Source organism: Kitasatospora sp. GAS1066B, assembly GCF_041262605.1.
Lineage (GTDB): Bacteria > Actinomycetota > Actinomycetes > Streptomycetales > Streptomycetaceae > Kitasatospora.
In genome coordinates this window covers 55890-168863 of record NZ_JBGCCO010000019.1, presented here as the reverse complement: position 1 = coordinate 168863, position 112974 = coordinate 55890, and the positions used below count along the sequence as shown (strand labels likewise).

The 112974-nt window shown below is 72.1% G+C and carries 102 protein-coding genes and 1 pseudogene (2 of these 103 running past the window's edge); 45 read left to right on the top strand and 58 right to left on the bottom strand.

The genetic code is table 11. From position 1 onward, the window contains the following. Positions 1-513, bottom strand: partial view of a hypothetical protein gene (locus ABH937_RS22280; RefSeq protein WP_280687694.1) — the 5' portion only. It extends 33 nt beyond the left edge of the window; only the first 513 of its 546 coding nucleotides appear in the window; its start codon is at positions 511-513; the stop codon falls past the left edge of the window. A gap of 114 nt (positions 514-627) precedes the next feature. Between ABH937_RS22280 and ABH937_RS22275 the strand changes: the two genes are divergently transcribed. The 3 genes from ABH937_RS22275 to ABH937_RS22265 all read left to right on the top strand — a co-directional run bounded on the left by ABH937_RS22275 (position 628) and on the right by ABH937_RS22265 (position 3779). Then, positions 628-1929 carry a magnesium transporter MgtE N-terminal domain-containing protein gene (locus tag ABH937_RS22275; RefSeq protein WP_280687696.1) on the top strand — a complete coding sequence of 434 codons (1302 nt, stop codon included), beginning with the start codon at positions 628-630 and terminating at the stop codon, positions 1927-1929. 79 nt (positions 1930-2008) lie between these two features. Then, positions 2009-2554, top strand: coding sequence for a DUF1003 domain-containing protein (locus ABH937_RS22270; RefSeq protein ID WP_370145760.1), 546 nt, complete (start codon positions 2009-2011; stop codon positions 2552-2554). 67 nt (positions 2555-2621) lie between these two features. After that, complete coding sequence (locus ABH937_RS22265) at positions 2622-3779, top strand: Mrp/NBP35 family ATP-binding protein (RefSeq protein ID WP_370219190.1); 1158 nt, start codon at positions 2622-2624, stop codon at positions 3777-3779. A 22-nt stretch (positions 3780-3801) separates the two neighbouring features. Here ABH937_RS22265 and ABH937_RS22260 read toward each other — a convergent pair whose 3' ends face one another. The 4 genes from ABH937_RS22260 to sigE all read right to left on the bottom strand — a co-directional run bounded on the left by ABH937_RS22260 (position 3802) and on the right by sigE (position 6969). Continuing rightward, a complete protein-coding gene (locus ABH937_RS22260) occupies positions 3802-4488 on the bottom strand; it encodes a hypothetical protein (RefSeq protein WP_370145623.1) in 687 nt (228 codons plus the stop codon). A gap of 198 nt (positions 4489-4686) precedes the next feature. Then, a complete protein-coding gene (locus tag ABH937_RS22255) occupies positions 4687-5124 on the bottom strand; it encodes a sec-independent translocase (RefSeq protein ID WP_280687699.1) in 438 nt (145 codons plus the stop codon). 151 nt (positions 5125-5275) lie between these two features. Next, complete coding sequence (locus ABH937_RS22250) at positions 5276-6244, bottom strand: anti-sigma factor (RefSeq protein ID WP_370219189.1); 969 nt, start codon at positions 6242-6244, stop codon at positions 5276-5278. After that, positions 6241-6969: an RNA polymerase sigma factor SigE gene (gene sigE, locus ABH937_RS22245; RefSeq protein WP_280688034.1), complete on the bottom strand. Its 729-nt coding sequence runs from the start codon at positions 6967-6969 to the stop codon at positions 6241-6243. The genes ABH937_RS22250 and sigE overlap by 4 nt, the downstream gene beginning before the upstream one ends. 388 nt (positions 6970-7357) lie before the next feature. Between sigE and ABH937_RS22240 the strand changes: the two genes are divergently transcribed. Further along, positions 7358-7990 carry an O-methyltransferase gene (locus ABH937_RS22240; protein ID WP_280688036.1) on the top strand — a complete coding sequence of 211 codons (633 nt, stop codon included), beginning with the start codon at positions 7358-7360 and terminating at the stop codon, positions 7988-7990. A 171-nt stretch (positions 7991-8161) separates the two neighbouring features. Here the strand turns inward: ABH937_RS22240 and ABH937_RS22235 are convergent, their stop codons facing one another. After that, complete coding sequence (locus ABH937_RS22235) at positions 8162-8329, bottom strand: DUF3117 domain-containing protein (protein ID WP_145793043.1); 168 nt, start codon at positions 8327-8329, stop codon at positions 8162-8164. A 386-nt stretch (positions 8330-8715) separates the two neighbouring features. Here ABH937_RS22235 and ABH937_RS22230 point away from each other — a divergent pair, with 386 nt between their 5' ends. After that, complete coding sequence (locus tag ABH937_RS22230; RefSeq protein WP_370219188.1) at positions 8716-9516, top strand: enoyl-CoA hydratase-related protein; 801 nt, start codon at positions 8716-8718, stop codon at positions 9514-9516. 32 nt (positions 9517-9548) lie between these two features. On the opposite strand, the gene ABH937_RS22225 is transcribed toward ABH937_RS22230, so the two are convergent. Further along, positions 9549-10115, bottom strand: a complete 567-nt coding sequence (locus ABH937_RS22225) for a DNA-3-methyladenine glycosylase I (protein WP_280687707.1) — start codon at positions 10113-10115, stop codon at positions 9549-9551. Further along, the gene (locus ABH937_RS22220; protein ID WP_280687709.1) at positions 10112-10510 is read right to left on the bottom strand and encodes a DivIVA domain-containing protein; all 399 of its coding nucleotides are present in this window, start codon (positions 10508-10510) and stop codon (positions 10112-10114) included. Before ABH937_RS22220 ends, ABH937_RS22225 begins: the two co-directional genes overlap by 4 nt. Positions 10511-10708: 198 nt before the next feature. Here ABH937_RS22220 and folP point away from each other — a divergent pair, with 198 nt between their 5' ends. Beyond that, positions 10709-11521, top strand: a complete 813-nt coding sequence (gene folP / locus ABH937_RS22215; protein ID WP_370145757.1) for a dihydropteroate synthase — start codon at positions 10709-10711, stop codon at positions 11519-11521. Positions 11522-11551: 30 nt separating this feature from the next. On the opposite strand, the gene ABH937_RS22210 is transcribed toward folP, so the two are convergent. Further along, a complete protein-coding gene (locus tag ABH937_RS22210) occupies positions 11552-12391 on the bottom strand; it encodes a TIGR00730 family Rossman fold protein (protein WP_370219187.1) in 840 nt (279 codons plus the stop codon). Between the two features lie 115 nt (positions 12392-12506). Continuing rightward, positions 12507-13601 (bottom strand): succinyl-diaminopimelate desuccinylase, encoded by a 1095-nt coding sequence (gene dapE, locus ABH937_RS22205; RefSeq protein WP_280687714.1) that lies wholly within the window; start codon positions 13599-13601, stop codon positions 12507-12509. Positions 13602-13807: 206 nt separating this feature from the next. On the opposite strand from dapE, the gene ABH937_RS22200 reads away from it, so the two are divergent. Both ABH937_RS22200 and ABH937_RS22195 read left to right on the top strand, forming a co-directional pair. After that, positions 13808-14812, top strand: coding sequence for a hypothetical protein (locus tag ABH937_RS22200; protein ID WP_280687716.1), 1005 nt, complete (start codon positions 13808-13810; stop codon positions 14810-14812). A gap of 341 nt (positions 14813-15153) precedes the next feature. Next, complete coding sequence (locus ABH937_RS22195; RefSeq protein WP_370219186.1) at positions 15154-16131, top strand: hypothetical protein; 978 nt, start codon at positions 15154-15156, stop codon at positions 16129-16131. A 196-nt stretch (positions 16132-16327) separates the two neighbouring features. On the opposite strand, the gene dapC is transcribed toward ABH937_RS22195, so the two are convergent. After that, entirely contained in the window at positions 16328-17470 is a 1143-nt protein-coding gene (gene dapC / locus ABH937_RS22190; protein ID WP_370219185.1) for a succinyldiaminopimelate transaminase, read from the bottom strand. Between the two features lie 4 nt (positions 17471-17474). Next, positions 17475-17804 carry a ferredoxin gene (gene fdxA, locus ABH937_RS22185; protein ID WP_266294097.1) on the bottom strand — a complete coding sequence of 110 codons (330 nt, stop codon included), beginning with the start codon at positions 17802-17804 and terminating at the stop codon, positions 17475-17477. Between the two features lie 186 nt (positions 17805-17990). Here fdxA and ABH937_RS22180 point away from each other — a divergent pair, with 186 nt between their 5' ends. Then, a complete protein-coding gene (locus ABH937_RS22180; protein ID WP_370219184.1) occupies positions 17991-18974 on the top strand; it encodes a GNAT family N-acetyltransferase in 984 nt (327 codons plus the stop codon). Positions 18975-19076: 102 nt separating this feature from the next. Further along, positions 19077-19961, top strand: a complete 885-nt coding sequence (locus ABH937_RS22175) for a transglutaminase family protein (RefSeq protein WP_370219183.1) — start codon at positions 19077-19079, stop codon at positions 19959-19961. 31 nt (positions 19962-19992) lie between these two features. Here the strand turns inward: ABH937_RS22175 and ABH937_RS22170 are convergent, their stop codons facing one another. The 5 genes from ABH937_RS22170 to ABH937_RS22150 form a co-directional block, all read right to left on the bottom strand. Next, a complete protein-coding gene (locus ABH937_RS22170) occupies positions 19993-20622 on the bottom strand; it encodes a response regulator (RefSeq protein WP_370219182.1) in 630 nt (209 codons plus the stop codon). A gap of 20 nt (positions 20623-20642) precedes the next feature. Continuing rightward, entirely contained in the window at positions 20643-21878 is a 1236-nt protein-coding gene (locus ABH937_RS22165) for a sensor histidine kinase (RefSeq protein ID WP_370219181.1), read from the bottom strand. 8 nt (positions 21879-21886) lie between these two features. Continuing rightward, positions 21887-22606 carry an ABC transporter permease gene (locus ABH937_RS22160; protein ID WP_370219180.1) on the bottom strand — a complete coding sequence of 240 codons (720 nt, stop codon included), beginning with the start codon at positions 22604-22606 and terminating at the stop codon, positions 21887-21889. Next, positions 22603-23568, bottom strand: a complete 966-nt coding sequence (locus tag ABH937_RS22155; RefSeq protein WP_280687733.1) for an ABC transporter ATP-binding protein — start codon at positions 23566-23568, stop codon at positions 22603-22605. Before ABH937_RS22155 ends, ABH937_RS22160 begins: the two co-directional genes overlap by 4 nt. A 128-nt stretch (positions 23569-23696) precedes the next feature. Then, a complete protein-coding gene (locus ABH937_RS22150) occupies positions 23697-25844 on the bottom strand; it encodes a prolyl oligopeptidase family serine peptidase (RefSeq protein WP_370219179.1) in 2148 nt (715 codons plus the stop codon). Positions 25845-26125: 281 nt separating this feature from the next. Between ABH937_RS22150 and ABH937_RS22145 the strand changes: the two genes are divergently transcribed. The 9 genes from ABH937_RS22145 to ABH937_RS22105 all read left to right on the top strand — a co-directional run bounded on the left by ABH937_RS22145 (position 26126) and on the right by ABH937_RS22105 (position 37100). Further along, positions 26126-26320, top strand: coding sequence for a DUF2304 domain-containing protein (locus ABH937_RS22145; RefSeq protein WP_280687736.1), 195 nt, complete (start codon positions 26126-26128; stop codon positions 26318-26320). A 44-nt stretch (positions 26321-26364) separates the two neighbouring features. Next, on the top strand, positions 26365-27264 hold the full coding sequence (gene mshB / locus ABH937_RS22140) for an N-acetyl-1-D-myo-inositol-2-amino-2-deoxy-alpha-D-glucopyranoside deacetylase (RefSeq protein ID WP_280687738.1): 900 nt from the start codon (positions 26365-26367) through the stop codon (positions 27262-27264). Continuing rightward, positions 27261-27692, top strand: a complete 432-nt coding sequence (locus tag ABH937_RS22135; RefSeq protein WP_280687740.1) for a DUF6113 family protein — start codon at positions 27261-27263, stop codon at positions 27690-27692. Before mshB ends, ABH937_RS22135 begins: the two co-directional genes overlap by 4 nt. 193 nt (positions 27693-27885) lie before the next feature. Continuing rightward, on the top strand, positions 27886-30228 hold the full coding sequence (locus tag ABH937_RS22130; RefSeq protein ID WP_370219178.1) for a peptidoglycan binding domain-containing protein: 2343 nt from the start codon (positions 27886-27888) through the stop codon (positions 30226-30228). A 554-nt stretch (positions 30229-30782) separates the two neighbouring features. Further along, positions 30783-31808 carry an ABC transporter permease gene (locus ABH937_RS22125; RefSeq protein WP_280687744.1) on the top strand — a complete coding sequence of 342 codons (1026 nt, stop codon included), beginning with the start codon at positions 30783-30785 and terminating at the stop codon, positions 31806-31808. A 157-nt stretch (positions 31809-31965) separates the two neighbouring features. Beyond that, complete coding sequence (locus ABH937_RS22120) at positions 31966-33714, top strand: ABC transporter substrate-binding protein (protein ID WP_280687745.1); 1749 nt, start codon at positions 31966-31968, stop codon at positions 33712-33714. A gap of 156 nt (positions 33715-33870) precedes the next feature. Next, positions 33871-34851, top strand: coding sequence for an ABC transporter permease (locus ABH937_RS22115; protein ID WP_280687747.1), 981 nt, complete (start codon positions 33871-33873; stop codon positions 34849-34851). Between the two features lie 55 nt (positions 34852-34906). Continuing rightward, positions 34907-35977, top strand: a complete 1071-nt coding sequence (locus tag ABH937_RS22110; RefSeq protein WP_280687749.1) for an ABC transporter ATP-binding protein — start codon at positions 34907-34909, stop codon at positions 35975-35977. A 28-nt stretch (positions 35978-36005) separates the two neighbouring features. Further along, positions 36006-37100 carry an ABC transporter ATP-binding protein gene (locus ABH937_RS22105; RefSeq protein WP_370219177.1) on the top strand — a complete coding sequence of 365 codons (1095 nt, stop codon included), beginning with the start codon at positions 36006-36008 and terminating at the stop codon, positions 37098-37100. Between the two features lie 61 nt (positions 37101-37161). On the opposite strand, the gene ABH937_RS22100 is transcribed toward ABH937_RS22105, so the two are convergent. The 7 genes from ABH937_RS22100 to ABH937_RS22070 all read right to left on the bottom strand — a co-directional run bounded on the left by ABH937_RS22100 (position 37162) and on the right by ABH937_RS22070 (position 46783). Beyond that, positions 37162-38313, bottom strand: a complete 1152-nt coding sequence (locus tag ABH937_RS22100; protein ID WP_370219176.1) for an ABC transporter ATP-binding protein — start codon at positions 38311-38313, stop codon at positions 37162-37164. Then, positions 38306-39361, bottom strand: a complete 1056-nt coding sequence (locus ABH937_RS22095; protein WP_280687755.1) for an ABC transporter ATP-binding protein — start codon at positions 39359-39361, stop codon at positions 38306-38308. The genes ABH937_RS22100 and ABH937_RS22095 overlap by 8 nt, the downstream gene beginning before the upstream one ends. A gap of 18 nt (positions 39362-39379) precedes the next feature. Beyond that, positions 39380-40411: an ABC transporter permease gene (locus ABH937_RS22090; RefSeq protein ID WP_370145610.1), complete on the bottom strand. Its 1032-nt coding sequence runs from the start codon at positions 40409-40411 to the stop codon at positions 39380-39382. Next, positions 40404-41327: an ABC transporter permease gene (locus tag ABH937_RS22085; RefSeq protein WP_280687757.1), complete on the bottom strand. Its 924-nt coding sequence runs from the start codon at positions 41325-41327 to the stop codon at positions 40404-40406. Before ABH937_RS22085 ends, ABH937_RS22090 begins: the two co-directional genes overlap by 8 nt. A 67-nt stretch (positions 41328-41394) precedes the next feature. Continuing rightward, a complete protein-coding gene (locus ABH937_RS22080) occupies positions 41395-43026 on the bottom strand; it encodes an ABC transporter substrate-binding protein (RefSeq protein WP_280687759.1) in 1632 nt (543 codons plus the stop codon). Positions 43027-43212: 186 nt separating this feature from the next. Further along, positions 43213-45081 (bottom strand): translational GTPase TypA, encoded by a 1869-nt coding sequence (typA, locus tag ABH937_RS22075; RefSeq protein WP_280687761.1) that lies wholly within the window; start codon positions 45079-45081, stop codon positions 43213-43215. A 130-nt stretch (positions 45082-45211) separates the two neighbouring features. Further along, on the bottom strand, positions 45212-46783 hold the full coding sequence (locus ABH937_RS22070; RefSeq protein WP_370219175.1) for an ABC transporter family substrate-binding protein: 1572 nt from the start codon (positions 46781-46783) through the stop codon (positions 45212-45214). Positions 46784-46907: 124 nt separating this feature from the next. On the opposite strand from ABH937_RS22070, the gene ABH937_RS22065 reads away from it, so the two are divergent. The 3 genes from ABH937_RS22065 to ABH937_RS22055 are packed head-to-tail and all read left to right on the top strand — an operon-like array spanning position 46908 to position 50333. Further along, complete coding sequence (locus ABH937_RS22065) at positions 46908-47693, top strand: hypothetical protein (RefSeq protein WP_370219174.1); 786 nt, start codon at positions 46908-46910, stop codon at positions 47691-47693. A gap of 8 nt (positions 47694-47701) precedes the next feature. Then, entirely contained in the window at positions 47702-49573 is a 1872-nt protein-coding gene (locus tag ABH937_RS22060; protein ID WP_370219173.1) for a fumarate reductase/succinate dehydrogenase flavoprotein subunit, read from the top strand. Further along, the gene (locus tag ABH937_RS22055; RefSeq protein ID WP_370219172.1) at positions 49563-50333 is read left to right on the top strand and encodes a succinate dehydrogenase/fumarate reductase iron-sulfur subunit; all 771 of its coding nucleotides are present in this window, start codon (positions 49563-49565) and stop codon (positions 50331-50333) included. Before ABH937_RS22060 ends, ABH937_RS22055 begins: the two co-directional genes overlap by 11 nt. Before the next feature lie 51 nt (positions 50334-50384). Here ABH937_RS22055 and ABH937_RS22050 read toward each other — a convergent pair whose 3' ends face one another. The 4 genes from ABH937_RS22050 to ABH937_RS22035 all read right to left on the bottom strand — a co-directional run bounded on the left by ABH937_RS22050 (position 50385) and on the right by ABH937_RS22035 (position 57888). After that, positions 50385-53033, bottom strand: coding sequence for a SpoIIE family protein phosphatase (locus ABH937_RS22050; RefSeq protein ID WP_280688040.1), 2649 nt, complete (start codon positions 53031-53033; stop codon positions 50385-50387). Between the two features lie 257 nt (positions 53034-53290). Further along, complete coding sequence (locus tag ABH937_RS22045) at positions 53291-55999, bottom strand: SpoIIE family protein phosphatase (protein ID WP_370219171.1); 2709 nt, start codon at positions 55997-55999, stop codon at positions 53291-53293. Positions 56000-56175: 176 nt separating this feature from the next. Continuing rightward, positions 56176-56580, bottom strand: a complete 405-nt coding sequence (locus tag ABH937_RS22040; protein WP_280687771.1) for a (deoxy)nucleoside triphosphate pyrophosphohydrolase — start codon at positions 56578-56580, stop codon at positions 56176-56178. Between the two features lie 495 nt (positions 56581-57075). Further along, the gene (locus ABH937_RS22035) at positions 57076-57888 is read right to left on the bottom strand and encodes a methyltransferase domain-containing protein (RefSeq protein ID WP_280687773.1); all 813 of its coding nucleotides are present in this window, start codon (positions 57886-57888) and stop codon (positions 57076-57078) included. A gap of 143 nt (positions 57889-58031) precedes the next feature. Here ABH937_RS22035 and ABH937_RS22030 point away from each other — a divergent pair, with 143 nt between their 5' ends. From ABH937_RS22030 to ABH937_RS22010, 5 genes and pseudogenes are all read left to right on the top strand, one after another. Continuing rightward, positions 58032-58613, top strand: coding sequence for a pyridoxamine 5'-phosphate oxidase family protein (locus tag ABH937_RS22030; RefSeq protein ID WP_370219170.1), 582 nt, complete (start codon positions 58032-58034; stop codon positions 58611-58613). 35 nt (positions 58614-58648) lie between these two features. Next, positions 58649-59781: pseudogene (locus ABH937_RS22025) on the top strand (dihydrofolate reductase family protein). 25 nt (positions 59782-59806) lie between these two features. After that, positions 59807-60469, top strand: a complete 663-nt coding sequence (locus ABH937_RS22020; RefSeq protein WP_370219169.1) for an HAD-IA family hydrolase — start codon at positions 59807-59809, stop codon at positions 60467-60469. 99 nt (positions 60470-60568) lie between these two features. After that, complete coding sequence (locus ABH937_RS22015; RefSeq protein WP_280687778.1) at positions 60569-60826, top strand: type II toxin-antitoxin system prevent-host-death family antitoxin; 258 nt, start codon at positions 60569-60571, stop codon at positions 60824-60826. After that, on the top strand, positions 60823-61083 hold the full coding sequence (locus ABH937_RS22010; protein WP_280687780.1) for a Txe/YoeB family addiction module toxin: 261 nt from the start codon (positions 60823-60825) through the stop codon (positions 61081-61083). Before ABH937_RS22015 ends, ABH937_RS22010 begins: the two co-directional genes overlap by 4 nt. A gap of 212 nt (positions 61084-61295) precedes the next feature. Here ABH937_RS22010 and ABH937_RS22005 read toward each other — a convergent pair whose 3' ends face one another. From ABH937_RS22005 to ychF, 3 genes are all read right to left on the bottom strand, one after another. Next, positions 61296-61550 carry a Txe/YoeB family addiction module toxin gene (locus ABH937_RS22005; RefSeq protein WP_073443650.1) on the bottom strand — a complete coding sequence of 85 codons (255 nt, stop codon included), beginning with the start codon at positions 61548-61550 and terminating at the stop codon, positions 61296-61298. Continuing rightward, on the bottom strand, positions 61547-61828 hold the full coding sequence (locus tag ABH937_RS22000) for a type II toxin-antitoxin system prevent-host-death family antitoxin (RefSeq protein ID WP_280687784.1): 282 nt from the start codon (positions 61826-61828) through the stop codon (positions 61547-61549). Before ABH937_RS22000 ends, ABH937_RS22005 begins: the two co-directional genes overlap by 4 nt. Positions 61829-62024: 196 nt before the next feature. Further along, positions 62025-63098 carry a redox-regulated ATPase YchF gene (gene ychF, locus ABH937_RS21995; RefSeq protein WP_280687785.1) on the bottom strand — a complete coding sequence of 358 codons (1074 nt, stop codon included), beginning with the start codon at positions 63096-63098 and terminating at the stop codon, positions 62025-62027. 202 nt (positions 63099-63300) lie between these two features. On the opposite strand from ychF, the gene ABH937_RS21990 reads away from it, so the two are divergent. Further along, positions 63301-63897 (top strand): DUF6542 domain-containing protein, encoded by a 597-nt coding sequence (locus tag ABH937_RS21990; RefSeq protein WP_280687786.1) that lies wholly within the window; start codon positions 63301-63303, stop codon positions 63895-63897. 36 nt (positions 63898-63933) lie between these two features. Here the strand turns inward: ABH937_RS21990 and ppgK are convergent, their stop codons facing one another. Both ppgK and ABH937_RS21980 read right to left on the bottom strand, forming a co-directional pair. Next, positions 63934-64686, bottom strand: coding sequence for a polyphosphate--glucose phosphotransferase (gene ppgK, locus ABH937_RS21985; protein WP_280687788.1), 753 nt, complete (start codon positions 64684-64686; stop codon positions 63934-63936). Positions 64687-64819: 133 nt separating this feature from the next. Next, positions 64820-65794 (bottom strand): 4-hydroxy-3-methylbut-2-enyl diphosphate reductase, encoded by a 975-nt coding sequence (locus tag ABH937_RS21980; RefSeq protein WP_280687789.1) that lies wholly within the window; start codon positions 65792-65794, stop codon positions 64820-64822. Between the two features lie 98 nt (positions 65795-65892). On the opposite strand from ABH937_RS21980, the gene ABH937_RS21975 reads away from it, so the two are divergent. After that, entirely contained in the window at positions 65893-67236 is a 1344-nt protein-coding gene (locus ABH937_RS21975) for an APC family permease (protein WP_280687790.1), read from the top strand. Between the two features lie 10 nt (positions 67237-67246). Further along, positions 67247-68470 (top strand): exodeoxyribonuclease VII large subunit, encoded by a 1224-nt coding sequence (xseA, locus tag ABH937_RS21970; protein ID WP_370219168.1) that lies wholly within the window; start codon positions 67247-67249, stop codon positions 68468-68470. On the opposite strand, the gene ABH937_RS21965 is transcribed toward xseA, so the two are convergent. After that, entirely contained in the window at positions 68439-68975 is a 537-nt protein-coding gene (locus tag ABH937_RS21965) for a GNAT family N-acetyltransferase (RefSeq protein WP_370219167.1), read from the bottom strand. The genes xseA and ABH937_RS21965 overlap by 32 nt on opposite strands. A gap of 87 nt (positions 68976-69062) precedes the next feature. On the opposite strand from ABH937_RS21965, the gene ABH937_RS21960 reads away from it, so the two are divergent. Beyond that, a complete protein-coding gene (locus ABH937_RS21960) occupies positions 69063-69314 on the top strand; it encodes an exodeoxyribonuclease VII small subunit (RefSeq protein WP_280687793.1) in 252 nt (83 codons plus the stop codon). A gap of 119 nt (positions 69315-69433) precedes the next feature. Then, positions 69434-70042, top strand: coding sequence for a malonic semialdehyde reductase (locus ABH937_RS21955; protein ID WP_280687794.1), 609 nt, complete (start codon positions 69434-69436; stop codon positions 70040-70042). A gap of 74 nt (positions 70043-70116) precedes the next feature. Here ABH937_RS21955 and ABH937_RS21950 read toward each other — a convergent pair whose 3' ends face one another. Then, the gene (locus ABH937_RS21950; RefSeq protein WP_370219166.1) at positions 70117-70644 is read right to left on the bottom strand and encodes a DUF4245 domain-containing protein; all 528 of its coding nucleotides are present in this window, start codon (positions 70642-70644) and stop codon (positions 70117-70119) included. Between the two features lie 240 nt (positions 70645-70884). Here ABH937_RS21950 and glpX point away from each other — a divergent pair, with 240 nt between their 5' ends. Continuing rightward, positions 70885-71925, top strand: a complete 1041-nt coding sequence (gene glpX, locus ABH937_RS21945; protein WP_280687796.1) for a class II fructose-bisphosphatase — start codon at positions 70885-70887, stop codon at positions 71923-71925. A gap of 26 nt (positions 71926-71951) precedes the next feature. On the opposite strand, the gene ABH937_RS21940 is transcribed toward glpX, so the two are convergent. Both ABH937_RS21940 and ABH937_RS21935 read right to left on the bottom strand, forming a co-directional pair. Next, positions 71952-72407: a WhiB family transcriptional regulator gene (locus ABH937_RS21940; RefSeq protein ID WP_370145599.1), complete on the bottom strand. Its 456-nt coding sequence runs from the start codon at positions 72405-72407 to the stop codon at positions 71952-71954. A gap of 234 nt (positions 72408-72641) precedes the next feature. After that, entirely contained in the window at positions 72642-73373 is a 732-nt protein-coding gene (locus ABH937_RS21935; protein ID WP_370145597.1) for a DUF1707 domain-containing protein, read from the bottom strand. A gap of 202 nt (positions 73374-73575) precedes the next feature. Here ABH937_RS21935 and ABH937_RS21930 point away from each other — a divergent pair, with 202 nt between their 5' ends. Then, positions 73576-75237, top strand: coding sequence for a fumarate hydratase (locus ABH937_RS21930; protein ID WP_370219165.1), 1662 nt, complete (start codon positions 73576-73578; stop codon positions 75235-75237). A gap of 42 nt (positions 75238-75279) precedes the next feature. On the opposite strand, the gene ABH937_RS21925 is transcribed toward ABH937_RS21930, so the two are convergent. Then, positions 75280-75603, bottom strand: coding sequence for a nuclear transport factor 2 family protein (locus ABH937_RS21925; protein WP_280687800.1), 324 nt, complete (start codon positions 75601-75603; stop codon positions 75280-75282). A gap of 240 nt (positions 75604-75843) precedes the next feature. Between ABH937_RS21925 and ABH937_RS21920 the strand changes: the two genes are divergently transcribed. Then, positions 75844-76335, top strand: a complete 492-nt coding sequence (locus tag ABH937_RS21920; protein WP_280687801.1) for a hypothetical protein — start codon at positions 75844-75846, stop codon at positions 76333-76335. Between the two features lie 116 nt (positions 76336-76451). Here the strand turns inward: ABH937_RS21920 and ABH937_RS21915 are convergent, their stop codons facing one another. Continuing rightward, on the bottom strand, positions 76452-76658 hold the full coding sequence (locus ABH937_RS21915) for a hypothetical protein (RefSeq protein WP_280687803.1): 207 nt from the start codon (positions 76656-76658) through the stop codon (positions 76452-76454). Positions 76659-76868: 210 nt separating this feature from the next. On the opposite strand from ABH937_RS21915, the gene ABH937_RS21910 reads away from it, so the two are divergent. From ABH937_RS21910 to ABH937_RS21900, 3 genes are all read left to right on the top strand, one after another. Further along, positions 76869-79838, top strand: a complete 2970-nt coding sequence (locus tag ABH937_RS21910) for a BTAD domain-containing putative transcriptional regulator (protein ID WP_370219164.1) — start codon at positions 76869-76871, stop codon at positions 79836-79838. A 604-nt stretch (positions 79839-80442) separates the two neighbouring features. After that, positions 80443-81198 carry a methyltransferase domain-containing protein gene (locus ABH937_RS21905; protein ID WP_348533625.1) on the top strand — a complete coding sequence of 252 codons (756 nt, stop codon included), beginning with the start codon at positions 80443-80445 and terminating at the stop codon, positions 81196-81198. A 107-nt stretch (positions 81199-81305) separates the two neighbouring features. Beyond that, positions 81306-83225, top strand: a complete 1920-nt coding sequence (locus ABH937_RS21900; RefSeq protein ID WP_280687807.1) for a serine/threonine-protein phosphatase — start codon at positions 81306-81308, stop codon at positions 83223-83225. A gap of 73 nt (positions 83226-83298) precedes the next feature. On the opposite strand, the gene ABH937_RS21895 is transcribed toward ABH937_RS21900, so the two are convergent. From ABH937_RS21895 to ABH937_RS21875, 5 genes are all read right to left on the bottom strand, one after another. Further along, on the bottom strand, positions 83299-84126 hold the full coding sequence (locus ABH937_RS21895; protein ID WP_370219163.1) for an SDR family NAD(P)-dependent oxidoreductase: 828 nt from the start codon (positions 84124-84126) through the stop codon (positions 83299-83301). After that, positions 84117-85463: an FAD-binding oxidoreductase gene (locus tag ABH937_RS21890; protein WP_280687809.1), complete on the bottom strand. Its 1347-nt coding sequence runs from the start codon at positions 85461-85463 to the stop codon at positions 84117-84119. The genes ABH937_RS21895 and ABH937_RS21890 overlap by 10 nt, the downstream gene beginning before the upstream one ends. After that, positions 85460-86398 carry a decaprenyl-phosphate phosphoribosyltransferase gene (locus tag ABH937_RS21885; protein ID WP_370219162.1) on the bottom strand — a complete coding sequence of 313 codons (939 nt, stop codon included), beginning with the start codon at positions 86396-86398 and terminating at the stop codon, positions 85460-85462. Before ABH937_RS21885 ends, ABH937_RS21890 begins: the two co-directional genes overlap by 4 nt. Next, complete coding sequence (locus ABH937_RS21880; protein WP_280687813.1) at positions 86395-87675, bottom strand: phosphodiester glycosidase family protein; 1281 nt, start codon at positions 87673-87675, stop codon at positions 86395-86397. Before ABH937_RS21880 ends, ABH937_RS21885 begins: the two co-directional genes overlap by 4 nt. A gap of 252 nt (positions 87676-87927) precedes the next feature. After that, positions 87928-88815: a LysR substrate-binding domain-containing protein gene (locus ABH937_RS21875; RefSeq protein WP_370219161.1), complete on the bottom strand. Its 888-nt coding sequence runs from the start codon at positions 88813-88815 to the stop codon at positions 87928-87930. A 218-nt stretch (positions 88816-89033) separates the two neighbouring features. Between ABH937_RS21875 and ABH937_RS21870 the strand changes: the two genes are divergently transcribed. Both ABH937_RS21870 and ABH937_RS21865 read left to right on the top strand, forming a co-directional pair. Then, positions 89034-89585, top strand: a complete 552-nt coding sequence (locus ABH937_RS21870) for a peroxiredoxin (protein ID WP_280687815.1) — start codon at positions 89034-89036, stop codon at positions 89583-89585. Positions 89586-89588: 3 nt separating this feature from the next. Beyond that, complete coding sequence (locus ABH937_RS21865) at positions 89589-90122, top strand: carboxymuconolactone decarboxylase family protein (protein ID WP_280687816.1); 534 nt, start codon at positions 89589-89591, stop codon at positions 90120-90122. 5 nt (positions 90123-90127) lie between these two features. Here ABH937_RS21865 and ABH937_RS21860 read toward each other — a convergent pair whose 3' ends face one another. The 6 genes from ABH937_RS21860 to ABH937_RS21835 all read right to left on the bottom strand — a co-directional run bounded on the left by ABH937_RS21860 (position 90128) and on the right by ABH937_RS21835 (position 97250). After that, positions 90128-90859, bottom strand: a complete 732-nt coding sequence (locus ABH937_RS21860; protein ID WP_280687818.1) for a hypothetical protein — start codon at positions 90857-90859, stop codon at positions 90128-90130. Continuing rightward, a complete protein-coding gene (locus ABH937_RS21855) occupies positions 90856-92178 on the bottom strand; it encodes an AAA family ATPase (RefSeq protein ID WP_280687820.1) in 1323 nt (440 codons plus the stop codon). The genes ABH937_RS21860 and ABH937_RS21855 overlap by 4 nt, the downstream gene beginning before the upstream one ends. 9 nt (positions 92179-92187) lie before the next feature. Further along, a complete protein-coding gene (locus ABH937_RS21850) occupies positions 92188-93636 on the bottom strand; it encodes an AI-2E family transporter (RefSeq protein WP_370219160.1) in 1449 nt (482 codons plus the stop codon). A gap of 147 nt (positions 93637-93783) precedes the next feature. Continuing rightward, positions 93784-94512 carry a lytic transglycosylase domain-containing protein gene (locus tag ABH937_RS21845; protein ID WP_370219159.1) on the bottom strand — a complete coding sequence of 243 codons (729 nt, stop codon included), beginning with the start codon at positions 94510-94512 and terminating at the stop codon, positions 93784-93786. A 403-nt stretch (positions 94513-94915) separates the two neighbouring features. Further along, complete coding sequence (locus tag ABH937_RS21840; RefSeq protein ID WP_280687826.1) at positions 94916-96250, bottom strand: PhoH family protein; 1335 nt, start codon at positions 96248-96250, stop codon at positions 94916-94918. Positions 96251-96455: 205 nt separating this feature from the next. Beyond that, on the bottom strand, positions 96456-97250 hold the full coding sequence (locus ABH937_RS21835; protein ID WP_280687827.1) for an isoprenyl transferase: 795 nt from the start codon (positions 97248-97250) through the stop codon (positions 96456-96458). 355 nt (positions 97251-97605) lie between these two features. On the opposite strand from ABH937_RS21835, the gene ABH937_RS21830 reads away from it, so the two are divergent. After that, positions 97606-99195, top strand: coding sequence for a chitinase (locus ABH937_RS21830; RefSeq protein ID WP_370219158.1), 1590 nt, complete (start codon positions 97606-97608; stop codon positions 99193-99195). Positions 99196-99270: 75 nt separating this feature from the next. Here ABH937_RS21830 and ABH937_RS21825 read toward each other — a convergent pair whose 3' ends face one another. From ABH937_RS21825 to ABH937_RS21810, 4 genes are all read right to left on the bottom strand, one after another. Then, the gene (locus tag ABH937_RS21825; RefSeq protein ID WP_370219157.1) at positions 99271-100128 is read right to left on the bottom strand and encodes a hypothetical protein; all 858 of its coding nucleotides are present in this window, start codon (positions 100126-100128) and stop codon (positions 99271-99273) included. A gap of 162 nt (positions 100129-100290) precedes the next feature. Next, complete coding sequence (locus ABH937_RS21820) at positions 100291-100713, bottom strand: ATP-binding protein (RefSeq protein WP_280687833.1); 423 nt, start codon at positions 100711-100713, stop codon at positions 100291-100293. A 190-nt stretch (positions 100714-100903) separates the two neighbouring features. Further along, the gene (locus ABH937_RS21815) at positions 100904-102322 is read right to left on the bottom strand and encodes an NADP-dependent oxidoreductase (protein WP_370219156.1); all 1419 of its coding nucleotides are present in this window, start codon (positions 102320-102322) and stop codon (positions 100904-100906) included. 73 nt (positions 102323-102395) lie between these two features. Beyond that, positions 102396-103286: an aminoglycoside phosphotransferase family protein gene (locus ABH937_RS21810; RefSeq protein WP_370219155.1), complete on the bottom strand. Its 891-nt coding sequence runs from the start codon at positions 103284-103286 to the stop codon at positions 102396-102398. A gap of 164 nt (positions 103287-103450) precedes the next feature. Here ABH937_RS21810 and ABH937_RS21805 point away from each other — a divergent pair, with 164 nt between their 5' ends. Beyond that, positions 103451-104140: a hypothetical protein gene (locus ABH937_RS21805; RefSeq protein ID WP_370219154.1), complete on the top strand. Its 690-nt coding sequence runs from the start codon at positions 103451-103453 to the stop codon at positions 104138-104140. A gap of 41 nt (positions 104141-104181) precedes the next feature. Here ABH937_RS21805 and ABH937_RS21800 read toward each other — a convergent pair whose 3' ends face one another. Further along, on the bottom strand, positions 104182-104865 hold the full coding sequence (locus tag ABH937_RS21800) for a prepilin peptidase (protein ID WP_370219153.1): 684 nt from the start codon (positions 104863-104865) through the stop codon (positions 104182-104184). Positions 104866-104960: 95 nt separating this feature from the next. On the opposite strand from ABH937_RS21800, the gene ABH937_RS21795 reads away from it, so the two are divergent. Both ABH937_RS21795 and ABH937_RS21790 read left to right on the top strand, forming a co-directional pair. Beyond that, positions 104961-107282, top strand: coding sequence for a PQQ-binding-like beta-propeller repeat protein (locus tag ABH937_RS21795; RefSeq protein ID WP_370145584.1), 2322 nt, complete (start codon positions 104961-104963; stop codon positions 107280-107282). Between the two features lie 127 nt (positions 107283-107409). Then, a complete protein-coding gene (locus tag ABH937_RS21790; RefSeq protein ID WP_280687842.1) occupies positions 107410-108624 on the top strand; it encodes a pyridoxal phosphate-dependent aminotransferase in 1215 nt (404 codons plus the stop codon). Positions 108625-108772: 148 nt separating this feature from the next. On the opposite strand, the gene ABH937_RS21785 is transcribed toward ABH937_RS21790, so the two are convergent. Beyond that, positions 108773-110599, bottom strand: coding sequence for a phosphoenolpyruvate carboxykinase (GTP) (locus ABH937_RS21785; protein WP_280687844.1), 1827 nt, complete (start codon positions 110597-110599; stop codon positions 108773-108775). A 267-nt stretch (positions 110600-110866) separates the two neighbouring features. Here ABH937_RS21785 and ABH937_RS21780 point away from each other — a divergent pair, with 267 nt between their 5' ends. After that, entirely contained in the window at positions 110867-111631 is a 765-nt protein-coding gene (locus ABH937_RS21780) for a hemolysin III family protein (protein WP_370145582.1), read from the top strand. A 75-nt stretch (positions 111632-111706) separates the two neighbouring features. Here ABH937_RS21780 and ABH937_RS21775 read toward each other — a convergent pair whose 3' ends face one another. Both ABH937_RS21775 and ABH937_RS21770 read right to left on the bottom strand, forming a co-directional pair. Continuing rightward, positions 111707-112009 carry a hypothetical protein gene (locus tag ABH937_RS21775; protein WP_280687848.1) on the bottom strand — a complete coding sequence of 101 codons (303 nt, stop codon included), beginning with the start codon at positions 112007-112009 and terminating at the stop codon, positions 111707-111709. 273 nt (positions 112010-112282) lie between these two features. Further along, positions 112283-112974, bottom strand: partial view of a hypothetical protein gene (locus tag ABH937_RS21770; protein WP_370219152.1) — the 3' portion only. Its footprint extends 163 nt past the window's final position; only the last 692 of its 855 coding nucleotides appear in the window; its start codon lies off the right edge, out of view — the gene reads right to left on this strand; its stop codon occupies positions 112283-112285.

Below are 112974 nucleotides of genomic sequence, written 5' to 3'. Positions count from 1 at the left end.
CTTCGGCAGCCCGGCCGGGATCGGCTGCCGGGTGGTGACCGTGCTGGGCAGCGGGGCGGCGGCGTGCGAGTCCTGCGGCATGGCGCCGGGACGCTCGGTCAGCGGGCCGCTCGGCTCCAGCCGCAGCACCCGGCATTCGCGGGCCCAGCGCTCGCCGATGGTGTCGGTGTCGGGCGCGTTCAGCCGCTTGCCCTTGAGCTCGTCGACCGCACCCTGCCAGGCCTGGCCGCGCGGCTCGGTGACGACCACCCGGACCGCGAAGGAGACCAGTCGGCCCCCCTTGTCCTTGCTGCGGACGGTCACCTCGGCGCCGGCTCCGGCGGTCAGGCCGTGCAGCGGCTGCTCGCCGCCGTCGCCGACCAGGACCACGGCCCCGTCGTGCCAGGCGTGCCAGACCGGGCGACGCTCGGCCGAACCCTCGGCCCGCACCCAGAGCAGGCCGGACTTCTTCACGGCCTCCTCCAGCAGTGCGCGGTCCAGGAAGTCGTCAGCAGTCGCAGTCGTTCCGTCCATGCCGCACAGGGTACGGGGCGCGCCGCACGCCGTGGTCAGCGGTGCTGGACGCGCTGGACGGGTTAAGAAGGCGTTTGGATACCCTGACGTCCAAAGACGAGCGAGAGGACCTCGATGGCAGGGCAGAGCAGCCGGGTCTTCATCTCCCACCTCGCCGGGGTCGCGGTGTTCGACCCGAACGGCGACCAGGTCGGCCGGATCCGGGACGTGGTCGTCGCGCTGCGGATCGGCGGGCGCCCACCGCGAGTGCTGGGCCTGGTGGTCGAGGTGGTCGGGCGGCGGCGGATCTTCCTGCCGATGACCCGCGTGACCAGCCTGGAGTCGGGCCAGGTGCTGACCACCGGTGTGATCAACATGCGCCGGTTCGAGCAGCGCCCGACCGAGACCCTGGTGCTGGCCGAGTTGCTCGACCGCCGGGTCACCGAGACCGCCTCCGGCGCCGAGGCGACCGTGCTGGACGTGGCGATGGTGCAGACCCGGCTGCGCGAGTGGGAGATCAGCAAGGTCTTCGTGCAGCGCGGCCGCAGCAGCCGGCTGCGCAAGAACCGCGGCGAGGCGCTGACCCTGGACTGGGCCGCCGTCACCGGTTTCACCCTGGCCGAGGAGGGCCAGGGCGCGGCCAACCTGCTGGCCACCTTCGAGCAGCTGCGCCCGGCCGACCTGGCCGGCGTGCTGCACCACCTCTCGGCCAAGCGCCGCGCCGAGGTGGCCGCCGCGCTGGACGACGAGCGGCTCGCGGACGTGCTGGAGGAACTGCCCGAGGACGACCAGGTGGAGATCCTCGGCAAGCTCCAGGCCGAGCGGGCCGCCGACGTGCTGGAGGCGATGGATCCGGACGACGCCGCCGACCTGCTCTCCGAGCTGCCCGGCGACGAGGCCGAGCGGCTGCTCCAGCTGATGGAGCCGGAGGAGGCCGCCCCGTTGCGCCGGCTGCTCACCTACCAGGAGGACACGGCCGGCGGTCTGATGACCACCGAGCCGATCATCCTGGAGCCGGACGCCACGGTGGCCGAGGCGCTGGCCCGGGTGCGGATCTCGGACCACAAGCCGGCCCTGGCCGCCCAGGTCTACGTCTGCCGGCCGCCGAACGAGACCCCGACCGGCAAGTACCTGGGCACGGTGCACTTCCAGCGCCTGCTGCGCGAGCCGCCCTACACGCTGGTCGGCTCGATCGTGGACGGCGACCTGGACCCGCTGCCGCCGGACACCCCGCTGCCACTGGTCACCAGCTTCCTGGCCGCCTACAACCTGGTGGCGGCCCCGGTGGTGGACGAGGCGGACCACCTGCTGGGCGCCGTCACGGTCGACGACGTCCTGGACCACCTGCTGCCCGAGGACTGGCGCGAGGCCGCGCTGCACGGCGGCGGGGAGCACCACGACAACGAGGACGGAAGAGAGGCGCCCGGTGGACAGTGACCGCAAGCAGCGCTCGGGCGCTCGCGACGAGCCCGCCCGACAGCAGCGCCTCCAGGGCGAGTTGCGCGACCTGCGGCAGCTGCGCGAGCTGCGGGCCCGCGAGGGCAGCCGGACCCAGACCGTGCACGGCACCTCGGTGCGCTCCCGGCTCGACCAGCCGCGCACCGCCCGACCGGGCTTCTTCAGCCTGCCCGCCTACGACCCGGAGGCCTTCGGCAAGCTCTCCGAACGGATCGCGCGCTTCCTGGGCACCGGGCGGTTCATCGTCTGGATGACGGTGGTGATCATCATCTGGGTGCTCTGGAACACGCTGCTGCCGGGGTCGGCCCGATTCGACAGCTACCCGTTCATCTTCCTGACCCTGGTGCTCTCGCTGCAGGCCTCCTACGCCGCGCCGCTGATCCTGCTCGCGCAGAACCGCCAGGACGACCGGGACCGGGTCAACATGGAACAGGACCGGGCCCGCAGCGACCGCAACATCGCCGACACCGAGTACCTGGCCCGCGAGGTCGCCGCGCTGCGCCAGGGCCTGGGCGAGGTGGCCACCCGGGACTTCATCCGCTCCGAACTGCAGAGCCTGCTCAAGGAGCTGGAGGAGCGGCAGGGCGGTTCCGAGGTGGCCTGACCGGCTGTGATCACCAGCACGCTACCGGTCAGTCAGTGGGCCCGCGGCCGAGCCGTACCATCAAGGCATGGCCAATGAGACAGAGGTGGCGACCGGCGTGACGGAGGAGTCCGTCCGCGAGGCGCTGTCGACCGTGCAGGACCCGGAGATCAACCGCCCGATCACCGACCTCGGCATGGTGAAATCGGTGCAGCTCGCGGGCGGCACGGTGCGGGTCGCGGTCTACCTGACCGTCTCCGGCTGCCCGATGCGCGAGACGATCACCGACCGGGTGAAGACCGCGGTCGGCCGGATCCCCGGGGTGGACACGGTCGAGGTCGAGCTCGACGTGATGAGCGAGGAGCAGCGCAAGGAGCTCTCCCAGCTGCTGCGCGGCGGCGCCCCCGAGCGCGAGATCCCGTTCGCCAAGCCCGGCACGCTGACCCGGGTCTACGCGGTGGCCTCCGGCAAGGGCGGGGTCGGCAAGTCCTCGGTCACCGTCAACCTGGCCGCCGCGCTGGCCGCCCAGGGCCAGAAGGTCGCCGTGGTGGACGCCGACATCTACGGCCACAGCGTGCCGCGGATGCTGGGCGTCGAGGGGCGCCCAACCCAGGTCCAGGACATGATCATGCCGCCGTCGGCGCACGGCGTGAAGGTCATCTCGATCGGCATGTTCACCCCGGGCAACGCCCCCGTGGTCTGGCGCGGCCCGATGCTGCACCGCGCGCTGCAGCAGTTCCTGGCCGACGTCTACTGGGGCGACCTGGACGTGCTGCTGCTCGACCTGCCGCCGGGCACCGGCGACATCGCGATCTCGGTGGCCCAGCTGGTGCCGAACGCCGAGATCCTGATCGTCACCACCCCGCAGATGGCCGCCGCCGAGGTGGCCGAGCGGGCCGGCACGATCGCGCTGCAGACCCACCAGAAGATCGTCGGCGTGATCGAGAACATGTCCGGCATGCCCTGCCCGCACTGCGACGAGATCGTCGACGTGTTCGGCACCGGCGGCGGCCAGATCGTCGCCGAGGCGCTCACCCGGGCCACCGGCGCCACCGTCCCGGTGCTCGGCAGCATCCCGATCGACGTCCGCCTGCGCGAGGGCGGCGACGACGGCAACCCGGTCGTCCTGGCCGCCCCCGACTCCCCCGCCGGCGCCGCGCTGCGCGCGGTGGCCGACAAGCTCGGCGGCCGCCAGCGCGGCCTGTCGGGCCTCTCGCTCGGGCTGACCCCGAAGAACAAGTTCTGACCCGGTCTCAGCAACCGCTCGTTCAGGGCCTGGTGTAGGACGCCAGGTCCTGAACGGCGCTGAACCCCACCCCGTACGCGCTGACCCCGCGTCCGTAGGCGCCCAGCAGCACGCCCGGTGCCTCGCCGGCCAGCACCCAGCCGTACTCGGACTCGCGGTAGCGGAAGGGCTGCGGCAGGCCGTTGACGGGCAGCGTGAGCGGGGACCAGCCGGCGCCGCCGAGGTCGTCGGCCAGGTCCCAGGCGAGCGCGGTCTGCTGGTCGAGCCACTCCTGGCGGCGGCCGCGGGCCAGCTGGCCCGGCCAGGTGACGGTGAGCAGGCCGGAGCCGGCCAGCCAGGCGGCCGAGGAGGCCGAGGTGGCCTCCAGCACGCCGGTGCCGTCCGCGCTGCGCCGGCCAGGGCGGCGGGCCACCGTGACCACCACGGCGAACCGGCGCGGGCCGGGGGCCTCGGGCTGCTTGGGCGGCTGCTCACCGTGGCCCAGCGAGCCGTAGTCGATGCTGCGCGGCACGCCGGCGCGGTGACCGCCCGCACCGGCCTGGAGCAGCCAGCGCCGCCCGGTCCAGCCCTCGTCCAGGCCGTACCAGGGAAAGTCGGCGGCCTGGTACGGCGCCAGCGGGTCGGTGGGCTCGGCGGTCCGCCGACCCGGTACCTCCGCCGCCGCCTTGGCGGTGGCCGTTCCCACCGCGCGACTGCTCGTAGCGTCCAATCCGGGCCTCCTTGGCAACCTGTCGGGCACTCAGCACAATAGCGGCGCCGAACGGCGACACCCCGTCCGGCGAGGAGCCGGGCGGGGTGTCGTCATCGTGGCGGACTAGGGTCTGTCTGACAATTCGCGTCGCGCGCCCGACGGGAATTGTCAGACAGACCCTGGCGGCGGGGTCGGTACCGGGATGTCGGCGGAGCCTCAGGTGGCGTCCAGGTCGTACGGCGGGCGCTCGCCGGCGCCCAGCGGCGGACCGGCGTCGGCGGTCTTCAGCATGTTGATCCCGCCCGCGGCCGCGGCGGTCTTGCTGGTGGCGACCGTGCTGGCCGGCTTGTCGTCGAGCACCGACTTGAGGTCCAGGCCCTCGCGCAGGTCCTTCAGACCCAGCGGGTCGTCCTCGCCACCCATCAGGTTCTTGCGCACGAAGGTCTTCGGGTTGAGGTCCTCGAACTCGAAGTCCTTGAACTCCGGGCCCAGTTCGCTGCGGATGTCCGCCTTGGCGCTGTCGGCGAAGGCCCGAACCTTGCGGATGAAACCGGTCGCGTCCTGGATGAGCTTCGGCAACTTGTCCGGCCCGAAGATCACGATGGCCATGATGACCAGGGTGATCAGCTCGAGTGGGCCTATGTCGAAGAACACGTGAACTCCCAGCTGCTGGCGGACGATCCCGGTTCGGCCCGCGACACCGGCTCACTACAGCGTAATGGCCACCAGCGGGTCCTCGGCCCACGGACCGAAGAATCCGTGGTAAAGACCCGCTGGTGGCCCTGTCATGCAGGCCCGCCCTGGTTCACGGCAGCATGACGTGCCCGTGGATCACCGGGTTGACGGCCCGCGCCGTCGGCCCGGGCGTCAACAGGTCGAAGGAGTGGCCGCCGGGCGCGCCGAGCGGCAGGTCCACCGTCAGCGGACCGCTCAGCGGAGCCGCCGGCACCCCGCCGGGCACCTGCGGGGTGACCGCCGTGCCGTGCTGGTCGTCGGCCGGGTTCGGAGTGTCGCCCGCGACGGCGGCCAGGCCCAGGCTGCCGAAGCCGCCGAGCGCCACCGCCGCCACCGAGAACGCGCCGGCCGCCGCGACCACCAGCCGTCGACCGCGCGGCTGGCCGCCGGGGCCCGAGCGGGGCAGCGACACCGCGGGTCGCTGGCGCTCGGCGGTGCCGTCCGACCGGGCCGAGCCGCGCCGACCGGTCCACGGCCGCGGCTCGGATCCGTGGCCGGACCGCGGGTCGAGGCCCGGCAGCGGAGTGTCGGCGCCCAGCGCGCCGCCGCCGAACGAGGCACCCGCGCCGCGCCCGAAGGTGCCACCGGTCAGCCGGCTGCCGCCCAGGGTGGGCAAACCCGGCAGGCCCGGCAGGCCGGTCAGGCCCGCGCCGCCACCGGGACGGCCCGGCCCGCCGTCGAGGTCGTCGGGCTGCGCCGCGACCGCCAGCAGCCGGGCCATCAGCAGCCCCGACGGCCCGGGCGGCTCGGTGGTGGTGAGCCGGTGCTTGACCGAGCGGGCCTCCTCGGCCTCGCTCAGGCACTGCGGGCAGGTGGCCAGGTGCGCCTGGACCCGCTCGCGGTCGTCATGGCCGAGCTCGCCGTCCAGGTAGGCGGTCAACCGCTCGCCGAGGTGGTGCTCCTCCACCGCGGACGGCTCGCTCTGGCGCACGGCGATCGGCCGCAGCACGGGGACCTCCTGACGGGTGCTCTCCTGCCGCATCTGATCCTGCCGGGCGGGCGCCGGGCGCCGGGCGCCGGACCGGCCTGCGCCGCTCACGATCGCCTCCGCCCGCTCCCGCCCGCACCGGCCTCGGCGGCGCTCGCGACGGCGATCGCCGGCTCCGGCTGCTCCGAGCCGCCGCGCCGGACGCGACCGGGCGCGGCGCCCGGGGCCCGGTGCTTGAGCGCGGCGCGCAGGTGCGAGCGGCCGCGGTGGATCCGGCTGCGCACGGTGCCGAGCTTGACGCCCAGGGTGGCGGCGATCTCCTCGTAGGAGAGGCCCTCGATGTCGCAGAGCACCACGGCGGCCCGGAACTCCGGGGCCAGGGTGTCCAGCGCCTGCTGCACGTCGGCGTCGAAGTGGGTGTCGCTGAAGGCCTGGGCCGGGCTGGGCTCGCGGCTGGGCAGCCGCTCGGCGGCGTCCTCGGCCAGTGCGTCGAAGCGGATCCGCTGCCGACGGCGGACCATGTCCAGGAACAGGTTGGTGGTGATCCGGTGCAGCCAGCCCTCGAAGGTGCCGGGGGTGTAGGTGGAGAGCGAGCGGAAGACCCGGACGAAGACCTCCTGGGTGAGGTCCTCGGCGTCGTGCTGATTGCCCGTCAGGCGGTAGGCCAGCCGGTAGACCCGGGCGCTGTGCGCCTCGACGATCTCCTCCCAGCTGGGCGGGGTCCAACCCTGCGCGTCGGCCCCGTCGGTGAAGGTCGCGAGCGCGGCGGGGGCCGAGGACTCGGCGGTGGTGCCGTCGAACGACTGGTCCAGGGGGGTGTGCGCAGACTGGTTCATCACGGGCTTCGGCGTACGGGCCGACGAGGTGCCGCGGAGATGCCGCCGCACAGGGACGTCGCCCTCGGCCACACCTCCTCGGTTGGCTCTTCTGCCCAGCAGGGCCACCACCATATCCACCTCACCCGTCAGTTCTGGATAAAAGTGTGCTCATCCATCCGACCGCATGGCGTGCGGCCCGCCGCGCCCCTCGTCACCGGCGCCGTGCTGGGCCCACACTGGACCCACACCGGGTCCGCGGGCAGTCCCGTCGAGGCAGTCCCATCGACGCGGCCGAGACGCTCTCTGCCCGGTCCAACGGCCCGCCGCCGGACGCGGTTCCCACCCGGCCAGTAATCTGTCGCAGGAAATATCGACATCCTGCAGCGCCCCTACTCCCCAGGACCAGATCATCGACTTCGGGCCCGCGGCTGCGACCCTCGCCGACACGTACGTCGGCGAGGACGCCGTGCTGACCTACGCCAGGGCCCAGGCGGCCCGCACCGGGGTCCGGGCGATCGGCCCGAGCGGCGGGGCCTGCCTACGGCTGCTGGCGGCCGCGCTGGGCGCCAAGGCGGTGGCCGAGATCGGCACCGGCACCGGGGTCTCCGGCGTCTACCTGCTGCGCGGGATGCGCCCGGACGGCATCCTGACCACCGTCGACCCGGAGCCGATCCGCCAGGAGTTCGCCCGCGAGGCCTACCTGGCGGCGGGCTTCGCGGCCGGCCGGACCCGGTTCATACCCGGCCGCGCACTGGAGGTGCTGCCGCGGCTCGCCGACGGCCAGTACGACCTGGTGTTCTGCGACGGCGATCCGGCCGAGTCGCGGGCCTATCTCGCAGAATCGTTGCGCCTGCTGAGACCCGGCGGGGTGGTCTGCTTCGAAGGGGTGTTCCAGCAGGGCCGGCTGACCGATCCCGCACTGGACGACCCGGCCACCGGCGCGATGCGCGAACTGGTGCAGGCGGTGCGGGAGAGCAAGCAGCTCCTGCCCGCGCTGCTGCCGGTCAGCGACGGGCTGCTCTGCGCGGTCAAGCGCTGAGCGTCCCGGCAGCTGGGCGTCCCGGCACCCGACCGTCCTGCAAGCGACCGCTTGGCAGCCGGCAGGCCCGGCCGCCGGTCCGCACGGGCACGTCGGCGGGGCCCGGTTCCGCTGGTTCGCACCAGTGGCTCCGGGCCCCGTGGGGCGCGCTGCGCGCGCAAAGCGCGAGAGTCAGCCGCAGGCCTGCTTCAGGGCCTCACCCAGGGCGTTCGCCTCGTCCGGAGTGAGCTCCACCACCAGGCGACCGCCGCCTTCGAGCGGAACTCGCATGATGATGCCCCGCCCCTCTTTGGTGACCTCGAGCGGGCCGTCACCCGTCCGCGGCTTCATGGCCGCCATGCTCGTTCCCCTTCCTGCAACCGCTCAGCTACGTACCAGCAGTCCGTCCACCGCCGGTATCGAACGCATTGATCGGAAGCCATTATCCCGCATTCGGCGCCCCGATGACCAACATCACTCTTTACGCACCAGGGAGCACACCATCACAGAGGGGCTGATTCCGCCTCAGATCCCCCCTCGCCCGACCGGGCGAAGACTCATCAGTTGCCGGGCCAGGCCTGCCCGAGCCCGCTACCATCCGGGCGACCGGGGCCCTGCGGGCGGTCGAGCGACCGGACGCACGCAAGGGGCCGTAAAGGTGCGCTACCTCACACTCCCGCCGACCGGCGGGCTCCGGCATGCTGACTCAGGTCCGCGGTGTTACCGATCGGTTGGGAGCCCCACACATGTCCGACTCCGTCCTGTACGAGCTCGACGGCCCGCTGGCCGTCATCACCATCAACCGTCCGGACGCGATGAACGCGCTGGACGTCCCGACCAAGGTGGCGCTGCGCGACACCGTGACCGAGGCGGCGGCGGACCCGGCGGTGCGCGCGGTGCTGCTGACCGGCGCGGGCGACAAGGCGTTCTGCGTCGGCCAGGACCTCAAGGAGCACCTCGGGCTGCTCAAGCGGGCCGACGAGACGGGCGAGCCGCCGCTGAAGACGGTCGCCGAGCACTACAACCCGCTGGTGCGGGCGCTGGCCGGGATGCGCAAGCCGACGGTGGCCGCGGTCGGCGGGGTGGCGGCCGGCGCCGGGGCCTCGCTCGCCTTCGCCTGCGACTTCCGGATCGTCGCCGAGACGGCCGGGTTCAACACCTCCTTCGCGGGCGTGGCACTGACCACCGACTCGGGCGCGTCGTGGACGCTGCCCCGGCTGGTCGGCCACGCCAGGGCCACCGAGCTGCTGATGTTCCCGCGCACCGTCAAGGCCGCCGAGGCGCTCACCCTGGGCCTTGCCACCCGGGTCGTCCCGTCCGCCGAACTCGCCGCCACCGCGCGTGAGTTCGCCCTGCGACTGGCGAACGGGCCGACCGTGGCGTACGGCGCGATCAAGGCCGCGCTGGACTTCGGCGCCACGCACTCGCTGAGCGAGACGCTGGACAAGGAGGACGAGTTGCAGACCCTGGCCGGGGCCAGCGAGGACCACCGGATCGCGGTGGCCGCCTTCCTGGCCAAGGAGACGCCGAAGTACGTCGGCCGGTAGCCCGACCGGCAACTCGACCGGCTGACGGTGGGTCAGCGGGCGTGGCAGTCGGCCAGGTGGTCGTTGACCAGCCCGCAGGCCTGCATCAGCGCGTAGGCGGTGGTCGGGCCGACGAACCGGAAGCCGTGCCGCTTGAGCTCCTTGGCCAGCGCCGTGGACTCCGGCGTGATCGCCGGCACCTCGCCCAGGGTCCGCGGCGCGGGCCGGGCCGGATCACCGGCGAACCGCCAGATCAGCGCGTCCAGGCCGCCGTCCAGGTCCTGGGCGGCGCGGGCGTTGGCGACGGCCGCGGCGATCTTCAGCCGGTTGCGGATGATCCCGGCGTCCGCCAGCAGCCTGGCCTCGTCCGCCTCGGTGAAGGCCGCCACCTCGGCGATCCGGAAGCCCGCGAAGGCGGCCCGGAAGCCCTCCCGGCGGCGCAGGATGGTGATCCAGGACAGGCCCGACTGGAACGCCTCCAGGCAGACCCGTTCGAACAGGGCGTCGTCGCCGTGCACCGGCTTGCCCCACTCGGTGTCGTGGTAGACCCGGTAGTCGTCGGTCGACTCGCCCCAGGGGCAGCGCAGCAGGCCGTCCGGGCCGGGCTGGAGGATCGTCACTCCTGCTCCGCGCGTCCGGGCGTGTCCGCGCGGTCGGCGCCGTGCGCGTGGGCGGCGCCGTGCTCGACCACCGTGGCCCCCTCGGCCGCCGCGCCGGGCTCGGCGCCCTCCCGCACCGCCACCGCGGCCTCCAGCTCGGCGATCCGCGAGTCGCGGTACGCGAGCTCGGCGCCGAGCCGGTCCAGCACGTCGTCCACCTGGTCCATCCGGTAGCCGCGCACCGCCATCGGCAGCCGGATCTCGTCGACGTCCTGCCGGCTCAGCGGACGCTCCTGCGGCAGCCTGCCGGCGATCCGGTCGTGCACGGCCTCCGGCAGCGCACCGCCGCCGCCCAGCGCCACCAGCGCGGCACCGCCGACCACCACGGCCATCGCCACCACGATCACCCAGAACACGAGCTGTCCTCCCGACACGTGAGTATGCGGCCGAGTGAGGGATCATGGTCCCTGGGAAGGCCGGGGCCCCATCATCGCACCAGGGTCCCCCTGGATCGATACCGGCGAGACCCGCGATACCCGCCTGTGATGACTGGAGGAGCGAGGGTGGCACTGCGCCTGGGACCGCGTGAGTTCGGCGCGGAGGAACTGGTCATCATGGCCATCGTCAACCGCACCCCGGACTCCTTCTTCGACCGCGGCGCCACGTTCGCCGACGAGGCCGCCTTCGCCGCCGCCGACCGGGCGATGGCCGAGGGCGCGGCGATCCTGGACATCGGCGGGGTCAAGGCCGGGCCCGGCGAGGAGGTGACGGTCGAGGAGGAGCTGCGGCGCACCGTGCCGTTCGTCGCCGAGCTGCGCAAGCGCCACCCCGAGGCCGTGATCAGCGTGGACACCTGGCGGCACGAGGTGGGCGAGGCGGTCTGCGAGGCCGGCGCCGACCTGCTGAACGACGCCTGGGGCGGGGTCGACCCCGAGCTCGCCGCAGTGGCCGCCCGCTTCGACGTGGGCCTGGTCTGCACCCACGCCGGCGGCGCCGAGCCGCGCACCCGGCCGCACCGGGTCGGCTACCAGGACGTGATGGCGGACATCCTGCGGGTCACCGTCCAGCTGGCCGAGCGGGCCGCCGCGCTCGGGGTGCGACGGGACGCGCTGATCATCGACCCCGGGCACGACTTCGGCAAGAACACCCGGCACTCGCTGGAGGCGACCCGGCGGCTGCCGGAGATGACCGCCACCGGGTTCCCGGTGCTGGTCTCGCTCTCCAACAAGGACTTCGTCGGCGAGACCCTGGACCAGCCGGTCGACCGGCGGCTGCTCGGCACCCTGGCCACCACCGCCGTCTCCGCCTGGCTGGGCGCCCGGATCTACCGGGTGCACCAGGTGGCCGAGACCCGGCAGGTGCTGGACATGGTCGCCTCGATCCAGGGCACCCGTCCCCCGGCGGTGGCCCGCCGGGGGCTGATGTGACGCACCCGACCGGCCGGGCCCGACGCCCGCTCAGATCTCGCCGTTGGGCCGGCGGGACTCGGCGAGGATCTTCAGCACCTCGTCGATCTCGTCGGTGACGTGGAACAGCTCCAGGTCGGCCGCCGAGGCCTTGCCCTGCGCCACCAGGGTGTCCCGCAGCCAGGCGACCAGGCCGCTCCAGTAGGCGCTGCCGAAGAGGATCACCGGGAACCGGGTGACCTTCTTCGTCTGCACCAGGGTCAGCGCCTCGAACAGCTCGTCCAGCGTGCCCAGGCCCCCGGGCAGCACCACGAAGCCCTGCGCGTACTTCACGAACATCGTCTTGCGGACGAAGAAGTAGCGGAAGTTCAGGCCGAGGTCGACGTACTCGTTGAGCCCCTGCTCGAACGGCAGCTCGATGCCGAGCCCGACGCTGAGACCGCCCGCCTCCGAGGCGCCGCGGTTGGCGGCCTCCATCGCGCCGGGGCCGCCGCCGGTGATCACCGCGAAGCCGGCCTCGGCCAGCGCCCGCCCGATCGCCACCCCGGACGCGTACTCGGCCGAGTCGACCGGCGTCCGGGCCGAGCCGAAGACACTGACCGCCGCCGGGAGTTCGGCGAGCGCGCCGAAGCCCTCGACGAACTCCGAGGTGATCCGCCAGACCCGCCAGGGGTCGGTGTGCAGCCAGTCGGTCGGTCCGGTGGTGTCCAGCAGGCGCTGGTCGGTGGTGCCCGGCTCGACCTGGTCCCGGCGCAGCAGCACCGGGCCCTTGCGCCGCTCCGGCCAGGTCCTCTTCGGCGGCTGCGCCCCCGCGGGGGTCGGCTCCACCAGCTCCGGGCCGTGCCCGAAGCTCCGTTCGTCTGCGCCGTCCTGCGCTGATGTCCCTGTCATGACGAAACTCTACGCCCGGCCCGGGTTCCTGACGGGGAACCTTTGGCAGGCGGGCAGCTGACGGGAGGGCGACGCCTTGTTCACCTCCCGCTCGGTTCGGCGCCCGCCCACCGCGTCACGCGCCGCCGGTGAGCCAGGCGCGCAGCTTGCGCTCGACGTCGGCGATCGCCGCCAGCGAGACGTGCTCGTCCCGCTTGTGCGCCAGGTTCGGATCACCGGGGCCGTAGTTGACGGCGGGCACGCCGAGCGCGCTGAACCGCGCCACGTCGGTCCAGCCGAACTTGGCCCGGGCCTCGCCCCCGGTGGCGGCCAGGAAGGCCTGGGCGGCCGGCTGGGAGAGGCCGGGCAGCGCGGCGGGCGAGATGTCCACCACCTCCAGCGCGAAGCCCGCGAAGACCTCGCGCAGGTGTGCCTCGGCCTCGGCCACGGTCCGGTCCGGCGCGAACCGGAAGTTGACGGTCACCACGCACTCGTCGGGGATCACGTTGCCGGCCACGCCGCCGGTGATGCCGACCGCGTTGAGGCCCTCGCGGTACTCCAGGCCGTCGATCTCCACCCGGCGCGCCTGGTAGGCGGCGAGCCGGCCGAGCACCTCGGCGGCGTGGTGGATGGCGTTCTCGCCGTTCCAGCTGCGGGCCGAGTGGGCCCGGACCCCGGTCAGCATGACCTTGACCCGCAGGCTGCCCTGGCAGCCGCCCTCGACCATCGCGCCGCTCGGCTCCATCAGCACCGCGAAGTCGGCGGCCAGCCAGTCGGGATGCCGGGTCACCAGGTGGCCCAGGCCGTTGCGCACCGCGTCGACCTCCTCGCAGTCGTAGAAGACGAAGGTGAGGTCGCGGTTGGGCTCGGGCAGCGTGGCGGCCAGCCGGAGCTGGACGGCCACCCCGGACTTCATGTCCGCGGTGCCGCAGCCCCAGAGCAGGTCGCCGTCCAGGCGCGAGGGCACGTTGTCGGCGATCGGCACGGTGTCCAGGTGGCCGGCCAGCACCACCCGCTCGGCCCGGCCCAGCCGGGTGCGGGCCACCACGTTGTTGCCGTACCGGTCGACGGTCAGGTGCGGCAGCGTGCGCAGCGCGGCCTCGACGGCGTCGGCGAGCGCCCGCTCGTCACCGCTGACCGAGGGGAAGTCGACCAGTTGGGCGGTGAGCGCACCCCCGTCCAGCGTCAGGTCGAGGGCGGTCGGGACACTGGTTTCGGACAGGCTGCTCATGGTCGGCAAGCCTAGATCCTGTCCGGTCGATCCTGTCGGCTGCGACACCACCGGCTGACGCCGCGGGGCGCGTGGCGGGGGCTGCCGCGGCACGCGCCGCGGGTCGAGACGGTGGCACGGTGCAACCGCTGCGGACCGCACATTCGTCCGCACTGGTGGTGACTGAGTACGGTGTGCCAGGACAACGCGAGGCGAGAGGGGCCACGGTGGCCATCGAGGAGGACACGGCCCATGGCGGTCGGCGTCGGCGGCGACCGCTGCGCTGGGTGCTGACGGCGCTGCTGCTGGTGGGCGCGGTGATCGCGGGCCTGGTGCTGTGGAACCGGAACCACAACGCGCTGGCGGCCGAACAGTGCACGGTCACACCGGCGGGCGGCCAACCGCTCTCGATGGACCTGGACCAGGGCTCGAACGCGGCGACCATCGCCGCCGTGACGATCTCCCGCGGGCTGCCGGAGCGGGCGCTGACCATCGCGCTGGCCACCGGGCTGCAGGAGTCCAAGCTGCGCAACCTGGCGGGCGGTGACCGCGATTCGGTCGGCCTCTTCCAGCAGCGGCCGTCCCAGGGCTGGGGCACCGAGCAGCAGATCCTCGACCCGGTGTACTCGACCAACAAGTTCCTGGACGCGCTGGTGAAGGTGCCCGGCTACGCCCGGCTGCCGCTCACCGAGGCGGCCCAGGACGTGCAGAAGAGCGGCTACCCCGGCGCCTACGCCAGGCACGAGGCGGACGCCACCGCGCTGGCCGAGGCGCTGACCGGCCGGGCGCCGGCCGCGTTCAGCTGCACGGTGCACGAGTTCGCCCAGCCGCTGACGGCCGACAACAGCGACTCCTCGCCCGGCCCCACGGCCGGCGCGACGTCGTCGACCTCCGACGCGGCGCGGCAGCTGACCGACCGGGTGCGCCGCGAGTTCGGCCAGGCCGTCAGCGCGGCTCCGAGCGCCGGGAACGGCACCCCCGGTACGGCGCTGGCCCTGACTCCCAACCAGTCGGCCAACACCGACTCCGGCCCGGCCGCGCAGACGCAGAGCGGCTGGGCGGTGGCGCAGTGGGCGGTGGCGCACGCCCAGGAGCTGGGCATCGGCAGCGTGGCCTACGACGGCAAGGGCTGGCGGATCGACCGCTCGGCCTCCGGCTGGCAGGCCCAGAGCACCGCGAGCTCGACGAACCAGGTGCTGGTCACGCTCGGGATGCCCACCGCCAAGAAGTGAGCTGTCAAGCGCTCGTCAGCCAGAGTTGACGAATGCTCAGCCGAGTGCCCCTCCGACGGGTGAATCGGGTCACGCCACCTTGACGCATCCAAGGAGGTGGCGACACCCGCCACGACGGCCGCCGGGCCCATCGTCACGCGCCACACCGAGCTGGTCAGGCAAGGGCAGTGACGTTTCTTCGGTCGGGTCCGGCAGCGCCGTCGCGAGCAGGGCGGCAGAAAAGCGATCATGCGATCTTTAGTCGCTCTTTACGCTCCGCCGCCGAAACCTTCTCGCTCCTCAAGCGGTAATCACGGCGTCCGCCCGGCGGACCTGTCGTGTCGTCACTTCTTAGGAGCACCATGTCCCTCCCCCTCACGCGCCGGATCGCCCAGGCCGCACTGCTCGTCGCGGCCGGAGCGACCCCGCTGGTCGCCGCCGGGTCGGCGTCCGCCGCCGACCTGGTGCCGCACGGCACCGACCTCGGCAAGGGGATCAGCAGGCTGGACGGCGTCACCGCGAACTCGAACCTGAAGGGCGAGGCACACCAGCTGGGCCAAGCGCTGGGCACCACCGGCGCGGTGGTGAGCGGGACGGCGCTGCCGGCCGCCACCGACGCCGCGGCCACGGCCGCCAGCGACAAGCTGCCGGACAGCGGCCGGCTGCTGGACCCGCTGGGCCACCACGACGGCGCCACCACGGCCGCCGACGGCCCGCTGACCGATCTGGCCGGCAAGCTCTCCACCCTGGCGCCGCTGACCGGCGGCGCACTGCCGGGTGGCGCGCCGCGCGCGATGCCGGCCACGTCCTCGATGCCCGGCCTGCCCTCCTCGCCGCTCTCCGGCGTCGGCTCGCTGCCCGCCCCGCCCACCGTGAGCGGGGTGGACAAGGTGGTGAACGCCGACACGCTGAACAACCCGGTCGCCGCCGCCAGCCACCTGGCGGGGCAGATTCCGGCCACCAGCAGCCTGGCCGGCTCGCTGCCGAGCGAGGACCGGGTGGCCTCCGCGCTGCCCGCCACCGGCCGGCTGGCGGACTCGCTGCCCGCGACCGGCAACACCCTCGGCTCGGTGCCGCTGGTCGACCAGCTGGGCGGCCAGCTGCCCGTCGCCCAGCAGTTGGGCACGCTGCCGGGCGCCGACCACCTGACCCACGGGATGCCGAACAGCGGTGACCTGCTGCACCCGACCCAGGCCGCCGACGCGCTGCACTTGCAGGAGCTGACCGGCCAGGCCGGCGAGAGCACCCACCGGCTGGGCGGGATCCCGGACCTGGGCGCCGTGACCAACCTGCTGGGCGGGCTGGGCGGCACCACGCAGCACCTGCCCACGGTGAACTGACCCCGGGCGTACGCCGGGACATTCGCTGGAAAGCAGAGAGCGGATGACGGCTGACAGAGTCTGATATCTGTCAGCCGTCATCCGCTCTCGCGTTTCTGCCAGCCCACTGACGTTAGTGGGACGACGGCTGCGGGATGACGTCATCCCGCTGACGTCAGCGCGACACCGCCGGCACATTGCCGACGGCCCACGCCCGTCAGCCCCCCAGCCGCCGCACCGCCGCCGCGACCCGCTCGTCCGTCGCCGTGAAGGCGACCCGGACGAACCGCTCACCGGCCGGCCCGTAGAAGTCCCCGGGCGCCACCAGGATGCCCAGCTCGGCCAGGTGCCGCACGGTCTCCCAGCACGGCTCGTCCCTGGTGGCCCACAGGTAGAGGCTGGCCTCGGAGTGCTCGATCCGGAACCCGTGCCCCTCCAGCGCCGCACGCAGCGCCGCACGCCGCGCCGCGTACCGGGCCCGCTGCTCCGCCACGTGCGCGTCGTCGCCGAGCGCCGCGATGGTGGCCGCCTGCACGGGAGCCGGCACGATCATGCCGCCGTGCTTGCGGATCTCCAGCAACTCCCGCACCACCACCGGGTCGCCCGCCACGAAGGAGGCGCGGTAACCGGCCAGGTTGGAACGCTTGGAGAGCGAGTGCACGGCCAGCAGCCCCTCGTGCGAGCCGCCGCAGACGTCGGCGCGCAGCACCGAGACCGGCTCCGCCTCCCAGCCCAGCTCCAGGTAGCACTCGTCACTGACCAGCAGCACCCGGTGCTCCCGGGCCCAGGCCACGGTCCGCCGCAACTGATCGGCCGTCAGCACCCGACCGGTCGGGTTGGACGGCGAGTTCAGCCAGAGCAGCCGAACCCGCGCGGGGTCCAGCTCCGCGACGTCCTCGTACTCGACCGCTTCGGCGCCGCAGAGCCGGGCGCCGACCTCGTAGGTCGGGTAGGCGAGCCGCGGGTAGGCCACCTGGTCACCGGGGCCCAGGCCGAGCTGCCCGGGCAGCCAGGCCACCAGCTCCTTGGAGCCGATGGTCGGCAGCACCGCGGTCGGCTCGACCTCGGCGCCGCAGCGCCGCCGCAGCCAGTCGGCGATCGCCGCGCGCAGCTCCAGCGGCCCCCAGACGGTCGGGTAGCCGGGGGTGTCGGTCGAGGCCGCCAGCGCCTTCTGGATCAGCTCCGGGACCGGGTCCACCGGCGTGCCCACGGAGAAGTCGCACAGCCCGTCCGGGTGGGCCAGCGCCGTCGCCTTGTACGGCTCCAGCTTGTCCCAGGGGAAGACCGGCAACAGATCGGATACGCGGCGCGCCGCCCCCGGGTGACCCGGAAACGGCGCGCGCGGTTCGTTGGTGCTCACTGGCTCAGTGCTCGTCCTGGTTCTGCGGCGGCAGGGCGGCGATGAAGGGGTGGTCCCGCTCGATCAGGCCGAGCTTGGAGGCACCACCGGGCGAACCGAGGTCGTCGAAGAACTCGACGTTCGCCTTGTAGTAGTCCTTCCACTCCTCCGGGGTGTCGTCCTCGTAGAAGATCGCCTCGACGGGGCAGACCGGCTCACAGGCGCCACAGTCGACACACTCATCCGGATGGATGTAGAGCGAGCGCTCGCCCTCGTAGATGCAGTCAACCGGGCACTCTTCGATGCACGCCTTGTCCTTGACGTCGACACAAGGCTGCGCGATGACGTAGGTCACGCTGTCGTTCCTCCTCGGTTGGGCCGGTGCCCAAACTATCTTCTTGCGTGCGCGGGTGAGCGCGGCGTCGTCGATGCCCGCCCCTAGTATCGCGGGTCAGAGACCACAAATGCACCGGAGGTCAGCTTGAGCGGCACCCCGATTCCGGTCGGCGCCAAACCCGAGGTCCGGATAGACCCCTCTGACGTGGGACGACGCGTCTCGGTACGGCGGATCGAGGCGGCCGTCGACCCGGCCACCGGGCGGGCGTCGTTCCGCGATGTGATCGGTGTGCTCACTTCGTGGAACGATCATGAGCTGATCGTAGTCGCCAGGGACCGCTCCGAAACGCGGATTCCGGTCAATCGCTTGGTCGCCGGCAAGGTGGTCCCGCTCTTCCCCGCCAGGACCGTGCCGCTGCCCGCGGTCGACCCCGTCGAACTGCAGCGGATCGCCGCCCGCGGCTGGCCCGCCGTCGAGCAGCAGCCGCTCGGCGAGTGGACGCTGCGGGCCTCGGCCGGCTTCACCCGCCGGGCCAACTCGGTGCAGGCGCTCGGCGACCCGGGCCTGCCGCTGCCGCAGGCCCTGGACCGGGTCCGGGCCTGGTACGCCGAGCGCGCGCTGCCCGCCTGGCTCGAGGTGACCGTGCCCGGCTCGCCGGCCGGACTGACCGAGCAGCTGGACCTGCTCGGCGCCAGGTACTCCCCCACCCAGGTGCGCACCGCGTCGCCGGCCGCGCTGGTCGAAGCGGGCCGCGGCGGCGCTGCCGACCGGGTGCGACTGTCCCGCGAGGCGGGCGCCGACTGGCTCTCGGTCTACCGGCGGGCGAGCGGCGATCCGGCCCAGGACCGGGCCGCCCGCCAGGTGCTGCACGGCGGCCCCTCGGTCTGGTTCGCGACCGTGCCCGACCCGCACGGCCCGGCGCCGCTCGCGATCGGACGGTGCGTCATCGACGGTCCGTGGGCCTGTTTCGGGGCCGTCGAGGTGCGCCCCGAGGCACGCCGGCAGGGCCTGGCGACGGCCGTGATGGCAGCGCTGGCGGCGCGCGCCGCCGAGGAGGGCGCGCGCGGCGCCTACCTGCAGGTGGAGGCCGAGAACAGCGGTGCGCTCACGCTCTATGACGGACTCGGCTTCACGACCAGTCACACTTACCACTACGCCTGTCTTCCGCAGGCGTACCCGTCCGCGTAGGTTCCCCGCAGACGCCGTTGCCCAGACGGGCTGACCACAGCCCGGGAACCAGTGAGCCCCGCACGCCGAGAGCCGTCACGCACGAAAGCCGCCGCAGCCACCGTGACCGAGCAGAGCAGAGCCCGTTTCCGCGCCGAGGCCAGGTCCGAGCAGCCCGATCCGGTGCTGCTCTGCCTGTTGGCCGCGGCCGAACACACCCTGGCCGACTCCGGCTGGCCCCCGGACGACGACCCGCAGCCGCCGCCGACCCTCGAGGCGCTGCTGGCCGCCTGCCACGCGGCGCTGGACCGGCACGCGGCGACGGTGCGCCACGCGGTGGCCGAGCGCTGTCCGGCCACCCCCGAGGAGACCGCCGCGCTGCTGGCGGCGGTGCTCGGCGGGCGCGACCGCTTCCACGGGCAGCCCTCGGACTACCGGCGGCTGGAGTCCTCGTTGCTGCCCGAGGTGCTGCGGCGCCGGCGCGGGCTGCCGATCATGCTGTCCCTGGTCTGGTCGGCGGTGGCCGCCCGGGCCGGGCTGACCGTGCACGGCATCGCGCTGCCGGGCCACTTCATCGTCGCGGTCGGCGGGCCGGTACCGGACGACGAGTACGTGCTGGCCGACCCCTTCCACGGCGGCCGGCTGCTCTCCTCCGAGGATGCCGCCGCGATCGTGATCGCCGCCGGGCACCGCTTCACGCCCGAACTCCTGACACCGGCCCAGCCGCTGGACGTGACGCTGCGGGTACTGGGCAACATCCGGGCCTGGGCCGGCGAGCGGCCGGAGCAGGCCAGGGTCCAGCTCTGGGCGACCGAGCTGTCCCTGCTGCTCCCGCGCCACCCGGCCCAGTTGCGCCTGGAGCGGGCCGAACTGCTGGTCCGCACCGGCGACTTCCTCGGCGGCGCGGCCGAAATGGACGACTACGCGCGGATCCTGGACGCCTTCGACCCGGAGTCCGCCGCCCGGGTCCGCCGGGACGCCAGGGCGGCCCGGCACCGGCTGAACTGAGCCCGCCCCCGGATCCCGTCCTGACCCACCGTCACATCCACCCCTTCGCCTCGGCGATCCGGACCGCCTCGGCGCGGTTGCGGGCCCCGGTCTTCTGGATCGCCATCGAGAGGTAGTTGCGTACGGTGCCCTCGGACAGGTGCAGCCGGCGGGCGATCTCGGCGTTCACCGCACCGTCCGCGGCCGCCGCCAGGACCTCCAGTTCGCGCCCGGTCAGCGGGTTGGCCCCCTCGGCCAGCGCGGCCGCCGCCAGCGTCGGGTCGATCACCCGCTCGCCGCGCAGCACCCTGCGCACCGCCTCGGCCAGCTCGGCCGCCGGCGCGTCCTTGACCAGGAACGCGTCCGCCCCCGACTCCATCGCCTTGCGCAGGTAGCCGGGCCGCCCGAAGGTGGTGGCGATCACCACCCTGGTGCCCGGGCTGCGCCGCCGCAGTTCGGCCGCCGCCTCGATCCCGGTCATCCCGGGCATCTCGATGTCCAGCACCGCCACCTGCACCCGGTGCGCGAGGACGGCCTCGACCACCTCGTCCCCGCGCCCCACCTGCGCGACGACGTCGATGTCACCCTCCAGCCCGAGCAGCGCGGCCAGCGCCTCCCGGACCATCCCCTGGTCCTCGGCGAGCAGTACCCGGATACCGCCCGCGCTCTGATCATCAGTCATGCGGCCGACCCTAACGTTGGCTAAGTGGTGACCTTGACACCGAGCGGCACCAGTGCTCGTAGCCGGAAGCCCTTGCCGCCGCGACCGGGCGAGGCCTCCAGCCGGCCGCCGACCAGCGCGAGGCGCTCGTCCAGCCCGGACAGGCCGTTGCCGGGGGCCGACTTGCCGGGCCCGCGGCCGTTGTCGGTGATCTCCAGGACCACGAACCGGGCGCCGTCGCCGTCCCAGGTCTCGTCCAGGGCCAGGCTGCAGAGGGTGGCACCGGCGGCGTGCCGGACGATGTTGGTCACCGACTCGCGCAGCACCCAGGCCAGCGTCTCGGCCTCGGCGGCGCCGAGCCCCGGCTGGTCCTCGGCCAGCTGGGCCGGCGCCACCAGGCCGACCCCCGCGGCGGCCAGCGCGCTGCGCGCGGCGGCCAGTTCGACCGGCAGGGTGGGCTTGCGGTAGCCGCTCACCGCACTGCGCACGTCGATCAGCGACTGCCGGGCCACCTGTTCGATCTCGGCCACCTGGGTCCGGGCGGCCTCGCCCTTCTCGGCGTCCATGAACCGCCCGGCCAGCTCGCTCTTCAGCGTGATCAGCGAGAGCGAGTGCCCGAGCAGATCGTGCAGGTCGCGGGCCATCCGCAGCCGTTCCTCGGCGGCCGCCAGCTGGGCCGCGGTCTCGCGTGCCTCGCGCAGCTCGCGCATCGCGCCGACCAGCCGTTGCATGCCGGTCATCGCCGCTCCGCTGAGGAAGGTCGGGACCAACAGGCTGGCCAGCGACCCGCTGCCGGCGCCGGTCGCCAGCCCCTCCACGGCCACCACCGCGGTGGTGACGGCCACTCCCGTGAGCGCGATCCGCAGCGGCAGCACCGCGCCGACCGCGACCGACAGGTACGGGAACAGGCCCAGCCAGTTGCCGCTCAGGGTGCACCCGGTGATGACCGCGATCGACGCCATCAGCGCCAGAAGCGGGTAGCTCCCCGGCCAGAGGACGCCTCGCATCGAGCGGAAGAAGACCAGGACCAGGTAGCCGCCGAGGAAGATCGCCAGCGCCGCCCAGCCGACCACCTGCACCGGCACGCAGTAGCCGCCGGTCAGCAGGTCCCGCACCGGGTAGTACAGGTAGGCCATCCACAGCAGCATCCAGCAGAGCTTCACCAGCGTCTGCCTGCGGGTCTCCGGGGTGGAGCCGGGATAGGACGGCGGATGGGAGCGCCGCCGGCCCTCCTGCCCGAGCTGGTCGGGTCGGTGGTCCGAAGGCGCGGCGGGCATGCGGGACATCATGCCTGCCTGGTGTCCCGGCGGTACAGGACGCCGGCGGCGGCCACGAAGACCACCAGGAAGCCGAGCATGCCGGTGGCGGCCGTGGTGTCGAACCCGACGCCGGGCCGGATGAAGGCGGCCAGCTGGTTGTAGAGGTAGACCGGGTTGAACCGGGCGATGCTCTTCAGCGTCCCGGAGACCGGGAACCAGGTGCCGCCGAAGGCGGACATCAGCATGTAGACGATCATCACGATCGGCTGCACCGCGCTGGGCTCCGCCGCGTAGCCGAGCGCGACTCCGAGCGCCGCGAAGACGAAGCTGCCCAGCCAGATCGCCGCGACCAGCCCCAGCCACTGCCCGGCCTCCAGCCGCACGCCCTCGGCCGCGCCGAGCGCGAAGACCACCACGATGGCCGGCAGCGTGGTCGCCGCGCAGGAGCAGATCTTGGCCACCGCGTAAGCCCGCCCGGGCAGCGCGGTCAGCCGCAGCTGGCGCACCCAGCCGCTCTTGCGCTCCAGCGAGATCCGCTGCGCGCTGCCGGTGAGCACCGCGCCGACCGCGCCGAAGGTGGCCATCGAGACCATGAAGTACGACTTGGCGCTGACCCCGCCGGGCATGCCGTTGCCGTACGCGCTGACGAAGAAGAAGTACATCAGCGCCGGGTAGAGGACGGTGAAGAACAGGTACCGCCGGTTGCGCAGGGTGCGCAGGATCTCCAGCTTGATCAGGGTGGTCATCGCACGCTCTCCGTCCCGCTGGGGCTCGCGGTCTGCGAGTCCTGCTCGTCCTGTTCTCCGGTGATGGTGAGGAAGGCCTGCTCCAGGCCGAGGCTGGTGACCTCGAGACCGCGCGGGTAGCAGCCCGTCCGGTAGAGCGCGGCCACCACGGCGTCCGCGTCGGTGGACCGGATCCGCACGGTGCGCACCCCGGTGCCCTGGCCGCTGACCTCCAGCGCCACCAGGCCGGGCAGCGCGCGCAACGCGGCCTCCTCGATCAGGCCGTCCGCGTCGTGCAGTTCGAAGCTGACCCGGCGGGCGCCGGCCTTGGCCTTGATCTCGGCCGAGGAGCCGTCGGCGATCAACCGCCCGCGGTGCAGCACCAGCACCCGGTCGGCGATCGAGTCGGCCTCCTCCAGGTAGTGGGTGGCGAAGAGGACGGTGCGGCCCTGCTCGGCCTGCCGGCGCATCGCCGACCAGAACTGCTGACGGACCGACACGTCCATGCCGGTGGTCGGCTCGTCCAGCACGATCAGGTCGTTCTGACCGGCGACCGCCAGCGCGAACCTGACCCGCTGCTCCTGACCACCGGAGAGCTTGTCCACCCGGCGCTCCGCGATCTCCTCGATCCCGGCGTCGCGCAGCACCTCGGCGACCCGGTGGCCGCGCGGGTGGACGTCGCAGGCCAGTTGGACCAGCTCGCGGACCTTGACGTCGGTCATCAGCCCGCCGCTCTGCAGCATCGCGCCGACCCGCCCGGCCTCGATCGCCGCCCGCGGCGCGGCGCCGAACAGGGTGACCTGCCCCTGGTCGGGCTCGCGCAGCCCGAGCAGCAGGTCCAGGCTGCTGGACTTGCCCGCCCCGTTGGGACCGAGCAGCGCCACGGTCTGACCCGGATACAGCGCCAGGTCGAGGCCGTTCACCGCCCTGACCCGCCCGTAGCTCTTGCTGACCTGCCTGAACGCGGCCACTTCCTCGGCCATGGCGCCTCCCCGTCTCGTCGTCCGCTTCGGATCCGTGCTGACCCGACCAGGATTCCCGCTGACGGGGTGGGGGCGGCAGTGCGCACCGTCGCGTCCTGCGTATGACGGATGTCATGCCGCCCCCACACTCACAGCCCCAGCGCGGACCTCAAGAAGTCGACCTGGAGCAGCAACAGGTTCTCCGCCACCTGCTCCTGCGGCGTCATGTGGGTGACGCCGGAGAGCGGCAGCACGGTGTGCGGACGCCCCGCGGCCAGCAGCGCGGAGGAGAGCCGCAGGGTGTGCGCGGCCACCACGTTGTCGTCCGCCAGGCCGTGCACGATCATCAGCGGCCGCTCCAGCTTGGGCGCGTCCGCGATCAGCGAGTTGGCCTGGTAGACCTCGGGCCGCTCGCTGGGGTGGCCCAGGTAGCGCTCGGTGTAGTGGGTGTCGTAGAGCTGCCAGTCGGTCACCGGGGCACCGGCCACCGCCGCGTGGAAGACGTCGGGACGGCGCAGCACCGCGAGCGCGGAGAGGTAGCCGCCGTAGGACCAGCCGCGGATCGCCACCCGGGCCAGGTCCAGCGGGAACTCCTCGGCCAGCGCGTGCAGCGCCTCGACCTGGTCGTCCAGGGTCACCCCGGCGAAGTCGAAGGCGATCGACTTCTCCCAGGCGGGGCTGCGCCCCGGGGTGCCGCGGCCGTCGGCGACCACCACCGCGAAGCCCTGGTCGGCGAACCACTGCGAGGTGAGGAAGGCGTTGTGAGCCTGCGTCACCAGCGCGGCGCCCGGCCCGCCGTACGGGTCCATCAGGACCGGCAGCAGGCCGTCGCGCTCGCGGTCGTAGCCGGTCGGCAGCACCACCGCGGCCGGGATCCGGCGCTCGCCGGCGAGCCGGAACTGCGGTCGGGTGGTCAGCACCGGCGTCTCGGCGTGCGAGGCGATCACCGCGAGCCGCTCCGCCCCGCGCAGCACCTCGGCCCGGCGGCCCGGGCGGTCCAGGGCCGCGCTGGAGAGCACGGTGACCTCGCCCCCGCGCACCGCGTCCAGCGCCGCGCCACGGTGCAGCAGGCGCGGGCCCGAGCCGTCCAGCGGCACGGCGTAGAGGCCCTGCAGGCCGGGGGTCTGGTCCTCGGCACCCTCGCCGGCACTGGCCAGGCAGAGCACCTGCTCGGCCTCGACCGCCAGCACCGCGCGCAGGTGCAGGGTGTCGTCGGTGAGCTTGGCCTCGCCCGCGAAGAGCGCACGGTGGCCGGGCTCGTCGCTGATCCGCAGCAGCCGGCCGTCCGGCGTCCAGGCCGGCGCGCCGGTGAAGAGCTCCAGCCAGGCCGCGTCCCGCTCGGTGAGCAGCTCGCTGGTGGCGCCGGTGACCGGGTCGACCGTGAGCAGCAGCTGCGAGCGCTGGTCGCGGGCCTGCACCAGGAGCAGCGGCGGGCCGCCGGCCGACCAGTGCACCCGGCCGAGGTAGGGGTGGGCGGCCCGGTCCCAGACGACCTCGGTGCGCGAGCCGTCCAGGCCGAGCAGCCAGAGCGTGACCTCGGCGTTGGCGGTGCCGGCGGCCGGGTAGGCGACCTCGGCGGGCACCGCCTGCGGGTTGGCCGGGTCGGCGATCCACCAGCGCTGGACCGGCGTGTCGTCGGCCCGGGCGACCAGCAGCGCATCGCCGCCGGGCGACCACCAGTAGCCGCGGTCGCGGTTCATCTCCTCCTGGGCGATGAACTCGGCCTGGCCCCAGGTCACCCCGGCGGCCTCCGGCTCGGCCAGCGCACGGTCGCCGCTGCCGTCGGCCGCGATCAGGCGCAGCGCGCCGCCCGTGGTCGGGTAGGCGATCCAGCGGCCGTCGGGCGAGGGGCGCGGGTCGAGCAGCGGGCCGCCCGCGGGCAGCTCGCGGGCGCCGCCGCCGACCAGGTCCGCGACGAAGAGCCGTCCGGAGAGCGCGAAGGCGGCGAGCTCGGCCGCACTGTCCAGGGCGTAGCCGACGATGCCGGCCGAGCCCTCCCGGCTGCGCTCGCGGCGGGCCCGCTCGGCGGGCGAGAGGTCCTCGTCACCGCCGCCGAGCAGCGCGAGCGGGTCGGCGGCGACGGCCTCCGCGCCGGTGGCCGGGTCGAGGGTCCAGAGCAGGTTGGCCCGGGCGCCACCGCCCGCCCTGGAGGTGTCCGAACGCAGGAAGACGACCCGGGCGCCGTCAGGGGCCACGGCGAAGGAACGGGGCTGGCCGACGGTGTAGCGCAGGGTCCGCGCGTACTGCCGGGGGAAGGTGTCCGCAGCGGTGGTAGCGGCGTGAACGTCATTGGTCATGGCCGCACCCTACGGCGTCCGCCCCCCGATGATCACTCGTTCGGCGCAGCCCCGGGAAGTCCCCCGGTCAGCCCCGCACACCCCCTCCGACCGGGCCTTGCGCCCCCTGGACGCCCCCGCGATCCGGACACCCCGGACTCACGGACAGTAATGCCGAGCTCACTGATCGGGTATTCCTAGTGGAGTGATCCGGATGGTCGATGTCCGGATCGCCACTGTCCCGCACAGTCCGAGCCGCCGCCCGCCCAGGGCGGCACACCCGGGAAGGGGTGTGAGCCGTCATGGCTCTGTCCATCTCCGCGGCCATGCTGATGCTGGTCATCGTGGTGGTGTTGGTCCGCCGCTCCAGCCTCAAGCTGGGCCACGCGATCGTCTGCGCGCTGCTGGGGTTCTACCTCGCCTCCAGCTCGATCGCCCCCTCGATCCAGCAGGTGACCAGCAACCTGGCGGGAATGCTCAATGACCTGAAGCTCTGACGGCGGCGCCGGGCCACCCGGCAGCGGTGGTTAGGCTGCTCCCCATGACCGCCGCTGCCGCTCGCCGCCTGCTGCTGGTGCACGCCCACCCCGACGACGAGTCGATCGGCAACGGCGCCACCATGGCCCGCTACGCCACCGAGGGCGCCCAGGTGACCCTGGTGACGTGCACCCTCGGCGAGGGCGGCGAGGTGATCCCGCCCGGGCTCGCCCACCTGACGGCGGACCGGCAGGACACCCTGGGCGCGCACCGGATCGGCGAGCTGACCGCCGCGCTGCGGGAGGTCGGCGTGTCCGACCTCCGCTTCCTGGGCGGACCCGGCCGGTACCGGGACTCCGGCATGATGGGCGAGCCCGACAACGAGCGCCCGGGCTGCTTCTGGCAGGCCGAGCTGGACGAGGCGGCCGGCCACCTGGTCGCCGTGATCCGCGAGGTGCGCCCGCAGGTGCTGGTCACCTACGACGAGCGCGGCGGCTACGGGCACCCGGACCACATCCAGGCGCACCGGGTGGCGACCCGCGCCGCCGAACTCGCCGCCGACCCCGCCTTCCGTCCCGAGCTCGGCGCGGCCTGGCGGATCGTCAGGACCTTCTGGAACCGGATGCCCCGCTCGGTGCTGCTGCCCGGACTGCGGGCGGCCGCCGAGCGCTTCCCGCTGGCCGCCGATCCCGACGAGGTGCCGGGCGTGGTCGGCGACGAGCTGGTCGACGCGGCGCTGGACGGCGCGGCGTACGGCGACCGCAAGGCCGCCGCGATGCGCGCGCACGTCACCCAGATCACCGTGGACGGTGGCTTCTTCGCGCTCAGCAACGACCGCTGGCAGCCCTTGGTGGTCGACGAGTACTACCAGCTGGCCCAGGGCGAGGCCGGCCCCGACCGACCGCTGACCGACCTGTTCGCCGGGCTGCCCGGCACCGAGGAAGCCGGAGCCGAGACCCGATGAACAACCCGCTGCACACGCTGCTCGGCACCCGCGCGCAGCGGCTGGCCGAGCCGCTGCCCCCCAAGCGGGTCCGCATCCTGTGCTACGCGGTGCTGCTGGTGCTCGGCGCGCTGGTCTCGCTCTGCGGTTGTTTTGTGCAGGCTCTGTGGAGTCCGCTCGGCCTGCTGCTCGCCCTGGCGGCCAACGGCGCCGTCTGTTACGCGGGCCTGCGGCTGACCGGCACCAAGCTCGGTTCGGGCGTCCCGTTGGTCGGCTGGTTCCTGGTCGTGCTGGTGATGCTGCCACCGCGCCCGGAGGGCGACATCGTGCTCGCCGCCTACGCGGACGCCTACGCGTTCGTGCTGCTCGGCTGGGTGCCGGGGCTCGTCTGCGCGCTGTTGCCGACCCGCGCGCCGTTCTCCTTCGGCATCCCGCGCCAGCGCGACTGAGGGACCGTGGGCCGACGGGCAGTCAGCGTGCGGGGCCCGTAGGCTCGGCGTTGCCGAACCGGACGTTTCGGGTTCTGGAACCGGACGTATCGGGTTCTAAGGGAAGCAGTTCGCCACCCTGGCGTTCCCAGTATGGTGGTGCCGCAGCAACGTCGGACGAGCCGTCCGGCCGCGAACCCGGAGCAGAGCAGCATTGAGCAGCCGCGAATCTGACAGCGCCTACCCGTCCTCTCGGCGGGGGGCGACCCCCGGCCACAGGACCGGCGAGGGGGCCGACGCCTATCCGTCGGGCACCCCGCCGTACGGCATCCCGGGGCTGGGCAACGGCTTCGACCCGTTCGCCGCCGATCCCGCCGCGCGGGTGCAGCAGCCGGGCGCGCCGGGTGCCGGGAGCACCGGGGCCGGCGACGACGAGGTCCCCAAGACCGAGACCACGCTGACCACCCGCATCTCGATCAACATCCCCGGCTCCCGGCCGATCCCGCCGGTGGTGGTGCGCAGCACCGTCAAGCCCGAGGAGCAGGGCGGCGAGCCGCCGGCGGTCGGTGGTCCGCGGCACCGCGCGGCGCCGCCCGCCTCGCCCGTGCTCGGGGTGATGGAGGCCGGCGGGCACAGCGCCACGCCCCCGGACCTGCCGGCCGAGTGGCGCACGCCGCAGGGCGCGCCGGAGAGCTCGGAGGCGGAGTCGACCGGCGAGTGGTTCCGGCCGCGGCAGAAGTCCCGGCCCGAGTCGGTGGGTTCGGCCGTACCGCGCACCGGCGTGCCGAGCAGCGGCCCCACGGCCGCCGCACCGCCGGCCGCCCAGGGCGCCCCCGCCGGATCGGTCTACCAGCAGTCCGCACCGCCGGCCGCGCCGGTGTTCTCGGCGGAGAGCACCCTGCAGACCCCGCTGCCCCACCCGACCGCCGCGCCGGCTTCGCCGTTCGCCCCGCCCGGTCAGGCGGGATACCCGGCCGACCCGTACGCGGGCGGCGACCCGTACGCCGGCCACTACCAGGGCGGCTACCAGGGCGGCGGCGCGTACCCGGGCAGCGCCCCGTACGCCAACGCCGGCCCGTACGCCGGCGACCCGTACCAGGGCGCCCCCGAGGCCCCGTACACCCCCGACCACGCGCAGCCGCTGCCCGCCGCGGACCACGGCGCCACCGCCGATCCGTTCGGCACCACCGCCAACCCCCGCCCCACCGGCACCCCGGGCGCACCCGGCAGATTCGCCAAGCCGCAGCCGCCGGTCAACCCGCCGGGCTCGTTCGGCCGCGGCCCGCACGGCGAGGAGCCCGAGGACACCCAGATCGGCGGCTTCGACCCGATCTCCGGCGAGCTGCCGGCGGAGGCCATACCTGGGCTGCCGGTGGCCGGCCGGTACGGCACCGCGCCCGGCGACGCGTGGGGCGGCACCGCCGGCGCGCCGAACGCCGCGTACCCGGCCGGACCCCCGCCCGCCCCCGGCACGCTCAACCCGTCCGCCGCCGAGCCGGCCGGCGCCCCGTTCGGAGCCCCGGCGCCGACCGCCGCTCCCGAGAGCGAGCCGGCCCCTGCCGCGCCGAAGCCGCCGGCGCCCGCCGCCGCCAAGCCGAAGCCGCGCCCGAAGGCGCAGAAACTGCTGGCCACCGGGCTCGGCGGGGTGCTCTTCCTGGGTGCCGCCGCGTACGGCACCGGTCTGATGCTCAACCAGGCCGACGTCCCGCGCGGCACCACCGTGCTCGGCACCGGCATCGGCGGGGACAGTCGCGACCAGGCGGTCCACCAACTCGACGGCACCGTCGGCAAGATCGGCGCACAGCCGATCCAGCTGAAGATCGGCGACCAGACGCTGCCGCTGGACCCGACCACCGCCGGCCTGAGCTTCGACACCACCGCCACCGTCGACGGGCTGACCAAGCACAGCTACAACCCCCAGACGGTGATCGGCTCGCTGGCCGGCGGCTCCAAGGCCGTACCGCCGGTGGTGAACATCGACCGGGCCAAGCTCAAGTCCGCACTGGACAGCCTGGCCGCGTCCACCGCGCAGGGGCTCAAGGAGGGGTACGTCCAGTTCAGCGACAGCGGAGACCCCACGGTGGTGCCCGGGCAGGCCGGCCAGGCGGTGAACGGCGACGCGGCCGTCAACCAGGTGGTGCAGAGCTACCAGGACCGGGCCAACGGCAAGACGGACGCCCCGATCACGCTGGCCGTGACGGCCGCCCAGCCCAAGGTCTCCACCACGGCCCTGCAGCAGGCCGCCGACGGGCTGGGCAAGGCGATCATCAGCGGCAATGTCACGGTGCAGTCTCCCACCGGTAGCCGCCGGTTCGTCTTCACCAAGGCGATCGCGGCCAAGGCGCTGACACTGGCCCCGGACGCCAGCGGGAACATCGGCCCCAAGTGGGATCTGGACCAGTTGGGCGCCGCCGTCGGCAGCACCTTCGACAAGGTCAAGTTCCGGAAGTCCGACGGTACTTTGGCGACCATCACGACCCAGGACGTGGCCGATGGGATCGCCTCCGTCTACGACAAGAACAGCGTCGCGGAGCGCACTTTCAAGTTCCATATGTGAGCATGTCAAAAATGCCTCGAATGGAGCCCCGGAACGTTCTCGTTCCGGGGCTCCACCGCGTTTACCGGCGACATCTCGCCAGTGGCGTGTAACCGACACCGGGGATGGGCAGCAAACCACCCGATGGATTCCGGGAAGGGCGCTCAAAGGGTGACGAATAGTCGCCAGCGGCGGCTTCCCGCCAAATCCGTCCGATTATCGAACGCTGAAAACCGGCGGGTAATCCACTCAATCTGCCCAAAACGGACAGCCTTATCTATGCGCGTCAACCTCCTAAAGGTAGGGGTCGTGCGTCCAGATACCGGTGTTGCTAAGTGCTCGTTACGAACTTATGAACGAGCTTTGTCAGCATATGTCCGATTTAGCAGGTCTCACCAGGGGGTTGTCAAGTGGTTGAAAGCTACAACCTGGTGGACATTCCAGAACGAAGCCAAAACTGCCTGTCCAGCTACAGAGAAACTCTTGACGTTCGATAAACGAGTTGCGAGAGTCCGTTCGACCAACTTCTTCCACGTTGCTGCTGCACAGACCACACCGGCGGGAGCTTTCGCACCATGACGACGCCAACTGAGGACACGACAGAGACCGATCCGGTCCTCGTCGCGTCCGCTACAGGGGACGGCGGCGACAAGCCGGCTGCGCTCCTGGGGCGCACCCCGCGCCAGATTGCCTGGAGCCGCTTCAAGCGCAACCGCACTGGTGTGGTCTGCGCCTTCATCGTGATCGCGTTCATCCTGATCGCGATCCTCGCGCCGGTCATCGCCGGCCTCGAAGGTCAGTCGCCCTACATCCCGTACGGCCTCCGGGACCCCAACCTGCTGGACGACTTCGGCGTGCCGATCGGCGCCAACGGCGGGATGAACGCGACCCACTGGTTCGGCATCACGCCGACCTCCGGGTTCGACATCTTCTCCAAGCTGGTCTACGGGATCCGCACCTCGCTGGGCATCGGCCTGCTGATCACGATCGTCTCCAGCATCCTCGGCATCGTCATCGGCGTGGCCCAGGGCTACCTCGGCGGGCGCTTCGACTACCTGGTCGGCCGCTTCAGCGACCTGCTGCTCGGCCTGCCGAGCCAGCTGTTCTACATCGCCTTCACCCCGGTCGTGCTGAACATGTTCGTGCCGGCCGACCGTGCCACCCCCGTCCACATCCGGGTGATGGCGATCGTCATCGTGCAGGCCTTCCTCGGCTGGATGGCCACCTCGCGTCTGCTGCGCGGCATGTCGCTGAGCCTGCGGGAGCGCGAGTACATCGAGGCGGCCAAGATCGCCGGCGCCTCCTCCTGGCGCATCATCACCAAGGAGCTCATGCCGAACCTGGCGACCACGATGCTGGTGCAGGTCACCCTGCTGCTGCCGGCGATGGTCGCCGCCGAGGCCGGCCTCTCCTTCCTCGGCGTCGGCATGGTGGAGCCCACCCCCGACTGGGGCCTGATGTTCCAGGACGCGGTGCACAACTACCAGAACGACCTGACCTACCTGCTCTTCCCCGGTCTGTCGCTGACGATCTTCACCGTCGCCTTCAGCCTCTTCGGGGACGCCGTCCGGGACGCACTCGACCCGAAGACGATCCGCTAAGCCGCTCCACCCGCAGTGCCGCTCCACATCACCCCCGCAGGACCCCTGTAACCCAGTCCGGCCACCCCGGGGCAGTACCGCCCCGCCGGTCCGCGCTGGCCAGACCCGACATGACCAGTGACAGGTAGGAACAATGAGACTTCGCAAGGCAGCACTCATGCCGGCGCTCGTGGCGGTCAGCGCGCTCACGCTGACGGCCTGTGGTGGGGGCGGCACCAGCAAGGCGGGCACCACCGGCGCGCAGGCCTCGGCGAGCGTGCAGAACTTCCTGCCCGGCACCGCCGCCGACTCGGTCGGCCCGGCCCCGGCGATCCCCGGCGCCGTCACCGGCGGCACCGCGCACGACATCGAGAACTCGGGCTTCGACTACCTGGACCCGAGCCAGCAGTACGTCAACAACCAGCAGGAAGTCGGCAGCCTGTACAGCCGCTCGCTGACCGGCTACAAGACCGACCCGGCCACCGGCAAGGTCACCCTGGTCGGCGACCTGGCCACCGACATCGGCACCACCAGCGATGGCGGCAAGACCTGGACCTGGCACCTCAAGGACGGCCTGAAGTTCCAGGACGGCACCCCGATCACCTCGAAGGACGTCAAGTACGCCGTCGAGCGGCTGTACGAGGACTACCAGACCCAGGGTCCGGTCTACTTCCAGACCTGGCTGTCCGGCGCGAACTACCGCACCACCTACAAGGGCCCGAGCAGCGGCACCGACCTGCCGGACAGTGTCATCAGCACCCCCGATGACAAGACCGTCACGTTCCACTTCCAGGCGGCCCACACCGACGCCTCCTACGCCGCGAGCATGTCGAACATCACGGCGATCGAGAAGTCCAAGGACGACGGCGCGAAGTACAACGCGCACCCGCAGTCCATCGGCCCCTACATGATCTCGAACTACCAGGCCGGCAAGACCCTGACCCTGGTCAAGAACCCCATGTGGGACCCGAAGACCGACCCGATCCGCCACCAGTACGTCGACAGCTGGGTCTTCGACCTGGGCATCGACAACCAGCTGATGACCCAGCGCCTGATGGCCGGCCAGGGTGACGACAAGTACGCGGTCAGCATGGCGCTCAACGCCGACGGCCCCAGCATCAAGACCATCGAGAGCGACCCGCAGTACGCGAGCCGCACGATGAACAAGTTCCTGCCGTTCGTCGACACGTACGACATCAACATGACCCGGGTCACCGACCTGAACGTGCGCAAGGCGCTGGCGACCGCGTTCCCGGTCGCCAACGTCCAGAAGATCAACGGTGGCAACGCGACCGGCGAGATCGCCGGCAACCTGGTCAGCCCGACCGTGGCCGGCTGGAAGGACACCGACCCGCTGGGCATCAAGGCCAACCCGGCCGGTGACCCGGCCAAGGCCAAGGCGATCCTGCAGGCCGCCGGCAAGCTCAACACCACGATCGTCTACGCGTACTCCAACACCCCGACCGGCCAGCAGGTCGCCACCGCCGTCTCCGACGCGCTGACCCAGGCCGGCTTCAACGTCCAGGCCAAGCCGCTGGACACCACCAGCTACTACACCCAGGTGGGCAAGGCCGACAACGGCTTCGACCTGTACCGCACCGGCTGGGCCGCGGACTGGCCGATGGCCTCGACCGTCATCCCGCCCACCCTGGACGGCCGCCTGATCAGCGACGGCGGGAACAACTACTCGCACTACAACAACCCGGCGATGAACAGCGAGATGGACCGGATCGGCCAGATCACGGACATCAACACGCAGGACGCGCAGTGGATGCAGCTGGCGGACAAGATCCTGGCCACCGACATCCCGCAGATCCCGACCTACTACGACAAGTACTTCAACGTCTACGGTGCCGGTCTCGGCGGCGTCGGCTACAACCAGGTCCTCGGCACCATCGACCTGAACAGCATCTTCGTCAAGAAGTAAGCACCGGATCCGGAGCCGGCCTCCGGGCCCGCTTCCCCGGGCAGGACCACCGCAGGTGGTCCTGCCCGGGCCACGTGCCGATCACCCGTGATCCGGGGGATCGCACTCTCCACGACGTGGCCGCCTAGGGCGCCCTCTCTCGGAAGAGCTCATTCCATGCTCCGATTTCTCATCCGCCGGGCGCTCGGCGCGCTGGTCATCATCGTCCTGCTGATCGCGCTCACATACTTCGCGTTCTTCTCGCTGCCCACCGACCCCGCGCGGCTGGCCTGCTCGAAGGGCTGCACGCCGGAGCTGCTGGCGCAGATCCGCACCAACATGCACCTGAACCTGCCGATCTACCAGCAGTTCTGGAACTACTTCAGCGGCCTCTTCGTCGGCCAGGACTTCGGCACCGCCGGGCACTGCGCGGCCCCGTGCTTCGGCTACTCGTACAACACCCAGAGCTTCGTCTGGGACCGCATCGTCGCCAACTACCCGGCGACCTTCGTGCTCGCCATCGGTGGCGCCGCCATCTTCCTCACCGTCGGTGTGGGTCTGGGCATGATCGCGGCCTGGAAGCAGGGCAAGCTCGCGGACAAGGCCGCCACCGCCATCGGGCTGGTCGGTCAGTCGACCCAGATCTACTTCCTCGGCCCGCTCGCGATGGCCCTGTTCGTGGTGAACCTGCACTGGCTGCCGCAGCCGGCGTACATCCCGTGGACCCAGGACCCGTGGGGCTGCTTCACGGGCATGATCCTGCCGTGGACGGTCATGTCGGTGATCTTCTGGTCCAACTACAGCCGCCAGGTTCGCTCCCTGATGCTGGAGCAGCTCTCCGAGGACCACATCCGGGCGGCCCGCGCCAAGGGCATGTCGAACACCTACGTCTGGTGGCGCTACGCGCTGCGCGGCGCGATGGCACCGATCATCACCATCTTCGGCCTCGACCTCGGCGCCGTCTTCTCCGGTGCGATCATCACCGAGGTCACCTTCGGTGTGCACGGCCTCGGCTACCTCGCGGTGATCGCGGTGAACCAGGCCGACCTCTACCTGGAGCTGGGCGTGCTGATCTTCAGCTCGGTCTCCATCCTGCTCTTCAACATCATCGTCGACGCCGCCTACGGTCTCCTCGACCCCCGGGTGCGGATCGGATGACCTCCGCCCCGCCCGTGACCGAACCGCACCACCCCGCCCCCGAGGAGATCCGACCGTGAGCACCCTCACCAAGTCCGAGTCCATCCCCGCGCCCGAGGCCGGCCACGCCTTCCTCTCGGTGCGCGACCTGCAGGTCCGCTTCCGTACCGAGGACGGCATCGTCAAGGCCGTCAACAATCTCAGCTTCGATCTCGAGCAGGGCAAGACCCTCGGCATCGTGGGTGAGTCGGGTTCCGGCAAGTCGGTGTCCAACCTGGCCGTGATGGGCCTGCACAACCCGAAGAACACCACCATCGAGGGCTCCATCACCCTCGACGGCCAGGACCTGCTCAAGGCCTCGCAGAAGGACCTGGAGAAGCTCCGCGGCAACAAGATGTCGATGATCTTCCAGGACGCGCTCGCCGCGCTCTCGCCGTACTACACGATCGGCCGGCAGATCGCCGAGCCGTTCATGAAGCACACCGGCGCGAGCAAGAAGGAGGGCCGCGACCGCGCGATCGAGATGCTGCGCCGCGTCGGCATCCCGCAGCCGCAGACCCGGGTCGACGACTTCCCGCACCAGTTCTCCGGCGGTATGCGCCAGCGCGCCATGATCGCCATGGCCCTGGTCTGCGACCCGCAGATGCTGATCGCCGACGAGCCGACCACCGCGCTCGACGTGACCGTGCAGGCGCAGATCATCGACCTGCTCAAGGACCTCCAGCAGGAGTCCGGCACCTCGATCATCTTCATCACCCACGACCTCGGCGTGATCCGCGAGATCGCCGACGACGTGCTGGTGATGTACGCGGGTCGCGCGGTCGAGCGCGGCACCATGCGCGAGGTGCTGAAGAGCTCTCAGCACCCCTACGGCTGGGGCCTGCTGAGCTCGATCCCGCGGATCAACGCCTCGGTCGACGTGCCGCTGATGCCGATCCCCGGCACCCCGCCGTCACTGTTGAACCCGCCGTCCGGCTGTGCTTTCCACCCCCGCTGCACGTACCGTGAGCTGGTGGTCGGCGACAAGTGCGTGACCGAGCGCCCGCCGCTGGAGCTGGCCAACGGCCACCTCTCGGCCTGCCACCTCACCCCCGCGCAGAAGCAGTCCATCCTCACCGAGCAGATCCTGCCCCGGCTGAGCAGCTGAGCCTCGGTAAAGGAGCCAAGGAAATCCCATGAGCGCAGAGCAGACTCTGGACGAGCAGTCCGCGGCGGTGCCGGCCCCCGGCGACGTCCTGCTGGAGGTCAACGGCCTCACGAAGCACTTCCCCGTGATGGGTGGCTTCCCCTTCAAGCGCCAGGTCGGCGCTGTCCAGGCAGTCGACGGCGTCAGCTTCGACGTCCGCGAGGGCGAGAGCCTGGGCCTGGTCGGTGAGTCCGGCTGTGGCAAGTCGACCACCGGTCGGCTGCTCACCCGCCTGCTGGAGCCGACCGGCGGGACGGTGAAGTACCGGGGCCAGGACATCACGCACGCCAACCGCAAGCAGCTGGCGCCGATCCGGTCCGAGATCCAGATGATCTTCCAGGACCCGTACTCCTCGCTGAACCCGCGGCACACGGTCGGCACGATCATCTCCGGGCCGATGGAGATCAACAACATCAACCCGCCCGGTGGCCGCGAGGCCCGGGTCCGGGAGCTGCTGGAGATCGTCGGGCTCAACCCGGAGCACTACAACCGCTTCCCGCACGAGTTCTCCGGCGGCCAGCGCCAGCGCATCGGCGTGGCCCGCGCGCTCGCGCTGAACCCGAAGCTGATCATCGCCGACGAGCCGGTCTCCGCCCTCGACGTGTCGATCCAGGCGCAGGTGGTCAACCTGCTCCAGGGCCTGCAGCGCGAGCTGGGCATCGCCTTCGTCTTCATCGCGCACGACCTGTCGATCGTGCGGCACTTCTCGCAGCGCGTCGCGGTGATGTACCTCGGCAAGGTGGTCGAGATCGCCGACCGCGACTCGCTCTACAACAAGCCGCGTCACCCGTACACCCACGCGCTGCTCTCGGCCGCGCCGGACGCCGACCCGGACACCGCCGCCAACGAGCGGATCCGGCTCACCGGCGACGTCCCCTCCCCGCTCAACCCGCCGTCCGGCTGCCGGTTCCGCACCCGCTGCTGGAAGGCGCAGGAGAAGTGCGCCACGGAGGAGCCGCCGCTGATCCAGCTCGGCGGCAACGTCGACGGCCACCTGACGGCCTGCCACTTCCCCGAGGACGGCGTCGCCCCCGGTGCCAAGCCGGCCGACACGGTCCCGGCCGCGCGCCTGGCCAAGGACTGATCGACCGCGCCGCTCAAGCACAGGGCCCCCTCCACCTGGAGGGGGCCCTGTCGCGTCCGCGCTACCGCGCGTCGTCGCCGTCCGCGCTCCCGTCCTTCCGATCGTCAGTCCGCTCGGTCTCAGCCTCGATCCCGCCCTCGGCCCCACGCTCCGCGGCGAAGTGGCAGGCCGACTCGTGCGCCGCCAGCCCGTCCAGCCAGGACGGCACGGCGAGCAGCGGCTCCTCGATCGCGCACCTCTCCTGGGCCTTCCAGCACCGAGTGCGGAAGCGGCAGCCGGAGGGCGGGTCGGCCGGCGAGGGGACGTCGCCGGTGAGCACGATCCGGTCGCGGACCTGCCGGGCGGCCGGGTCGGGCACCGGGACGGCGGAGAGCAGCGCCTGGGTGTAGGGGTGGGTGGCGTGGTCGTAGATCTCCAGATCGCTGCCGATCTCCACCATCTTGCCCAGGTACATCACGCCCACCCGGTCGGAGATGTGCCGCACGATCGAGAGGTCGTGCGCGATGAAGATGTACGACAGCTCGAACTCGTTCTGCAGCTTCTCCAGCAGGTTGATCACCTGGGCCTGGACCGAGACGTCCAGCGCGGAGACCGGCTCGTCGCAGATGATCACCTCGGGCTTGAGCGCCAGGCCGCGCGCGATGCCGATCCGCTGGCGCTGGCCGCCGGAGAACTGGTGCGGGTAGCGGTTGATGTACTCCGGGTTGAGCCCGACGACGTCCAGCAGGTCCTGCACCGCCTTGCGCCTCTCGCCCTTGGGCGCCACCTCGGGGTGGATCTCGTACGGCTCGCCGATGATGTCGCCGACCGTCATCCGCGGGTTGAGCGAGGTGTACGGGTCCTGGAAGACCATCTGGATGTTGCGCCGCACCGCCTTCAGCGCGGCGCCGGAGAGCCGGGAGATCTCCTCCCCCTTGTACCGGACCGAGCCGCTGGTGGCCGGCTCCAGGTTCATCAGCACCTTGGCCAGCGTCGACTTGCCGCAGCCGGACTCGCCGACGATGCCCAGGGTCTCCCCCTTGCGCAGGTCGAAGGAGACCCCGTCCACCGCCTTGACCGCGCCGATCTGCTTCTTCACCACCACCCCCTGGGTCAGCGGGAAGTGCTTGACCAGGTCGCGGATCTGCAGGATCGGTTCGCCCTCGGGGACCGGCTTGGTGAAGGCCGCCCCCTGCGGCACGGGCGCGCTGAGCGCGGTGGCACCGTCAGTCATCGAGGGTCTCCTTCCAGAAGTGGCAGGCGCTGGCCCGGCCGGGTCGCGGCGTGCCCGCCTCGTCCGTCACCTCGAAGAGCGGCGGCACGGTGGTCCGGCAGATCTCCTGCGCCCGCGGGCATCGCGGGTTGAAGGCGCAGCCCGGCGGGATCCGCAGCAGGTTGGGCGGCAGGCCCTTGATCGCGTAGAGCTCCTGCCCCTTCTGGTCGAGCCGGGGGATGGAGTCCAGCAGCCCGCGGGTGTACGGGTGGGCCGGCTTGGCGTACAGCTCGTGCACCGGGGCGGTCTCCACGATCCGCCCGGCGTACATCACCGCGATCTTGTCGGCCACGTCCGCGACCACCCCGAGGTCGTGGGTGATCAGGATCAGACCCATGTGGTACTCGCCCTGCAACTCCGCGAGCAGGTCCATCACCTGGGCCTGCACGGTGACGTCGAGCGCGGTGGTCGGCTCGTCCGCGATGATCAGGTCCGGCTCCAGGGCCAGTGCCATCGCGATCATGATGCGCTGGCGCATGCCGCCGGAGAACTGGTGCGGGTAGTCGCCGACCCGGGCCTTGGCGGCCGGGATCCGGACCCGGTCCATCAGCTCGATCGCCTTGGCCTTGGCGTCCTGGCGCGAGCTGCCCTTGTGCACCCGGTACATCTCGCCCAGCTGCGACCCGACGCTGTGCACGGGGTTGAGCGAGGAGAGCGCGTCCTGGAAGATCATCGCCATCTGCGAGCCGCGGACCTTGCGCCGGTCCTCCTTGCCGAGGGTCAGCAGATCGCGGCCCTTGAAGACGATCTGACCGCCCGTCACGAAGCCGGGCGGGCTGTCCAGGATGCCCATCACGGCCTGGGCGGTGACCGACTTGCCGGAGCCCGACTCGCCCAGGATGGCCAGCGTCTCACCGGCCCTGACCGAGTAGTTCACCCCGTTGACGGCCTTGGCCACCCCGTCCCGGGTGCGGAACTCCACGTGCAGGTCGCGGACCTCCAACAGCGGGGACTCGACGGTGTCCGCGGTGGCCTCGCGCGGCTGGGCGCTGGTGCTGCTGCTACTCATCGGTGGTGGGACCCTCTCTCAGCGCAGCTTGGGGTCGAGGGCGTCGCGGACCGCGTCGCCGAGCATGATGAACGCGAGCACGGTGATGCTCAGCGCTGCGGCGGGGAAGAGCAGCATGTGCGGCGCGATGCTGAAGCTGTCCGAGGCGGCCGAGATGTCGATGCCCCAGGAGACCGTCGGCGGCTTCAGGCCGACGCCGAGGTAGCTCAGCGTGGCCTCCAGCGCGATGTAGGTGCCCAGCGCGATGGTGGCCACCACGATGATCGGCGCCACCGCGTTCGGCAGGATGTGTCGCAGCATCAGCCGCCCGCTGCCCGCGCCCAGCGCCCTGGCCGCCGTGACGTAGTCCTGCTGCTTGGCCGTGATGACCGCGCCGCGGCCGATCCGGGCCAGCTGCGGCCAGCCGAGCACCACGATGAACGCCACCACGATCCAGATCGACCTGATGGTGATCACCGAGAGGAAGACCAGACCGCCGAGCAGGATCGGGATGCCGAAGAAGATGTCGGCGACCCGGGAGATCACCGAGTCCGACCAGCCGCCGAAGAAGCCGGCCAGGCCGCCGAGCAGGGTGCCCACCAGCGCCGACCCGGCGGTGGCGCAGACGCCGACGGTGATCGAGGCGCGCGCGCCGTAGATCGTCCTCGCGTAGACGTCGCAGCCCTGGGTGTCGTACCCGAACGGGTGGCCCGAGGTGGGGCCCTGCTGCGACTTGGTCAGGTCGCAGTTGAGCGGGTTGGTCGAGGTGAACAGACCTGGCCAGATCGCCACGATGACCAGGAAGACGATCAGCAGTCCCGAGATGATGAAGATCGGGTTGCGCCGCAGGTCGCGCCAGGCGTCCTGCCACAGGCTGCGCGGCGCCACCCGCTCCTCGCCGGCGGCGGGGGTCTCCGGGTGGTCGCCGAGCCGCTCGGCCTTGATGAGGGTCTCGCCCTCCATGGTGCCGAGGTCGAGGGTCCGGCTCTCGACCGCGCTCTGCATCTCCTCGTCTTCGTCCCCGGCCCCCGCCATGGGGTCGGACCGGTTGTACTTCTCCTGGTCAGGCATACCGGATCCTCGGGTCCAGGACCGCGTAGAGCAGGTCGACGAGCAGGTTGGCCAGCAGGAAGATGATGACCAGGATGGTCACGAAGCCGACCACGGTGTTGGTGCTCTGCCGGACGATCCCCTGGTAGAGGGTGTAGCCGACGCCGTGGATGTTGAAGATGCGCTCCGTCACGAGCGCGCCGCCCATCAGCGCACCCAGGTCGGTGCCGAGGAAGGTGACGACGGGGATCAGCGAGTTGCGCAGCAGGTGGTTGATCACCACCCGGTGCCTGGGCAGGCCCTTGGCCACCGCGGTGCGCACGTAGTCCGCCTTGGTGTTCTCGGCGACGGTGGTGCGGGTCAGCCGCGCGACGTAGGCGAGCGAGACCGAGGCCAGCACGATGCCCGGCAGGAGCAGCGACTGGAAGGTCACGTCGAAGCCGACCGTGGCCGGCAGGATCCCCCACTTCACCCCGACCAGGTACTGCAGCACGTAGCCGGTGACGAAGGTCGGGATGGAGATGACCACCAGGGTGAGGATCAGCACCGAGTTGTCCGCGATCCTGCCCCGCCGCAGACCGCTGAGCAGCCCGAGGCCGATGCCGAAGACCACCTCGATGGTGAAGGCCACCGCGGTGAGCTTGAGGGTGACCGGGTAGGCGGCCGCCAGCTGCGAGGTCACCGTCTGACCGCTGAAAGTGGTACCGAAGTCCCACTGGAAGAGCTTGCCCATGTACTTGACGTACTGGAGCCAGAGCGGATCGTTCAGGTTGTACTGGGCGCGGATCTGCGCGGCCACGGCCGGGTCGGGCGCCCGGTCACCGAAGAGCGCGTTCACCGGGTCGCCGAGCGCGTGCACCATGACGAAGATCAGGAAGGTGGTCCCGATGAACACCGGGATCATCTGGAGCAGGCGCCTCAGGACGTAGCGTCCCATGCGAACCTCCACAGAGCTGGCGAAGACCGGCGGCCGGCTCCGCTCGGGAGCCGGCCGCCGCTGCTGACTAGCTGACGGTGATCTCGGTGTAGACCGGGACGCTGAACGGGTCGAGCATCACGTTGCTGACGTGGCTCGACCAGGCCACGGTGCCGTTCTGGTACCAGAGCGGGATGGCCGGCACGTCGGTGACGAGCATCTTCTCGGCGGTCTGGAAGTCGGTGACCGAGGTCGCCGCGTCAGGTGCCGCGTTCGCCGTGTTGACCTGACTGTCGAACTGCGGGTTGTTGTAGTGCGAGTCGTTGGAGGACCCGCCGGTGGTGTAGACCGGCTGCATGAAGTCCTGGATCAGCGGGTAGTCCATCTGCCAGCCGGTCCGGAACGGGCCGGTCATCTTCTGGCTGGTGATCTGGTTGCGGAAGTCCGCGAAGGTGCCGATCGGGTTGCCGACGCAGGCGTTGTTGTTGCCCAGCACCGTGTTGATGCTGTTGCAGGTGGCGTCGACCCAGTCCTTGTGCGGGCCGTCGGCGTTGTAGCTGATGGTCAGCTGGCCGCCCGGGATGCCGCCGCCCTGCTGGATCAGCTGCTTGGCCATGGTGGGGTTGTAGGTGCAGAGGTCACCGCAGAGGCCGGCCTTGAAGCCGTTGGCGCCGAGCACCGGGGAGGTCCAGTCGGTGGCCGAGGTCCGGGTGTTGGTGAAGATGTTCTTCACGATGGTGTCCCGGTCGATCGCCATCGAGATGCCCTGGCGGACCAGCTTCGCGTTGGCGGTGCTCCACTGCGGCTGGTACAGCGGGAAGGAGATGGTCTGGATGATGCCGGCCGGGGTGTTGAGGAAGCGGCCGCCGCTCGGCCCGCCCGCCAGGGTCTTGATCGCCGTGTTGGACAGCGTGTTGTCCACGTCGAGGGCGCCGGACTGGAGGTCGGAGTAGGCGGCGTTCGGGTCGGTGTAGACGACCAGGTTGATGCCGCCGTTCTTCGGCTTGTTGCTGCCGCTGTAGTCCGGGTTCGGCACCAACTGCATCTGCTGGCTGCGGGTGTACGACTGGATCATGTACGGCCCGTCGCCGACCGGCTTGTTCAGGTACGCGGCGTGGTTGCTGAAGAAGCTCGCGGGCAGCGGGTAGTACGCGTTGTAGCCCAGGGTCTGCGGCCAGGTGGTGAACTTCTGGGTGAGCGCCACCGTGAAGGTGTTGTCGTTGACCACCTTGAGGCCCGACATGGTCTGCGCGGTCGGCGAACCGCTGGCCGGCGCGACGTCGTTGTAGCCCTGGATGTACTGGAAGAAGCTCGCGTTGACCTGCTTGTTGGTGGACAGCGCGCCGTAGTTCCAGGCGTTCACGTAGGACGAGGCGGTCACCGGGGTGCCGTCGCTGAACTTCCAGCCGGGCTTGAGGGTCACCGTCCAGTTCTGCTGGTCGGATGAGGTGATCGAGTCGGCGTTGGCGTTGCTGGCCGCGCTGGTCTTGGGGTCGTACTGGATCAGGCCGGCGAAGATCATGTTCATCACCGCGCCGCCGTTCACCTCATTGGTGTTGGCCGGCTCCAGCGGGTTCTGCGGGTCGCCCCACCAGGCGCGGACGGTGCCGCCGCCGCTCGAACCGGAGCCGCTACTGCTGCTACTGCTGCAACCGGTGGCCACCAGGGCCGCCGACGTCACTGCGATCACGGCCCAGCGCACTCTGGTGGCTGAAGGCATGAAGGACCTCCTCGGGGGTGTGTGAGGCATCACACCCCATTCGAAGGGCCGGGCGGCGGCGACGCACCCGCAGCAGGGCCACTCGGGCAGCTGGTGCCGCCGAACAGGTGACTGAAAGGCCGTCAGCCGGCTCCCCCGAGGGGGAACCGGCTGACGGCCTTGCGACTGGGTCCGACTGAGTCGGCGTCAGTTCTTCTTGGCGCGGGAGGCGGTGCGACCGCGCTCCTTCTGGTCCAGCACGACCTTGCGGATGCGCACGGTCTCCGGCGTGACCTCGATGCACTCGTCCTCGCGGCAGAACTCGAGCGACTGCTCCAGCGACAGCTTGCGCGGCGGCACCAGGTTCTCGGTGGTGTCGGAGGAAGCCGCACGCATGTTGGTGAGCTTCTTCTCCTTGGTGATGTTGATGTCCATGTCGTCCTGGCGCGAGTTCTCGCCGACGATCATGCCCTCGTACACCTCGGTGGTGGGCTCGACGAAGAGCGTGCCGCGCTCCTGGATGCCCATCATGGCGAACGGGGTCACCACACCGGCGCGGTCGGCCACCAGCGAACCGTTGTTGCGCATCCGCAGCTCGCCGAACCACGGCTCGTGGCCCTCGAAGATGCTGTGCGCGATGCCCGTGCCACGGGTGTCGGTCAGGAACTGGGTGCGGAAGCCGATCAGGCCACGCGACGGGACGATGAACTCCATCCGGACCCAGCCGGAGCCGTGGTTCGTCATGGTCTCCATGCGGCCCTTGCGGACGGCCATCAGCTGGGTGATCGCGCCCAGGTACTCCTCGGGGCTGTCGATCGTCATCCGCTCGACCGGCTCGTGCACCTTGCCGTTGACGACCTTGGTGACCACCTGCGGCTTGCCGACGGTCAGCTCGAAGAGCTCCCGGCGCATGGTCTCGACCAGGATGGCCAGCGCCAGCTCACCACGGCCCTGCACCTCCCAGGCGTCCGGGCGCTCGGTCGGCAGCACGCGCAGCGAGACGTTACCGATCAGCTCGCGGTCCAGGCGGTCCTTCACCATCCGGGCGGTGACCTTGTGGCCCTTGCCGCCCTTGCCGACCAGCGGCGAGGTGTTGGTGCCGATGACCATCGAGATGGCCGGCTCGTCCACCGTGATCAGCGGCAGCGCGATCGGGTTCTCCAGGTCGGCGAGGGTCTCGCCGATCATGATGTCCGGGATACCCGCGACGGCGCAGATGTCGCCGGGGCCGGCCACCTCGGCCGGCTTGCGGGTGAGCGCCTCGGTCATCAGCAGCTCGGTGATCTTCACCTGCTGGATCGAGCCGTCCCGCTTCATCCACGCGACCTGCTGGCCCTTGCGCAGCTCACCCTGCTCGACGCGGCAGAGCGCGATGCGGCCGAGGAAGTTGTCGGCGTCCAGGTTGGTGACGTGCGCCTGCAGCGGGGCGTCCGCGTCGAACTCCGGGGCCGGGACGTGCGCCAGGATGGTGGAGAAGAACGGCTCCAGGCTGTCGCTGTCGGCCGGGACGGTGCCGTTCTCCGGCTTGGTCAGCGAGGCGACGCCGTCACGGGCGCAGGCGTAGACGATCGGGAACTCGATCTGGTCCTCGGTGGCGTCCAGGTCCAGGAAGAGGTCGTAGGTCTCGTTGATGACCTCGTCGATCCGGGAGTCCGGACGGTCGGTCTTGTTGATGCAGAGGATCACCGGCAGCTTGGCGGTGAGCGCCTTGCGGAGCACGAAGCGGGTCTGCGGCAGCGGGCCCTCGGAGGCGTCGACCAGCAGCACGACCGCGTCGACCATCGACAGGCCGCGCTCGACCTCGCCACCGAAGTCGGCGTGGCCGGGGGTGTCGATGATGTTGATGGTGATCGGCGCGCCACCCTCCTTGGGGTGGTACTTGACCGCGGTGTTCTTCGCGAGAATGGTGATGCCCTTCTCGCGCTCCAGGTCGTTCGAGTCCATCATGCGGTCGTCGAGGTGCTGGTGAGCCGCGAAAGCACCGGCCTGCTTGAGCATCGCGTCTACCAGGGTCGTCTTCCCGTGGTCGACGTGGGCGACGATGGCGACGTTGCGGATGTCATTGCGCGTGGGCATGCGGAGCGAACTCTCCCGGAGTCGTGGGTTGTGGCGCCCCGGCCTGTTCCGGTCCACCCGCCGGGCTTACCATGCCACGGCTTGTCCTATCGTACGTGGCCGCCGGGACGACCCGCGAAGTGAGGACCGGCTAGCGCAGGAAACCCAGGTCCTGGTAGCGCGGCCAACCGAAGCCGTACGCGCCCGCCCCGGCCACCCCGGTGCGCACGGCGACCAGCTCGGGACGCTGGTAGAGCGGGACCGAGTGGCCCAGCTGCCAGATCCGCTGGTCGGCCTGCTGCAGCAGCGCGGTCTGCCGGACGGCGTCCGACTCGGCCTCGGCCTTGGCGAAGAGCTGGTCGATCTCGTCCGTGCCGGCGCCGCCGTAGTTGAGGCCGATCACCGCCTTGCCGTCCGCGCCGGGCCGGGGCTTGGCGTAGAGCGGCTGCTCGTCGGTGGCGGGGAAGGCGGTGGCGGGCCAGGAGAAGAGCGCCAGGTCCCAGTCGCCGGTGGCCAGGTGGTCGCGGACGAAGCTGTCGGGCGCCGCCGCCTGCGGGTGCACCGTGATGCCGTACGGGGCGAGCTGGGCCACCAGGGCGTCGGCGGTGCGGCGGGCGGTGGCGGAGCCGTCGGGGTAGAGCAGGCTCAGTTCCAGGTGCATGGACTTGGCGGTGGCGGCGAGCGAGGCGCTGTTGTCGCGGTAGCCCAGCTGGTCGGTCATCAGCAGGTGGTTGCCGAGCGGCGCGGCGGGCAGGCCGAGCGGGCCGAGCGCGGCCTCGGCGATCTTGCCGCGGTCCACGCAGGCGGCGACCGCGCGGCGCAGCGCGGGTTCGGCCAGCTGACCGCGGCCGCCGTTCAGGGTGAGCTGGGTGAAGGCGGGGGCCGCGGCCCGGTGCAGGGTGATCCCGGGCAGCGCCCTGGCCCGGCGCAGCGCCTGAGTGGCGGAGTCCAGCGCGTCGGCGGACTTGGCCGCCGGCGGGTGGTCGACGGCGCCCTCCAGCGCGGCGACGTCGATCCGGCCCTGGGAGAGGGCGTCGAGCCGGTCCGGGGTGGCCAGGAAGTCGAGCTCGTCGACCTTGGCGGCGTCACCCCACCAGCGGGGGTTGCGGACCAACGCCGCCTTGCCGCCCTTGGCGTCCAGCGACTGGAGCAGCAGCGGCCCGGCGCTGAGCGGCAGGCCGGCCGCCGGGTTCAGCGGGCTGAACAGCGACTTCCACTCCGCGTACGGCTGCCGGAAGACCACCTTCACCTGGTGCTGATCGACGCCCTGCGCGATCGACTCGATCGCCCGGTAGCCCGGGTGGTCGGCGCGCAGCGCCGTCCACTGCGCGGTGAAGTCGGCGGCCGTCACCGGCGTTCCGTCGCTCCACACGGCCTTCGGGTTCAGCCGGTAGGTGACCGTCCGATCGGCCTGCTCGGCGTTCACCAGGTAGTCCGGGTCGGGGACCGGCCGCGCGTGGTCGTCCAGCCGGTACAGGCTGGGCAGCAGCGCGTGCGCGATCAGCGCGGTGTCGGCGGTGGCGTCGCTCTGGTAGACGTCCAGCGAGGCGGGCACCTGGTCCACCGCCCAGCGCAGCGTGCCGCCCTGGCGCACCACGGTGCGGGTGGCCGGGGTGAGGTCCGAGGCGGACTGGGACGGCGGCGGGACCGGGGCCGGCGCGCTGTCGCAGCCCGCCAGTGCACTGAGCAGCGCGGCGGCGGCGAGCACCCTGATGCTCTTCATGGCGTCCACTCAACTCCAGCCCGCCGGCGAAGAACTGACGACACGACAAGCTGTCCTCCGATCGGCGCAGCGAATCCCTGTCCAAGGTCTTCCGAGCAGCTGTGATCAAGGTCACACTCACAGGATGGCCATAACGACCAAGCGTGCCGCGATCCCGGAACGCACCCTGCGCACCGACCGCTGGTGGCTGCCCCAACTGAGCACGGCGGCGGGCCTGCTGGTCTTCATCGGGTACTCGACCTGGCGAGCCTTCGAAGGCGCGCACTACTACGCGGCGCCGTACGTCTCGCCGTTCTACTCCCCCTGCCTGGCCGCGAACTGCGTGCCGATGCGCGGCGGGGCCGACTGGGCGGTGATCGGCGACTGGTGGCGGCTCTCCCCCGCGCTGCTGGTGCTGATCTTCCCGCTCGGCTTCCGGTTGACCTGTTACTACTACCGCAAGGCCTACTACCGGGCCTTCTGGTCCTCGCCGCCGGCCTGCGCGGTGGCCGAGCCGCACGCCCGGTACAGCGGCGAGACCCGGTTCCCGCTGATCCTGCAGAACCTGCACCGGTACTTCTTCTACCTGGCGATCCCGGTGGCCGCGATCCTGAGCTATGACGCGGTGCTCGGCTTCCGCGACGCGGCCGGCGCCTGGGGGCACGCCGGGCTCGGCACCCTGGTGCTGCTGGTGAACGTGACGCTGATCTGGGCGTACACGCTCTCCTGCCACTCCTGCCGGCACATCGTCGGCGGTCGGCTGCGGCACTTCTCCGAGCACCCGGTGCGCTACCGGGCCTGGCAGCTGGTGGGACGGCTGAACTCCCGTCACATGCAGCTGGCCTGGGCCTCGCTGGCCTCGGTCGGGATCGCCGACCTCTACGTGTACCTGGTCTCGTCCGGCGCCTTCGCCGATCCGAAGTTCTTCTGAGGAGCCCAGTGGACGACTACGAAAGCTACGACGTGGTGGTGGTCGGCGCCGGCGGGGCCGGGCTGCGGGCCGCGATCGAGGCCCGCGAGCAGGGCATGCGGGTCGCGGTGATCTGCAAGTCGCTCTTCGGCAAGGCCCACACCGTGATGGCCGAGGGCGGGATCGCCGCCTCGATGGGCAACGTGAACAGCGGCGACAACTGGCAGGTGCACTTCCGCGACACCATGCGCGGCGGCAAGTTCCTCAACCACTGGCGGATGGCCGAACTGCACGCCAAGGAGGCGCCGGAGCGGGTCTGGGAGCTGGAGACCTGGGGCGCGCTCTTCGACCGGACCAAGGACGGGCGGATCTCGCAGCGCAACTTCGGCGGGCACGAGTACCCGCGGCTGGCGCACGTCGGCGACCGGACCGGACTGGAGCTGATCCGCACCCTGCAGCAGAAGATCGTGGCCCTCCAGCAAGCCGACCATCGCGAGAGTGGCGACTACGAGTCGGGCCTGAAGGTCTTCCAGGAGTACACCGTCACCAGGATCCTGAAGGACGGCGATCAGGTGGCCGGCGTCTTCGGCTACCGGCGGGAGAGCGGGCAGTTCTTCACCATCGCCGCGCCCGCCGTGGTGCTGGCCACCGGCGGGATCGGCAAGTCGTTCAAGGTGACCTCCAACTCGTGGGAGTACACCGGCGACGGCCACGCCCTGGCACTGCTGGCCGGCGCCCGGCTGCTGAACATGGAGTTCATCCAGTTCCACCCGACCGGCATGGTCTGGCCGCCCTCCGTGAAGGGGATCCTGGTCACCGAGTCGGTGCGCGGCGACGGCGGGGTGCTGCGCAACAGCGAGGGCAAGCGGTTCATGTTCGAGTACGTGCCCGAGGTCTTCCGCGGCCAGTACGCCGAGACCGAGGCGGAGGCGGACGGCTGGTACGCGGACCCCGGCAAGCACCGCCGACCGCCCGAGCTGCTGCCCCGCGACGAGGTGGCCCGGGCGATCAACTCCGAGGTCAAGGCCGGCCGCGGCACCCCGCACGGCGGGGTCTTCCTGGACGTCTCCAGCCGGCTGCCGGCCGAGGAGATCATCCGGCGACTGCCTTCGATGCACCACCAGTTCAAGGAACTGGCCGATGTCGACATCACCCGCGAGCCGATGGAGGTCGGCCCGACCTGCCACTACGTGATGGGCGGGGTCGAGGTGGACCCGGACACCGCGGCCAGCCCCGCCGTGCCCGGTCTCTACGCGGCGGGCGAGGTGGCGGGCGGCATGCACGGCTCCAACCGGCTGGGCGGCAACTCGCTCTCCGACCTGCTGGTCTTCGGACGTCGGGCCGGACTCCACGCGGCCCGGTACGTCAGCGAACTGACGCAGCGTCCGACGCTCGACCGGACCCAGCTGGACGCGGCCGCCGCCGAGGCCCTGGCGCCCTTCGGCGAGGGTGTCGAGCACCCGTACGCGCTGCACCAGGAGCTCCAGCAGACCATGAACGACCTGGTCGGGATCATCCGCCGGGCGGGCGAGATGAAGCAGGCGCTGGACCGGCTGGCCGGGCTGCGCCGGCGGGCCGACCAGGTGGCGGTGGAGGGCCACCGGCAGTTCAACCCGGGCTGGCACCTGGCCCTGGACCTGCGCAACATGCTGCTGGTCTCGGAGTGCGTGGCCCAGGCGGCGCTGCTGCGTCGGGAGAGCCGGGGCGGGCACACCCGGGAGGACTGGCCCGGGATGGACCGGGACTGGCGGCGGGTGAATCTGCTCTGCTCGCTGGACGAGGAGCGGCTGACCGTGGAACGGCAGGCCAACCCGCCGTTCCGCGCCGATCTGCTGGCGCTGTTCGACCGCGCCGAACTGGCGAAGTACTTCACCCCGGAGGAGCTGGCAGATGAGCGATGAGCGGGAGCTGCGGGTGTGGCGCGGGGAGGGCGGCGAGGGCGGCTTCGTCTCCTACCGGCTGGCGGCCAACGAAGGCGAGGTGGTGCTTGACCTGGTCCACCGGCTGCAGGCCACCCAGGCGCCGGACCTGGCGGTGCGGTGGAACTGCAAGGCGGGCAAGTGCGGCTCGTGCAGCGCCGAGGTGAACGGGCGGCCGCGGCTGCTCTGCATGACCCGGCTGTCGGCGCTGCCGCCGGACCAGCCGGTGGTGCTCACCCCGCTACGCGCCTTCCCGCACGTGCGGGACCTGGTCACCGACGTGGGCTTCAACTATGCCAAGGCCCGCGAGGTGCCCGCCTTCGTACCGCCGGCCAGCCTGGCGCCCGGGGAGTACCGGATGCGGCAGGAGGACGTGGCGCGCTCGCAGGAGTTCCGCAAGTGCATCGAGTGCTTCCTGTGCCAGGACACCTGCCACGCGGTGCGCGACCACGAGGAGAACAAGGGCGCCTTCGCCGGCCCGCGCTTCCTGATGCGGGTGGCCGAGCTGGACATGCACCCGCTGGACGCGGCCGCGGCCGACGGCCTGGACCGCCGGGCGAGCGCGCAGGAGGTGCACGGGCTGGGCTACTGCAACATCACCAAGTGCTGCACCGAGGTCTGCCCCGAGCACATCAGGATCACCGACAACGCCCTGATCCCGCTCAAGGAACGGGTGGCCGACCGCAAGTACGACCCGCTGGTCTGGCTCGGGTCGAAGATCGGTCGGCGACCCCGGGACTGAAGCCACGGCCGAGCCCACAGCTGAGCGCGCGTCTGGGCCCCCTCGCGGGGCTCAGATGCTCAGCTCGAACCAGACGATCTTGCCGTGCGGGGTGCGCCGGCTCCCCCAGCGCTCGGCCAGCAGGCTGACCAGTTGCAGGCCCCGCCCGCCCTCGTCGGTCTCCTGGGCCCGGCGCTGGCGGGGCTGGGCGTAGCCGTCGTCCCAGACCTCGCAGACCACCGCGGTGTCGCGCAGCAGGCGCAGCCGGATGTCGCCGCGCCCGTGCCGCAGCGCGTTCGTCACCAGCTCGCTGACCAGCAGCTCGGTGGTGTCGACCAGTTCGTCCAGACCACGGGCCAGCAACCAGGCGCAGGCCCGTTCGCGGGCCTTGGCCACCGAAGTGGGCTCGGGCGGCAGCTTCCAGTCGCCCACCGCGTTCTCCGGCAGCGCCCGCACCCGGGCCATCAGCAGGGCGATGTCGTCCTCGCCGTGGTGCGGGTCGAGCTCGTTGAGCACCTGGTCGCAGAGCGTCTCCAGGGCCGGGGCGCCGTTCTCCAGAGCGGTGCGGAAGGCGTGCAGGCCCTCGTCCAGCTGGTGCTTGCGCGACTCCACCAGGCCGTCGGTGTAGAGGCCGAGCAGCGCGCCGTCCGGCAGCACCAGGGTGACCTCCTCGAACGGCTCGCCGCCCACGCCCAGCGGCAGGCCCGGCGGCACGTCGAGCATCCGGGCCGGCTCGCCCGGGCTGAGCAGCGCGGGGGGCAGGTGGCCGGCGTTGGCGAACACGCAGCGGTGGGTGACCGCGTCGTAGACGGCGTAGACGCAGGTGGCCAGGTAGACCTCGACCGCGTCCTCGTCGCCCGGGCGGGCCGCGCCGCCGTAACCCGGCAGCGGGCCGGGGCCCGGGTCGCCCAGGCCGCGGGCGATCTCGTCCAGCGAGCCGAGCACCTCGGCCGGCTCCAGGTCGAGCATGGCCAAGGTCCTTACCGCGGTGCGCAACTGACCCATCGCCACGGCGGCGCGCAGTCCGCGCCCCATCACGTCGCCGATCACCAGCGCGGTGCGGTTGCCGGGCAGCGGGATGACGTCGAACCAGTCGCCGCCGACCTCGGTGTTGTTGTTGCTGGGGCGGTAGCGGCAGGCGATCTCCAGGCCGCTGGCCTCGGGGTTGCCCGGGGGCAGCAGGCTGCGCTGCAGGATCAGCGCGCGCTCGTGCTCGCGCCGGTAGAGCCGGGCGTTGTCCACGCAGACCGCGGCCCGGGCGGCGATCTCCTCGGCGATCGCCACGTCCCGGGCGTCGAACGGCTCGCTGCCGATCGCCCGGGAGAGCTGCACCAGGCCGAGCACCACGTCCCGGGCCACCAGCGGGACCACCAGGGTGCTGCGCAGCAGCGGGTCGGGGCCCGGGTCCGGGATCGCGCTCCGGCCGGTGCGCAGCGCCCGCGCGTGCGGGGAGCGCGGCGGGTAGCAGAGCGTGCCGCCGGCCTCGGCGGCGGCCAGCCGGGCGCCGTAGGACTCCGGGAAGCCCTGGTCGCCGCCGAGCAGCGAGCCGAAGTCCATCGAGGAGGCGCCGCCGACCACGCTGGAGACCGCGACCCGGCGCAGCTCGCCGCTGCCGTCGTACGGGGCGCTGCCGGCCAGTGAGGGGCCGCTCTCGCCGGAGAGCAGCGCGGAGTACAGGTCGACCGTGGCCAGGTCGCAGAACTGCGGGACGACCACGTCCAGCAGTTCCTTGGCGGTGGTCTCCAGGTCCAGGGTGGAACCGATGTGCGCGCTGGCCTCGTTGACCAGGGCCAGGTTGCGGCGCACCCCGGCGGCCTCGCGCTCGGCCACGTGCCGGCCCGTCACGTCGTTGACCTGGCCGGCCACGCCCATCGGCCGCTCGCCGGGGCCGGTCAGCCGGTAGAGCGAGATCGCCCAGCGGCGCTCGCCGCCGCGGGTCGGCACGGTGCCGTTGAACCGCAGGTCGACCACCGGGTCGCCGCTCTCCAGCACCTGGCGCAGCGCGGCCTGCAGTCGCTCGGCCTCGGAGGAGGAGAACAGGTCGTGCGCGGTCAGCCCGCAGAGCGCGTCGGGCTCGACGCCGACCGCGCCGGCGAAGGCCTGGTTGACCCGCTGCAGGCGCAGCTGCCGGTCGAACAGGAAGAAGCCGCTCGGGGTCTGCCCGAAGACCGCCTCGGAGGCGGCCAGGTCGGTCTCGATCCGGCGCAACTTGCCCAGGTCGACGGCGAGACAGAGCGCACCGCCCGGGCCGTCGGCGACCTCGCCGTCCGGGCCGTGCTGGGCGACGGCGGGCATCAGGTAGACCTCGGCCAACCCCTCGCCGCCGTCCGGCTCGCGGTAGGGCACGGTGCCCACCCACTCCTCGCCGGCCAGCGTGAGCTCCAGCCGGGACCGGCCGCGGCGCCACAGCTCGCGCGGCACCAGGGTGGTCACCGGGTCGGCGCCGAGCGCCTCGGCGGCGGGCAGCGCGAAGAAGTCGGCGGCCCGCTCGCTCCACTGACTGATCCGCCCGTCGGGGCCGATCGCGAAGGTGGCGACCCGGATGTACTCGTAGATCGAGCCGGGGTCGGTGTCGCCCCAGCGCGGCGCGGGGCCGGGCGCGGGTGCGGCGGGGTCGGCGCGGTGCGCGACCGGGTCGGGGACGCCGGTGGTGACCGGTGCGCCCGCCTGCCCGGGCACGGCGGCATGACCGCTACCAGTCAGCGCTTCCCGCGCCGGCATGCTGTTCAAGGACCGACCCCTCCAACCCGCGCCCATTCGGATGTCGAGAAGACCTGAGATGACCGAGTATTCATCATCCGAGGGCGGGCGCACACGCCCTCAACATCACAACATCAAATCGGGCGAAGGTTTTTGCCCCCAGCCTCGCGCTACCAGCCTGCCACGTGCGCGCCCCTGGTCCACCGCCGTGCGCCGGCCAAGGATATCTGTCATGAGCAGGTCTGAGCATTCGAAAATTTGAGCGACCATCGCCCGATTCAATCGTGAATCGTTTCCTTCCCCGACAATTCCTGTTCGAACCAGACCACCTTGCCCATTCCCTCGGCACGCGCCCCCCAGCGCAGGGCCAGCCTGCGGACCAGTTCGAGGCCTCGGCCGCCCTCGTCGGCGGCCGCCGCGTGCCGCTCCCTGGGCGGATCGGGCAGCGGGTCGGAGATCTCCACCAGCAGCGTCTCGCCGTAGGTGAGCCGCACCCCGATCGGCGCGCTCGCGTACCGCACCGCGTTCGTCACCAGCTCGCTGACCAGGAGCTCGACGGTGTCGGTCAGCTCCTCCGCGTCCCACTCCTGGAGCGCGCCGCGGACCAGCCGGCGGGCCCGGGAGACCGCGGTGGGCTCGGCGGGCAGCGTCCAGCCGACGGTGCGGGCCCCCTCCTCGCCACGGCCGAGCCGGGCCAGCAGCAGGGCCACGTCGTCCGGCTCACGGCCCTGCTCCATGGTGTCGAGCACCGCTTCGCAGGCGTGCTGGATCGAGCCGTACGGCTTCTCCAGCACCGCCTGCAGCCGCCCGAGGCCGACGTCCAGGTCCTTGTCCCTGGACTCGACCAGGCCGTCCGTGCAGAGCGCCAGCACGCTGCCCTCGGGGATCAGCAGCTCGACCGACTCGAAGGGCACCCCGCCGACCCCGAGCGGAGCGCCCGAGGGCAGGTCCAGCACCCGGCCCTCGCCGCCGAGCAGCGGGCTGCCGGTGCGGGCCGGGCCGGGGGTCGGCGGGTGGATCAGCACCGGCGGGATGTGGCCGGCCTTGGCCACCGTCAGGCGCGCCGTGGCCGGGTCGTAGACCGCGTAGACGCAGGTGGCCAGCAACGCCTCGTCCGGCCCCTGGGCCAGATCGTCGGCCAACTCGTGGACGTGCCGCAGCAGCACGTCGGGCGGCAGGTCCAGGGCCGCGAGCACCCGCACGGCAGTGCGCAGCCGGCCCATCGTGGCGGCCGCCCGCAGGCCGTGGCCCATCACGTCGCCGACCACCAGCGCGGTGCGGTCGCCGGGCAGCGGGATCACGTCGAACCAGTCACCGCCGACCTCGGTGCCGCTGCTGCCCGGCACGTAGCGGTAGGCCACCTCGACGCCGGTGGGCTGCGGCACCTGCTGCGGCAGCAGGGTGCGCTGCAGGGTGAGCGCGGCGGTGCGCTCGCGCACGTAGAGCCGGGCGTTGTCCAGCGAGCTGCCGGCCCGGTCGGCCAGCTCCACCGAGAAGGCCAGGTCGTCCCGGTCGAAGGCCTCGCGCCGCCCCGCCCGGCTGAGCACCAGCAGGCCGATCACGATGCCCCGGGCCCGCAGCGGGACCACCAGCACGGAGTGCGCGCCGAGCGTCAGGGCGGCCCGCACCTTGGGATCCCCGGGGTACGTGGCGTCCTCCAACTCCTCGGCACCGGAGAGCAGTTCGGGAACACCGGTGCGCAGCACCCGGCCGTAGCAGGACTCCTCGGCGAAGCTGATCCGAGCGCCCCGGCGGAGCATCACCTCCACCTCCTCACCGTCCTGGGCGGCCGCCACGCCGAGTTGCAGCAGCGAGGTTCGCCGGTCGTGCCCGTGCCGGGGCAGGTCGTCGCCGTGCGCCACCGCCTGCAGCAGGATCGCCGCCGCGAAGTCGGCCAGCCGCGGCACCACCGCGCTGGCCAGCTCCTGCGCGATCCGGGCGGCGTCCAGCAGGTCGCCGATCCGCGAGCCGAACTCGTTCAGCAGGGCGAGCCGGCGGCGGGCGTGCTCGACCTTGGCCACCGCGCGGTAGCGCTCGGTCACGTCCATCACGGTGCCGGAGATGCCCAGCACCCGACCGCCGCGGTCGGTGAGCCGGCTGTAGGAGATCGACCGGTAGCCGGAGCGCGCGGTGCTCGGGCCGGCCAGCGTGACGTCGATCACCGGATCGCCGGTGGCCAGCACCTGACGCTGGATCACGCTGATCTCGTCGGCGGCCCGTTCGGGCAGCGTCTCGCCGGTGGTCCGCCCGACGTGGTCCTCGGCGGCCACCCCGTTCATCTCGGCCAGCGTCTGGTTGACGGCGGTGTAGCGCAGGTCGGTGTCCAGCACCGCGATGCCGAGCGCGGACTGCTCGAAGAGCGCGTCACGCACCGCCAGATCGCGCTCCACGGCCTGCAGGGTGCGCGCCTCGGCCAGCGCGACCAGCAGGAACGGGGTGCCGTCGCCGTCCACCAGCAGCGAGATCCGGGCCTCCACCGGGATGCTCGGGCCGTCCCGGTGCCGCAGCTGGGTCAGGCCCTGCCAGCTGCCGGTGCGCAGCGCCGCCCGGAACACCTCACGGAGGTCGGCGACCTGCTGCTCGTCCACCACCAGTTCCTCGATCCGACGGCCCACCAGCACCTCGCTGGGCCAGCCGAGCAGTTCCTCGGCCGCCGGGCTCCAGAGCACCACCCGGCCCGCCGTGTCGAGCATCGCGATGGCGACCTTGACCACGTCGAAGAGGCTGCCCTGGGTGTGCTCGCCGTGCGGGTGGCCCGGGACGGGCGGCGGGCCGGCGGTGGGGAACGGTGCGGCGGGGCCGCCGCGGCGGGCGGCGGGCGCGGTGGTGGGTGCCGTGGAGCGCGGCGGGCGGGGGTCGGCGGCGGGGGCGCCGGTGCCGCCGGACGCGGTGGTCGGAGCGCTGACCCGCAGGCGCGCGCGGGCGGCGGCGCCACCCGTCCGCGCGGGGCGGGGCCGCGCTCGCCCGCCGCTACCCGTGCTGGTCACCGGCGGGGCCTCCCAAGTACCGACTCGGACGGAGTACGCGTGACTCACCAATCGTCACAGATCATGCCGAACTGTGACATACCCCAAGGGATCACGCACTATCCGGGCGTTCGGGTCATCTTTTCCGATTGGTCCCAGGAGTGGCCGAGCGGCTCGCCCGGTCAGCCGGGCTCGGCTCACGACGCGTCAGCGGAGGCCAGCAGCCGGGCGACCTCCGGCAGCACCGCGCGGTCGTGCTCCAGCCAGTCCACCGCCGACAACTCGTCAGGCCCCAGCCAGCGCAGCTCGGAATGGTCCTCCAGCGGCTGCGGCTCGCCCTCCAGCAGCTCCGCCGTCCAGATCCGCAGCACCAGTCCCGCCCGGACCGGCCACTCCCCCGCCAGCCGGTGCAGCGCCCGGGCGCGCACGCCCAACTCCTCGAAGAGCTCGCGCTCCAGCGCCTGCTGCTGGCTCTCCCCCGGCTCGGCCTTGCCGCCGGGGAACTCCCAGCGCCCCGCCACCTCGGGCGGCGCGCTGCGCCGGGCGGCCAGCACCCGGCCCTGGTGGATCAGCGCGCCGCCGACCACGATCCGGTTCTCCATGCCGGGGAGCTTAGGGCTTCCCTCGCTGGTGGCGGCAGCGCGCCGGGCCCGGCTCGGTGGGGGTCGAGTCGGGCCCGGGCGGGTCGGCCGGCCCTGACCCGAGGTTAGGGACGGCCCGCTAACGGGACGTACGGACGAGGTTTCGGTGCCGTCACGCACCCGGACAGCCGGGTTAACGGCGGGTAAGCCGCGGGGTCCGGTCGGGCGGGCGTCGCCCGCTCCCCCTGACCGCCCGGTTCGTATTCGACCGGCTCGGCCGATGCGTCACCCGCATCGGTTTCCGCCCACTGACGCGCACACTGCCCCCGTTCGCCCCCGTTCGGCCGACGCGTGAGCGAAGGACGCCACGCGTACGGCTATCGCAAGGGTGGACCGGCTCCCGCCGTGGCGCAAGGTCTAGTCCGGTCACAGGTCAGCGCCGACTCGGCCGATCCGTACTGCACGAAGTCCACCGACCCGGGCCCGCCGACCCGGCCCACCGCGCCGGGGCGGGCCTCAACCCCGGGCCAGCACCTCCCCGTTCAGCACGGCGAACCAGCCGTCCGGATCCACCGCCCAGCGCCGCCAGCCGTCGGCGATCACGGCCAGCTCGGCGTCGTCGGCGAAGCCGCGTTCCCGCGCGGTGGCGGCCAGCCCGGAGCTCACCACCCGCTCGGCCCAGGACTCGCCCCACCAGAGCCGCTCGCCGGCCGTCGCGTAGGTCCAGCTGGAACTGCCGGCCGTCACCTCGGTGAAGCCGGCCGCCCGGGCCCAGGCCAGCAGCCGGCGCCCGGCGTCCGGCTCGCCGCCGTTGGCCCGCGCCGTGCGCCGGTACAGGTCCAGCCAGGCGGTCAGCTCCGGCAGTTCGGGATACCAGGTCATCGCCTGGTAGTCGGCGTCCCGCACGGCCACCACGCCGCCGGGCGCCACCACCCGGCGCAACTCCCGCAGCGCCGCCACCGGGTCGGCCACGTGCTGCAGCACCTGGTGGGCGTGGACCACGTCGAACTCACCATCGGCGTACTGCAGTCGGTGGATGTCACCGACCGCCAGGACGACGTTGTCCAGCCCTCGCCCGGCCAGGTACTCGGCGGCCTGCGCCAGCACCTCGGGCGAGCTGTCCACCGCCACCACCCGCCCGGTCGGTCCGACCAGCTCGGCCAGGTCGGCGGTGATCGTGCCGGGGCCGCAGCCGACGTCCAGCAGCGTCTGCCCGGCCCGCAGTTCGGGCAGCAGGTAGGCGGCCGAGTTGGCCGCGGTGCGGCTGCGGTGCGAGCGCAGCACCGCGTCCTGATGGCCGTGCGTGTAGATCGCCTGATGCTCCGTCATGGCTCGTTCCTCCAAGGCTCACTGGACTTCCGGCAGGATCCTGAGCCTAGCGATCGTCTCAGGGATCAAGAATATCCGTCCCGAAGTGCGAGACTCCATGGAAAGCGGTTCACCTCGCGGACGGTCGCGCGAATAATCGAGCCATGGGAAAGAGCTACGAACGGATCGACGGCAGGCTGCGCTCCTTCATCGAAGTCCAGCCGATCTTCTTCACCGCCACCGCACCGCTGTCCGAGGACGGCCATGTGAACCTCTCCCCCAAGGGCCGCGCCGGCACCCTGGCCGTCCTGGACGAGCTGACCCTGGCCTACCTGGACTTCGGCGGCAGCCACGCCGAGACCATCGCCCACCTGCGCGAGAACGGCCGGATCACGCTGATGTGGTGCGCCTTCACCGGCCCACCCACCGTGGTCCGGGTGCACGGCCGGGGCGAGCCGGTGTTCCGCGACGATCCGCGCTTCGCCGAGCTGCTGGGCCACTTCGCCCCGACGGCGGACGGCGGCGGGCTGCGCGCGGTCGTCCTGGTGCGTGCCGAGCGGATCAGCGACTCCTGCGGATTCGCGGTGCCGTACCTGGAGTACCGCGAGGACCGCGCGCTGCACGCCGACTACTTCGACCGCAAGAGCGAGGCGGAGTTCGCCGAGTACTGCGAGAAGAAGGACTTCGTCGGCGTCAGCGTGGACGGCCTGCCGGGTCTGCCACTGCCGTTGCCACCCCGCCCGTAACGGGCCGCCTGCCCGGGCATCGTACGGTTGGGACCATGCCCACCCGCCCGTACGTGTTGCTCAGCGCCGCGATGTCGATCGACGGCTACCTGGACGACGCCTCTCCCGAACGCCTGCTGCTCTCCAACCCGGCCGACTTCGACCGGGTGGACCAGCTGCGCGCCGACTGCGACGCGATCCTGGTGGGCTCCACCACGCTGCGCCGCGACAACCCCCGGCTGCTGGTCAACGACCCCGACCGGCGGGCCGCCCGGGTGGCCGCGGGGCGCTCCGCCCACCCGCTCAAGGTGACCCTGAGCGCGCGCGGCGACCTCTCGCCCGAGTTGCGGTTCTGGCACACCGGCGAGCAACGCCTGGTGTACACCACCGACCAGGCGGCGGCCGGCCTGCGGGAGCGGCTGGCCGGGCTGGCCGAGGTGACCGGGCTCGGCGAGCGGGTCGGGCTCGGCGCGCTGCTCGACGACCTCGGACGGCGCGGGGTGGGCCGGCTGATGGTGGAGGGCGGCGGCTCGGTGCACACCCAGTTCCTCGCCGAGGGGCTGGCCGACGAGCTCCAACTGGCCGTCGCGCCACTGCTGGTCGGGCACGCCTCGGCGCCCCGCTTCGTCAACCCGGCCGAGTTCCCCGGCGGCAGCGGCCGTCGGCTGCGGCTGCTCGCCGCCCGGACGGTGGGCGACGTCGTCCTGCTCCGGTACGCCCTCAAGGAGTCCGCGTGAGTGACCTGTCCTTCCTGGCCCGCGCCATCGAGCTGTCCCGCCACTGCCCGCCCTCGGCGACGGCCTTCTCGGTGGGCGCGGTGATCGTCGGCGCGGACGGCACCGTGCTGGCCGAGGGCCACAGCCGCGAGGACGATCCGGTGGTGCACGCCGAGGAGTCCGCGCTCGGCAAGCTGCCGTCCGGCGACCCGCGGCTGCGTGCCGCCACCCTCTACAGCTCGCTGGAACCGTGCAGCCGCCGCGCCTCGCGCCCGCACCCGTGCGCCGACCTGGTGCTGGCCGCCGGGATCCCCCGGGTGGTGGTCGCCTGGCGGGAGCCGGACCTCTTCGTCACCGGCTGCGAGGGCGTCGACCGGCTGACCGCCGCCGGGGTCGAGGTGGTGGAGCTGCCGGAGCTGGCCGGGGCGGCCCGGGAGGTCAACCGGCACCTTTTGTATCCTGAGGGAACATAACCATCGCTTTGCGAGGAGCCCCGGCATGACCGTCGCCACCGAACTGTCCGTGCGCGCCCTGCTGCTGGACATGGACGGAACCCTGGTCAACTCGGACGCCGTCGTCGAGCGCTGCTGGCGCCGCTGGGCCGCCGACCACGGCCTGGACGGCGACCACACGATGTCCGTGGTGCACGGCCGCCAGGGCCACCTGAGCATGGCGATCCTGCTGCCGGACCGGCCGATGGAGCAGAACCTGGCCGAGAACCGGCAGATGCTCGCCCTGGAGACCGCTGACACCGAAGGCGTGGTCGAGGTGCCCGGCGCCGCCGCTTTCCTGGCCGCGCTGGCCGGCCTCCCGCACGCCCTGGTCACCTCCGCCGACCTGGCGCTGGCCCGGACCCGGATGGCCGCGGCCGGCCTGCCGATGCCGGAGTTGGCCATCACCGCCGAGTCGGTCGGCGCCAGCAAGCCCGACCCCGAGGGCTTCCTCAAGGCCGCCGCCGAACTCGGCGTCGCCCCGGAGCACTGCCTGGCCCTGGAGGACTCCGAGGCCGGCATCGCCGCCGGCAGGGCCGCCGGGATGCGGGTGCTGGGCGTCGGCCCCCGCGCGGCGGCGCACCGGCCGACGCTGCACGTGGACACCCTGGAGCAGGTTCGGCTCACCGCAGGCCCGGACGGCACGGTGCTGGTCCAGGTCACCGCCTGACCCCACACCGGGCCCATGGCCGCCGGACGGGTGCTCGCTCCCTTGTCGCCATATCGGCATGGGCGTACAGTTTCTTGTACCTACCGGAGGAGCGCAGCCATGAAGACGATGACCTACTCGGAGTCCCGCGCGCGCTACGCCGAGGTGCTCAACGCGGTCACGGACGACCGCGAGGAGATAGTGATCACTCGCGCCGGACACGAGCCGGTGGTCATCGTCTCGCTGGAGGACTACCAGTCCCTGAAGGAGACCGCCTACCTGCTGCGCAGCCCCGCGAACGCGCGCCGCCTGCTGGCCTCGATCGAGGAACTGGAGAGCGGCGGCGGGACCGTACGGGAGTTGGCGGACCCGGAGTGAAGATCACCTTCGCCTCCCGGGCCTGGGAGGACTACCTGTGGTGGCAGCTCCAGGACCGCAAGATCCTCAAGCGGATCAACACACTCATCGCCGATGTCGCGCGCAACGGCAACGAGGGGATCGGCAAGCCGGAACCGCTCAAGCACGGGTTCCAGGGCTACTGGTCACGGCGGATCAACGACGAGCACCGCTTGATCTACAAGGTCACCGACGACTCGATCCTGATCGCCCAGTGCCGCTATCACTACGAGAGCTGACCTGCCGGACAGTGAAACGCCGGCGGCCCACCCCGAAGAGGCGGGCCGCCGGCGCGGCGGTGCGCGGGTCAGACGCTGAAGGCGGGTCAGACGTTGAAGCGGAATGTCGAACACAGAGCTCCGACCTGCGGAAACGTCTCTTTAGAGGGGGCCATCCCAGCACTGCCCCAGCACGGGAACACATCCCAGCACTACCCGGCCGGCATGAGAGTTCAGTAGTGGTACCGGGCCGCGAGAATGACGATCTCCTTGTCCGTCACCAGATAGACGAGGCGGTGCTCGTCATCGATCCGCCGTGACCAGGCCCCCGGCAGGTGATACTTCAGCGGCTCCGGCTTGCCGATGCCCGTGAAGGGGTCACGTCTGACGTCCTCGATGAGCTTGTTGATCCGGGCGAGCATCTTGCGGTCGTTCTTGAGCCAGGACGTGTAGTCCTCCCAGCCCTGATCCTCGAAGACAAGCCTCACGCGGCACCCGCACCTGCGTCCGTCGACTCGGGATCGATCAGCTCACGCTCCGACAGGTTGACGTTGGCCAGGGCGTTCTCATACGCCTTGAGGAGCCGCCGAGCGTTCGCCGGAGAGCGCAGCAGGTACGAGCCCTCACTCAACGCCGCGTAGTCCTCGGCCGAGACAAGTACGGCATTGCCGTGCTTGGAGACGATCTCGATGGCCTCGTGGTTCTCGTTGACCTTCTTGATCAGCGGAAAGAGTTCCTTGCGGGCTTCGCTCGCAGTTATGGACATGACCCGACCCCTCCCTCAAGTGGTACCTAATAACGTACCACTCTCGACGTTCGCTCGGCGGGGGAACAGCTGACGGGCAGCCAGATTTCCCAGCACCATCCCAGCACGGGAAACCAGCAGGGCCCGACTCGGTAGAGCCGGACCCCGTGCGACCTGCGTGTTTGCCACGTCAGCAACGTGGTGTTATGTCATCCGCTCACACGTTGAAGCGGAACTCCACCACGTCGCCGTCCTGCATCACGTAGTCCTTGCCCTCGATGCGGGACTTGCCCTTGGCCCGGGCCTCCGGGATCGAGCCGCAGTCGACCAGGTCGGCGTAGGAGACGATCTCGGCCTTGATGAAGCCCTTCTGGAAGTCGGTGTGGATCACGCCGGCGGCCTCGGGGGCGGTGGCACCCTTCTTGATGGTCCAGGCGCGCACCTCCTTGGGGCCGGCGGTGAGGTAGGTCTGCAGGCCCAGGGTGGCGAAGCCGACCCGGCCCAGGGTGGCCATGCCGGGCTCCTGCTGGCCCATCGACTGGAGGAGCTCCAGGGCGTCGTCGTCGTCCATGCCGATCAGCTCGGACTCGATCTTGGCGTTCAGGAAGATCGCCTCGGCCGGGGCGACCAGGCCGCGCAGGCCGTCCTTGAACTCCTCGTCGGTCAGCTCCTCCTCGTCGACGTTGAAGACGTAGAGGAAGGGCTTGGTGGTGAGCAGGTGCAGCTCGCGCACCGAGGAGGAGTCGAAGCCGACCTCGAAGAGGGTCTTGCCGGACTCCAGCACCTTCTGGGCGGCCTCGGCGGCGGCCAGCGTGGCGGCCGACTCCTTCTTCAGCCGGGCCTCCTTCTGCAGGCGCGGCAGCACCTTCTCGACCGACTGCAGGTCGGCCAGGATCAGCTCGGTGTTGATGGTCTCGATGTCGTCCTTGGGCGAGACCTTGCCGTCCACGTGGACCACGTCGGGGTCGTTGAAGGCCCGGATGACCTGGCAGATCGCGTCCGACTCACGGATGTTGGCGAGGAACTTGTTGCCCAGGCCCTCGCCCTCGGAGGCGCCGCGGACGATGCCCGCGATGTCCACGAAGTCGACCGTGGCGGGCAGGATCCGCTCGGAGCCGAAGATCTTGGCGAGCACGGCGAGCCGGGCGTCCGGGACGCCGACCACGCCGACGTTCGGCTCGATGGTGGCGAACGGATAGTTGGCCGCCAGGACGTCGTTCTTGGTCAGGGCGTTGAACAGGGTCGACTTGCCGACATTCGGCAGACCGACGATTCCGATCGTGAGCGACATGAAGCGCGATCCCGTGGGCTTGGAGGGCGTGGAGCGGCACCGTACGGGCCGACCGCCAAGTCTACGGCCCACCGTCGGGAGACCGACCGGGGAGCCGGGGTGGGCCGGTGACTGCGCTGCCGCAGCCGGTTGGGCAGGACACGCACGAGGTCTTGAGGCGTCATTACCCAAGGTGATGTAAATCGGACCGTACGTTGGGCGTGTGGAGCAGAGCATCCGTACCCAGCCGCCCGGGCCCCGGCCCCGACCGCCAGCCGGCGGCGGGTCCCGCGAGGCCGCCGTTCCGGGGCCGGCCGCGCCCCGCGATGCCGTCACCGCGCGGCCCTCCAGACTCCGGCCCGCCTCCGGTAGTGCCGCCCCGCTGGCCCGACTGCGGCAGCGGATGGCCGGGGGCGGGGCGGCGACCGGGCGACCGCCGGGGCGACCGGCCCGGCTGACCGGGATCGGCGCCGGCGTGCTGTCGGTGCTCGGCACCCTCGCCTTCGGGCTGCTCGACCACTGGCTGTTCGGCAGCCTGGGGCTGCTGTTCGAGATCGGCTTCCTGCTGGTCTGCTTCCAGACCGCGGTGCGGGTCCGGCTGGCCGACCTGCCGGCCGCGCCGGTCAGCGGTCCGCTCGCCTTCGCGCTGACGGTGGCGCTGCTCGACCCGGTGACGGTGCCCGGGGTGGTCGGGCAGGTGCTGTCGCTCTGCGCCGGTCTGGCGCTGCGGGCCGCCTGGCTGTTCGCCGGGACGGGCCTGGCGGCGTTGATCGTGGCGGCCCGGTTCGTCGCCCAGCGCCGGATCCGCCGGGGCCGCTGACACCGGGGCCGCCGACCCCCGAAAGCCGGCGGGGCCTCAGTTCCCCGGCCTGAGCGTGGCCATCGCGGCGCCGACGATGCCGGCGTCGTTGCGCAGTGCGGCCGGGACCACGGTGGCCGCCCGCTTCGTGAGCAGCGGCAGGAACTTCTCGTGCTTGCGGCTGACGCCCCCGCCGATGATCACCAGCTGCGGCGAGAACAGCCGCTCCACCAGATCCAGGTACTCGTCCACCCGGACCGCCCACTCGGACCAGCTCAGCTCGTGCCGCTCCCGGGTCGCGGCCGAAGCCCGCCGCTCGGCGTCCTTGCCGCGCAGCTCCAGGTGGCCCAGCTCGGTGTTGGGCACCAGCGTGCCGTCCACGAAGAGCGCGCTGCCGATCCCGGTGCCGAAGGTCAGCACCAGCACCACACCGCGCGCGGCACGGCCCGCGCCGTGCGCGACCTCGGCCAGGCCCGCCGCGTCCGCGTCGTTGAGCACGGTGGCGGGCAGGTCCAGCGCCTCGCGGAACAGGCCTGCGGCGTCCAGCCCGATCCAGCCCGGGTCCACGTTGGCGGCGCTGCGGGTGTGGCCGTCGATCACCACGCCGGGGAAGGTCAGGCCGACCGGCCCGCGGTGGTCGAAGTGCTCGACCACCTCCTTGACCGCGGCGACCACCGACTCCGGCGAGGCCGGGTGCGGGGTGAGCACCTTGTGCCGGGGCGCGGACAGCTCGCCGCGCTCCAGGTCGACCGGCGCGCCCTTGATGCCGGAGCCGCCGATGTCCACGCCGAACACTTCGGTTGCCGCCACGTCGAGCCTCCTGGAGGAATCAGCCGTTCGACCGGATCGGCCGACCCACCCGGATCAGCCGACCTTCACCGTACGAGAGCGCGCCGACGAAAGCAGCTCGGAACCTGCCACAGCGTCAGCCGCCGGACGGGGCTCAGAGCTTGCCGGCCGCCTCGGCGCGCAGGTCGCGGCGCAGCTCCTTGGGCAGCGAGAAGGTCAGCGTCTCCTCGGCCGTGCGAACCACCTGGACGTCCTCGAAGCCGCGCTCGGCCAGCCAGGTCAGCACGCCCTGCACCAGGATCTCCGGCACCGAGGCGCCGCTGGTCAGGCCGATCGTGGTGACGCCGGCCAGCCAGGCCTCGTCCAGCTCGTCGGCGAAGTCCACCAGGTGGGCGGCCTTGGCGCCGTACTCCAGGCCGACCTCGACCAGCCGGACTGAGTTGGAGGAGTTCTTGGAGCCGACCACGATCAGCAGGTCGGTCTCGGGAGCGATCTGCTTGACCACCACCTGACGGTTCTGGGTGGCGTAGCAGATGTCGTCGCTGGGCGGCGAGACCAGCAGCGGGAAGCGCTTCTTCAGCTCGCCGACGGTGGCCATGGTCTCGTCCACCGACAGGGTGGTCTGGGAGAGCCAGACGACCTTGCTCTCGTCGCGGACCCGCACGTTCGCGACGTCCTCGGGACCGTCCACCAGGTGGATCCGCTCCGGGGCCTCGCCCATGGTGCCGACCACCTCCTCGTGGCCCTCGTGGCCGACCAGCAGGATGTCGTAGTCCTCGTCCGCGAACCGGACGGCCTCCTTGTGCACCTTGGTCACCAGGGGGCAGGTGGCGTCGATGGTGGCGAGCTTGCCGGCCTTCGCCTCGTCGTGCACCGAGGGCGCCACGCCGTGCGCGGAGAAGACCACGATCGCGCCCTCGGGCACCTCCTCCGTCTCGTCGACGAAGATCGCGCCCTGCTTCTCCAGGGTCTGCACGACGTACTTGTTGTGAACGATCTGCTTGCGGACGTAGATCGGCGCCCCGTACTGCTCCAGGGCCTTCTCCACGGCGATGACGGCGCGGTCGACGCCCGCGCAGTAGCCCCGGGGGGCGGCGAGCAGGACGCGGCGCTGAGCGGTGGTCGACATGGCACCTATCGTACGGGCGGCCACGGCGGCCGGTGCGCGGTACCGAAAGGCCGTGGCGTGCGGGGACGGACGGCCGGTCGGATGTTCAAATCTGAAGAATGAACGATCCAGTGGATTCCGGCGGTCTGCGGCGCAGCCTGGGGCTGCGCGACCTGGTGGTCTACGGGCTGCTCTTCATCGCGCCGATGGCCCCGGTGGGCGTCTTCGGGGTGCTGGACGCCAAGAGCCACGGGGCGGTGGCGGCGGTCTACCTGGTGGCCACGGTGGCGATGGGGTTCACCGCCCTCTCGTACGCGCAGATGGTGCGCGCGGTGCCGCGCACCGGCTCGGTCTTCGCCTATGCCAGGGCCGGCCTGGGTGAGCGGGCCGGTTTCATCGCGGGCTGGATGGCGATGCTCGACTACCTGCTGATCCCGGCGGTCGCCTACCTCTTCTCCGGCATCGCGCTGCACGCGCTGGTGCCGGGCGTGTCGCGGTTCGTCTGGACCGTGCTGGCGGTGCTGGTCACCACCGCGCTCAACCTGGCCGGGGTGCGCACGGCGGCGGCGGTGGGGTTCGCGGTGCTGGCGCTGGAGCTCGTGGTGCTGGCGGTCTTCGTGGTGGCGGCGCTGGTGGTGCTGCTCCGGGACGGGACGGTGCGCCCGGCGCTCTCGCCGCTGACCGGGGTCGGCGGCTTCTCGACCTCGGCGGTGCTCGGCGCGGTGAGCGTGGCGGTCCTCTCCTACTTGGGTTTCGACGCCATCGCCTCGTTCGTGGAGGAGGCGGTGGGAGCCTCGCGCGCGGTGGCCCGGGCGGTGCTGCTCTGCCTGGCGCTGGCCGGGGCGCTGTTCGTGGCGCAGACCTACCTCGCGGCGCTGCTGGAGCCGCTCACCCCGGAGCAGCTGGCCGAGCAGCCGGCCGCCCAGGGCTCGGCCTTCTACGACACGGTGGAGAGCGCGGTCGGGCACTGGCTGCACACCCTGGTCGCGGTCAGCAAGGCGATCGGGGCGGCCTTCGCGGCGCTGGCCGGGCAGGCCGCGGCCGGGCGGCTGCTCTTCGCGATGGGACGCGCGGGGCGGCTGCCGCGGGCCCTGGCGGCGGTCGACCGGGACTCGGGCGTGCCGCGGGTCGCGCTGCTCAGCGCGGCGGTTCTGACGCTGGCGGCGGCGGGCTGGGCGGCCCGGCGGTCCGACGGGCTCGACCAGCTCACCTCGGTGGTGGACATCGGCGCGCTGTGCGCCTTCGCGCTGCTGCACGCCTCGGTGATCGGCTGGTACACCGTCAAGCACGGCTCGCGGCACCGGATGCGACATCTGGTGCTGCCGCTGCTGGGGATCGCGGTGATCGTCGCGGTGGTGGTGAAGGCGGCGCACACCGCGCAGCTGGTGGGCCTGGTGTGGCTGGCGGCGGGACTGCTCGTGGTCCTGCTGCAACGCGACGGTGCTGTCGGCGAGCCGCGCTAGCCTCGGACGCATGGCCAACAGCAGCTCACCCGACGCCCCGCTCCCGGTCGGCAAGGTCTCCCAGCTGATCGGCGGCTGGATCGACCGGCTGGGCGCGATCTGGGTGGAAGGCCAGATCACCCAGCTCAGCCGCCGCCCGGGGATGCAGTTCCTGACGCTGCGTGATGTCGACCAGGACGTCTCGCTGGGCGTCACCTGCTTCCGCTCGGTGCTCGAACCGCTGGCCGACACCCTGCACGAGGGCTCGCGGGTGCTGGTGCACGCCAAACCCGAGTGGTACACCGCCCGCGGCACCCTCTCGCTGCGGGCCACCGAGATCCGCCTGGTCGGGCTCGGCGAGCTGCTGGCCCGGCTGGAGCGGCTCAAGCGGCAGCTGGCCGGCGAGGGGCTGTTCGCCGCCGAGCGCAAGCGGCCGCTGCCGTTCCTGCCGCACTGCGTCGGCCTGGTGACCGGCCGCGCCTCGGCCGCCGAGCGCGACGTGCTGGAGGTGGCCAGGCGGCGCTGGCCTGCGGTCCGCTTCGAGGTGCGCAACGTGCTGGTGCAGGGCCCGCAGGCGGCCGGCCAGGTGGTGGCGGCGGTGCGCGAGCTGGACGGCCACCCTGAGGTGGACGTGATCATCGTGGCGCGCGGCGGCGGCAGCGTCGAGGACCTGCTGCCGTTCTCCGACGAGGAGCTGTGCCGGACGGTGGCGCAGGCCCGCACACCGGTGGTGAGCGCGATCGGGCACGAGCCGGACCAGCCGCTGCTGGACTTCGTCGCCGACCTGCGGGCCGCCACCCCGACCGACGCCGCCAAGCGGGTGGTGCCCGACGTGGGCGAGGAGCAGGCCAAGGTGCAGCAGCTGCGCGACCGGGCCCGGCGGCTGATCGGCGACCTGGTGCGGCGTGAGGAGACCGGGCTGGCCTCGGTGCGCGAGCGGCCGGCGCTGGCCGCGCCGCACCGCCTGGTGGCCGAGCGCTCGCAGGAGCTGACGGCGCTGGTCGAGCGCGCCCGGCGGTGCCTGGGCCACCGCCTCGACGGGGCCGAGTCGGACCTCGGGCACACGCTGGCCCGGGTGGTGGCGCTCTCCCCCGCCGCGACGCTGGAGCGCGGCTACGCGGTGCTGCAGCACCCGGACGGGCAGGTGGTGACCGACCCGGCGCTGCTCGCGGCGGGCCAGGAGTTGCACGCCCGGGTGGCGGGCGGCGGCTTCGAGGTGACGGTCAGTCGACCGCCGGCACCGGGTCAGCGCTGAGCGGCGGGGCGGCCCTGCGCGGCGGGTCGGCGACCAGCTGGTTGCGGGAGAGCGGCACCGAGTGCTCGGCGAACCCGAGGCCGCGGTAGAGCTGCTCGCCGCCCTCGGTGGCGTGCAGGTCGATCCGGGTCACCCGGTGCTCGTCGAACCAGGCCAGCAGCGCCTCGGTGCAGGCCCGGGCGTAGCCGCGGCGGCGGTGCGCCGGGTCGGTGCAGATGTTGAAGATGAAGCCGAAGCGTCCCTCGGGGTGCCCGGGGGCGGGCAACCGCTGTTCCAGGGTGCCGACCGCGCAGGCGGCCAGCCGGCCCGCCCGCCGCGGATCGTCGACCACGAAGGCGGGCATCGTGGTGGCCGCCGGATCGGCCAGCCGCTCGCGCAGCACCTCCTCGGCGGTCTGTTGCCAGGGCCCTGGGCGTGCCTGGCCCTGCATCGCCTCGAACATCAGCAGCCGCAGCCGGACCAGCTCCGAAGCGTCCTCGGGCCGGGCCTGTCGTACTTCGCTCATGGCGCTGGACCCTAACGAGCGGCCGCCCCGGACGCAGCCGGGTTTCGGCTGCGGGGCGCTGTCGGGACCTGGCTCTAGGCTGGCTCCATGGCCGACGCGGAGAGCACGACGAGCAGCACCAGGACCGGCGAGCTGGGTTACGAGCAGGCCCGGGACGCCCTGATGGAGGTGGTCCGGCGGCTGGAGACCGGCGGCATCACGCTGGAGGAGTCGCTCGCCCTGTGGGAGCGCGGCGAGGAGCTGGCCAAGGTCTGCCAGCGCCGGCTGGACGGTGCCCGGGCCCGGCTGGAGGCCGCGCTGGCGGCCGAGCGGGAGCAGGAGCAGCCCTCGGCGGAGTGAGTCCCACCGGATGTGAGCCAGATCACGGCCGCCCGAGGAATCGTTGAAACTTCACTCATGTTGAATCAGGTGAACGGCACCCAGCCGCCCTTCCCGATCCCGCATGAGGTGTAGCCCCGATGACCATCGCCAACGACGCACTCGTCCTCGACGCCGCCGCCCAGGACCTGCTCTTCCGCGAGGCCCGCACCGCCAACACCTTCACCGAGGAGCCGGTCTCCGAGGAGCAGGTGCAGGCGATCTACGACCTGGTGAAGTACGCGCCGACCGCCTTCAACCAGCAGGCGCTGCGAGTGGTCCTGGTCCGCTCCGCCGAGGCCCGCGAGCGCCTGGTGGCGCACATGGCGGACGGCAACAAGGCCAAGACCTCGACCGCGCCGCTGGTCGCCATCCTGGCCGCCGACAACGAGTTCCACGAGGAGCTGCCGGCCCAGTTCCCGGCCTTCCCGCAGGCCAAGGACCTCTTCTTCAGCGAGCGCCCGGCGCGCGAGAAGTCGGCGGGCTTCAACGCCGCGCTGCAGGCCGGCTACTTCATCATCGGCGTGCGCGCCGCCGGCCTGGCGGCCGGCCCGATGACCGGCTTCGACGCCGCTGGCATCAACAAGGAGTTCTTCGCCGACGGTGACCACTCGGTGCTGGCCGTGGTGAACATCGGCAAGCCGGGCGCCGACGCCTGGTACCCGCGCTCGCCGCGGCTGGCCTACGACGAGGTCGTCACCACCGTCTGACCCGCCTGAGCACGCAGGGCCCGGATCCCCTCGTGGGGATCCGGGCCCTGCCGCGTTCGGTGGTCCGCCAGGACCTACGGCTTCAGAGCCTGCGCCAGCTGGTCGAGCTCCTGGTACGAGGCACTGCCGGTGACCAGCGTGGTGGCCGGGCCGGTGGCCACGGTCAGGCCGCGGTAGTGGTCGCCCTGGTAGCGCGACCAGTCCTGGCCGGCGATGCTCGCGCTGCCGTCCGGCGCGTAGCCCGAGACCACGCTCTTGAGCAGGTCGGGCTTGGGCTCGTTGCTCTGCTCCACCGCCGCGTACTTGCCGTCGGGGGTGACGAAGCCCAGGTGCCAGCCGGCGTGGCCGTCCGGGTCCACGTCATAGCTCACCGAGGTCGCCCGCCACTGGTCGGAGAGTCCCGCGGGCGCCAGGATCGGATACGGCGCCGCGCGCTTGGCCGAAGCCAGCGCCGCGCTGTAGTCCACCACGCGTACACCGTCGCCGTTGCTGCTGTGCGGGATGGTGAGGTACGCCACCATGGCCACGCCCATCACGGCGACCATCGACAGGATCATGTCCCGGACGGTCTGCCGGCCTCGTCTGTTGTTGCCTGCTGCCACCCCCACATGGTGACCCATCGTGCCGCGCTACCCGACCACCGGGGTCGCCGTCGCGGCGCGATGCGCCCGTACCGGCGCGGTTCAGCCGGCCGCCCGGCGGGCTGCACCGCAGGTCGGCGGGACCCGCGCCACAGACAGTCATCCCATCCACAGCTACGATCGGGGGACCCTCATCGCAGCGCTCGACCAGACAGTATGTCGATGCGCTGACTGGCCGTCGCGTACAGAGAGGTAACGACGATGACCACGCAGCACCCCTCCCACCTTCCGCATTCGCTGGAGGTGGCCCCTGAAGCACCGGACCGCAACCTGGCCCTGGAGCTCGTCCGGGTGACCGAGGCGGCGGCCATGGCAGCCGGCCGCTGGGTCGGCCGGGGCGACAAGAACGGCGCCGACGGCGCGGCCGTGAAGGCCATGCGCACCCTCGTCTCGACCGTCTCGATGAACGGCATCGTCGTCATCGGTGAAGGCGAGAAGGACGAGGCGCCGATGCTCTACAACGGCGAGCGGATCGGCGACGGCACCGGCGCCGAGTGCGACGTGGCCGTCGACCCGGTGGACGGCACCACGCTGACCGCCAAGGGCATGGCCAACGCCGTCGCCGTCCTGGCGGTCGCCGACCGCGGCACCATGTTCGACCCGAGCGCCGTCTTCTACATGGACAAGCTCATCACCGGCCCCGAGGCCGCCGACTTCGTCGACATCACCGCCCCGGCGGCCGTCAACATCCGCCGCGTCGCCAAGGCCAAGGGCAGCGCCGTCGAGGACGTCACGGTGATGGTCCTGGACCGGCCGCGGCACGACGGCCTGGTCCGCGAGATCCGGGAGGCGGGCGCCCGGATCAAGTTCATCTCGGACGGCGACGTGGCCGGCGCCATCATGACCGCCCGCGAGGGCACCGGCGTCGACCTGCTGATGGGCATCGGCGGCACCCCCGAGGGCATCATCGCGGCCTGCGCGATGAAGTGCATGGGCGGTGTGATCCAGGGCCGGCTCTGGCCCAAGGACGAGGCCGAGAAGCAGAAGGCGCTGGACGCGGGCCACGACCTGGACCGGGTGCTGAGCACCAACGACCTGGTGAGCGGCGAGAACGTCTTCTTCGTGGCCACCGGCATCACCGACGGCGAGCTGCTGCGCGGGGTGCACTACCGCCACGAGACCGCCACCACCAGCTCGCTGGTGATGCGGTCGAAGAGCGGCACGATCCGGCAGATCGACTCCACCCACAAGCTGTCCAAGCTGCGGGCCTACAGTGCGATCGACTTCGACCGGGCGAACTGACAGACCCGTCAGCCCGCCGTCTGCTGTCACCCCGCTATCCGCCCCGGCTCGGCGACCACCCGCCGTCCGGAGCCGCGCTGGCCGGCCACCAGTTGGGCCTCGGCCCGCAATTCGACCTCGCGGCGTCGCCGCCGGGCCAGCACCACCCGCCGCTCGGCCGCCGTCAGCCCGCCCCACACCCCGTACGGCTCCGGCTGCGCCAGCGCGTGCTCGCGGCAGGAGAGCAGCACCGGGCAACGGGCACAGACCCGCTTGGCGTGCTCCTCGCGGGCCAGCCGGGCGGCCGTCGGCTCCTTGGACGGGGCGAAGAACAGCCCGGCCTCGTCCCGGCGGCAGGCCGCGCCGGTGTGCCAGGGGTTCTCCTCCTCCATGTGGTCGAGCCGCGCACTCGCGGGAGCGCCCAGTCGGGCACGCTCCGGCCCGCGCCGCTCGGTGGCGGCCCGGACGACGTCGGTGGTGCTGGGCTCGATCGGGTGCAGCACGGCGACTCCTGACACAGCTCGGGAAAGGCGCGCGTCACTGCCCGGCTGCCGCCCTGAGTGCCGTACGACGCCGTCTGACCGCAGCCGTTCAAGAAAACGATGTGCCCCAGGAGTTACCCCGCGCGATCCTGGTTCATGCACACCGTGTTCACCCGGGCACAGCCTGCACTCGAGTCAATCCCGGGTGCCGGGCCAGGAGTTGACGGAACGTGAGGTTCCGCGAGACGGTCCCGCTCAGCCGTCGAGCTGCTTGCGCACCCACTCCTTGACCTTCGTGCCCCGGCGCGGCTTGGCGTCGCAACCGCCGAAGACCGCCGCGCCCTTCACCCGCACCACCGGGGCGTACGGGTCCGGCGCGGTCTGCTCCCGCACCTCGAAGCCGCCGAAGATGCCGACGCCGCTGCCGACCAGGGTGACGTTCTCCGGCACCCGGATCGACACCCCGCCGAAGACCGCCGAGACCTCGATCAGCACCTCGGGCGACTCGAAGACCGCGTCCGTCAGGTCCAGCTCCACCCCGCCGAAGACCGCGGTCGCCCGGATGTGCGAACCGACCCGCCAGCGCCCCTTGCGGGCCGAACCGCCGAAGACCGCCACCAGGTTGGCCGGCTCCTCGCGGGCCGGCGGCAACTGCCGGCCCGCGGCCGGCTGCGGCCGCTCGGCTCCGGGCGCGATCGGCTGGTGGGTCGGCAGGTCCCGGGTGAGCGGGGCCAGCTCGCCCAGCGTCTTGGCGCTGTAGGCCGCCTCGATCCGCTCGGCGTGCTCGTCCACCGTCAGCCGGCCCTCGGCGTAGGCGTCGCGCAGCAGTTCGGCGATCTTCTCCCGGTCGGCGTCGGAGGCGCGCAGCTCGGCCTCGGCGGGCCGGGTCTCCGGCGGCGCCACCGGCGCGGGTTCGGCCTTGCGCAGCGGGACGGGCCGCGCCTCGGGGGACTGGTCGGACGGCTCGGGTGACGGCGAGTTCTCCACGCGCCCAGCCTAGGGGCTGGCCCTGCACGGAACGAGGGGTCTCAGGGTCGTCTCCGGGTGCTCTCCGGGTCGGCCCGGCCCGCCTCAGGGTCGGCGTGACCCCGGTCACCCCCGCTCACCCGCCCGCGGCGTCCGGCGCCGCCGCCTCTAACCTGGAAGGCGCTTCGCCGACGCAGCACCCTCAATCCGTGAAGGACCTCGCATGGCACCCACGCCAGACTTCGCCTACTCCGACCTCCTCCCGCTCGGGGCCGACCCCACCCCGTACCGCAAGCTGACCTCCGAGGGCGTCAGCATCTTCGAGGCGGACGGGCGGCGCTTCCTGCGGGTCGAGCCCGAGGCCCTGCGGCTGCTCACCGCCGAGGCGATGCACGACATCTCGCACTACCTGCGCCCGGCGCACCTGGCCCAGCTGCGCCGGATCCTGGACGACCCGGAGGCCAGCCCCAACGACCGTTTCGTCGCGCTGGACCTGCTGAAGAACGTCAACATCTCGGCCGGCGGCATCCTGCCGATGTGCCAGGACACCGGCACCGCGATCGTGATGGGCAAGCGCGGGCAGAACGTGCTGACGCAGGGCGGCGACGAGGCCGCCATCGCGCGCGGCGTCTTCGACGCGTACACCAAGCTCAACCTGCGCTACTCGCAGATGGCCCCGCTGACCATGTGGGACGAGAAGAACACCGGCTCCAACCTGCCGGCCCAGATCGAGCTCTACGCGACCGACGGCGACGCGTACAAGTTCCTCTTCATGGCCAAGGGCGGCGGCAGCGCCAACAAGTCGTACCTGTACCAGGAGACCAAGGCGATTCTCAACGAGAAGAGCATGCTCTCCTTCCTGGAGCAGAAGATCCGCGGGCTCGGCACCGCCGCCTGCCCGCCCTACCACCTGGCCATCGTGGTCGGCGGCACCAGCGCCGAATTCGCGCTGAAGACCGCCAAGTACGCCTCCGCGCACTACCTGGACCAGCTGCCGACCAGCGGCGACGCGGCCACCGGGCACGGCTTCCGGGACCTGGAGCTGGAGGCCAAGGTCCTCGAGCTGACCCAGCAGATCGGCATCGGCGCCCAGTTCGGCGGCAAGTACTTCTGCCACGACGTGCGCGTCATCCGACTGCCCCGGCACGGTGCCTCGCTGCCGGTCGCGATGGCCGTCTCCTGCTCGGCCGACCGACAGGCGCTCGGCAAGATCACCGCCGAGGGCGTCTTCCTGGAGCAGTTGGAGACCGACCCGGCGAAGTACCTGCCGGAGACCACGGACGACCACCTCGACGACTCGGTGGTGCGGGTCGACCTGGACCGGCCGATGTCGGAGATCCGCGCCGAGCTGTCCAAGCACCCGGTCAAGACCCGCCTGTCGCTGACCGGCACCCTGGTGGTGGCCCGCGACATCGCGCACGCCAAGATCAAGGAGCGCCTCGACGCCGGCGAGGGCATGCCGCAGTACCTCAAGGACCACCCGGTCTACTACGCCGGCCCGGCCAAGACCCCCGAGGGCTTCGCCTCCGGCTCCTTCGGCCCCACCACGGCCGGCCGGATGGACTCCTACGTCGACCAGTTCCAGGCGGCCGGCGGCTCGATGGTGATGCTCGCCAAGGGCAACCGCTCCAAGCAGGTCACCCAGGCCTGCGCCAGCCACGGCGGCTTCTACCTCGGCTCGATCGGCGGCCCCGCGGCCCGCCTCGCCCAGGACTGCATCAAGAAGGTCGAGGTGCTGGAGTACGCGGAGCTCGGCATGGAGGCGGTCTGGCGGATCGAGGTCGAGGACTTCCCGGCCTTCATCGTGGTGGACGACAAGGGCAACGACTTCTTCGCCGAGGTCACCGACGGCCCGCTGATCACCAGCATCCGGGTCCGCTCGTAACTCGCGTCCCCGCCCCGGCGCGCCCGCCGCGCCGGGGCGGTGTCATGCCTGCCCGGTCTCGAACCGGCTGACCTTGCCGCCGACGACCTCGAACCGCCAGGCGGTGCGCATCTCGCCCCACGTCTCGTTGCGGAAGTCGGCGATCAGCGCCCGCCCGCCGTCCGACTCGCTCTGCACCGCCATGTGACCGCGGGTGGCGAAGATCTCCCGGTCGATCCAGTCGTGCAGGTCGCGGTCCGAGCCGTCGTCGGACATCGTCGCGTCGTCGGTGAGCAGCGCCAGGAACGCCACGCGGTCGTTGGCGTTGATCGCCGTCACCAGCGAGCGGACGGTCGGGTCGGTGAGCTTGGCGGGGGCGATGGTCATCTGACGGCTCCTCAACAGGTCGCTCCGGGGGGATGCCAGCACTCTCACACACGCCCGCGCCGGGCGGACGGCGCAGCACCGCGCCGGTCCCTCCGCCGGCTCAGCCCCGGCGGCGCGGCGAGCGCGCAGCGGGCGTTCACTCGTAGGGATGGCCTGCTCGGGTGTCGCCGAGGTCCGGGTCGGGAGGCGTCGATCATCTGAGTAGATGCCAGTTCCACGTGATCGCAAGGCAGGTGCCGCATGACCCGCAGCTTGCTCCCTCACCCCGCCCGCCGCCTGCTGGTCGCCGGTGCCGCCCTCACCCTCGCCCTGGCGCCCGCGGCGGCGGCGAGCGCGGCTCCGCCGTCCCGTTCGGACCTCGAAGTCGTCGAGCTCACCCCGAACGCGGCTCCCCCCGGCGGGCTCACCACCGTCTCCGGCTTCGTCGCCAACGACGGCCCGGACACCACCGCCCACTCCTTCACGGTGACGGTCACGCTGCCCTTCGGCAGCTACGCCGTGGCACCGTTCTTCCCTGCGGGCTGCCTGCCGGGCATGGGCGGCCACAGCGTGCGCTGCACCTTCCCGGCCGGGCTGAAGCCGGGGCGGACGGCGAGCGCGCTGATCCCGACCCGGATCGAGGGGAACGTGCAGCACGGGACGGTGCTGACCGGCGGCCTGGTGATGGTGACCAGCGAGGACGACCCCAACCCGCTGAACAACAGCCGGCCGCTGGAGATCCCGGTCTCCTGAGCGGCGGTCGCACAGACGTCGGAGCCCCCGGGTGACCGGGGGCTCTTCGCGCGTAGTGTCGCAGGACAACCACGCGATGCAATCAGGCCAAAGTCGGCGGGTTGTACGGCCGTTCGTCAGTGCGTGTTGACGATCAGGCCGTCCGGCTGAACGGTGCCGGCCTCGCGCTGCCGAGCCGGCGCGGCGGCCGCCGACCCAGCATCCTCGGCCGGCTCAACCTGCTGGTCGGCAGCCTGCTCCGTCGCCTGGATCGCGCCCGTCAGGACGCTGTCCGCCTCGTCGGCCTGCTCGGGCAGCGCGATCGGAGTGTCGTTATCGGCCATCGCCGGACCACCTCTCGGGTGTCAGTACTGGACCGCCCCGGTCGGTCTGGCCGCGGCGTGGGGACAGTATCGTAGGGTTCGTTAAATGTCTTATAAACAGCCCTCCCGCTGAACAATCCGCCCGTTTTGCCCTTCCTGACGGGGCATTGCGGCCGGACCATGGAGGGCACCGCTTCGAGATTCGAAGTACCAGGCCTTCGGGGGACCCTCATGGAGCTTCAGGCGACGCCGCACGATGCCGTGCCGCGCTTCCAGGTGCTCGGACCCGTCCAGGCCTGGCGCGACGAGCAGCCGCTCGCGCTGGGATCTCCGCAACAACAGGCCGTGCTGACCACCCTCCTGCTGCACCACGGCCGGCCGGTGACCACCCAGGAACTGGTGGACGGGCTGTGGGGAGACCGCCCGCCGCCGCAGGCCGTGGCCGCGCTGCGCACCTACATCTCCCGGCTCCGCTCCGTGGTCGAACCCGGACGTGAAGTCCGAAAGCCCGCTGAACTGCTGATTTCGGTACGGGACGGATATGCGTTGCGCATTCCGGACGAATCGCTCGACCTGGCGATCTTCAACGCTCGAACCGCCGAGGCCGCCGGCGCCCGGCAGGCCGGCCAGCCCGAAGCCGCACACCACCTGCTGACCTCGGCACTCTCGCTCTGGAACGGCCAGCCGCTGGCCGGGATTCCGGGCCCCTATGCGGAGTCGCAGCGTCAACTGTTGGTGGACCATCAGGTCGCGGCCCGCGAAGAGCGCTGCACGGTCGCGCTCGAAATCGGCCTGCACGCGGAAATCGTCGGCGAATTGAGCAACCTGACCGCCGAGCACCCGCTGCGCGAGGGGCTGCGCGAACTGCTGATGCTCGCGCTTTATCGGTGCGGTCGGCAGGCCGAGGCCCTCAACGTGTACGCGGCGACCCGAAAGCTGCTCATCGAGGAACTCGGTGTTGAGCCCGGTGCCGCGCTCGCGGCGATGCACTCCCGGATCCTCTCCGCCGACCCGAGCCTGATGAATTCCGCACCGGAATTGCGGATTCCGGCCGCCGAGAGCGTAGCCCTGGCGCCACCCGCCCAGTTGCCCGCCGACGTCTCGGACTTCAGTGGCCGCGAGAAGCTGGTCGGCGAGTTGCGCGAGCTGCTGCGGCGGGCCTCCGGTCAGGCGGTCGTGGTCACCTCGCTGGCCGGGATCGGCGGGGTCGGCAAGACCACGCTGGCCGTGCACGTCGCGCACGGCGTGCGGTCCGAGTTCCCCGACGGCCAGCTCTACGTCGACCTGCGGGGGGTCAGCGCCACACCCGCCGACCCGGCCGTGGTGCTGGGCGACTTCCTCTTCGCGCTCGGCGTCACCGAGGCGCCGGAGTCCTTCGAGCAGCGGGTGGCGATGTACCGCTCGATGCTGGCCGACCGGCGGATGCTGATCATGCTCGACAACGCGCACGACGCGGAGCAGATCACGCCGCTGATTCCGGGGGTCGCCGGGTGCGCGGTGCTGGCCACCAGCCGCTCGCGGCTGGCCGGCATCCCGGGCGGGCACCTCTTCGATGTCGAGGAGCTGCGGCCGGATGAGGCGCTGGAGCTGTTCGGCGCGATCGCCGGCCGGCACCGGGTCGAGGCGGAGCCGGACGCCGCGCTCGCCGTGGTGACCTCCTGCGGGTTCCTGCCGCTGGCGGTCCGGATCGCCGCGGCCCGGCTGGCGAGCCGGCCGCGCTGGACCGTCGCGGACCTGGCCCGGCGGTTAGCGGACCAGCGGCGCCGGCTCGACGAACTGCAGCTCGGGAACCTGGCGGTGGAGACCACGCTCGGCCTCGGCTACGGGCAGTTGCGGGCCGAAGAGGCCAGGGCGTTTCGCCTGCTCGCCCTGGTCGACTGCCCGGACCTGCCGCTCTCGGCGGTGGCCGCGCTGCTCGGCACCGGCGAGGACGAGGCGGAGGACCTGGCCGAGGCGCTGGTCGAGGCCAACATGCTGGAGTGCTTCACGCCCGGCCGGTACCGGTACCACGACCTGCTCCGGCTCTTCGCGCAGAAGCAGCGGGAGAAGGAGGCGGACCTGGCGGACACCCAGGCCGCGCTGCTGCGGCTGCTCGCCCTGCTGGTCGCCACCGTCCGCAACGCCGCGCAGATCCTGGAGCCGGACGAGCAGCTGAGCGAACCGCTGCAGGTCGTCACCCACCCCGGCGAACAGCTGAACGGCGCCGACTCGGCGCGCGGCTGGCTCCGCTCCGAGCTGGCGCTGATCCTGGGCGCGATAGACGAGTCGATCAACGGGCCGGCGGAACAGCTCCGGCTCTCCATCGACCTGCTGGTGACGCTGAACACGGTGGCGGAGGAGGCGAACCACGCGCAGCGGATCCGGCGTGCCCTCGCGGTGGCCGAGACAGCTTCGGCCGAACACGGCGACACCGACGCGCTGGCCCGGGTCCGCTACACGCTGGCCTTCTTCGCCTACCTGACCGGGAGCTATCCCGAAGCCGAGCGGGCGCTTCGGGACTGCCTGGCCGTGCTGGGCACGCAGACGCCGAGGCTCCGGTCGGCAGCGAGCAGTCTGCTCGGCACCGTCCTCACCACGGCCAGCCACCCGGCCGAGGCCTTGCCGTTCCTGGAGGAAGCCCGCGATCTGTCGACCACCCTCGCCGCGATGGGCAGCGCCGCCCGAATCGAGGGCAACATCGCCCGGGTCCACCTGAAGCTGGAGCAGTGGGACGCCGCCGTCGAGTCGGCCGGTTCGGCGGTCGCCACCGCCCGCGCCTCCGGGAACGTGCGCTGCCTGGCCGACACCCTCTACCAGCTCGGCGTGGTGCTGCGGACCACCGGTTCACCGGCGGAGGCCGCCACCCAGCTGCGCGAGGCGCACCAGCTCTACCAGGACCAGCAACAGCGGCTCTGGGAAGGCTTGTCGCTGGCCCGCCTGGCCGGCTCGCTGCTGGCGGACGACCAGCTGACGGAGGCCGCCCAGGCCGCCGAGGAGGCGCTGACCATCGCTCAGGAGATGGACACCGCCTACTGCCAGGGCCTCGCGAACGCCGCCCTCGGTGAAGCACTGCTCCGCCTCGGCCAGCCGGCCCGCGCTCTCGCCTGCCTCGCCGAGGCCCAGGAGATCTTCACGCGGCTCGGTGTGCCGGAGGCCCACGCCGTGCGGAGCCTCATCGACGAACAGCACACCGAGCCCTCATCCACCACCAGCGCGCCGTAACACCGGGTCCCCCCAAGCGGGGCCCCCGTGCCCCGCTCCCCCGATACCCCGGTGTCCCCCGATTTCCCCCGTGTGGGAAGCACTCTCTCCCCCCGGACGAGGTGACCCCGCAGCCCCCCGGCTGCGGGAGCACCTCTACGCGCTTCCCCGGCGCTGAGAAGACTCTGACAGTCCGCGATTGACGTTCGATAAACGACGACTAACCGCCCCCGCACGTCGACCCAACCAGGCATACTGTCAGCTCAGCGGCCCGACTGTCGCGCACCACCCCTCGCGCCATGCGGGCGTGCGGCGGGACCCGCACCACCCCGATCCGCCCCGTCATGCCCCCCGGCGACCGCCTGCCGCCCCGGTATCGACCCGCCCCCGACCAGGCAGCCGACCGGCGAATCGGCGCCCGTCGGGATGAGTTGGCCGGAAAGGGACTCCACAGCACGGTGATCGCGCATATTCTCAGAGGCCAGGTGGCACGTGCGGTTTCCGGCGTGTCGATACGGACCAGGGCGGAGTGGGCTGAGGGCTCGACAGGCAGCGCGGAGCGGGACACCACGACCGGCGCACGGCGCGGCGGCGGGTGGCCAGGTGGGAAAGGTGCCTCTCAATCGTGACGACGGGACAGATATCGGACCCCGCCCGGGGTGGGACCGCCGGGGCTGCCCCGACCTGCCACCGTGCGGACCGCAGCGCGGAACGCGCGCTGCAGGCGGTGGCCTTCGACGCGATCGGCGCCCGGTACAGCGAGGCGTTCCCCGCCAAGTCCGGCCAGCTGGCGGCCACTCGCCGGCTCCTCACCGAACTCCGGCCGGGCGAGCCGGTGTTGGAGATCGGCTGCGGCACCGGTGATCCGACGACCCGCCAGCTCGCCGAGGCCGGCCTGCGGGTCACCGCCATCGACCTCTCCGACGGGATGCTCTCGCTCGCCCGTCAGGCCCTGCCCGGCGCCGCCGACTACCACCGGATGGACCTCTACGACCTGGGCACCGTGCGCGCCGAGACGGCCTGGGGGCTGCCCGCGCTCGGTCCGGCCGGGGCCGGCGGCTTCGCGGCGGCCACCGCCTTCTTCTCCCTGATCCTGCTGCCGCAACGGGAGATCCAGCTGGCCCTGTGGCGGATCCGGACACTGCTGCGGCCCGGCGGCCTGCTGGCGCTCGGCATGGTCGAGGCCGACCTGGACGACTACCCGATGCGCTTCCTCGGCCAGGAGATCCGGATCAGCGGGTTCCTGCGCGAGGAGCTGGCCGAGCTGCTCCGTCAGGCCGGCTTCACGGTGGAGGAGCTGAACGGCCGTCCGTACGCCCCGGCTTGCAGCACCCTGCCACCGGAGGAGCAGCTCTTCCTGCACTGTCGCCGCACCGCCTGACGTACCCGCAGCACCCGCAGTACCCGTGGCACCCAGCTCCGACCGGCTCGTCCAGCAGGACCAGCAGAACCAGTTAGACCAGATCCGACCAGTAAGAACAGGCAGCCGTGCGCGACCTTCCCTCTCCTCAGGCCGGCCAGCCGCCCGCCGTCCCGGCCCAGCGCCGTCCGCCGCCCGGGCAGCCCGCCGCCGCCATCGCGACGCCGTTGAACCTGAGGGTCCGCCAGGCCGTGACCGAGCGGCTCGGCTACCTCAACGACGCCACCCGGCAGATCAACACCAGCCTCGATCCGGCCGCGACCGTCCGCAGCCTGGCCAAGGTGCTGGTCCCGGCGCTGGCCGACGCGGCGCTGGTCCACCTGCGCGAGCCGGTGCTGGGCGGCGGCCCGCGCCGGGACCGCGGCGGACCGGTCGAGCTGCGGCTGCACCGGGCGGAGGGCACCCGGCTCGGCAACGGCCGCCGGGTCGTCACCGCGCAGCCCGGCGGCGCGCTGGACCGGGCGCTGCGCGAGGCCGCGCCGGCCGGCCCGGTGGTGCTGGGCACGGCCGAGGGCGAGCGGCTGCGGCCGCTCTTCGCCGAGCTGTACGGCGCTCGCGCGCTGGCCGGGCTGGCCCGGGGCACGGCGCTGCTCGCACTGCCGCTGCGCGGTCGGGAGAAGCGCGGCAAGGAGGCCGACGGCAGGCAGCGGCGGGCGGACTCGGTGCTCGGCCTGCTGGTGCTGGTCCGCCGCCCCGGCAAGCCGGACGACGACTACCACCGGTTGCACGCGCACACCCGGCACAGCGATCAGAGCAAGGAGCCGGCCCGCTTCGACCCGGCCGACACCCAGACCGCCGCCCACCTGGCCACCCTGGCCGGCCTCGCGGTCGACACCGCCCAGCGCTACACCCGCGAGTCGGAGATCGCCAACAAGTTGCAGCGCAGCATGCTGCCGGACGACCTGCCCCAGCCGCACGGGGTGCGGCTGGCCCACCGCTACCTGCCCGGTGAGGCCGACTCCCAGGTCGGCGGCGACTGGTACGACGCGATCCCGCTGCCCGGCAACCGGGTGGCGCTGATCGTGGGCGACGTGATGGGCCACTCGCTGACCTCGGCGGCCGTGATGGGTCAACTGCGGACCAGCGCGCAGACCCTGGCCGCGCTCGACCTGCCGCCGCACGAGGTGCTCTACCACCTGGACGAGCAGGCCCAGCGCCTCGGCCGCGAACAGCACCTGGCCACCTGCGTCTTCGCGGTCTACGACCCGATCGCCAACCGGATCGTGGTGGCCAACGCCGGACACATGCCGCCGGCGCTGATCCACCCGGACGGCCGCGCCGAACTGCTGGAGGAGCTGCCGGCGGGCGCGCCGATCGGCGTCGGCGGCGTCGACTTCGCCTCCCAGGAGCTGGACGCGCCGCCCGGCTCGGCGCTGCTGCTCTTCACCGACGGCCTGGTGGAGACCCGCCGCCGCCCGCTGGCCAGCGGCCTGGAGCGGCTGCGCGAACGGCTCTCCGGCGTGCACCAGCACTCCCCCGAGCAGCTCTGCCACGAGGCCCTGCGGATCCTGCCGCCCGGCGACCGCGGCGACGACATCGCCCTGCTGGCGGCCGCCTTCGACGGGATCCCGGCCGACGACGTCGCGTACTGGTACCTCCAGCCGCGCAACGAGACCCCCGGGCGCGCCCGCCGGCTGGTCGGCCACGCGCTGCGCCGCTGGGGGTTGGACGAGCTGGTGGAGAACACCGAGCTGATGGTGAGCGAGCTGGTCACCAACGCCGTGCAGCACGCCAAGAAGCCGGTGACGCTCCGTCTGGTGCGCACCTCGGTGCTGCGCTGCGAGATCGGCGACGACAGCCCGCAGCTGCCGCGCCGCCGCAGGGCGGGCCTGGACGAGGAGCGCGGCCGGGGCCTGGAGCTGGTCGCCAAATGCGCCGACGACTGGGGCTCGACCCGGCTCGGCGGCGGCAAGATGGTCTGGTTCGAGCAGAAACTGCCGCCCCGGGCCTTCGGCGGCCGCGGGGCCCGCAGAGCGGGCGATGCCTGATGTGCAGGCCGACGTAGCCGGGCCCGCCGAATCACAACCGCCGGGTCACAACCACCGGGTCACAACCACCGGGTCACTGCCGCAGGCGGCGCCAGAGCGGGCGCGGGATGATGCGCAGGCCGTGCGAGAGGACCGCGAGCTTGCGGGGGATCCAGACCACGGCGGCGCCGCGCGCGACGGCCGCCGCGACGGCGGCGCCGACCGCGGGGGCGGTGGTCGCGGCCGGGGCGGGCGGCATGCCCTCGGTCATCCGGCCGATCACGAAGCCGGGGCGGACCAGCAACACCCGCACGCCGCTGCCGTGCAGGGAGTCCGCGAGGCCGCGGGCGAAGGCGTCCAGGCCCGCCTTGGCGGCGCCGTAGACGAAGTTGGCCTTGCGCGGGCGCACGGCCGCCACCGAGGAGAGCACCACGATCAGGCCCCGGCCCTGGGTGCGCAGGTGCGGCACGGCGGCGAGCAGCGTGGTGACGTGGCCGGTGAGGTTGGTCTCGATCAGCCGCCCCGCGGCCACCGGGTCGCCGTCCAGCACCTGCTGCGGCGTCAGGATCCCGGCGGCCGAGACCACCAGGTCGATCGGGCCGGTGGCGAAGAGGTCGTCCACCAGCCGCTGGTGGCTGTCGAGCGCGGTGGCGTCGTACGGCACGGTGCGCACCTCGTACGGCAGGTGCGCACCCAGCTCGGCCATCCGCTGCTCGTCGCGCCCGGCCAGGATCACCTCGGAGCCGGGCGGGGCGTCCAGCGCCTTGAGGATCTCGTGGCCGATCTCGCTGCCGCCGCCGAGCAGCAGGATCCGCCCCGGCGGGCGGCCGTGACCACCCGCCGGGCCGACCCCGGTCCCGGCCATCAGGTGCTCGGCCGCTTCGCTCGGGTGGTTCGCATCCGTCATGTGGTTCAAGGACACAGTCCCAGTCTCCGTCCCAGGTCGGACCGCATGGTGTTGGCGGGGTCGAGGCGGGCCCGCACCGCGCGCCAATCCTCCAACGACCCGTACATCGCGTCGAAGGCGGCGCGCCCGAGGCGGGCGTCCTTCGCCAGGTAGACCCGCCCGCCCGCCTCGGCGACCCGCCGGTCCAGCCGGTCCAGCGTCGCCCGCAGCCGGCCCCGGGCCAGCGTGCCGCCCACCGGCAGGTCGACGGCCAGCGACCAGCCGGGCAGCGGGAAGGAGAGCGGCCCGGCGCCCGCCGTTCCGAACCGCTTCACGGTGCCCAGGAACGGCGCCGCCCCGGCCCGGCGCAGCGCGGTCAGCGCCTCGCCGAGCAGTCCGACGGCCGGCTCCGGCACCACGAACTGGTACTGCAGGAAGCCGCGCGGGCCCAGCGCCCGGTTCCACTCGCGGACCGCGTCCAGCCGGTGGAAGAACTCGGGCAGGCACTGCACGCTGTGCCGCTCGCGCGGCGCCCTGCGGTACCAGAGTTCGTTGAAGGCCCGCGCGGTCAACGGGGTGAAGGGACCGACCGGCAGCCGGGGCGCGCGCGGCGCACGCCCCGGCGTGTAGCGCAGCTCACCGCCCGAGGCCAGGTGGTCGCCGCGGTCCACGATCCCGCGCCCCAGCGCCCGCCCGCTCGCGGTGGTGTCGATCCAGGCGACCGCGTACCGGCTGCCGCGCGAGGCCGCGTCCAGCTCGTCGAGCAGCGCGTCCAGGTCGGCGACCCGCCGCGAGGTGACCCGCAACCGGTCGCTGCCCAGCGGCAGCAGCCGGATGGTGGCGGCCAGGATCACGCCGGTCAGGCCCATCCCGCCGATGGTGGCCGCGAAGGCCTCGCCGTCCTGGTCCGGGGTCAGCACCCGCAGCCGCCCGGTCCCGTCCAGCAGCTCGATGCTCTCCAGCCAGTGCCCGATGCTGCCGTCGCTGCGCTGGTTCTTCCCGTGCACGTCGGCGGCGATGGCGCCGCCGACGGTCAGCCGGCTGGTCCCCGGGAGCACCGGGAGCAGCAAGCCCGCCGGGACCGTGTGGGCCAGTAGCTGTCCGAAGCCGACCGAGCCGGCCGCCCGCACCGTGCCGCCCAGCGCGTCCAGTTCGACGGTGCGGCCGGTGGCCGGGGCGAGCACCACTCCCCCGGCGTTCTGCGCGGCGTCCCCGTAGCTGCAGCCGGCCCCGCGGGCCAGCAGTCCGCGCTCGGCGCAGCCCGCGATCAGCTCGCCCAGCGCCTCGGTGGGCAGCGGGCCGTGCACCTCGCTGCGGCTTCCGGTGCTGCGCCCCCAGCCCTGCAGCAGCACATCCGCCTGACCTTCCGTCATGTCGTCCCCGCTGCCACGAAGAGCACCAGCCATACCAACTCGCATCCCAGCATCGGTCCGTCACGGGTGATCAGATCCTCGACCTTCGCCATGGTGGCCCGGCCGGTCAAGCGGTCGAACCGCAGCAGCGCGGCGGCCAGCGGAAGCACCGTCACCAGGTGCCAGTCCACGGCCCAGCGGGACCCGTTGAGCAGGGCCCAGCCGAGGTAGGCGCCGATCATCGCCATGCTCACCGCCCGCTGCGCCAGGCGCAGCCCACGCGGGGTGTAGCGGCGCAGGCAGGGCCGGTGGCCGACGGCCGCCGGGCCCAGTGCCGCCAGCTCGGTGTACCGCTTGGAGATCGCCACCAGCAGCGCGCCGAGGCTGCAGACCAGCACGAACCAACCGGACGGGGCGACCGCCGCGGCGGCCGCGCCGCCTATCGCGCGCAGCACGAACCCGGAGGCCAGCATGGTCAGTTCGAGCACCGGGAGGTGCTTGAGGGTGGCGGAGTACAGGAAGGACATGGCCAGGTAGCCGGTCAGGCAGGCGGCCAGGCCCGCACTGGAGATCACCAGCGCGCCGGCCTCGGCCAGCGCCACGCAGGCCACCGCGACCGCGAGGGCGTGCCGTTCGGCCAGGTCGCCGCTGGCCACCGGGCGGGTGCACTTGGCGGGATGGTGCCGGTCGCGCTCGGCGTCGGCCACGTCGTTGACGAAGTACACCGCGCAGGAGGCCAGGGTGAAGACCACGAAGGCGACCAGGGCGCCGCCCAGGCCCTCGATCCGGCCGCGGTCGGCGGCGGCCACCGGCGCCGCGAAGACCAGCAGGTTCTTCGGCCACTGCCGGGGCCGCGAGGTGCGCAGCACCGCGCGCGGCAAGCCGATCCGGGCCGCCCCGGGGTCGGGGACGGGTTGGAGTTCGGGGGCCGGGAGCACCGGCGGCTGCGCGGTCATCGGGCGTACACCGCCGTGAAGTCACGGCTGGTCGGCTCGAAGTACCGGTCGGCGGGCCGCTCCTGGTCGGGCAGCAGCTTGGTCGACGTGGGGTTCGCCGGGTCGGTGCCCGGCTGGTAGTAGTTGTACGACATCCAGGCCGGGTTGATGTCCAGCTGCATCGCCTGCACGCAGCCGGCCTGGTGCAGCAGGTCGGCCAGGGTGCGCACGGAGAGCGCGGGCCCGTAGACGTAGATCAGCCGGCCGTCCTCGGTGATGCCGACGCCCGAGCGCCAGACGAAGAACTTGCCGCCGATGGTCAGGCCCCAGCCGCTCTCCACGTTGCGGTCCACGTCGTCGGGCACGGTCGAGTGGTCGACGACCAGGCGCAGGTTCTGCCGCACGCCCACCACGTCCGGGGTCATCGAGACCTCGTCGCCCCAGCTGCCGACGGTGGTGTGGCCGTCCTTGTAGAAGACCAGCGAGCCCGCGCCGTCCCGCAGCGTGCCGTGGGTGACGCCGTTGAGGTAGAAGCCGCCCTGCGCCTCGGCCACCTTGAAGCCGCCGTTGAAGCTGGCCAGCAGGCCGTCCCTGGCATCGGCCGGGATGTTCGGCGGCACGCCCCAGTTGTCGGGGCCCGGGTCATCGGTGCCGGGGTGCAGCTGGAAGCGGGTCAGGCGCTGGTCCATCGAGACCACGGCGGCCAGGTAGGAGGTGTGCTCGCTGTCCGGGCGCAGCATCGCGCTGAGCACCGACGGGACGCCCCGGGAGCTGCCGATCACGTGCCAGGCACCCTCCCCGGCGATCGGGTCGCCGGCCGGGGAGACCAGCGGGGCCGGGTTGATCGGCGCGATGGCCGGGGCGCCGGGGTGCTTGTTCTCGGCGCTCGCCACGGCGGACGGCGTGGTGGGGGACAGGCCGCCGGGGGCGAGCGCGATGGTGGGACGGCCGCCGACCTTGGGCGGGTTCATCTTGTACTGGGCGGTCTCCAGCCCGGTCACCACCGGGCCGAGGTGGTGGTCGCGCGCCCACTCGGCGATCCGGGCGACGGCGCCGTCGTTGCCGGGCGCGAGCAGCGCGCTGCCGAGGGAGTAGCCGAGCCAGGTCAGGAAGACCAGGAAGAGGCCCAACGTCACCTGCACCGGGCGCTTGCGCAGCAGGCGGCGCAGCCACCCGCGGCGGCGCGGGACGGGGGCCCGGGGAGCCTCGCCTTCCTCGGCCACGGTCCGGGGTTGCTGGGTGGGGGATTGCTGGGTCTGGGGTTGCTGGTCCGCTTCGGGTTCGGTCGACGATGCCACGCCACTCTCTCCCTGCACTGGCGGCACCACCCAGTCGCGGGCGGGCAACCCGGTGCGGCGGGGCGGACCGCGAACTCCTCTGGCGTGCTCCAGCTCACCGTGGCCCCGGCCGCCCGGCGACGCGGCGCAGGCGCCGGGCCGCACCCCGGCAGCGGACCCGGCGTGGCGTCACCGGGCGGCATGAGAAAGTGAAGTGACGAGCCGTCAGATCGTTGGACCGAGTCCTCGGGCATCACCCGGTCGGGCGCATCCCTACGGGCCGACGATCCGCACCGGCAGCTGTGCCAGCACGGTGCGCAGCGAGTCCGCGAAGCGGTCGTACTCGGCGCCGCGGGCCGAGCCGGGGCGGGCGGCCAGGCCGATCCGGCGCCCTGGTGCCGGGTCGGCGAAGTGGACGGCGGCCAGCCGGTCGGCGCGCCCGGACTCCACCGCCAGCGCGGTGGCCGGCAGCAGGGTGACGCCGAGTCCGCCGGCCACCAGCTGGACCAGGGTGGAGAGCCCGGCGGCCCGGGTGGAGCCCCCGGCCGGGTCGGCGCCCACCTCGCGGCACAGGTCGAGCGCCTGGTCGCGCAGGCAGTGGCCCTCCTCCAGCAGCAGCACGTCCAGGTCGAGCAGCGCGTCGCGGGGGACGTCGGTGCGCCCGGCCAGCGGGTGGTCGGGCGCGGTGACCAGCACGAAGTCCTCGTCGAAGAGCGGGATGTCCCGGGTCGGCGCGCTGCCGCCGGCGGGCAGCGCGAGCAGCAGCAGGTCGAGCCGGCCGCCGGCCAGGCCGTCGAGCAGCGCGGCGGTGCGCTCCTCGTGGACGTGCAGGTCGAGCTGGGGGTACTGGTCGCGGACCAGGCGCAGCACGGTCGGCAGCAGGTAGGGCGCGACGGTGGGGATCACGCCCAGGTGCAGCGGCCCGGTGAACGGGCGGCGGGCCGCCTCGACCTCCTGGGTCAGCTCGTGCAGGGCGGCCAGCACCCGGCGCGCGTGCGCGGCCACCCGCTCACCGAGGGGCGTGATGATGACCTTGCGTGTCGTACGCTCCACCAGCTGGGCGCCGAGCGACTCCTCCAGCGCGGCGAGCGCGCCGGAGAGCGCGGGCTGGCTGGTGCCGACGGCGGCGGCGGCGTCCCGGAAGTGCCGGTGCTCGACCACGGCGAGGAAGGCGCGCAGCTGCGCGAGCGTCGGCGTCCTGGGGCGGGCCGACCCCGATCCGTGCTGGGTACTGATAACTCACTCCGATCAGATGGATCGAGTCTAGCTATTTCACTGATCACTGACGGCTGTGTCACTGTTGGATCACGTCGGGATCCGTCGAATCATAGGCAATCCAGACACACTCCCTTCATTTTCCACACCCAGGAGAAGCGAACGTGCTGACGATCGGCGACAAGTTCCCCGAGTTCGACCTCAAGGCCTGCGTCAACCTGGACGCCGCGACCGCGTTCGCCGATATCGACCACAAGACCTACGAGGGCAAGTGGAAGATCGTCTTCTTCTGGCCGATGGACTTCACCTTCGTCTGCCCGACCGAGATCGCCGCGTTCGGCAAGCTGAACGAGGAGTTCGCCGACCGTGACGCGCAGATCCTGGGCGTCTCCGGCGACTCGGAGTTCGTGCACCACGCCTGGCGCAAGGACCACGCGGACCTGCGCGACCTGCCGTTCCCGATGCTGGCCGACATCAAGCACGACCTGATGCGCGCCTGTGGCGTCGAGGGCGAGGACGGCACCGCCCAGCGCGCCGTCTTCATCGTGGACCCCAACAACGAGATCCAGTTCGTCATGGTGACCGCCGGCTCGGTCGGCCGTAACCCCAAGGAGGTCCTGCGGGTGCTGGACGCCCTGCAGACCGACGAGCTGTGCCCGTGCAACTGGACCAAGGGCGAGGACACCCTGGACGCCGCCACCCTGCTGGCCGGCTGACCCATGGCGCTCGACGAACTGAAGGCGGCACTGCCCGAGTACGCCAAGGACCTGAAGCTCAACCTGAGCGCGGTCATCGGCAACTCGGACCTCCCGCAGCAGCAGCTCTGGGGCACCGTGCTCTCCTGCGCCATGGCCACCGCGAGCAAGCCGGTGCTGGCCCAGCTGGAGCCGCAGGCCAAGGAGTTGCTCTCCGAGCAGGCGTACACCGCCGCCAAGGCCGCTGCCGCGATCATGGCGATGAACAACGTCTACTACCGCACCACGCACCTCCTCTCGGACCACGAGGAGTACGCGAAGCTGCGGACCGGGCTGCGGATGAACGTCATCGGCAACCCGGGCGTCGAGAAGATCGACTTCGAGTTCTGGTGCTTCGCGGTCTCCGCGATCAACGGCTGCGGCCAGTGCCTGGACTCGCACGAGCAGGTGCTGCGCAAGGCCGGTGTGGACCGCGAGACGATCCAGGTCGCGATCCGGATCGCCGCCGTCGTGCAGGCCGTCGCCTCGGTGCTGGACGCCGAGGCGCAACTGGCCTGAGGCCGCTAGTTTCCGGTGGGGCCCCACTTCGCGAAGTGGGGCCCCACCAGTGTGTTCAGGCCCGCCACCGTCTGCGGACCGAAGACCAGCGCGGCCCGGGGCGCGGTGCGCAGCCGCAGCATCTCGTAGAGCACGTCGGCGAACGGCTGCACGGTGAGCGCCTGGGCGACCAGCGCCGCTTCGTCCCGTTCGTCGTGATCCGCCAGCCGGGCCAGGTCGCGCAGCATCGAGCGGCAGCGCACGTAGGCCTGGGCCCGGCCGCGCTCCAGCACCGGGCGGTCCAGACCGAAGATCTGGATCGTCTCGCGGCCCTTGGGGGTGCGCGGGCGGTAGGCGCCGGTGGCGAGCACCAGGTCGAGGTGGTCGGCGGGCTCGTCGGCGGTGGGGTCGATCAGCAGTGCCCGGCCGTGCCGGTCGGTCGGGTAGAGGTCGCGCTTCTGGTTGCTGTTGCAGAAGGCACAGGCCCACAGGTGGTTCAGCCAGTCGAAGGCGCGCTGCGGGGCCATCGCGATCGGCTGGAAGTGGTCGATGCTGGTGCCCTCGCTGTCGCCGCAGTACATGCAGCGGGAGAGCCCGGCGGCCATCGCGACCAGCTGGGTGCTCAGATCGCGCCGGATGGTGCGGCTGTCGCGCCACAACTCCCGGGCGCCGCCCCGGTACTCCGGCAGCCGCTCGGTGCGGGCCGCCATCCGGTCGGCCAGCTCCTCGGGTAACGGCCGCCGCTGCAGCGGGATCATCTGGCGCGTCCCAGCCGGGCGGCGACCTCGTCGACCCGGGCGGTCAGCGAGCTCATCAGCCGGTCGGTGAGCTCCTGGTACTCCGCCAGTTCCTCGTCGGTGGAGTCGCCGGCCAGCACCTTGCCCTCCAGGTCGCCGATCCGTCGGCGGGCGTCCTCGGCCCGCGCGGAGTAGGGCGACTCCAGGCCGAACAGTTCGGAGAGGACCGCGTCGTCGCCGCTGCCGTAGACGATCCGGCGGTACAGCTCCTCGCTGACCGGCTGCGGCGGGGCGTCCTCGTCCAGCCCCGCTATCCGGATCAGCCCGCCGGGGTCGGCGGCCTGGCAGATGTACGGGCTGTGCGTGGAGACGATGAACTGCACCCGTGGGAAGTGCGCCTTGAGCCACGGCCCGATCCGCTGCTGCCAGCTGACGTGCAGGTGGGCGTCCACCTCGTCGATCAGCACGATGCCCGGCAGGGTGATCGCGCCGTGCTCGTCCTGCGGGAGGCTGCCGTAGCAGTTCTGGAACTGGCGGACCAGGTCGAGCACCAGGGCGGCCACCGTGCGGTAGCCGTCGCTGAGCTCCCGGAGCGGGAAGTCGGGCCCGCCGACGTTCAGGTCACCGTCCCCGGTGCGGTGCACCCAGAGACCGTCGGAGTCGACCCGGGAGACCGCGAAGCCGTCCGGCAGCAGGCCGTCCGAGAGCAGCGCGCTGACCACGTCCAGGGCCTGCTGGGCACCGGGGCGGCCCTCAAGACGGCGCACGTGCTGGTCGATCAGCCAGGAGACGCCCTCGGCCAGCGACGCCTCCTCGTGGAAGAGGGTGGCCAGCCGGCCGACCGGGCCGGCCGAGAGCATCAGCCGCTGGCTCTCGCCGGCCCCGCCGAGCAGCCGGCGGAACGGGCCGTAGCCGGCGAAGAACCAGCCGCGCGGGTTCTCCGCCCAGGGGCCGCGCTCGGGGCTGGCCGAGCCGAACGCCTCCAGCTCCGGACGCGGGCCGCCGGCGGGGCGAGTCCACTGCAGGCCGAGCTTGAGGTCGTACTTGGGCGCCTTGCCGCTGCCCGCCAGCCGGTCCACCGACCAGTCCGGGCGGACGAAGGCCTGCACCCAGCCGGCCCGCTCGCCGGCCGTCAGCCAGCCGGAGAAGTCACTGACCAGGCTGCGCGCCACCGAGGGCCCGCCCAGGGCCAGCGCCAACGCCCGCAGCAGCGTGGTCTTGCCGGCCCCGTTGCGCCCGGCCAGCACCGTCCAACCGGCCTGCGGAAGCTCCAGCTGCCGCACCTCGCGAGCCGGTGTGAACCCGCGAATGCCCGAGATGCCCAGCCTGGTCACATACATGACGCCACTTTAGGAGGTGACGGGCTGCTCCGGGGAGAGGTCGGACAGCTTCGGGGCCGATTGCACCGCCACGTCCTGAGTGGCCTCGTGCGCGGCCTCGTGCGCGGCCTCCTGGGCCGCCTCCAGCGCGATGAAGACCTCGTCGGCGGCGGCGTTGCGGCGGCGCAGGTGGCCGACCACCGTGTTGGTGACCGCGATCAGCGGCACCGCGACGATCGCGCCGCCGATCCCGCCGATGATCGAGCCGGACGCCACCCCGAGCACCACGCCCAGCGGATGGACCCGCACCGCGCGACCCAGGATCAGCGGCTGCAGCAGGTGACCCTCGATCTGCTGGACGGCCACCAACACCGCCAGCACCATGCCGGCCGTGTAGACGTCCTTGGTGACCAGCGCGATCAGCACCGCCAGGGTGCCGGTGACCAGCGCGCCGACCAGCGGCACGAAGGCGCCCAGGAAGATGATCACGGCCAGCGGCATGGCCAATGGCACCCCGAGCAGTTGGATCCCGATCCCGATGCAGAGCGCGTCGATGAAGGCGACGAAGACGGTGCCGCGCACGTACGCGGTCAGCGTGGACCAGGCCTTCGGCCCGGCGCCGGCCATCGCGTAGCGGGACTGGCGGGGCAGCCCGCGCAGCAGCCAACTCCAGATCGTGGCGCCGTCGTAGAGCAGGAAGTAGGTGGTGAAGGCGCCCAGCAGCACGCCGGTCACCACCTCGATCACGATGCCCACGGTGGTGAACCCGAGCGAGGTGATCTGGTTGGTGTTGCTGGCGATCGCGTTCTTGAGCTGGGTGGTGAAGTCGTTCAGCTGCTTGTCCGTCAGGTGCATCGGACCCTTGAGCAGCCAGTTGTGCAGGGTCTGCACACCGTTGCTGGCCTGGTTGGAGACCTCGGCGATGTTGGTGCTGACCTGCCAGAAGACGAACCAGCCGACCAGACCGATGCCGACCAACCCGGTCAGGAAGGTGCCGGTCGCGGCCAGCGAGCGCGGCACGCCGTGCCGCTTGAGCCAGGAGACGGTGGGCTCGAGGAGCGCCGAGATCAGCACACCGGCCAGCAGCGCGAAGGCGACCAGGCGCAGCATGTCGACCACGTAGAAGATGACGTAGAGCGCGGCGCCCAGCAGCAGCAGCCGCCAGGTGGACTCGGCGGCCACCCGCAGCCCCCAGGGCACCGCCTCGGCCGGGCTGGCCGGGCGGCCCGGGTGCGGGTCGCGCGGGCGCGGCTGCTCGCGGTACGGGAGTTCGCGGGGTGTCGGGGCCGGCCTCGGCGCGGGTGCGGCCGGCGGCGGCGTCGCCGCCGGCTCGGTCGCCGCTTCGGGCAGCACGGCGAGCGAACCGGCCTGCTCCGCCTCGACGGCGGCCCGACGGCGCTCCGCCAGTCGGCCCGCCAACGACGCGCTCCAGGCCACGACCTTGGCGGTCGTGCGGCCGCGCTGCCCACCCCGTGCCATCTGGTCCGCCCTCCGGTTCACCGCGGGCCGGCTGCCACGGTGTGCGGTACGACGCTACCCGCCCGGTTCGGCCTTCCGGCGCCCGGGCTCGAAAAACGCGCGCGCCCCCGGCCGGAACGGCCAGGGGCGTCGCACGCTGTGGTGGATCTAGTACCAGCTGTGGGCCTGCCAGAACGACCAGGCGCCGCACGGGCTGCCGTAGCGGTCGTTCATGTAGCCCAGGCCCCACTTGATCTGGGTCGCCGGGTTGGTCCGCCAGTCCGCGCCGACCGAGGCCATCTTGGAGCCCGGCAGCGCCTGGACCAGACCGTAGGCACCGGAGCCCGAGTTGGTCGCGGTGTAGTCCCAGCCGCTCTCGCGCGTCACGATGTTGCTGAAGCACTGGAACTGGGTGCTGTCGCCTATGATCCCCTGCGCGATCGCCTGCACCGAGCCCGGGCTGACCGAGACGGGCGGCGCCGCGTTGGTGACCGCCATCTGCGACTTGGCCTTCGCGAGCGCGTCCGCCTCCTGCTGCGCCTGCTGCTGGGCCTTCGCCTGGGCCGCGGCCTTCGCCGCCGCGTCTGCCGCCGCCTTGTCCGCGTCGGCCTTGGCCTGCGCGTCGGCGGCCGCCTTCAGGCGGGCAGCCTCCTCGGCGGCCTTCTTCGTCGCCGCGTCGGCCGCCTGCTGCTGGGCGACGGACTGGTTGGCGATGTTGTCACTGATGGCCTGTGCCTGGGTGGCTGACGGGACGTCCGCGAGCAGGGTGGACCCCGCGACGTCGACCGACTGAGCGGGCGCGGCTTCGCTGCCCGAGGCCACACCAACGACGGCACCGACTGCGGTGACTGCGGTGGCGGAGGCCACAGCAACTCCCCGGACCGAGATCCGAGTCACATGGTTTCCTTCCAGCGTCGCCCCCGCGTGACCGTGGGAACGCAACATGCCCCTGGTCGCTGGCCTCCACCTGGTACTGGTCACGGGAGACACTGGCCCGGCGCCCGCTGCCGGACCAGCCGGTGCGAGCAAGGAGTTCGGGCGGCGTACGACCATCCATATCCAGTTGACGCCCAACCAGCGGGCCGTACGCGGGGCCTGACAGAGACCTCACCATGCCGCACGAGGACACGGCTGCGCAATTCCCGATTGCGTGGCGAAGCTCACATCATCCGCTGGAGCGGGAATTGGCCGTTCGGCGGACACCGTGCGGTGCGATGTGCAGACGATCCGCCCGGTTCGCGGCCAACGCCGGGAACCGGGCGGATCGTTCGTGTGCCGATACGGCAGACCTACCGGCCGCTCAGGGCTGGATGTCCTCGAGCATCTCGGTCACCAGCGCGGCGATCGGGGAGCGCTCGGAGCGCGTGAGGGTGATGTGTGCGAAGAGCGGATGCCCCTTCAGCTTCTCCACCACCGCCACGACCCCGTCGTAGCGCCCCACGCGGAGGTTGTCCCGCTGCGCCACGTCGTGGGTGAGCACCACCCGCGAGCCCTGGCCGATCCGGGAGAGCACCGTGAGCAGCACGTTGCGCTCCAGCGACTGCGCCTCGTCCACGATCACGAACGCGTCGTGCAGCGAGCGCCCCCGGATGTGGGTGAGCGGCAGCACCTCCAGCATCCCGCGGGAGATCACCTCCTCGATCACCGCGGGCGTGGTGACCGCGCCCAGGGTGTCGAAGACCGCCTGCGCCCACGGGCTCATCTTCTCCGACTCGCTGCCCGGCAGGTAGCCCAACTCCTGGCCACCGACCGCGTACAGCGGCCGGAAGACCATCACCTTGCGGTGCTGGCGCCGCTCCAGCACGGCCTCCAGGCCGGCGCAGAGGGCGAGCGCGGACTTGCCGGTGCCGGCACGGCCACCGAGCGAGACGATGCCGACCTCGGGGTCGAGCAGCACGTCCAGCGCCACCCGCTGCTCGGCGCTGCGCCCGCGCAGCCCGAACGCCTCGCGGTCGCCGCGCACCAGCTTGACCCGCCCGTCCTGGGTGACCCGCCCGAGGGCCCGGCCGCGCTCGGAGGTGAGCACCAGCCCGGTGTGCACCGGCAGCTCCTCGGCGCCGTCGATCGCCACCGCGGCGTCGTGCGGGGCCCCGAACAGGTCGTCCACCTGGTCGGCGGCGACCGGCAGTTCGGACATTCCGGTCCAACCGGACGTGATCGCCAGCTCCGCCCGGTACTCCTCGGCGAGCAGGCCGACCGCGCTGGCCTTGATCCGCATCGGGAGGTCCTTGGAGACGACGGTGACGTCGTACCCCTCGGCCTGCAGATTGCGGGCGACCGCCAGGATCCGGGTGTCCGCCTCGCCGCCGCCGAGCCGGTAGCCGGCCGGGAGCACCGAGGTGTCCGAGTGGTTCAGCTCGACGCGGATCGAACCGCCGATCTCCCCGACCGGGATGGGCTCGTCGAGTCGGCCGTAGCGGACTCGGAAGTCGTCGAGCAGGCGCAGGGCCTGGCGGGCGAAGTAGCCCAGTTCGGGGTGGTGCCGCTTGGCCTCCAGCTCCGTGACCACGACCACCGGGAGCACCACCTCGTGCTCCTCGAACCGCGTCATGGCGAGCGGGTCGGCCAAAAGCACGCTGGTGTCAAGGACGTACGTGCGCCGGTCTGGTGTCCGGCGGCTTTTGGTACTGACCACTAGGCCTCCAGGGCGGGCGACCCTGCGTCGCCCGCGGCTCACCGGCCCCCGCGACCCCGATGGGCAGGGTGCCGGTCTGCCATGTGTATGCCCTGACGAGGCGTCGGGCATGCTTGCTCATGCGAAGTCCTGGATCACTTCTCATGAACGTTCAGTGGTGGTCAGGCCGTCTTGACGAGCTTCTCAGCCGCCGGTCAGGAACTCTTCAGCCGCCGTAGCGGCGGTGCCGCTGTTCGTACGCGCGCAGCGCCCGCAGGAAGTCGACCTTGCGGAAGGCCGGCCAGTACGCCTCGCAGAAGTAGAACTCGCTGTGCGCGCTCTGCCAGAGCAGGAAGCCGGACAGCCGCTGCTCGCCCGAGGTCCGGATCACCAGGTCCGGGTCCGGCTGGCCCTTGGTGTAGAGGCGCTCGGCGATGTGCTCGACGTCCAGGAGTTCGACCAGCTCCTCGATCGAGGTGCCCCGGTCGGCGTGCTCCTGGAGCAGCGAGCGGACCGCGTCGGCGATCTCGTGCCGACCGCCGTAGCCGACGGCCACGTTGACCGTGATGCCCTCGAGGTGCGCGGTGTCGGCCGCCGCGGTCTTCAGGATGTCGGCGGTCCGGCTCGGCAGCAGGTCCAGGGTGCCGATCGGGTTGACCTTGTACCGCTTGGCCTCGGCCAGCCCGGTCACCGCGTCCTCGATGATGCCGAGCAGGGCGACGAGCTCCTCGGGCGGCCGGCTGAGGTTGTCGGTCGAGAGCATCCAGAGGGTGACGACCTCGATGTTGGTCTCGTCGCACCAGCCGAGGAACTCGGTGATCTTGTCGGCACCGCGCTGGTGGCCGAACGCCGCCGTGCCGCCGGCCGCCTTGGCCCAGCGGCGGTTGCCGTCCATGATCACGCCGACGTGGTGCGGGGTCCTGCCGAGGTGGGCCTCGACCCGCTGTCCGTAGAGGCGGTACATGCCGCCGAGAACGGTCCTCAGACCCGGCGTGCGGTCGACGAGATCGCGCAGACCCATTCGTTGCCCCTCTGAGCTTGACCCCTTGACCCCCGTGGTCCCGAGTGGCCTTGGCTGCCACGGGTCCTGGAGCAGCGTACTCCGGCTCCGTGAGGAGGAGGAAAGCCGCAGGTCGGGCGCGGTGACGGAGACGGTCGGAGCCCCGCTTCCTTAAAGAATGCGTAAGGCGACGGCCAGATGCTTGACGCATGCCATTGGTCTAGTCCAGCTTGTTCGCAAGCAGTTGCGGGTTCAGCCGCCGGCCGTCCCCTCCTTCTCCCCTTCTTCTTCCTTCCTGCGGTCCCCCTCCCCCACGCGGGGCCGCCGCGCCCCCACCGCGGCGGTCCCTCTCCTCCTCCCCACAGGAGAGTTCGTCATGTCCCGTACCGTTCCCCCGTCCCACCGCCGACGCCGCCGCACGCTGCCCGCGCTGGCCGCCGGCACCACCGCGCTCGCCCTGGCCGGCGCCGGACTGGCCGTCTTCGCCGGTGGCGCCAGCGCCGCGGTCGGCAACCTGGTCAGCAACAGCGGCTTCGAGTCCGGCCTGGCCGGCTGGACCTGTACCGGCACCGCCGCCGCGGTCTCCTCGCCCGTGCACAGCGGTTCGCAGGCGCTGCTGGGAACGCCCAGCGGCTCGGACACCGCGCAGTGCAGCCAGACCGTCGCGGTGCAGCCCAACTCCAGCTACACGCTGGCCGGTTGGGTGCAGGGGCCGTACGTCTACCTGGGTGCGAGCGGGACGGGTGCCTCGGGCGGGGACCCGAGCAGCTGGTCGAGCCAGAGCAGCTGGAACCAGCTGAGCAGCACGTTCACCACGGGTGCGAGCACGACGAGCCTGACGGTGTACGTGCACGGGTGGTACGGGCAGAGCGCGTACGGGGCGGACGACATCACGCTGACGGGGGCGGGTGGGACGCCTACGCCCACGCCTACTCCCACGCCGACCCCGACGCCTACTCCCACCCCGACGCCCACTCCCACGCCGACGCCCACTCCCACGCCGACACCTACTCCGACGCCGACCCCCACGCCGACGCCGACGCCGACCACCACGCCGCCGTCGAGCGGGCTGCCCAAGCACGTCATCACCGGCTACTGGCAGGACTTCGACAACGGCGCCACGGACCAGAAGCTCGCGGACGTCCAGAGCAACTACGACATCATCGCGGTCTCGTTCGCCAACGCCGACCCGTCCACCCCCGGCGGCATCACCTTCTCGATCGACCCGACGCTGGCCACCAACCTCGGCGGCTACACCGCCGCCCAGTTCAAGGCGGACATCGCGGCCAAGCACGCGGCCGGCAAGAAGGTCGTCCTCTCGGTCGGCGGCCAGAACGGCGCGATCACCGTCGGCGACGCCGCCTCCGCCGCCAACTTCGCCAACAGCGCCTACTCGCTGGTCCAGCAGTACGGGTTCGACGGGGTCGACATCGACCTGGAGAACGGGATCAACCCGACCTACATGGCGCAGGGCCTGCACACCCTGGCGGGCAAGGTCGGCAGCGGCTTCGTCCTCACCATGGCCCCGCAGACGCTGGACATGTACACCAGCAGCAGCGCCTACTTCCAGCTCTCGCTGAACGTCAAGGACATCCTGACCGTCGTCAACACCCAGTTCTACAACTCCGGTGGCATGCCCGGCTGCAACGGCACCGTCTACAACCAGGGCACCGAGGACTTCATCACCAGTCAGGTCTGCACCTACGTGCAGGGCGGCCTCGCCCCGTCCCAGATCGGCATCGGTGTCCCCGCCTCCAGCCAGGCGGCGGGCGGCGGCTACGTCAACTCGACCGTGGTGGACAACGCGCTGGACTGCCTGGCGAGCGGCACCAACTGCGGCAGCTTCGTGCCGCCGGCCAAGTGGCCCACCATCCGCGGCGCGATGACCTGGTCGACCAACTGGGACGCCAAGAACGGCAACGACTTCTCCACCAACGTGGGCAACCACGTCCACGCGATGCCGTAGCGCATTCCCGAGCCGACGGGGTCCGCCGCACCGAGCAGGTGCGGCGGGCCCCGCTCTCGTCGCCACAAGAAGTCGCTACAAGAAGCGGGCGGGCACGCGTTCTCTTGTCGCGCGCATCGCCGCGCGGGCCCGGGCCGCTCCCGCCGCCGTGTGCTCGGCCCCGCCGCCGATGGCGAGCGTGCGACTCGGGTCGGCCCGGCCGCCGCCAGCGGCGCAGGCGCGGCAGCGGCCGGGGCGCGGGACGGGGTCGTGGCAGCGGTCGCACTCGCGCAGCGGGGTGGGCGCCTGCGCCGCAGCAGGCGGCATCTTCCGCTCAAGGCGGTAGCGCAGCAACTCGACCGGGGCGATGACCTTGGCGGGCAACGACCCCAGCAGCGCCCGGCCGAGGTCTGCGGCGGTGCTGCCCAGCTCCAACCACCGGGCCACCAGCGGCGCGAGGTCGTGCGCCTCGCGCTCACCCAGCCGCAGTCGGGGCTCGGGGCGGAGCACCCGGTAGAGCGTGGCCACCGCTTCGCGGATGGCCGCGTTGACCGGGAGCAGGGGGAGGGTGGGCTTTTCCACCTGGTCCTTTTTCTCTTCACTGCCACAGGGGCCGGGCTCCGCTGCACCGGGTCCCGAACGGGTGACACTCGGCGCCACCAGCTGCGGAGTGTCGAAGACGTGGATCTCGCTCCGGATGGTCCCGTCGGACAACCGCGTGGTCACCACCCAGTAGTAGCCGGCAGCGATCAACTCCTTGATCGCCCGGCGGATCGCCGCGCGGCCCTGGGGGCTGGAGTCCGCCATCCGGCGACCGTCCTCGCGCCAGCCGTCGGGGCGGGAGAGGAGGTCGACGAGCAGGCCGCGCGCAGTGTAGCTGAGCGTGCGGTCCTGGAGGAGGCGATTGGGAAGGGCAGCGTACGCGCGCGAGAGCGCGCTACGATGGATGCGCATGGAGAGGGCCTGAGTCTCTTTGTGCCGCGCCCCGGGGTGTTCGAGCACCGCCGGGGCACATGCATGTTTCTGAAAGATTGTCAGAAACCTAGCACGGGCTTGATCGCGATTCGGCCGATCGCCCGATTGTGACTGATAGTCAGTCAGTTTGCCTGCATTCTTTCAGTTTTGATCAGGTCCAACAAGCACCCACACCCGCTTCCCGATCCCCTCGCGCGGCCCGCACCCCCACGCGAGCGAGAGTTTCTCCACCAGGAGCATGCCGCGCCCCGATTCGCCCTCGGCAGCGGAGGCTTGGCAGACCACGGGGACAGAGCTGCTCGGGTCCTCGACCGCGATCCAGAGCTGCTCGCCGTCGACCTTGAGGCCGATCCAGATCAGCTGGCCGGTGCGGGTGCCGTGCACGAGGGCGTTGGTGACCAGCTCGGACAGGACCAACTCGCCCTTGTCGAGGAAACGTTCGCCCTCCTTGACGGAACTGAGCGTCCGCGTGAGGAAGCGGCGCGCCTTGCCCGGGGACCGGTTGCTGCGCGGCAGCCAGCAGGAGTCGGAGGCGGTGAGGTCCTCAGGGTCCTCGGTGTTCACGGCAACCTCTTCTCGATAAGTCCAGATGCTTTCCCCGGGTTACCAGATTGGCGAAAGACGAAGGTTCTCACCACCCCTTCACCGATACCAACGTCTGTGAATGAAACGAGACTTGCAAATGTGTTCGATGGATCGGGGGCAGTCGGCCATCAGCACGGTGCCAATGGCCGGCCAGCCCCTTCACCGGTTTTCAGGGCACCAGCACGATCTTCCCCCGGGTGTGCCGCCGCTCCAGTTCCTCGAACGCGGCGCGCACCTCGGTCAGCGGGAACTCGGCGGCGATCGGGACCTCCAGGGCGCCGTCGGCGATCAGCGCCACCAGCTCCGCGAGCACGTCGACGGTGTCGGCCATCGCGCTGCCGTCCGCCTTGACCCCGTACTCCTCGACGGCGGCGAAGTCGATGATCGTGTTGATCCGGGTCGGGTCGACGCCCAGCTCGACCGCGAGCTTCACGTAGCCGCCGCCGTAGGTGTCGACGAACGCGTCGATCCGGCCACCTGCGGCCTCGCGCAGCCGCTCGTCCAGGCCGTCGCCGTACGCCACCGGAGTGATGCCGTGCGCGCGCAGCCAGTCGTGGTTGCCCGGCCCCGCGATGCCGATCACCTCGACCCCGGCGCGCTTGGCCAGTTGCACGACCAGGGATCCGACGCCGCCCGCCGCCCCGGAGACGGCGACGGTGTCGCCCGGCTTCAACTCCACGGCGCGGACGGCGGCGTAGGCCGTCGACCCGGCGACGAAGAGCGAACCACCCACCGCCCAGGGCACGTTCGCGGGCCGCGGGGTCAGGTCCTTCGCCTCGACGATCGCGAACTCCGCGTGGCTGCCGCGCCGGTAGGTGAAGCCGATCACCTCGTCACCGACGGCGAAGCCCTCCGCCCCCGGGCCCACCTCGACCACCACGCCCGCCAGGTCGCTGCCCTCGCCCGAGGGGAAGGTGGCCGGCCAGCGGTCGTGCAGCGCTCCCCTGCGGATCATGGCCTCGCCGGGGTTGATGCCCGCGGCCTTGACCTGGACCAGCACCTCGCCCTCCCCCGGCACCGGGCGGGGCACCTCCACCACCTGCAGGACGTCGATCTCGCCGTACTCGTTGAACCGCACTGCCTTCGGCATGCTGTGCTCCCTCGTCCGTCGCACTCGCTTCTCAGGCTGTAACAGAGACGGACCCCCGGCTATGCCGGGAAGCTCGATCCACCGTGCGCCGATCGGGCTGGCCCACCAGGAGACCAGCAGGCTGAGCAGTCCGCTGGTGGCGACGGCGACCAGGCCGACGAAGAGGAGCTTGACCGCGAGCCAGCGGGTGCGGGTGATGCTCTGGTTCCAGCTCAGGCGGTGGGTGCCGGCCTCCAGCTCGCGGGCGATCAGCGGCGCGCCCCAGAAGGCGCCGAGCAGGCCGGGCACGGCGACCACCAGGCCGCTGACGACGTAGTACTGGACGTCGTACTGGGAGGTCAGCGCGGAGAGCGCCGAGCCGCAGGCGCCGCCGCTGGTCCGGCAGCCGGCCAGGGTGCTGTCGTAGGAGTGCCGCAGCCGGCTGCCGGTGATCAGCAGCAGGATCGCGGCCACGGCCAGCGCGCCGGCGGCGACGAAGACGTGGGCGCGAAAGGGCATGAGGAAACGACGGCGGCCCACCGCCCGGATCGGGCAGGTGGGCCGCCGTGGTCGACGGTGCGTCAGAGGCGGGTCACTCCTCGGCGAGGAGTTCGCCGATCACGTGGCGGGCGAGGGCGGCCTTGGCCGGACTGGTCTCCAGGTAGTACCAGAGCTCGTTGAGCGCGATCGACAGCGTCCAGCCCTGGGCTCGGGTCCAGGTCGCGTCGTCGTCGGCGGCGGCCCCGGCCCGGAAGAGGGCGCGGGCCTCGGCGGGGAGCAGGTACCAGGCGGCGATCAGGTCGACGGCGGGGTCGCCCAGACCCAGGCAGCCGAAGTCGATCACGGCGCTGAGGCGGCCGTCGGCCAGCAGGACGTTGCCGGGCTGCAGGTCGGCGTGGATCCAGACCGGTGGCTCGGCCCAGGCAGGTGCCCGCAGCGCCCTGTCCCAGCAGGCGGTGGCCGCGTCGGTGTCGATCAGGCCGGACACCTTGGCGAGGGCGGCACGGGTCGAGGCGTCGCGGGAGGCCAGCGCCTCGGCGCGCCAGGACGGCGGTGCGTCGGTGGGGTCGAGGCCGCGCAGCACGGCGATGAAGTCGGCCAAGTCGGCCGCGAGAAGGGCTGGTTCGGGTGTCCGGCCGACGGCCGGCGGTTCACCCGGCAGCCAGCGGTAGACGGACCAGGCGAACGGGTAGCCCTCGCCCGGGACGCCGAGACCGAGCGGGACGGGGACGGCGACCGGGAGCAGCGGCGCGAGCCGGGGCAGCCAGCGGTGCTCGAGCGGCACGTCGCGCGCCGCTCCCGGGGTGCGGGGCAGGCGTACCACCAGGTCCTCGCCGAGCCGGTACATGGTGTTGGAGGTGCCGGTGGCGTCGGCCGGCCTGACCGGGAGTCGGGCCCACTGCGGGAACTGGGCGGCCAGCAGTGCCCGGACCAGGGTCGGGTCGGTCTCGGCCTCGTCGGCGTGCAGTCTGCGGGTGCTCACGGGGTGATGCAAGCGGGGCGCCGATCGCGCGTCAACCGATATGGGCGGCGGGCGTGTTAGCGCTGCTGTCGAGGGCCTTCAGTTCTGCTAACTGTGCACGCGGGGCTCGCCGGGCCACAGTGGTCGACTGTACGCGTTCCCGCTGTCCCCGAGGAGTCCGGCCCATGTCCCTGCCGCACCGTGTCACCGCCTGCGCGGCGGCACTCACCGCCGTCCTGGCCCTCGGCGGCTGCCAATCCACCGGCCCCGGCCCCGGCCACGCGGCCCCCGGCGGCGGGGTCGCGCCCGGCCCGCCCGCCCCCGCCGCGGCGAACGGCCCGCGCTGGACGATCTCGCTGCCGGACACCGTGGCCGGCCACCCGAGGATCACCCCCGGCGCGGCCCAGCTGAAGCAGATCACCGACTCCTGGGCCCAGACCCGGGCCAAGGTGGGCGCGAACGGGCAGGTGCAGGTGGGCGTCTACGACGACCAGGCCGAGGACGCCTACCTGATCGTCACCGGCGTCAGCGGCAGCGGCTTCGACCCCTCAAGGGTGAACACGCTCTCCACCGCACCGGCCGCGACCAGGGACACCGACGGCAACGCGGTCACCAACAACTTCCAGAACGTCGACCCCGGTCCGCACGGCGGCTCGGACACCTGCGACGAGGTGACGGACGAGGCGCGGTCGATCCAGGGCACCATGGCGGCCGAGAACACCAGTTGCTTCTGGATGACCGGGACGACCTTCGGCGGGATCACCTTCTACAACAAGCAGGACGGCAAGATCAACTTCCACTCCGTCGACATCACCGCCCTGGTGGCCGGGCCGATCATGGTCGCTGTCCGGACCGACGTCGAGCACCAGGGCTGAGGGTCGGCAACTCGCGTCTGGTACGGGATCGTTCAGCCGCGCTAACGCACCGCCAGCACGGCCACCAGCGCGCCCAGCAGCATGCACGGCCCGAACGGGAGCGGGTCCTTCGCCTTCGCCCGCCCGGTGAGCAGGAGCAGCAGGCCCCACAGCGCCGCCAGCAGGAAGCCCGCGAAGGCGCCGTCGAAGACGGCGCGCCAGCCGTACCAGGCGAGCAACGCGCCCAGCGTCAGGGCGAGTTTGGCATCCCCCAGCCCCATCGGGCCGAGCACCGCCAGCACGCCGTACAGCAGCCCCAGCACCAGCCCGGCGGCCAGGCAGCGCAGCAGGCGGTCGAAACCGCCGAGCGCGAGCAGCAGGGCCGTGCCGACGCCGAGCGGCAGGGTGAGCGCGTCCGGCAGGCGGTGCACGGCGGCGTCCACGAAGGCGAGCACCACGGCGAAGAGCGCGACCCAGCCGAGCGCAGGACCGACCGGCCAGGCCGCCGCCGCGCCGACCGCCATCCCGGCGCCGACGGCGGCCAGTTCGACCAGCAGCGGGGCCGGCCCCCGCCCCGCCCGGCAGGACGGGCAACGCCCGGTCGGCGGCAGCCACCAGGCGGCCCGCCCGCACTGCGCGCAGACGGCGAGCGGCGCACCGGCCGGCACCGCGTACCGGGTGGCGGCGGCCCGCAGGACGGGGGCGGCGGCGGCACCGGCGAGCGCTCCGAAGATCAGTCCGATCACGTTCGTCCTCCTCCCCTTCGCGCGGTGCGGCTATGCCCCCGTACGCTCTTGGCGCTCAAGCCCGTACGCCCGTACAAAGCAGGGGGACGCTCAGCATGGAACCGTTGGACAGCACCGATCCACAGGCGATCGGTCCCTACCGCCTGATCTCCCGGCTCGGCGTGGGCGGGATGGGCCGGGTCTACCTGGCCCGTTCGGCCGGCGGGCGCACCGTCGCCGTCAAGGTGGTGCGCCCCGAACTCGCCGGCGACAGCGAGTTCCGCGAGCGGTTCGCCCGCGAAGTGGCCGCCGCCCGGGCCGTCGACGGCGCGTACACGGCGCCCGTGGTGGACGCCGAACCTGACGGGGCGTTGCCCTGGTTGGCGACCAGCTACGTGCTGGGGCCGAGCCTCACCGACGCCGTGCGCGACCACGGGCCGCTGCCCGAGCAGTCGGTCCGCGCGCTGGGCGCCGGGCTCGCGCAGGCGCTGCGCGCCGTGCACGCCGCCGGGCTGGTGCACCGCGACCTCAAGCCGTCCAACGTGCTGCTGGCCGCCGACGGCCCGCGGGTGATCGACTTCGGCATCGCCCGCGCGCTGGACGGTGACCAGATGACCCGCACCGGCATCGTGGTCGGCTCGCCCGGCTACATGTGCCCCGAGCAGGCCGCCGGGCAGCCGATGGGCCCGGCCGGCGACGTCTTCTCGCTCGCCTCGGTGCTGCTCTTCGCCGCCACCGGGCACGGTCCGTTCGAGAGCGAGTCCGGCCCGGCCGCACAGCTCTACCGGGTGATCCACGACCAGCCGGAGCTGGCCGCGCTGCCGGACGGGCTGCGCCAGGCGGTGGCCGCCTGCCTGGCCAAGGACCCGGCCCGCCGCCCCACCCCCGAGCAGCTCGGCGCGATGCTGGCGCCCGAGGGCGCGGACGCGATCCTGCGCGACGGCTGGCTGCCGGTGCCGGTCGCCTCCGCGATCGCGCGGCACGCCGCCACCGTGATGGACCTGGAGACGCCGACGCACGGGACCGCCGCGGGCCCGAGCGCCACGGCCGGCACCGGCAGCGCGTACTCCCCGACCCGCACCGACGGGGTGGCGGTGCCGTTCGAGGGCACCATGAAGCTCGGCGCCGCGCCGACCACCGCGGCGCTCACCACGTCTGACGCTCCGTCGAACTCCCGGCGCCGGCTGCTCTTCGCCGGTGGCGGGCTGCTCGCGCTGGCGGCGGCGGGCGGCGCGGCCTGGGCGATCGAGAGCGGCGGCAGCTCGAAGACCGCCGACGGCCCGGCCAAGCCGGCCCCCGGCGGCTCGCCGGGGGCCTCCTCGACCGGCGCCGCGGCCAACTCCTCGGCCAACTCCGCGGCCGGCGCCCAGCCGTTGCCGTCCGCCACCCAGAGCCGCGCGGACGGCGTCCCGCCGCAGCCGCTGTGGACCTACAACGCCACCGGCCGGCTCTCCTCCTCCCCCGTGGTGGTCTCGGGCGGCATGGTGCACCCGCAGGGCGAGGCACTGATCGGCCTGGACGGCGCCACCGGCAAGGTGGTCTGGAGCCGTCCGGACGTGGACGCCACGAACGCCGCGGCCAGCGGCGGCAAGGTCTACGTCAGCGCCGGGAACGGCGCGGCCGGCTACGACTCGGCCGGCGGGCAGCCGGTCTGGCAGTCCACGACCACCGACCCGAGCGGCAACCTGATCTCCACCGACAACCTGCTGGGCGCCGACGACAAAGCGGTCTACATGTTCGCGGCGATCCTGCCGAAGGGCGAGATCACCACCACCGGGACCGACGGCGTGGTCGCCTTCTCGATCGCGACCAAGCAGCAGCTCTGGTTCCAGCCGCGGAAGAAGGGCACCGACCCGCTGGTCGACAGCCAGGCCTGGGGCGGCAACCTCTACTACACCGACGACCAGGAGAACCTGGTCGCCCGCAGCGGCCAGGACGGCCACCAGATGTGGTTCGCCGCCACCGGCGCCAAGGCCGCCTACCCGGCCGCCTTCGACGCGACCCAGGCGTACTGCCTGGCCGAGGGCCGGGGCCTGCAGGCGGTCCGGTTGACCGACGGCACCCAGCAGTGGGAGATCAAGGTCCCGGCGGGCGAGCAGCGGATGTTCGAACCGATCACGGTGGCGGACGGGGTGGTCTACGGCAGCGACGGCACCTTGACGGTGGGCGCCTGGGACGTCAAGACCGGCAACCAGCTCTGGTCCTGCCCGTTGCCGCAGCGGGCCTCCTGGGTCTCGGCCCCGGTGGTGGTGCAGCAGACCCTCTTCGTGCCGTCCAACGACGGCGGCGGCATCTACGCCGTCGACACCAAGCAGGGCAAGATCCGCTGGAACTTCACCAACGGCCAGAACGCGACCTCCGACTGGTACCTGGCGACCGACGGCCAGCGCCTGTTCGCCGCCTACGGAGGGACGATCTACGCGCTGCCGCCGGTGTGACGAGGCCGCTCGGCGTCGAGGGCGACGGCCGGTGTGCGGGCCGGCCGCGCGCCCTCGACAGCTCCGCAGCGCCCGCGTGGTCGAAAACACGCCCCGGGCCCCGGCGGCGGAGCCGTAGAGTGATCGCATGCAGGTCATCCAGTCCAGCAAGCTCGCCAATGTCTGTTACGACATCCGCGGCCCGGTGCTCGACGAGGCGATGCGACTGGAGGAGCAGGGGCATCGCATCCTCAAGCTGAACACGGGCAACCCGGCCGCGTTCGGCTTCGAGGCGCCGCCCGAGATCCTCCAGGACATCCTGCGCAACCTCGCCTCCGCGCACGGCTACGGCGACTCCAAGGGCCTGCTCGCCGCGCGCCGTGCGGTGGTCATGCAGTACGAGGAGCGCGGGCTGCACGGGCTGAGCGTGGATGACGTCTTCCTCGGCAACGGCGTCTCCGAGCTGATCCAGCTCGCGATGACCGCGCTGCTGGACGACGGCGACGAAGTACTGGTCCCGGCCCCCGACTACCCGCTGTGGACGGCCTCGGTCAGCCTGGCCGGCGGCACGGCCGTGCACTACCGCTGCGACGAGCTCTCCGAGTGGTACCCGGACCTGGCGGACATCGAGGCCAAGGTCACCGACCGGACCCGGGCGATCGTGGTGATCAACCCCAACAACCCGACCGGCGCGGTCTATCCGCAGGAGGTGCTGGAGGGGATCGTCGAGATCGCCCGCCGGCACAAGCTGGTCGTCTACGCGGACGAGATCTACGACAAGATCCTCTACGACGACGCGGTGCACGTGCCGCTGGCCACGCTGGCCCCCGACCTGTTCTGCGTCACCTTCAACGGGATGTCCAAGGCCTACCGGGTGGCCGGCTTCCGGTCCGGCTGGATGGTGCTCTCCGGCGACCGGCACCGGGCCCGCAGCTACATCGAGGGCCTGACCGTGCTGGCCAGCATGCGGCTGTGCGCCAACATGCCCGCACAACACGCGGTGGCGGCGGCGCTCGGCGGCCGGCAGTCGATCAAGGACCTGGTCCTGCCGGGCGGGCGGCTGCTGGAGTCCCGGGACGCGGCCTACCGGCTGCTCAACGACATCCCCGGGGTCAGCTGCGTGAAGCCGAAGGGCGCGCTGTACGCGTTCCCGCGGCTCGACCCGTCGGTCTACAAGATCAAGGACGACGCGCAGATGGTGCTCGACCTGCTGCGCGCCCAGCGGATCCTGATCGTCCAGGGCAGCGGCTTCAACTGGCCCGAGCCGGACCACTTCCGGCTGGTCACGCTGCCCCGCCCGGAGGAGATCGAGGACGCGGTCACCCGGATCGGCGACTTCCTGTCGGGGTACGTGCAGCCGTAGCACGCCGCGGAACGGCGACGGCCGCGGCCCCCTTGCACGGGGGCCGCGGCCGTTTCGCGCACCGTTGCCGGTGCGGTGGTCAGCGGTCCGGCCGCCGCGCCACTGGGCAGCGGCGGCCGGACCTGGTCTTGGTGGCTCAGCCGGTCGCTCAGCCGAGGCGCTTGACCAGCGCCCGGTACTCGTCCCACAGCTCGGCGGGGGTGTGCTCGCCGAACAGCTCCAGGTGGGCCGGGATCAGCGCGGCCTCCTGGCGCCAGATGTCGGTGTCGACCGAGAGCAGCAGCTCCAGGTCCTCGGCCGACAGGTCCAGGCCGTCCAGGTCGAGCGCGTCCTTGGCCGGCAGCACGCCGATCGGGGTCTCGACGCCCGCGCCGGTGCCCTGCAGGCGCTCGACGATCCACTTCAGCACGCGGCTGTTCTCGCCGTAGCCCGGCCAGACGAACTTGCCGGCGGCGTTCTTGCGGAACCAGTTGACGTAGTAGATCTTCGGCAGCTTGCTGGCGTCGGCGGCGGCGCCGAGCTTGATCCAGTGCGCGAAGTAGTCGCCCATGTTGTAGCCGCAGAAGGGCAGCATCGCGAACGGGTCGCGGCGCAGCTCGCCCACGGTGCCCTCGGCGGCGGCGGTCTTCTCGGAGGCGATGTTGGAGCCCAGGAAGACGCCGTGCTGCCAGTCGAAGGACTCGGTGACCAGCGGGACGGCGGTGGCGCGACGGCCACCGAACAGGATGGCCGAGATCGGCACACCCGCCGGGTCCTCCCACTCGGGAGCGATGGTCGGGCACTGCGCGGCCGGGACGGCGAACCGCGCGTTCGGGTGGGCCGCCGGCGTCCCGCTCTGCGGGGTCCAGTCGTTGCCGCGCCAGTCGGTCAGGTGGGCCGGCGGCTCCTCGGTCAGGCCCTCCCACCAGACGTCGCCGTCGTCGGTCAGCGCGACGTTGGTGAAGACGGTGTTGCCCCAGAGGGTCTCGATCGCGTTCGCGTTGGTGTCCACGCCGGTGCCGGGGGCGACGCCGAAGAAGCCGGCCTCCGGGTTGATCGCGTAGAGCTGCCCGTCGGCACCGAAGCGCATCCAGGCGATGTCGTCGCCGATCGTCTCGACCTTCCAACCCGGGATGGTGGGCTGGAGCATGGCGAGGTTGGTCTTGCCGCAGGCGCTCGGGAAGGCGGCGGTGACGTACTTGACCTCACCATTGGGCGCGGTGAGCTTCAGGACGAGCATGTGCTCGGCCAGCCAGCCCTCGTCGCGGGCCATGGTGGAGGCGATCCGCAGCGCGTAGCACTTCTTGCCGAGCAGGGCGTTGCCGCCGTAGCCCGAACCGAAGGACCAGATCTCCTTGGTCTCCGGGAAGTGCGAGATGTACTTCGTGGTGTTGCACGGCCACGGCACGTCCGCTTCGCCCTCGGCCAGCGGGGCGCCGACGGTGTGCACGGCCTTGACGAAGTCCCCGTCCTCGCCGAGCTGGTCGAGCACGGCCTGGCCCATCCGGGTCATCACGCGCATCGAGACGGCGACGTAGGCGGAGTCGGTGATCTCGACGCCGTACGCGGCCAGCGGGGAGCCGACCGGGCCCATCGAGAACGGCACGACGTACATCGTGCGGCCCTTCATCGCGCCCCGGAACAGGCCCTGCTCGCCCGAGAAGATGGCCCGCATCTCGGCGGGCGCCTTCCAGTGGTTGGTCGGGCCGGCGTCCTTCTCCTGCTCGGAGCAGATGAAGGTGCGGTCCTCGACACGGGCCACGTCGCTCGGGTCGGAGGCGGCGTAGTAGGAGTTGGGCCGCTTCTCGGGGTTGAGCTTCTTGAAGGTGCCGAGCTCGACGAGCTGGTCGGCGAGGCGCTGGTACTCCTCTTCCGAACCGTCGCACCACACGACGCGCTCGGGCTGGGTGAGCTCAGCGATCTCGCTGACCCAGGCCAGCAGGCGGTGGTGGCGGGTGGGTGCCGCGACGCTGACGGCAGAGTTCTCGTACGACACGATCGCTCCGTTTCACGCCTGATCGATCATGGACAGGCGTCCGGGGGGTTGAGGGTGGTTACACCGTAGCTCCGCCCTTCAAGCCCCAACACGGCACAGTGGCAGCCTTGCCTCAACTTTTGCTACTCATTGGCCAAAAACTGGGCGTTCAGCGGGCGATTACGTCAGGGCCCGGAGTCGCCTCGATCACACTCGACTACTCCACATTGTCCAAAAGTGACTGAGCCCACTTCCTACTTATAAGTAACCTACGCGTGCGTAGGTAGCATGAGCGGCATGACTGCGGATCAGAACTCGGCGGCTGCTGCTGCCGATGCGGGCCTGCCACTGCCCACGGAGGCGGGTGCGCTCGGGGCCACGGACGCGCTCCAGACCACGGGGGCGTCACTGCTGCCCGCCAAGCCCGCCTGGCGTGGCTGGCTGCACGCCGGGATGTTCCCGGCCGCCGTCGCGGGGGGCATCGTGCTGATCTCCCTCGCCGACTCGCCCCGGGCCCGGCTCGCCTGCGCGATCTACTCGGTGAGCGCCTGGCTGCTCTTCGGCATCAGCGCGGTCTACCACCGGTTCACCTGGGGCCCGCGCGGCGACGCGATCCTGCGCAGGCTCGACCACGCGAACATCTTCCTGATCATCGCCGGGTCCTACACGCCGTTCACCATCCTGCTGCTGCACGGCGGTCGGCGTGAGCTGCTGCTCTGGCTGGTCTGGGGCGGCGCGCTGGCGGGGATAGCCTTCCGGGTCTTCTGGGTCGGCGCGCCGCGCTGGCTCTACACGCCCTGCTACCTCGCACTCGGCTGGGCCGCGGTGTTCTTCCTGCCCGACTTCCTGCGCACCGGCGGCGTCGCGGTCGTCGTCCTGCTGATCATCGGCGGCCTGCTCTACAGCGCCGGCGGCGTGGTCTACGGGCTCAAGCGGCCGAACCCGTCACCGCGCTGGTTCGGGTTCCACGAGGTCTTCCACGCCTTCACGCTCGGCGCGTTCATCGTGCAGTACGTGGGTGTCTCGCTGATCGCCTACACCGTGGCCGGCTGACTCGACTCGACACTCCAGATCGTCCACATGGACCGGGGTGCACGGCCCCGACGGCCAGGTAGGCCCGCCCGCCGGTCAGCCGGCCTGGCGGGCCTGCTGGTCACGGCGGGCCACCGCTTCGGCGCCCAGTTCGCGCGCCCGCCGGCAGCGCTCGCAGTGCGCTGCGTCCGCACGCCCCTCATGGCGCTCGGCGTGCACCGGCGGATGCCCCGCGCGCCGGAAACGGCGCGCGACATGGACCATCACCAGCAGGGCCTCCACCGAGGCGACCACCCAGACCAGTGCGGCCCCGTCGGCCAGGTAGGCCGCGACGACGGCCAGCGCGGCGCCGACCACGGCGACCATGCCCCAGAACTGCAGGTCCCGCGCATCCTTCACGGCCCTCGCCACCTCTCCCCACTCTGACCCAGTGGTACATCGTATCTACCGACGGTGACAGGGAGTAGTCGAGGTAGGGCGAACAGCACGTCAATGTTTCATCAACTCCGGGTGCCGCGACGGGCGCCCAAGAGCCGCGCCCGACCGGCCACTTGGCGCAGATCTTGATGGTCGGAGGTGAACAGGGGCGTGCGCGCCCCTGCGGCTTGGGGCCTCCCGGCCGAAGGCTGGGGGAGAGTCCGCAGGGACGCGCACGGTTCCGGGTGCCGCCGCCTACGCGCTCGCGCGGCGGCGGCGCACGGCCAGGCCCACCCCGGTCAGCGCGGTCAGCCCGAGGGCCGCGGCGGCGGTGACGGCGGGGACGTCGACCGCGCCGGTCGCACTGCCGGCGCCGGCGGCAGCCGTGGCACCGGTGGCCGAGAACCCGCCGCCCAGACCCGCCTTGTCGTAGGCCGAGCCGGGCAGCTTGTCGCCGTACCGCTGGTGCACCAGCTTCTGGTACGCCGCCAGGCCCACCCCGCCCGCGCCTACGGAACTGCGCGCCTCCGCGTCCAGCGGCAGCACCCGCCCGCCGCGCAGCACGTACCAGGCGTTGACCTGCGGCTCGCGGAAGACCGTGCCACCGCCGCCGGCCGCGCCGAGCGCCGCGTAGTCGGTCTCGTCGCTGCCGGAGGCGATGTTCACCACCCGCCAGCCGCCGTTCTGCCGCACCGTCCAGACCGAGGCGGTGCGGCCGTCGGGCGTGGCCACTTCGGTGGCGGTGAAGTCCGGCCTGGCCACCGCCGCGCCCTTGGCACCGGCCACGAAAGCGGGGTCCAGCGTGTAGACCGGGACGGTGGCACCGACCAACCGCGGGGCCGCCGCCGCGTCCGGGGCGGCGGCGAGGTGCTGGGCCGGCTGCACTCGCTGCGCCGGGGGCACCGTGTCATGGGCGAAGAAGCGCCCCAACTGGTCGAGCACGGCGG

Bases quoted from the DNA above. Each gene is read 5' to 3' on its own strand.
- ABH937_RS21965 (WP_370219167.1), bottom strand. From the start codon at position 68,975: ATGAGCGAAGTACGACAGGCCCGGCCCGAGGACGCTTCGGAGCTGGTC.
- dapE (WP_280687714.1), bottom strand. From the start codon at position 13,601: ATGAGCAGCCTGTCCGAAACCAGTGTCCCGACCGCCCTCGACCTGACG.
- ABH937_RS21860 (WP_280687818.1), bottom strand. From the start codon at position 90,859: ATGATCCCGCTGCAGCGGCGGCCGTTACCCGAGGAGCTGGCCGACCGG.
- ABH937_RS22160 (WP_370219180.1), bottom strand. From the start codon at position 22,606: ATGACCACCCTGATCAAGCTGGAGATCCTGCGCACCCTGCGCAACCGG.
- glpX (WP_280687796.1), top strand. From the start codon at position 70,885: ATGACCACGCAGCACCCCTCCCACCTTCCGCATTCGCTGGAGGTGGCC.
- mshB (WP_280687738.1), top strand. From the start codon at position 26,365: ATGACCGCCGCTGCCGCTCGCCGCCTGCTGCTGGTGCACGCCCACCCC.
- ABH937_RS22035 (WP_280687773.1), bottom strand. From the start codon at position 57,888: ATGACGGAGCATCAGGCGATCTACACGCACGGCCATCAGGACGCGGTG.
- ABH937_RS22125 (WP_280687744.1), top strand. From the start codon at position 30,783: ATGACGACGCCAACTGAGGACACGACAGAGACCGATCCGGTCCTCGTC.
- ABH937_RS22155 (WP_280687733.1), bottom strand. From the start codon at position 23,568: ATGGCCGAGGAAGTGGCCGCGTTCAGGCAGGTCAGCAAGAGCTACGGG.
- ABH937_RS22055 (WP_370219172.1), top strand. From the start codon at position 49,563: ATGAGCGATGAGCGGGAGCTGCGGGTGTGGCGCGGGGAGGGCGGCGAG.
- ABH937_RS22020 (WP_370219169.1), top strand. From the start codon at position 59,807: ATGACCGTCGCCACCGAACTGTCCGTGCGCGCCCTGCTGCTGGACATG.
- ABH937_RS22150 (WP_370219179.1), bottom strand. From the start codon at position 25,844: ATGACCAATGACGTTCACGCCGCTACCACCGCTGCGGACACCTTCCCC.
- ABH937_RS22265 (WP_370219190.1), top strand. From the start codon at position 2,622: ATGGCCAATGAGACAGAGGTGGCGACCGGCGTGACGGAGGAGTCCGTC.
- ABH937_RS21850 (WP_370219160.1), bottom strand. From the start codon at position 93,636: ATGGCACGGGGTGGGCAGCGCGGCCGCACGACCGCCAAGGTCGTGGCC.
- typA (WP_280687761.1), bottom strand. From the start codon at position 45,081: ATGCCCACGCGCAATGACATCCGCAACGTCGCCATCGTCGCCCACGTC.
- ABH937_RS22000 (WP_280687784.1), bottom strand. From the start codon at position 61,828: ATGTCCATAACTGCGAGCGAAGCCCGCAAGGAACTCTTTCCGCTGATC.
- ABH937_RS22170 (WP_370219182.1), bottom strand. From the start codon at position 20,622: ATGACTGATGATCAGAGCGCGGGCGGTATCCGGGTACTGCTCGCCGAG.
- ABH937_RS21915 (WP_280687803.1), bottom strand. From the start codon at position 76,658: ATGGCCGATAACGACACTCCGATCGCGCTGCCCGAGCAGGCCGACGAG.
- ABH937_RS22115 (WP_280687747.1), top strand. From the start codon at position 33,871: ATGCTCCGATTTCTCATCCGCCGGGCGCTCGGCGCGCTGGTCATCATC.
- ABH937_RS22275 (WP_280687696.1), top strand. From the start codon at position 628: ATGGCAGGGCAGAGCAGCCGGGTCTTCATCTCCCACCTCGCCGGGGTC.
- ABH937_RS21925 (WP_280687800.1), bottom strand. From the start codon at position 75,603: ATGACCATCGCCCCCGCCAAGCTCACCGACCCGACCGTCCGCTCGCTG.
- ABH937_RS21930 (WP_370219165.1), top strand. From the start codon at position 73,576: ATGGCACCCACGCCAGACTTCGCCTACTCCGACCTCCTCCCGCTCGGG.
- ABH937_RS21825 (WP_370219157.1), bottom strand. From the start codon at position 100,128: ATGCGCATCCATCGTAGCGCGCTCTCGCGCGCGTACGCTGCCCTTCCC.
- ABH937_RS22230 (WP_370219188.1), top strand. From the start codon at position 8,716: ATGTCCGACTCCGTCCTGTACGAGCTCGACGGCCCGCTGGCCGTCATC.
- ABH937_RS21975 (WP_280687790.1), top strand. From the start codon at position 65,893: ATGAACGATCCAGTGGATTCCGGCGGTCTGCGGCGCAGCCTGGGGCTG.
- ABH937_RS21815 (WP_370219156.1), bottom strand. From the start codon at position 102,322: ATGCCCTTTCGCGCCCACGTCTTCGTCGCCGCCGGCGCGCTGGCCGTG.
- ABH937_RS21830 (WP_370219158.1), top strand. From the start codon at position 97,606: ATGTCCCGTACCGTTCCCCCGTCCCACCGCCGACGCCGCCGCACGCTG.
- ABH937_RS21980 (WP_280687789.1), bottom strand. From the start codon at position 65,794: ATGTCGACCACCGCTCAGCGCCGCGTCCTGCTCGCCGCCCCCCGGGGC.
- ABH937_RS22210 (WP_370219187.1), bottom strand. From the start codon at position 12,391: ATGACAGGGACATCAGCGCAGGACGGCGCAGACGAACGGAGCTTCGGG.
- ABH937_RS21835 (WP_280687827.1), bottom strand. From the start codon at position 97,250: ATGGGTCTGCGCGATCTCGTCGACCGCACGCCGGGTCTGAGGACCGTT.
- ABH937_RS21885 (WP_370219162.1), bottom strand. From the start codon at position 86,398: ATGACCGCGCAGCCGCCGGTGCTCCCGGCCCCCGAACTCCAACCCGTC.
- ABH937_RS22135 (WP_280687740.1), top strand. From the start codon at position 27,261: ATGAACAACCCGCTGCACACGCTGCTCGGCACCCGCGCGCAGCGGCTG.
- ABH937_RS21890 (WP_280687809.1), bottom strand. From the start codon at position 85,463: ATGACGGAAGGTCAGGCGGATGTGCTGCTGCAGGGCTGGGGGCGCAGC.
- ABH937_RS21955 (WP_280687794.1), top strand. From the start codon at position 69,434: ATGACCATCGCCAACGACGCACTCGTCCTCGACGCCGCCGCCCAGGAC.
- ABH937_RS22145 (WP_280687736.1), top strand. From the start codon at position 26,126: ATGGCTCTGTCCATCTCCGCGGCCATGCTGATGCTGGTCATCGTGGTG.
- ABH937_RS21790 (WP_280687842.1), top strand. From the start codon at position 107,410: ATGCAGGTCATCCAGTCCAGCAAGCTCGCCAATGTCTGTTACGACATC.
- ABH937_RS22120 (WP_280687745.1), top strand. From the start codon at position 31,966: ATGCCGGCGCTCGTGGCGGTCAGCGCGCTCACGCTGACGGCCTGTGGT.
- ABH937_RS21855 (WP_280687820.1), bottom strand. From the start codon at position 92,178: ATGTATGTGACCAGGCTGGGCATCTCGGGCATTCGCGGGTTCACACCG.
- ABH937_RS22065 (WP_370219174.1), top strand. From the start codon at position 46,908: ATGGCCATAACGACCAAGCGTGCCGCGATCCCGGAACGCACCCTGCGC.
- ABH937_RS21795 (WP_370145584.1), top strand. From the start codon at position 104,961: ATGGAACCGTTGGACAGCACCGATCCACAGGCGATCGGTCCCTACCGC.
- ABH937_RS22085 (WP_280687757.1), bottom strand. From the start codon at position 41,327: ATGGGACGCTACGTCCTGAGGCGCCTGCTCCAGATGATCCCGGTGTTC.
- ABH937_RS21780 (WP_370145582.1), top strand. From the start codon at position 110,867: ATGAGCGGCATGACTGCGGATCAGAACTCGGCGGCTGCTGCTGCCGAT.
- ABH937_RS22070 (WP_370219175.1), bottom strand. From the start codon at position 46,783: ATGAAGAGCATCAGGGTGCTCGCCGCCGCCGCGCTGCTCAGTGCACTG.
- ABH937_RS22030 (WP_370219170.1), top strand. From the start codon at position 58,032: ATGGGAAAGAGCTACGAACGGATCGACGGCAGGCTGCGCTCCTTCATC.
- ABH937_RS22165 (WP_370219181.1), bottom strand. From the start codon at position 21,878: ATGCCCGCCGCGCCTTCGGACCACCGACCCGACCAGCTCGGGCAGGAG.
- ABH937_RS22050 (WP_280688040.1), bottom strand. From the start codon at position 53,033: ATGCCGGCGCGGGAAGCGCTGACTGGTAGCGGTCATGCCGCCGTGCCC.
- folP (WP_370145757.1), top strand. From the start codon at position 10,709: ATGGCCATCGTCAACCGCACCCCGGACTCCTTCTTCGACCGCGGCGCC.
- ABH937_RS22015 (WP_280687778.1), top strand. From the start codon at position 60,569: ATGAAGACGATGACCTACTCGGAGTCCCGCGCGCGCTACGCCGAGGTG.
- ABH937_RS22080 (WP_280687759.1), bottom strand. From the start codon at position 43,026: ATGCCTTCAGCCACCAGAGTGCGCTGGGCCGTGATCGCAGTGACGTCG.
- ABH937_RS22105 (WP_370219177.1), top strand. From the start codon at position 36,006: ATGAGCGCAGAGCAGACTCTGGACGAGCAGTCCGCGGCGGTGCCGGCC.
- ABH937_RS22095 (WP_280687755.1), bottom strand. From the start codon at position 39,361: ATGAGTAGCAGCAGCACCAGCGCCCAGCCGCGCGAGGCCACCGCGGAC.
- ABH937_RS22195 (WP_370219186.1), top strand. From the start codon at position 15,154: ATGTCCCTCCCCCTCACGCGCCGGATCGCCCAGGCCGCACTGCTCGTC.
- ABH937_RS21865 (WP_280687816.1), top strand. From the start codon at position 89,589: ATGGCGCTCGACGAACTGAAGGCGGCACTGCCCGAGTACGCCAAGGAC.
- ABH937_RS21920 (WP_280687801.1), top strand. From the start codon at position 75,844: ATGACCCGCAGCTTGCTCCCTCACCCCGCCCGCCGCCTGCTGGTCGCC.
- ABH937_RS21805 (WP_370219154.1), top strand. From the start codon at position 103,451: ATGTCCCTGCCGCACCGTGTCACCGCCTGCGCGGCGGCACTCACCGCC.
- ABH937_RS22235 (WP_145793043.1), bottom strand. From the start codon at position 8,329: ATGGCGGCCATGAAGCCGCGGACGGGTGACGGCCCGCTCGAGGTCACC.
- ABH937_RS22100 (WP_370219176.1), bottom strand. From the start codon at position 38,313: ATGACTGACGGTGCCACCGCGCTCAGCGCGCCCGTGCCGCAGGGGGCG.
- ABH937_RS22090 (WP_370145610.1), bottom strand. From the start codon at position 40,411: ATGCCTGACCAGGAGAAGTACAACCGGTCCGACCCCATGGCGGGGGCC.
- xseA (WP_370219168.1), top strand. From the start codon at position 67,247: ATGGCCAACAGCAGCTCACCCGACGCCCCGCTCCCGGTCGGCAAGGTC.
- ychF (WP_280687785.1), bottom strand. From the start codon at position 63,098: ATGTCGCTCACGATCGGAATCGTCGGTCTGCCGAATGTCGGCAAGTCG.
- ABH937_RS21910 (WP_370219164.1), top strand. From the start codon at position 76,869: ATGGAGCTTCAGGCGACGCCGCACGATGCCGTGCCGCGCTTCCAGGTG.
- ABH937_RS22040 (WP_280687771.1), bottom strand. From the start codon at position 56,580: ATGGAGAACCGGATCGTGGTCGGCGGCGCGCTGATCCACCAGGGCCGG.
- sigE (WP_280688034.1), bottom strand. From the start codon at position 6,969: ATGAACCAGTCTGCGCACACCCCCCTGGACCAGTCGTTCGACGGCACC.
- ABH937_RS21960 (WP_280687793.1), top strand. From the start codon at position 69,063: ATGGCCGACGCGGAGAGCACGACGAGCAGCACCAGGACCGGCGAGCTG.